Origin of the sequence: Haliea alexandrii, assembly GCF_003719295.1 — a bacterium.
In the GTDB taxonomy this organism is placed as follows: Bacteria; Pseudomonadota; Gammaproteobacteria; order Pseudomonadales; family Halieaceae; genus Haliea; species Haliea alexandrii.
The window spans coordinates 57,672-173,014 of sequence record NZ_RFLW01000002.1 but is presented as its reverse complement, the minus strand read 5'-3'; the positions used below and the strand labels follow the sequence as shown (position 1 = coordinate 173,014).

At 61.7% G+C, this 115,343-nt stretch carries 102 protein-coding genes and 1 tRNA gene (2 of these 103 cut by a window edge); 43 read left to right on the top strand and 60 right to left on the bottom strand.

Features of this window, described 5'->3' with window-relative positions:
- The 12 genes from truD to EGJ68_RS08950 all read right to left on the bottom strand — a co-directional run.
- Positions 1 to 949, bottom strand: the 5' portion of a protein-coding gene (gene truD / locus EGJ68_RS09005) for a tRNA pseudouridine(13) synthase TruD (protein WP_123034242.1). Its footprint begins 107 nt before the window's first position; the window shows 949 of its 1,056 coding nt (coding positions 1-949); its start codon is at positions 947 to 949; its stop codon lies beyond the left edge, outside the window.
- Positions 946 to 1,437, bottom strand: a complete 492-nt coding sequence (ispF, locus tag EGJ68_RS09000) for a 2-C-methyl-D-erythritol 2,4-cyclodiphosphate synthase (protein ID WP_123034241.1) — start codon at positions 1,435 to 1,437, stop codon at positions 946 to 948. The genes truD and ispF overlap by 4 nt, the downstream gene beginning before the upstream one ends.
- Positions 1,434 to 2,135, bottom strand: a complete 702-nt coding sequence (gene ispD / locus EGJ68_RS08995) for a 2-C-methyl-D-erythritol 4-phosphate cytidylyltransferase (protein ID WP_199227995.1) — start codon at positions 2,133 to 2,135, stop codon at positions 1,434 to 1,436. Before ispD ends, ispF begins: the two co-directional genes overlap by 4 nt.
- Positions 2,136 to 2,140: 5 nt before the next feature.
- The gene (locus EGJ68_RS08990) at positions 2,141 to 2,458 is read right to left on the bottom strand and encodes a septum formation initiator family protein (protein WP_123034239.1); all 318 of its coding nucleotides are present in this window, start codon (positions 2,456 to 2,458) and stop codon (positions 2,141 to 2,143) included.
- A gap of 1 nt (position 2,459) precedes the next feature.
- Complete coding sequence (gene eno / locus EGJ68_RS08985; RefSeq protein ID WP_123034238.1) at positions 2,460 to 3,755, bottom strand: phosphopyruvate hydratase; 1,296 nt, start codon at positions 3,753 to 3,755, stop codon at positions 2,460 to 2,462.
- A 22-nt stretch (positions 3,756 to 3,777) separates the two neighbouring features.
- Entirely contained in the window at positions 3,778 to 4,629 is an 852-nt protein-coding gene (gene kdsA, locus EGJ68_RS08980; RefSeq protein WP_123034830.1) for a 3-deoxy-8-phosphooctulonate synthase, read from the bottom strand.
- Positions 4,630 to 4,650: 21 nt separating this feature from the next.
- Positions 4,651 to 6,279, bottom strand: a complete 1,629-nt coding sequence (locus EGJ68_RS08975; RefSeq protein WP_123034237.1) for a CTP synthase — start codon at positions 6,277 to 6,279, stop codon at positions 4,651 to 4,653.
- A 122-nt stretch (positions 6,280 to 6,401) separates the two neighbouring features.
- Positions 6,402 to 7,763, bottom strand: coding sequence for a tRNA lysidine(34) synthetase TilS (gene tilS / locus EGJ68_RS08970; RefSeq protein WP_123034236.1), 1,362 nt, complete (start codon positions 7,761 to 7,763; stop codon positions 6,402 to 6,404).
- A 20-nt stretch (positions 7,764 to 7,783) separates the two neighbouring features.
- Positions 7,784 to 8,731: an acetyl-CoA carboxylase carboxyl transferase subunit alpha gene (accA, locus tag EGJ68_RS08965; RefSeq protein ID WP_027949215.1), complete on the bottom strand. Its 948-nt coding sequence runs from the start codon at positions 8,729 to 8,731 to the stop codon at positions 7,784 to 7,786.
- A gap of 106 nt (positions 8,732 to 8,837) precedes the next feature.
- Positions 8,838 to 10,142: a sodium ion-translocating decarboxylase subunit beta gene (locus EGJ68_RS08960; RefSeq protein WP_123034235.1), complete on the bottom strand. Its 1,305-nt coding sequence runs from the start codon at positions 10,140 to 10,142 to the stop codon at positions 8,838 to 8,840.
- Between the two features lie 4 nt (positions 10,143 to 10,146).
- Positions 10,147 to 12,006, bottom strand: a complete 1,860-nt coding sequence (gene oadA / locus EGJ68_RS08955) for a sodium-extruding oxaloacetate decarboxylase subunit alpha (protein WP_123034234.1) — start codon at positions 12,004 to 12,006, stop codon at positions 10,147 to 10,149.
- A gap of 26 nt (positions 12,007 to 12,032) precedes the next feature.
- Positions 12,033 to 12,299 carry an OadG family protein gene (locus EGJ68_RS08950; protein WP_123034829.1) on the bottom strand — a complete coding sequence of 89 codons (267 nt, stop codon included), beginning with the start codon at positions 12,297 to 12,299 and terminating at the stop codon, positions 12,033 to 12,035.
- Positions 12,300 to 12,441: 142 nt separating this feature from the next.
- Between EGJ68_RS08950 and EGJ68_RS08945 the strand changes: the two genes are divergently transcribed.
- From EGJ68_RS08945 to EGJ68_RS08935, 3 genes are all read left to right on the top strand, one after another.
- Complete coding sequence (locus tag EGJ68_RS08945) at positions 12,442 to 13,428, top strand: tRNA dihydrouridine synthase (RefSeq protein ID WP_199227994.1); 987 nt, start codon at positions 12,442 to 12,444, stop codon at positions 13,426 to 13,428.
- A 31-nt stretch (positions 13,429 to 13,459) separates the two neighbouring features.
- Complete coding sequence (locus tag EGJ68_RS08940; RefSeq protein ID WP_123034232.1) at positions 13,460 to 14,218, top strand: SDR family NAD(P)-dependent oxidoreductase; 759 nt, start codon at positions 13,460 to 13,462, stop codon at positions 14,216 to 14,218.
- Positions 14,219 to 14,313: 95 nt separating this feature from the next.
- Positions 14,314 to 15,393 carry a cytochrome-c peroxidase gene (locus tag EGJ68_RS08935; protein WP_199227993.1) on the top strand — a complete coding sequence of 360 codons (1,080 nt, stop codon included), beginning with the start codon at positions 14,314 to 14,316 and terminating at the stop codon, positions 15,391 to 15,393.
- A gap of 37 nt (positions 15,394 to 15,430) precedes the next feature.
- Here EGJ68_RS08935 and EGJ68_RS08930 read toward each other — a convergent pair whose 3' ends face one another.
- Positions 15,431 to 17,089 (bottom strand): M28 family metallopeptidase, encoded by a 1,659-nt coding sequence (locus EGJ68_RS08930; RefSeq protein WP_123034231.1) that lies wholly within the window; start codon positions 17,087 to 17,089, stop codon positions 15,431 to 15,433.
- Between the two features lie 178 nt (positions 17,090 to 17,267).
- On the opposite strand from EGJ68_RS08930, the gene EGJ68_RS08925 reads away from it, so the two are divergent.
- The 6 genes from EGJ68_RS08925 (at position 17,268) to EGJ68_RS08900 (ending at position 25,037) form a co-directional block, all read left to right on the top strand.
- Complete coding sequence (locus tag EGJ68_RS08925) at positions 17,268 to 18,815, top strand: peptide MFS transporter (protein ID WP_123034230.1); 1,548 nt, start codon at positions 17,268 to 17,270, stop codon at positions 18,813 to 18,815.
- A 19-nt stretch (positions 18,816 to 18,834) separates the two neighbouring features.
- Positions 18,835 to 20,067 carry a saccharopine dehydrogenase family protein gene (locus EGJ68_RS08920; protein WP_123034229.1) on the top strand — a complete coding sequence of 411 codons (1,233 nt, stop codon included), beginning with the start codon at positions 18,835 to 18,837 and terminating at the stop codon, positions 20,065 to 20,067.
- 38 nt (positions 20,068 to 20,105) lie between these two features.
- Positions 20,106 to 22,013 carry a hypothetical protein gene (locus EGJ68_RS08915; protein WP_158283591.1) on the top strand — a complete coding sequence of 636 codons (1,908 nt, stop codon included), beginning with the start codon at positions 20,106 to 20,108 and terminating at the stop codon, positions 22,011 to 22,013.
- A 105-nt stretch (positions 22,014 to 22,118) separates the two neighbouring features.
- Positions 22,119 to 22,910 carry a (Fe-S)-binding protein gene (locus tag EGJ68_RS08910; protein WP_123034227.1) on the top strand — a complete coding sequence of 264 codons (792 nt, stop codon included), beginning with the start codon at positions 22,119 to 22,121 and terminating at the stop codon, positions 22,908 to 22,910.
- Positions 22,907 to 24,337, top strand: coding sequence for a lactate utilization protein B (locus EGJ68_RS08905; protein ID WP_123034226.1), 1,431 nt, complete (start codon positions 22,907 to 22,909; stop codon positions 24,335 to 24,337). Before EGJ68_RS08910 ends, EGJ68_RS08905 begins: the two co-directional genes overlap by 4 nt.
- Positions 24,330 to 25,037, top strand: coding sequence for a LutC/YkgG family protein (locus EGJ68_RS08900; protein WP_123034225.1), 708 nt, complete (start codon positions 24,330 to 24,332; stop codon positions 25,035 to 25,037). The genes EGJ68_RS08905 and EGJ68_RS08900 overlap by 8 nt, the downstream gene beginning before the upstream one ends.
- Here the strand turns inward: EGJ68_RS08900 and EGJ68_RS08895 are convergent.
- The 4 genes from EGJ68_RS08895 to EGJ68_RS08880 all read right to left on the bottom strand — a co-directional run bounded on the left by EGJ68_RS08895 (position 25,034) and on the right by EGJ68_RS08880 (position 30,358).
- Entirely contained in the window at positions 25,034 to 25,609 is a 576-nt protein-coding gene (locus tag EGJ68_RS08895) for a YSC84-related protein (RefSeq protein WP_123034224.1), read from the bottom strand. The genes EGJ68_RS08900 and EGJ68_RS08895 overlap by 4 nt on opposite strands.
- Positions 25,610 to 25,692: 83 nt before the next feature.
- Positions 25,693 to 28,347 carry a phosphoenolpyruvate carboxylase gene (gene ppc / locus EGJ68_RS08890; protein WP_123034223.1) on the bottom strand — a complete coding sequence of 885 codons (2,655 nt, stop codon included), beginning with the start codon at positions 28,345 to 28,347 and terminating at the stop codon, positions 25,693 to 25,695.
- Complete coding sequence (gap, locus tag EGJ68_RS08885; RefSeq protein ID WP_123034222.1) at positions 28,341 to 29,339, bottom strand: type I glyceraldehyde-3-phosphate dehydrogenase; 999 nt, start codon at positions 29,337 to 29,339, stop codon at positions 28,341 to 28,343. The genes ppc and gap overlap by 7 nt, the downstream gene beginning before the upstream one ends.
- On the bottom strand, positions 29,339 to 30,358 hold the full coding sequence (locus EGJ68_RS08880; protein WP_123034221.1) for a type I glyceraldehyde-3-phosphate dehydrogenase: 1,020 nt from the start codon (positions 30,356 to 30,358) through the stop codon (positions 29,339 to 29,341). Before EGJ68_RS08880 ends, gap begins: the two co-directional genes overlap by 1 nt.
- Before the next feature lie 146 nt (positions 30,359 to 30,504).
- Here EGJ68_RS08880 and folE point away from each other — a divergent pair, with 146 nt between their 5' ends.
- Together folE and EGJ68_RS08870 are read left to right on the top strand one after the other, a co-directional pair.
- Complete coding sequence (gene folE / locus EGJ68_RS08875) at positions 30,505 to 31,182, top strand: GTP cyclohydrolase I FolE (protein ID WP_123034220.1); 678 nt, start codon at positions 30,505 to 30,507, stop codon at positions 31,180 to 31,182.
- 137 nt (positions 31,183 to 31,319) lie between these two features.
- Positions 31,320 to 32,651, top strand: a complete 1,332-nt coding sequence (locus tag EGJ68_RS08870; RefSeq protein ID WP_123034219.1) for an MFS transporter — start codon at positions 31,320 to 31,322, stop codon at positions 32,649 to 32,651.
- A gap of 29 nt (positions 32,652 to 32,680) precedes the next feature.
- On the opposite strand, the gene EGJ68_RS08865 is transcribed toward EGJ68_RS08870, so the two are convergent.
- From EGJ68_RS08865 to EGJ68_RS08830, 8 genes are all read right to left on the bottom strand, one after another.
- Positions 32,681 to 34,354: an AMP-binding protein gene (locus EGJ68_RS08865; protein ID WP_123034218.1), complete on the bottom strand. Its 1,674-nt coding sequence runs from the start codon at positions 34,352 to 34,354 to the stop codon at positions 32,681 to 32,683.
- Between the two features lie 73 nt (positions 34,355 to 34,427).
- Complete coding sequence (locus EGJ68_RS08860) at positions 34,428 to 35,027, bottom strand: hypothetical protein (RefSeq protein ID WP_158283590.1); 600 nt, start codon at positions 35,025 to 35,027, stop codon at positions 34,428 to 34,430.
- Positions 35,020 to 35,385 carry an outer membrane protein assembly factor BamE domain-containing protein gene (bamE, locus tag EGJ68_RS08855; protein WP_123034216.1) on the bottom strand — a complete coding sequence of 122 codons (366 nt, stop codon included), beginning with the start codon at positions 35,383 to 35,385 and terminating at the stop codon, positions 35,020 to 35,022. Before bamE ends, EGJ68_RS08860 begins: the two co-directional genes overlap by 8 nt.
- Before the next feature lie 61 nt (positions 35,386 to 35,446).
- A complete protein-coding gene (locus EGJ68_RS08850; protein WP_158283589.1) occupies positions 35,447 to 37,174 on the bottom strand; it encodes an alkaline phosphatase D family protein in 1,728 nt (575 codons plus the stop codon).
- Between the two features lie 68 nt (positions 37,175 to 37,242).
- A complete protein-coding gene (locus tag EGJ68_RS08845; RefSeq protein WP_123034214.1) occupies positions 37,243 to 38,505 on the bottom strand; it encodes a DEAD/DEAH box helicase in 1,263 nt (420 codons plus the stop codon).
- A 139-nt stretch (positions 38,506 to 38,644) separates the two neighbouring features.
- Positions 38,645 to 39,640: an alpha-L-glutamate ligase-like protein gene (locus tag EGJ68_RS08840; protein WP_199227992.1), complete on the bottom strand. Its 996-nt coding sequence runs from the start codon at positions 39,638 to 39,640 to the stop codon at positions 38,645 to 38,647.
- A complete protein-coding gene (locus EGJ68_RS08835) occupies positions 39,637 to 41,160 on the bottom strand; it encodes an inactive transglutaminase family protein (RefSeq protein ID WP_199227991.1) in 1,524 nt (507 codons plus the stop codon). The genes EGJ68_RS08840 and EGJ68_RS08835 overlap by 4 nt, the downstream gene beginning before the upstream one ends.
- The gene (locus EGJ68_RS08830; RefSeq protein WP_158283588.1) at positions 41,157 to 41,813 is read right to left on the bottom strand and encodes a putative ATP-dependent zinc protease; all 657 of its coding nucleotides are present in this window, start codon (positions 41,811 to 41,813) and stop codon (positions 41,157 to 41,159) included. The genes EGJ68_RS08835 and EGJ68_RS08830 overlap by 4 nt, the downstream gene beginning before the upstream one ends.
- Before the next feature lie 209 nt (positions 41,814 to 42,022).
- Here EGJ68_RS08830 and msrB point away from each other — a divergent pair, with 209 nt between their 5' ends.
- The 11 genes from msrB (at position 42,023) to EGJ68_RS08775 (ending at position 51,478) form a co-directional block, all read left to right on the top strand.
- Positions 42,023 to 42,484, top strand: coding sequence for a peptide-methionine (R)-S-oxide reductase MsrB (msrB, locus tag EGJ68_RS08825; protein ID WP_123034212.1), 462 nt, complete (start codon positions 42,023 to 42,025; stop codon positions 42,482 to 42,484).
- Entirely contained in the window at positions 42,481 to 43,170 is a 690-nt protein-coding gene (locus EGJ68_RS08820; RefSeq protein WP_123034211.1) for a type II secretion system protein GspG, read from the top strand. The genes msrB and EGJ68_RS08820 overlap by 4 nt, the downstream gene beginning before the upstream one ends.
- Entirely contained in the window at positions 43,167 to 43,622 is a 456-nt protein-coding gene (locus tag EGJ68_RS08815) for an acyl-CoA thioesterase (protein WP_233248745.1), read from the top strand. The genes EGJ68_RS08820 and EGJ68_RS08815 overlap by 4 nt, the downstream gene beginning before the upstream one ends.
- An 85-nt stretch (positions 43,623 to 43,707) precedes the next feature.
- Complete coding sequence (locus EGJ68_RS08810; protein WP_123034210.1) at positions 43,708 to 45,132, top strand: tetratricopeptide repeat-containing sulfotransferase family protein; 1,425 nt, start codon at positions 43,708 to 43,710, stop codon at positions 45,130 to 45,132.
- 166 nt (positions 45,133 to 45,298) lie between these two features.
- Positions 45,299 to 46,738 carry a Fe-S cluster assembly protein SufB gene (gene sufB / locus EGJ68_RS08805; RefSeq protein WP_027949241.1) on the top strand — a complete coding sequence of 480 codons (1,440 nt, stop codon included), beginning with the start codon at positions 45,299 to 45,301 and terminating at the stop codon, positions 46,736 to 46,738.
- A 50-nt stretch (positions 46,739 to 46,788) separates the two neighbouring features.
- Positions 46,789 to 47,535 (top strand): Fe-S cluster assembly ATPase SufC, encoded by a 747-nt coding sequence (sufC, locus tag EGJ68_RS08800; RefSeq protein ID WP_123034209.1) that lies wholly within the window; start codon positions 46,789 to 46,791, stop codon positions 47,533 to 47,535.
- Entirely contained in the window at positions 47,535 to 48,839 is a 1,305-nt protein-coding gene (sufD, locus tag EGJ68_RS08795; RefSeq protein ID WP_123034208.1) for a Fe-S cluster assembly protein SufD, read from the top strand. Before sufC ends, sufD begins: the two co-directional genes overlap by 1 nt.
- A 14-nt stretch (positions 48,840 to 48,853) precedes the next feature.
- Complete coding sequence (locus tag EGJ68_RS08790; RefSeq protein ID WP_123034824.1) at positions 48,854 to 50,086, top strand: aminotransferase class V-fold PLP-dependent enzyme; 1,233 nt, start codon at positions 48,854 to 48,856, stop codon at positions 50,084 to 50,086.
- 10 nt (positions 50,087 to 50,096) lie between these two features.
- A complete protein-coding gene (locus tag EGJ68_RS08785) occupies positions 50,097 to 50,453 on the top strand; it encodes a HesB/IscA family protein (protein WP_123034207.1) in 357 nt (118 codons plus the stop codon).
- A gap of 14 nt (positions 50,454 to 50,467) precedes the next feature.
- Positions 50,468 to 51,010 (top strand): putative Fe-S cluster assembly protein SufT, encoded by a 543-nt coding sequence (sufT, locus tag EGJ68_RS08780; RefSeq protein ID WP_123034206.1) that lies wholly within the window; start codon positions 50,468 to 50,470, stop codon positions 51,008 to 51,010.
- A gap of 12 nt (positions 51,011 to 51,022) precedes the next feature.
- Entirely contained in the window at positions 51,023 to 51,478 is a 456-nt protein-coding gene (locus EGJ68_RS08775; protein WP_123034205.1) for a SufE family protein, read from the top strand.
- A gap of 24 nt (positions 51,479 to 51,502) precedes the next feature.
- Here EGJ68_RS08775 and EGJ68_RS08770 read toward each other — a convergent pair whose 3' ends face one another.
- The 8 genes from EGJ68_RS08770 to EGJ68_RS08735 form a co-directional block, all read right to left on the bottom strand.
- The gene (locus EGJ68_RS08770; RefSeq protein WP_123034204.1) at positions 51,503 to 53,347 is read right to left on the bottom strand and encodes a DUF5666 domain-containing protein; all 1,845 of its coding nucleotides are present in this window, start codon (positions 53,345 to 53,347) and stop codon (positions 51,503 to 51,505) included.
- A 2-nt stretch (positions 53,348 to 53,349) separates the two neighbouring features.
- Positions 53,350 to 54,159 carry a DUF6502 family protein gene (locus tag EGJ68_RS08765; RefSeq protein ID WP_269845662.1) on the bottom strand — a complete coding sequence of 270 codons (810 nt, stop codon included), beginning with the start codon at positions 54,157 to 54,159 and terminating at the stop codon, positions 53,350 to 53,352.
- A 46-nt stretch (positions 54,160 to 54,205) separates the two neighbouring features.
- A complete protein-coding gene (locus EGJ68_RS08760) occupies positions 54,206 to 55,567 on the bottom strand; it encodes an MFS transporter (protein ID WP_158283586.1) in 1,362 nt (453 codons plus the stop codon).
- Entirely contained in the window at positions 55,554 to 57,140 is a 1,587-nt protein-coding gene (locus EGJ68_RS08755) for an ABC transporter ATP-binding protein (RefSeq protein ID WP_123034201.1), read from the bottom strand. Before EGJ68_RS08755 ends, EGJ68_RS08760 begins: the two co-directional genes overlap by 14 nt.
- 6 nt (positions 57,141 to 57,146) lie before the next feature.
- Positions 57,147 to 58,034, bottom strand: a complete 888-nt coding sequence (locus EGJ68_RS08750; RefSeq protein ID WP_123034200.1) for an ABC transporter permease — start codon at positions 58,032 to 58,034, stop codon at positions 57,147 to 57,149.
- A complete protein-coding gene (locus tag EGJ68_RS08745) occupies positions 58,035 to 58,967 on the bottom strand; it encodes an ABC transporter permease (RefSeq protein WP_123034199.1) in 933 nt (310 codons plus the stop codon).
- Positions 58,968 to 58,970: 3 nt separating this feature from the next.
- The gene (locus EGJ68_RS08740; RefSeq protein WP_123034823.1) at positions 58,971 to 60,614 is read right to left on the bottom strand and encodes a peptide ABC transporter substrate-binding protein; all 1,644 of its coding nucleotides are present in this window, start codon (positions 60,612 to 60,614) and stop codon (positions 58,971 to 58,973) included.
- 87 nt (positions 60,615 to 60,701) lie between these two features.
- Positions 60,702 to 62,507: a long-chain-acyl-CoA synthetase gene (locus EGJ68_RS08735; protein WP_158283585.1), complete on the bottom strand. Its 1,806-nt coding sequence runs from the start codon at positions 62,505 to 62,507 to the stop codon at positions 60,702 to 60,704.
- Positions 62,508 to 62,602: 95 nt separating this feature from the next.
- Between EGJ68_RS08735 and EGJ68_RS08730 the strand changes: the two genes are divergently transcribed.
- The 3 genes from EGJ68_RS08730 (at position 62,603) to EGJ68_RS08720 (ending at position 65,620) form a co-directional block, all read left to right on the top strand.
- Complete coding sequence (locus EGJ68_RS08730) at positions 62,603 to 64,102, top strand: carboxypeptidase M32 (RefSeq protein ID WP_123034197.1); 1,500 nt, start codon at positions 62,603 to 62,605, stop codon at positions 64,100 to 64,102.
- Positions 64,103 to 64,110: 8 nt separating this feature from the next.
- A complete protein-coding gene (locus EGJ68_RS08725; RefSeq protein WP_123034196.1) occupies positions 64,111 to 65,484 on the top strand; it encodes a wax ester/triacylglycerol synthase family O-acyltransferase in 1,374 nt (457 codons plus the stop codon).
- Positions 65,485 to 65,544: 60 nt separating this feature from the next.
- Positions 65,545 to 65,620: transfer RNA gene (locus EGJ68_RS08720), tRNA-Thr, on the top strand.
- Positions 65,621 to 65,677: 57 nt separating this feature from the next.
- Here the strand turns inward: EGJ68_RS08720 and EGJ68_RS08715 are convergent.
- The 3 genes from EGJ68_RS08715 to EGJ68_RS08705 form a co-directional block, all read right to left on the bottom strand.
- Positions 65,678 to 66,823: an IS481 family transposase gene (locus EGJ68_RS08715; RefSeq protein WP_233248744.1), complete on the bottom strand. Its 1,146-nt coding sequence runs from the start codon at positions 66,821 to 66,823 to the stop codon at positions 65,678 to 65,680.
- Positions 66,824 to 67,041: 218 nt separating this feature from the next.
- On the bottom strand, positions 67,042 to 67,875 hold the full coding sequence (locus EGJ68_RS08710; RefSeq protein ID WP_123034194.1) for a peroxidase-related enzyme: 834 nt from the start codon (positions 67,873 to 67,875) through the stop codon (positions 67,042 to 67,044).
- Positions 67,869 to 68,522: an RNA polymerase sigma factor gene (locus EGJ68_RS08705; protein ID WP_199227990.1), complete on the bottom strand. Its 654-nt coding sequence runs from the start codon at positions 68,520 to 68,522 to the stop codon at positions 67,869 to 67,871. Before EGJ68_RS08705 ends, EGJ68_RS08710 begins: the two co-directional genes overlap by 7 nt.
- A gap of 244 nt (positions 68,523 to 68,766) precedes the next feature.
- On the opposite strand from EGJ68_RS08705, the gene nrtS reads away from it, so the two are divergent.
- On the top strand, positions 68,767 to 69,021 hold the full coding sequence (nrtS, locus tag EGJ68_RS08695) for a nitrate/nitrite transporter NrtS (RefSeq protein WP_199227989.1): 255 nt from the start codon (positions 68,767 to 68,769) through the stop codon (positions 69,019 to 69,021).
- Positions 69,022 to 69,063: 42 nt separating this feature from the next.
- Positions 69,064 to 69,492 (top strand): MAPEG family protein, encoded by a 429-nt coding sequence (locus tag EGJ68_RS08690; protein ID WP_123034193.1) that lies wholly within the window; start codon positions 69,064 to 69,066, stop codon positions 69,490 to 69,492.
- Here the strand turns inward: EGJ68_RS08690 and EGJ68_RS08685 are convergent.
- The 6 genes from EGJ68_RS08685 to EGJ68_RS18400 form a co-directional block, all read right to left on the bottom strand.
- Positions 69,489 to 70,163, bottom strand: a complete 675-nt coding sequence (locus EGJ68_RS08685) for an HvfX family Cu-binding RiPP maturation protein (RefSeq protein ID WP_123034192.1) — start codon at positions 70,161 to 70,163, stop codon at positions 69,489 to 69,491. The two genes, EGJ68_RS08690 and EGJ68_RS08685, sit on opposite strands and share 4 nt — an antisense overlap.
- Before the next feature lie 114 nt (positions 70,164 to 70,277).
- Positions 70,278 to 70,634 (bottom strand): HvfA family oxazolone/thioamide-modified RiPP metallophore, encoded by a 357-nt coding sequence (locus EGJ68_RS08680; RefSeq protein ID WP_123034191.1) that lies wholly within the window; start codon positions 70,632 to 70,634, stop codon positions 70,278 to 70,280.
- A gap of 160 nt (positions 70,635 to 70,794) precedes the next feature.
- Positions 70,795 to 71,331: an arsenate reductase ArsC gene (locus tag EGJ68_RS08675; protein ID WP_233248743.1), complete on the bottom strand. Its 537-nt coding sequence runs from the start codon at positions 71,329 to 71,331 to the stop codon at positions 70,795 to 70,797.
- On the bottom strand, positions 71,322 to 72,404 hold the full coding sequence (locus EGJ68_RS08670; RefSeq protein WP_233248742.1) for a methyltransferase domain-containing protein: 1,083 nt from the start codon (positions 72,402 to 72,404) through the stop codon (positions 71,322 to 71,324). Before EGJ68_RS08670 ends, EGJ68_RS08675 begins: the two co-directional genes overlap by 10 nt.
- Before the next feature lie 42 nt (positions 72,405 to 72,446).
- Positions 72,447 to 72,875 carry a hypothetical protein gene (locus EGJ68_RS08665; RefSeq protein ID WP_233248741.1) on the bottom strand — a complete coding sequence of 143 codons (429 nt, stop codon included), beginning with the start codon at positions 72,873 to 72,875 and terminating at the stop codon, positions 72,447 to 72,449.
- Positions 72,876 to 73,067: 192 nt separating this feature from the next.
- On the bottom strand, positions 73,068 to 73,190 hold the full coding sequence (locus EGJ68_RS18400) for a hypothetical protein (RefSeq protein ID WP_269845661.1): 123 nt from the start codon (positions 73,188 to 73,190) through the stop codon (positions 73,068 to 73,070).
- Between the two features lie 79 nt (positions 73,191 to 73,269).
- Between EGJ68_RS18400 and EGJ68_RS08660 the strand changes: the two genes are divergently transcribed.
- Positions 73,270 to 74,955, top strand: coding sequence for an alpha/beta fold hydrolase (locus EGJ68_RS08660; protein ID WP_123034190.1), 1,686 nt, complete (start codon positions 73,270 to 73,272; stop codon positions 74,953 to 74,955).
- Between the two features lie 26 nt (positions 74,956 to 74,981).
- On the opposite strand, the gene EGJ68_RS08655 is transcribed toward EGJ68_RS08660, so the two are convergent.
- Positions 74,982 to 76,322, bottom strand: coding sequence for a YihY/virulence factor BrkB family protein (locus EGJ68_RS08655; RefSeq protein WP_123034189.1), 1,341 nt, complete (start codon positions 76,320 to 76,322; stop codon positions 74,982 to 74,984).
- Between the two features lie 137 nt (positions 76,323 to 76,459).
- On the opposite strand from EGJ68_RS08655, the gene EGJ68_RS08650 reads away from it, so the two are divergent.
- The 6 genes from EGJ68_RS08650 to EGJ68_RS08625 all read left to right on the top strand — a co-directional run bounded on the left by EGJ68_RS08650 (position 76,460) and on the right by EGJ68_RS08625 (position 83,560).
- Positions 76,460 to 76,831 (top strand): VOC family protein, encoded by a 372-nt coding sequence (locus EGJ68_RS08650; protein ID WP_123034188.1) that lies wholly within the window; start codon positions 76,460 to 76,462, stop codon positions 76,829 to 76,831.
- A gap of 105 nt (positions 76,832 to 76,936) precedes the next feature.
- Complete coding sequence (locus EGJ68_RS08645) at positions 76,937 to 79,177, top strand: TonB-dependent receptor (RefSeq protein ID WP_158283584.1); 2,241 nt, start codon at positions 76,937 to 76,939, stop codon at positions 79,175 to 79,177.
- 84 nt (positions 79,178 to 79,261) lie between these two features.
- Positions 79,262 to 79,807 (top strand): nuclear transport factor 2 family protein, encoded by a 546-nt coding sequence (locus tag EGJ68_RS08640; RefSeq protein WP_123034186.1) that lies wholly within the window; start codon positions 79,262 to 79,264, stop codon positions 79,805 to 79,807.
- A 31-nt stretch (positions 79,808 to 79,838) separates the two neighbouring features.
- Complete coding sequence (locus EGJ68_RS08635; RefSeq protein ID WP_123034185.1) at positions 79,839 to 80,261, top strand: PaaI family thioesterase; 423 nt, start codon at positions 79,839 to 79,841, stop codon at positions 80,259 to 80,261.
- A gap of 2 nt (positions 80,262 to 80,263) precedes the next feature.
- A complete protein-coding gene (locus tag EGJ68_RS08630; RefSeq protein ID WP_158283583.1) occupies positions 80,264 to 82,393 on the top strand; it encodes a pyrroloquinoline quinone-dependent dehydrogenase in 2,130 nt (709 codons plus the stop codon).
- 51 nt (positions 82,394 to 82,444) lie between these two features.
- Entirely contained in the window at positions 82,445 to 83,560 is a 1,116-nt protein-coding gene (locus EGJ68_RS08625) for a DUF2855 family protein (RefSeq protein WP_123034183.1), read from the top strand.
- Between the two features lie 9 nt (positions 83,561 to 83,569).
- Here EGJ68_RS08625 and EGJ68_RS08620 read toward each other — a convergent pair whose 3' ends face one another.
- The 11 genes from EGJ68_RS08620 to EGJ68_RS08570 all read right to left on the bottom strand — a co-directional run bounded on the left by EGJ68_RS08620 (position 83,570) and on the right by EGJ68_RS08570 (position 99,789).
- Positions 83,570 to 84,031 (bottom strand): nuclear transport factor 2 family protein, encoded by a 462-nt coding sequence (locus tag EGJ68_RS08620; protein ID WP_123034182.1) that lies wholly within the window; start codon positions 84,029 to 84,031, stop codon positions 83,570 to 83,572.
- A complete protein-coding gene (locus EGJ68_RS08615) occupies positions 84,028 to 84,840 on the bottom strand; it encodes an SDR family NAD(P)-dependent oxidoreductase (RefSeq protein WP_123034181.1) in 813 nt (270 codons plus the stop codon). The genes EGJ68_RS08620 and EGJ68_RS08615 overlap by 4 nt, the downstream gene beginning before the upstream one ends.
- A 62-nt stretch (positions 84,841 to 84,902) precedes the next feature.
- Positions 84,903 to 85,964 carry a Rieske 2Fe-2S domain-containing protein gene (locus EGJ68_RS08610; protein ID WP_123034180.1) on the bottom strand — a complete coding sequence of 354 codons (1,062 nt, stop codon included), beginning with the start codon at positions 85,962 to 85,964 and terminating at the stop codon, positions 84,903 to 84,905.
- The gene (locus EGJ68_RS08605) at positions 85,957 to 87,654 is read right to left on the bottom strand and encodes an FAD-binding protein (RefSeq protein ID WP_123034179.1); all 1,698 of its coding nucleotides are present in this window, start codon (positions 87,652 to 87,654) and stop codon (positions 85,957 to 85,959) included. Before EGJ68_RS08605 ends, EGJ68_RS08610 begins: the two co-directional genes overlap by 8 nt.
- A 147-nt stretch (positions 87,655 to 87,801) precedes the next feature.
- On the bottom strand, positions 87,802 to 94,110 hold the full coding sequence (locus EGJ68_RS08600) for a PAS domain S-box protein (protein WP_123034178.1): 6,309 nt from the start codon (positions 94,108 to 94,110) through the stop codon (positions 87,802 to 87,804).
- A gap of 1 nt (position 94,111) precedes the next feature.
- Entirely contained in the window at positions 94,112 to 95,167 is a 1,056-nt protein-coding gene (locus EGJ68_RS08595) for a response regulator (RefSeq protein WP_123034177.1), read from the bottom strand.
- A gap of 89 nt (positions 95,168 to 95,256) precedes the next feature.
- Positions 95,257 to 96,012, bottom strand: a complete 756-nt coding sequence (locus tag EGJ68_RS08590; RefSeq protein WP_158283582.1) for an alpha/beta fold hydrolase — start codon at positions 96,010 to 96,012, stop codon at positions 95,257 to 95,259.
- 60 nt (positions 96,013 to 96,072) lie between these two features.
- The gene (locus EGJ68_RS08585; protein WP_158283581.1) at positions 96,073 to 97,083 is read right to left on the bottom strand and encodes an SDR family NAD(P)-dependent oxidoreductase; all 1,011 of its coding nucleotides are present in this window, start codon (positions 97,081 to 97,083) and stop codon (positions 96,073 to 96,075) included.
- 1 nt (position 97,084) lies between these two features.
- Entirely contained in the window at positions 97,085 to 98,644 is a 1,560-nt protein-coding gene (locus EGJ68_RS08580; protein ID WP_123034175.1) for a WS/DGAT/MGAT family O-acyltransferase, read from the bottom strand.
- Between the two features lie 138 nt (positions 98,645 to 98,782).
- Positions 98,783 to 99,088 (bottom strand): AzlD family protein, encoded by a 306-nt coding sequence (locus tag EGJ68_RS08575; RefSeq protein ID WP_233248740.1) that lies wholly within the window; start codon positions 99,086 to 99,088, stop codon positions 98,783 to 98,785.
- Entirely contained in the window at positions 99,085 to 99,789 is a 705-nt protein-coding gene (locus tag EGJ68_RS08570; RefSeq protein ID WP_123034174.1) for an AzlC family ABC transporter permease, read from the bottom strand. Before EGJ68_RS08570 ends, EGJ68_RS08575 begins: the two co-directional genes overlap by 4 nt.
- 91 nt (positions 99,790 to 99,880) lie before the next feature.
- Between EGJ68_RS08570 and EGJ68_RS08565 the strand changes: the two genes are divergently transcribed.
- Complete coding sequence (locus tag EGJ68_RS08565; RefSeq protein WP_123034173.1) at positions 99,881 to 100,801, top strand: bile acid:sodium symporter family protein; 921 nt, start codon at positions 99,881 to 99,883, stop codon at positions 100,799 to 100,801.
- Positions 100,798 to 101,946: a class I SAM-dependent RNA methyltransferase gene (locus EGJ68_RS08560; protein ID WP_123034172.1), complete on the top strand. Its 1,149-nt coding sequence runs from the start codon at positions 100,798 to 100,800 to the stop codon at positions 101,944 to 101,946. Before EGJ68_RS08565 ends, EGJ68_RS08560 begins: the two co-directional genes overlap by 4 nt.
- 29 nt (positions 101,947 to 101,975) lie before the next feature.
- Here the strand turns inward: EGJ68_RS08560 and EGJ68_RS08555 are convergent, their stop codons facing one another.
- Positions 101,976 to 102,713 (bottom strand): tellurite resistance TerB family protein, encoded by a 738-nt coding sequence (locus EGJ68_RS08555; RefSeq protein WP_123034171.1) that lies wholly within the window; start codon positions 102,711 to 102,713, stop codon positions 101,976 to 101,978.
- Between the two features lie 172 nt (positions 102,714 to 102,885).
- Here EGJ68_RS08555 and EGJ68_RS08550 point away from each other — a divergent pair, with 172 nt between their 5' ends.
- The gene (locus tag EGJ68_RS08550) at positions 102,886 to 103,551 is read left to right on the top strand and encodes an energy-coupling factor ABC transporter permease (RefSeq protein WP_123034170.1); all 666 of its coding nucleotides are present in this window, start codon (positions 102,886 to 102,888) and stop codon (positions 103,549 to 103,551) included.
- Between the two features lie 59 nt (positions 103,552 to 103,610).
- On the opposite strand, the gene EGJ68_RS08545 is transcribed toward EGJ68_RS08550, so the two are convergent.
- Together EGJ68_RS08545 and EGJ68_RS08540 are read right to left on the bottom strand one after the other, a co-directional pair.
- On the bottom strand, positions 103,611 to 104,810 hold the full coding sequence (locus EGJ68_RS08545; RefSeq protein WP_123034169.1) for a pyridoxal phosphate-dependent aminotransferase: 1,200 nt from the start codon (positions 104,808 to 104,810) through the stop codon (positions 103,611 to 103,613).
- Positions 104,811 to 104,819: 9 nt separating this feature from the next.
- Entirely contained in the window at positions 104,820 to 106,232 is a 1,413-nt protein-coding gene (locus EGJ68_RS08540; protein WP_123034168.1) for an amidase, read from the bottom strand.
- Between the two features lie 274 nt (positions 106,233 to 106,506).
- On the opposite strand from EGJ68_RS08540, the gene EGJ68_RS08535 reads away from it, so the two are divergent.
- The 3 genes from EGJ68_RS08535 (at position 106,507) to EGJ68_RS08525 (ending at position 108,689) form a co-directional block, all read left to right on the top strand.
- Positions 106,507 to 107,277, top strand: coding sequence for a glucose 1-dehydrogenase (locus tag EGJ68_RS08535; RefSeq protein WP_123034167.1), 771 nt, complete (start codon positions 106,507 to 106,509; stop codon positions 107,275 to 107,277).
- Positions 107,278 to 107,425: 148 nt separating this feature from the next.
- Positions 107,426 to 108,097, top strand: a complete 672-nt coding sequence (locus tag EGJ68_RS08530; protein WP_123034166.1) for an OmpW/AlkL family protein — start codon at positions 107,426 to 107,428, stop codon at positions 108,095 to 108,097.
- 37 nt (positions 108,098 to 108,134) lie between these two features.
- Positions 108,135 to 108,689: a hypothetical protein gene (locus EGJ68_RS08525; RefSeq protein ID WP_123034165.1), complete on the top strand. Its 555-nt coding sequence runs from the start codon at positions 108,135 to 108,137 to the stop codon at positions 108,687 to 108,689.
- Positions 108,690 to 108,776: 87 nt separating this feature from the next.
- On the opposite strand, the gene EGJ68_RS08520 is transcribed toward EGJ68_RS08525, so the two are convergent.
- Positions 108,777 to 109,472 (bottom strand): response regulator transcription factor, encoded by a 696-nt coding sequence (locus EGJ68_RS08520; RefSeq protein ID WP_123034164.1) that lies wholly within the window; start codon positions 109,470 to 109,472, stop codon positions 108,777 to 108,779.
- Positions 109,469 to 111,028: a sensor histidine kinase gene (locus tag EGJ68_RS08515; protein ID WP_123034163.1), complete on the bottom strand. Its 1,560-nt coding sequence runs from the start codon at positions 111,026 to 111,028 to the stop codon at positions 109,469 to 109,471. The genes EGJ68_RS08520 and EGJ68_RS08515 overlap by 4 nt, the downstream gene beginning before the upstream one ends.
- 425 nt (positions 111,029 to 111,453) lie before the next feature.
- Between EGJ68_RS08515 and EGJ68_RS08510 the strand changes: the two genes are divergently transcribed.
- The 3 genes from EGJ68_RS08510 to EGJ68_RS08500 all read left to right on the top strand — a co-directional run bounded on the left by EGJ68_RS08510 (position 111,454) and on the right by EGJ68_RS08500 (position 115,063).
- Positions 111,454 to 112,548, top strand: a complete 1,095-nt coding sequence (locus EGJ68_RS08510; protein ID WP_123034814.1) for an HD-GYP domain-containing protein — start codon at positions 111,454 to 111,456, stop codon at positions 112,546 to 112,548.
- 100 nt (positions 112,549 to 112,648) lie between these two features.
- Complete coding sequence (locus EGJ68_RS08505) at positions 112,649 to 113,347, top strand: DUF3313 domain-containing protein (RefSeq protein WP_158283580.1); 699 nt, start codon at positions 112,649 to 112,651, stop codon at positions 113,345 to 113,347.
- Between the two features lie 72 nt (positions 113,348 to 113,419).
- Complete coding sequence (locus tag EGJ68_RS08500; protein WP_123034161.1) at positions 113,420 to 115,063, top strand: hypothetical protein; 1,644 nt, start codon at positions 113,420 to 113,422, stop codon at positions 115,061 to 115,063.
- 150 nt (positions 115,064 to 115,213) lie between these two features.
- On the opposite strand, the gene EGJ68_RS08495 is transcribed toward EGJ68_RS08500, so the two are convergent.
- Positions 115,214 to 115,343: the 3' portion of a TonB-dependent receptor gene (locus EGJ68_RS08495; RefSeq protein WP_158283579.1), read on the bottom strand. 2,042 nt of this gene lie beyond the right edge of the window; only the last 130 of its 2,172 coding nucleotides appear in the window; its start codon lies off the right edge, out of view; its stop codon occupies positions 115,214 to 115,216.

Here is a 115,343-nt window from a genome sequence, read left to right as displayed (position 1 = left end):
GCGACTCATCATCACAAAAGCGCCAGGAAAAGTCATCCGGCAACAGCCGCGCTGCACGATACGACAGCGTCAGGCCGGCGCGTTCCAGAAACTCGCACACCGCTGCCTCGGAAGACAGCACTGACTTCTGTACAGCCACCAGGGAGGGGCTCTGCAGGCTGGCGCCACTGCCCCAGAGCGGCAAACCCGGATGCACATCGCCGTCCACCGCGCGTTGCTGCAACGCGTCGTCCAGCTCGGTGCAGGGAAACAGGCTGCGGCTGCCCTGCAACAGGCAGACGTCCCCCTCGCGCAGACAGGCCCAAGTGTCCGCCTGAACCCGCTCCGCCAGCAGGCGATTGAACAGTTCACTGCGCAAGGCAGATAGAAACAGGCCGCGTTTACTGTGGCTCAGCTTGCGCGCCCCGCGCTGCACCCAGGCGCGCGCCTGCAGCAGGGTGGCGCCGCCGCGCCCGAAACGCTGCTCGCCAAAATAGTTCGGCACGCCGCGATCGCGTATGCGCTCCAGCGCACTCAGCAAACCCGACTTGTCGCCCTGCAGCGCACGCAAATGGAGTGTGAACGCATTGCCGCGATGCACGCCGCGCTTGAGCTTGCGCAAATGACGGCAGCAATTCAGCACGACAACTTCACCGGGCACCTGCAGGCGCTGCCAGTCGGGCTCGGCCTTGCCCGCCATACGCACGCTGATCCACTGCCGGGTAACGGCGTGACGATCTTTCAGGCCGCTGTAACCGATATCGCGCGGGTGTATGCCGGCAAGCGATGACACCCGCTCAACCAGGTCCGGCGTGGTCAAACCGCGTTTCTCGATGTGCAGAAATACGTGCTCGCCCTCCCCGTCAGGCGCGAAGCCCAGTTGCTCGTCAACCAGAAAGTCCTCGGGATTGCAGCGAATCAGCGCGTGCGCCTGCGCGATCGGACCTACCCGGCTCAGTTCAGGCATCATGCGTCGGCGGCACCCTGCAAGAGCACCACCGCATGTGCGGCAATACCCTCAGCGCGACCAGTGAAGCCGAGTTTTTCCGTGGTGGTGGCCTTGACGTTGACTTGCCCCACCTCTACCTGCAAATCCTCAGCCAAATTACCCTGCATGGCGCCAACATGCGCCGCCATGCGTGGCGCCTCCGCAATCAAAGTGGCGTCAAGGTTCACCAGTTGCCAGCCCCGGGCGTGCACCTGTTCAACCACGCGACGCAGCAGAATCCGGCTGTCTATGGCGGCAAAGGCGGGGTCGCTGTCGGGAAAATGACGACCGATATCTCCGGCCCCGATCGCGCCGAGCAGGGCATCACACAGCGCGTGGATCAGCACATCGCCATCCGAGTGGGCCACCAGTCCCTGTGTGTGCGCAATGCTTACTCCGCCGAGCACCACGGCGCTGCCCGGGCCGAAGCGATGAACATCATAACCATGCCCGATGCGTAAGCTGTTCATGCCTGCCCCTCGCGGTCGATACCCAGATAGAATGCGGCCAGCTCAAGATCCCCCGGGACTGTCACCTTGAAGTTGGACGGGGACCCCGGCACCAGCAGGACGGGATGACCGCCCCACTCCATCGCGGACGCCTCATCGGTGATCTCGACACCGGCTGCCAGGGCAGCCGCCAGCACGCTGTGCAGCTGGCCCAGTGCAAACATTTGCGGCGTCTGGGCCCGCCACAGTCCGCGGCGATCCACAGTCGCCTGCACGTAGCCATCGGCATCGACGCGCTTGAGTGTGTCGATCACCGGCTCGGCCAGCAGCCCGCCGCAGCCTTTCGCCAGGACCTGCGTCACCAGCCGCTCGCCATCCGAAGCGGCGAGGCAAGGGCGCGCCGCATCGTGTACCAGCACCCAATCATCATCATATGCAATTTTTTGCAGATAGTGCAGCGCAGCCAGCACGGAGTCGGCGCGCTGGGCACCGCCCTGCACGACCTGAATCCGTGCGTCTGTATCGCGGTAGTCTGCCGCACGCGGATCGTCAGCGGCGAACGCAACCACCACCCCCTGCATGCCCGGGAGCCGAAGCAAGGCCTCCAGGCTGCGCCGCAGCAGCGTTTTGCCACCTAGCAATAAATGCTGTTTGGGCTGGGCATGCCCCATGCGCACTCCGGCGCCCGCGGCAGGAATGACCCCCCAACACCGGGCCATCTCGCTCACTCCTGTGGCTCGGCGCGCGGTGCCTGTGTTTGCCCGCCACCGTCACTAGGCACCACCTGGTAGAAGACTTCACCTTCGCGCACCAGCCCGAGCTGCTCGCGTGCGCGCTGTTCGAGCCCGTCATTGCCCGTTTGCAGGTCCAGTACTTCCCGCTCCAGAACGGCGTTGCGGGCGCGCAGCTCACGGTTGATGGCTTCCTCGCGCTGCACCTGCTGCTGCAAACGATGCTTTTCGGCCAGGCTGCCCTCGGCGAACCACAGCCGGTACTGCAACGCGACCAGCAAAAACAGCATACCGGCCAGCAGGTACTTCATATCACCCGCGCCGGCCGGCGATTTCGGCGAGCCCGCGGTAGGCGGCACGCGTACCCAGCTCCGCTTCAATGCGCAGCAGGCGGTTGTATTTCGCTACGCGATCGGAACGGCACAATGAACCGGTCTTGATCTGCCCGGCGGCGGTCGCAACCGCCAGGTCGGCAATGGTCGTGTCCTCGGTTTCCCCGGAGCGGTGGGAAATCACTGCGGTATAACCGGCCTTGCGTGCCATGGCAATGGCGTCCAGGGTCTCCGACAGGCTGCCGATCTGGTTGAATTTGATCAGGATAGAGTTGGCCACACCGGTATCAATGCCGCGCTTGAGAATGCGCGTGTTGGTCACGAACAAATCGTCGCCAACCAGCTGCACGCGGTCACCGATCTTGTCCGTGAGCATTTTCCAGCCATCCCAGTCCGACTCGTCCAAGCCGTCTTCTATCGACACAATTGGGTGCGCGCCAGCGAGGTCAGCGAGGTAGTCAGTGAACTCTGCACTGCTGAAGCGCTTGCCTTCTCCCGCGAGGTCGTACACGCCGTCGCGGTAGAACTCGGAGGCCGCGCAGTCCAGTGCCAGCGTGATGTCGCTGCCCAGACGATAGCCCGCATTGGCCACGGCCTCGGCGATCACTTCCAGCGCCGCTTCGTTGGAGGGCAGGTTGGGTGCAAACCCGCCCTCATCACCCACCGCTGTGCTCAGGCCGCGCTGGGACAGCACCTTCTTCAGCGCATGAAAAATTTCGGCACCTGCGCGCAAAGCCTCGGCGAATGTCGGCGCCGCCACCGGCTGCACCATGAACTCCTGGATGTCGACGTTGTTGTCGGCGTGCTCGCCACCGTTGAGGATGTTCATCATTGGCACCGGCATACTGAGTGCCTCACTGCCGTTAAGTTCGGCAATGTGCTGGTACAAGGGCAGCTTGCGCGCCTGTGCCGCCGCCTTGGCCGTGGCCAGTGATACGGCGAGAATGGCGTTGGCGCCGAAATGCCCCTTGTTCTCGGTGCCATCGGCGTCGATCATCGTGGTATCGATATCCCGCTGGCGGCCCGGGTCCATGCCCAGCAGCAGCGCACGAATGTCCTTGTTGACGTGGCCAACGGCGGTCAACACGCCTTTACCCAGGTAGCGGTTACTGTCGCCATCGCGCAGTTCCAGGGCCTCGCGCGAGCCCGTAGAGGCACCGGACGGGGCGCAGGCGGAGCCCACCTCACCGCTGTCCAGGGTGACCTCGGCCATGACGGTCGGGTTGCCCCGGGAATCCATGACCTCAAAGGCCTGTACATTGGCGATCTTGCTCATTGCGTCAACTCCAGATGGCTGTTCAATCGATGGTGAGGGTCGGCAGTTGCTTGACCAGGCTGTCCACGGCCTGCACCTGCGCCAGGAACGGCTCCAGCTGGTGCAGCGCGAGCGCGCTGGGACCGTCGCACAGCGCGCGTGCCGGATCCGGGTGGGCTTCCAGAAAGAGCCCCGCGAGGCCCAGGGCCATGCCCGAGCGGGCCAATTCCAGCACCTGTGCACGGCGTCCACCGGAGGCGGCACCCGACGGGTCCCGACACTGCAGCGCGTGGGTGACGTCGAAAATCAACGGGCGGTCGTTGCAGGTCTGCTTCATGACGCCAAAACCCAGCATGTCGACCACCAGGTTGTCGTAGCCGAAATTGCTGCCGCGCTCGCAGATCAGCAGGCGTTCGTTGCCGCATTCCACAAACTTCTCAACCACATTCGCCATCTGCGACGGGCTCAGGAACTGGGGCTTCTTGATGTTGATCATGGCACCGGTGGCCGCCATTGCCGCCACCAGGTCGGTCTGGCGAGCGAGGAAAGCCGGCAGCTGGATGATGTCGCAGACCTCTGCCGCCGCCGCGGCCTGCTCCGGGGCGTGCACGTCCGTGATCAGCGGCACGCCGAACTCCGCTTTCACCGCCGCCAGAATCGCCAGCCCCTCTTCCAACCCGGGGCCGCGAAAGGAATGAATCGAGGAGCGATTGGCCTTGTCGTAGGAGGCCTTGAACACCAGCGGGATCGACAGGCGCGCGCAGACGTCGACGTAGTGTTCCGCCACGCGCAGGGCGAAGTCCCGACTTTCGAGCACATTCACGCCACCGAAAAGCACGAACGGCTCGCGATTGCCTATGGTGATGGCGCCGAGTTGCTCTACGCGTGCAGTCATCGCCTTGGCCCCGCCGCCCAATCAGCCGCGGGCATGCGCCAGCGCGGCCTCGATATAGCTGGTAAACAGCGGGTGCCCGCCACGCGGCCGGGAGGTGAATTCCGGGTGAAACTGGCAGGCGATAAACCAGGGATGATCGGGCAGTTCGATCATCTCGACCAGGGCGTGATCAGCAGACCAGCCGCCCACGCGCACGCCGGCAGCCGTGAGCTGCTCCACGTAATTGTTGTTGATTTCATAGCGGTGACGATGTCGCTCTACCACGCTGTCTTCGCCGTAGATGGCGCGCACCTGGGAGCCGGCTTCCAGGTAGCAGGTCTGGGCACCCAGGCGCATGGTACCACCGAGGTCGGAGCTGGCATCGCGCTGCTGCGTAGACCCATCGGCGTTTTGCCACTCGGTAATCAGGGCGACAATCGGGTGCGGCGTTGCGGCCTGCATTTCGGTAGAGTTGGCACCTTCCAGCCCCATCACGTTGCGGGCGTATTCAATCAGCGCAACGTGCATACCGAGGCAAATACCCAGGAAGGGCACCTTGTTCTCGCGGGCGTAGCGCACGGCAGTAATCTTGCCCTCAACACCCCGGTCACCGAAACCGCCCGGCACCAGAATGGCATCGGCACCCGCCAGCACAGAGGTGCCGTGGCGCTCGATATCCTCGGCATCGATGTAGTCGATTTTGACCTCCGCCAGGGTCTGCAGGCCAGCGTGCTTGAGCGCTTCGTTCAGCGACTTGTAGGCGTCCAGCAGATCCATGTACTTGCCGACCATGGCGATGCGCACGGTGCCACAGGTGTCGCTGAACTCGCGGCGCAACACGTCGTCCCACTCGGCGAGGTCTGCCGGCGGGCAGTCGAGGTTGAAGCGCTCAACCACAAACTCGTCGAGGCCGTAGGCGTGCAGCATGCCGGGAATACGGTAGATGGAATCGGCGTCGAGCAATGGAATAACCGCCCGCTCCTCCACGTTGGTAAACAGGGAGATCTTTTTGCAGGCGCTCTCCTCGATGGGCACGGCGCAGCGACAGAGCAGGATATCCGGCTGCAGGCCGATGGAGCGCAGTTCCTTGACCGAGTGCTGGGTGGGCTTGGTCTTGATTTCCCCTGCGGTGGCGATATACGGCACCAGCGTCAGGTGCATCAACAGTGCCCGGCTGGAACCCACTTCCACGCGAAGCTGCCGCGCCGCCTCCAGGAACGGCAGGCTCTCGATGTCGCCCACCGTACCGCCAATCTCGACGATAGCGACATCCGCATCGCCCGCACCCAGGATCACCCGGCGCTTGATTTCATCGGTGATGTGCGGAATGACCTGCACGGTGCCACCGAGATAGTCACCGCGGCGCTCTTTCTTCAACACGGTGTTGTAGACCCGTCCGGTGGTGAAGTTATTCGTGCGCTTCATGGTCGCGCGGGTGAAACGCTCGTAGTGACCCAGGTCCAGGTCAGTCTCGGCGCCGTCTTCGGTCACAAAGACTTCACCGTGCTGGAACGGGCTCATGGTGCCAGGGTCAACATTGATGTAGGGGTCGAGCTTCAGCAGGGTGACCTTGATGCCGCGTGCCTCGAGCACCGCCGCGAGGGATGCCGCTGCAATCCCTTTGCCCAAGGAAGAAACCACACCACCGGTGACGAAGACATAACGCGTCATGCAAAGCCTATCTGTACGCTGTGAACAAGGGCATCACGGGGCCTGCAGATGGAGGCTTGAAGCTGCTTCCGAGGCCCGCAAGACCTGCAAAAAGATGGGAAATCAGATTACCAGAAAGGCCCTCAGAGCTCAATCGCGCGGGCGTCTGTATTTCGCCTCCAGCGCACCCGCCAAACATCTTTGCCGCCGTCCCGGACAAGCCAGCTGCCGTCACACAGCCAGAGGTCCGCCACCGCCACCAGCACCCCATCGTGGTAGAGCAGCGGAATATCCTCGCGCCACCAGGGAGGGATACCCGCCTCCTGCAGCAGCGTTTTCAAACGCCGACTGCCCGCTCTCCCCGGCAGACGGCACCGCTCGCCGCCACGGCGCCAGTGCACCGTGAGCACCGAGCCTTGTGGCAGCCGAATGCCTGTGTCGTGCCCAGCCGGCACCAGTGACAGCTGCCCACCGCCGAACTGCAGCGACTTGCCCGGCGCCAGTTGCGCGCCCCCTGCGTCGCGCTCGCGCGCAGGGGGCAGCAGGAATACGCCATCGCCAAAACGGCGTAAGGCGTATCCCTGCCAGGTCAGCAACGGGCTGCCGCCCCCCGCGTGAAGCTGGCGCAAAAACTCCGCGACCGTGGCCCCCGGCGGCAAAGGCAGGCCCGCATCCTCCAGCCAGCCGCGCAGCGCCATGACGCCCGCCGCGCCAGGTCGCGCGAGAAGATCATGCAGGTCAAGTCCCGGGTCGCCGAACATGCTGGTCACCGCCTTCGGCGCGGGCAACAGGTCTTCCAACACATGTTCCGCGGCGCCCAGCTGATGCGCAGAGCGCTCCACGCTGCCACGGTAACCGGGCCAGCGCTCGGCAATGGCCGGTAACACCGTGTGTCGCAGGTAGTTGCGGTCCAGTGAGGTATCGACGTTGGAGGGGTCATCGATCCAGTCAAGCTGCTCGGCGACGGCATAGGCCTGCAGCGCGCTGCGGGGGAACCCCAGCAGCGGTCTGACCAGCTGTCCTCGCCCCAGTGCACGCTGCTGTGGCATGCCTTGCAATCCACGCAGGCCGGCACCACGCAGCCAGCGCAGCAGTACGGTTTCCACCTGATCATCCTGGTGATGGGCAAAGAACATCACATCGCCCGCCTCCAGCAGAGGCTCCAGCGCCGTATAACGTGCCTCGCGGGCGGCCGCCTCGAGGCCAGAGCCTGTTTGCCGTACGCTGACCGTACAGACCTCCAGCGGCACGTCCAACGCCGCACAAAACGCACTGGCTCGCTGCTGCCATTGCTCTGCCGCCGGATGCAACTGGTGATTGATGTGCACGGCACTGATGGGCGGAGTCTGCCCTGCGCTGCGCTGGGAACACAGCAGGTGCAGCAACACCGTGGAATCCAGCCCGCCACTGAAGGCGACCCACCAGCGGCGCGCGCTGCGCCAGGGGGCCAGTGCGGCCTCCAGCGCCGCGCTGTCAAACGGGGTCGGAGTTGGGGGCGCGGTCACGGCACCGGACTGGGCGGCGCTCAGTTGCCGTAGGACATGAGGCGCTCGTAGCGCCGTTCAAGCATCTCCTCGACCGGGGATTGCTCCAGGCGGTCGAGCTCCTTGATGAGGTGCGCCTGTATGCGCTCAGCCATCAGGTCGACGTTGCGGTGCGCACCCCCCATGGGTTCAGGAATGGTGGCGTCGACGATACCCAGTTCCTGCAACACCTTGGAGGTTACCCCCATTGCCGCCGCCGCTTCGGGTGCATTGGCAGTGCTCTTCCAGATGATGTTGGCACAGCCTTCGGGGGAAATAACGAAATAGGTGGCGTACTGCAGCATCGCCAGGTGGTCCCCCACACCGATACCCAGCGCACCGCCGGAACTGCCCTCGCCAATGACCACGCAGATGATGGGGGTGGCCAGCCGTGACATCACCGCCAGATTCTGCGCGATGGCTTCGCTGATGCCCCGCTCCTCGGAGTCGATCCCCGGGTAGGCTCCGGGTGTGTCAATCAGGGTAATGACGGGCATCTTGAACCGCTCGGCCATGGACATCAGGCGCAGCGCCTTGCGATACCCTTCCGGCTTCGGCATGCCGAAGTTGCGCAGCACCTTGTCTTTCACTGCGCGCCCCTTCTCCTGCCCGATAACCACGACCGGGCGCCCATTGAGGCGTGCGGTGCCGCCGACGATGGCGCGGTCGTCTCCAAAATGGCGGTCGCCGTGCAGCTCATCGAAGTCGGTGAAGAGACGGGAAATGTAATCCAGCGTGTAAGGCCGACGCGGGTGACGCGCCACCTTGACGATATCCCAGGGGCTCAGATTGGCGTAGATCTTTTCGGTGAGCTTGGCGCTTTTCTCGCGCAGGGTGCGTATCTCTTCGCTGATATTGATGTCGGCATCGGTCCCAACAAGTTGCAGCTCTTCGATCTTGACCTCAAGCTCGGCAATGGGCTGTTCAAAATCAAGGTAATTGGGGTTCATGCGCTCTCGGACTCAGCAATTCACAAGCGCGCAGTGTACAAAATTAATCCTGCGCACACCAATTCCCGGCCGACAGTTGCAGGCAGGTACAACCAGCCACCGCTGCCTACACGCCAACCAGGCTGATCATCACCCCCGCCGCTACGGCAGAGCCGATGACGCCCGCGACATTGGGGCCCATGGCGTGCATCAGCAGGTAGTTACTGGGGTTCGCCTCCAGGCCCAGGCGGTTGCTGACGCGCGCCGCCATCGGTACCGCGGAAACACCGGCAGAGCCGATCAGCGGGTTGAGTGGGTGACTGCCAAACCGGTTCATCAGCTTGGCGATCAATACGCCTGAGGCCGTACCGATGGCAAAGGCCACCACACCCAGCAGCATGATACCGAGGGTCTCGATATCCAGAAACTTGTCGGCAACGAGTTTCGAGCCAACCGACAAGCCGAGAAAAATGGTGGTGATGTTGATCAGGGCATTCTGGGCGGCATCACTCAGACGCTTCACCACACCACATTCCTTCATCAGGTTGCCAAAACAGAACATGCCCAGCAGAGGCGCCGCCGCGGGCAACAAAAGCGCCACCAGAATGAGCAGCATCAGCGGAAACACAATCTTTTCCCGCTGCGACACCTCGCGCAACTGGGTCATGACGATCTCACGCTCCGCTTGCGTGGTGAGCGCGCGCATAATCGGCGGTTGAATCAGGGGCACCAGTGCCATGTAGGAATACGCCGCCACCGCGATTGGCCCCAGCAGGTCCGGTGCCAGCAGGCTGGCGACGTAAATGGCGGTTGGGCCGTCCGCGCCGCCAATGATGCCGATGGCAGCGGCGTCCGCGAGGCTGAAATCCATCAAGCCGAGGGTGCTGAGGCCCACAGCGCCCAGCACGGTGGCAAATATGCCGAACTGCGCGGCCGCACCCAGGAACAACGTGCGGGGATTGGCCAGCAGCGGGCCAAAGTCAGTCATGGCGCCAACGCCCATGAAGATCACCAGCGGTGCCACACCGCTGGCAATGGCGACCGTGTAGAACGTATACAGCATGCCGTCGCTGAACCCCGCCGCTCCAGCCGCACTCGCCGCCGCCTGCTGCACCGGTGCCGCCGCCATTCCCAGCGCCTGCAGGAGCGCTTCGGCATCGCTGGCCACGGACTGGCCCAGCAACCTGGCCATCTCCGCCAGCACGGCGGGGTCCGCGCTGTGCAACGCATTTTCGGCGGCGGAATACGCGAGGCCTGCGCCGGGAATGTTCGCCAACACGCCACCAAAGCCGATCGGCACCAGCAACAGCGGTTCGAATTGCTTGCGGATGGCCAGGAACAGCAGGCAGAGGCCGATCAATATCATCACCACCTGGCCGGGCTGAAAGTGGGCCAGCCCGGTGGAGTCCCACAGACGCAGCAGATTGCTCATCGGGTCAGGCCAGGGTGATCAAAGTGTCGCCAACGGCAACAACATCGCCCGCCTTCACCTCGACGCTCGCGACCTTGCCGTCTTGCGGCGCGCGCACTTCGGTCTCCATCTTCATGGCTTCGAGCAGCACAATCACCTGGCCCGCGGCCACCGCGTCACCCAACTGCACGTTGACCTTGAAGATATTGCCGGCCAGCGGTGCCGGCACGGCAGTGGCGTCTGCTGCCGCTGCAGGCCGGGCTGCCGGCTTTGCCGCCGGCGCCTCCGCGGTGGACTCGCGCACGGTGTCGACGTCACCGCCGGCGCTGACTTCTACCAAGTACGACTGGCCATTGACCCGGACGGTGTAGATGCCGGGCTCTTCTGCTGAGGCGCCTTGACTCGCGGTTGAGGGCTCTTTGTCAGCCGCTGAAGGCTCTTTATTAGCCGCTGAGGGCTCTCTACCAGCCGCTGAAGGCTCCTCCCCCGGCGCCGGCTCAAAAGCCGAGGGGTCACCGCGGTGCTGCAGGAAGCGCAGGCCGATCTGGGGGAACAGCGCATAGGTGAGCACGTCGTCGACTTCCCGCTCGCCGCTGGCCAGCGTGATGTTCTTTTCTTTCGCCAGTGCGCGCAGTTCGCTGGACAACCCATCCAGCTCCGGCTCCAGCAGGTCGGCCGGGCGACAGGTGATGACCTCATTGCCCTCGAGTACGCGCTGCTGCAGGGCTTCGTCAACCGCCGCGGGAGTGGCGCCGTACTCACCCTTGAGCACGCCCGCGGTTTCCCGCGATATCGACTTGTAGCGCTCACCGGTCAGTACGTTCAGCACGGCCTGGGTGCCGACGATCTGTGAGGTGGGGGTGACAAGCGGGATAAAGCCGAGGTCCTCACGGACTTTCGGTATCTCCTCCAGGACTTCGTCCATGCGATCCAGGGCGCCCTGCTCACGCAGCTGGTTTTCCATATTGGTCAACATGCCGCCGGGGACCTGGGCCACCAGGATGCGCGCATCCACGCCGCGCAAGGAGCCCTCGAATCGCGCGTATTTCTTGCGCACGCCGCGGAAGTAGCCGGCGATGTCGGCGAGCTTTTCCAGATCGAGGCCCGTATCGCGCTCGGTACCGGCCAATATCGCCACAACGGACTCTGTCGGCGAATGGCCATAGGTCATCGACATGGAGGAGATGGAGGTATCCACGTTGTCGATTCCGGCTTCCACGCACTTGAGAATGGTCGCGGTGGACAGCCCGGTGGTGGCATGGCACTGCATGTGGATGGGAATATCGCAACTTTCCTTGAGTCGGCGCACCAACTCGTAGCCTGTGTAGGGCCGCAGCAGGCCAGCCATATCCTTTATCGCAATAGAGTCGGCGCCCATATCCTCTATGCGCTTGCCCTGATCCACCCAGGCATCCAGTGTGTGCACAGGACTCAATGTGTAGGAGATCGTACCCTGGGCATGGCGTTCCACCGCCTTCACCGCTTTCAGCGCCACCTCGATGTTGCGCATGTCGTTCATGGCATCAAACACACGGAACACATCGACACCATTCAGCGCCGCACGTTCTACAAAGCGCTCGACTACATCATCCGCGTAGTGCCGGTAACCGAGAATATTCTGGCCGCGCAGCAGCATTTGCTGACGCGTGTTGGGCATGGCTTTCTTGAACTCGCGAATGCGTTCCCAGGGGTCCTCGCCGAGGTAACGGATGCAGGCATCAAAGGTGGCGCCGCCCCAGGTTTCGACCGACCAGTACCCCACCGTATCCAGCTCAGCGGCCACCGGCAGCATGTCCTCAAGACGAACCCGGGTTGCCAGCAGCGACTGGTTGCCATCGCGCAGAACCACGTCGGTGATGCCCAGTGGGCGCTTGTTTTCAGCCATGCGGTTTCAATCTCCTCGAGGCGGGTTCAGCCATTGCGGCCACGTTGGCGGTGCTGGTGCACCGCGGCGGTAATGACCGCGATGCGCTCCGCGTCCAGCGAGGACTCTGCAGGCGCTGCGCTGGTGCGCCGCTGTGCCACAGCTTGCGACTCTGCAGGCTGCGGAAAAAAACGCAGGATCACCTGCGAGGCCAGCCCGATGGCCAGTACCAGCAGGGAGAGGAAAATCACCACCGCACTGACGCCAAACAGCATCAGCTCCACACCCTGCATGAAAAGTTCGTCTTCGCGCACAACCACGTACCGCTTCAGCTCACGTTAGCATCATAAATCATCTTGGCTGCGGGGCGCCAACGTGCGCTTCGCCCCCCACCACCTCCGCGCTTAACCCGGCAGGCGCACAGCGGTATACTGGCACACCGACCGGAGACCCGATGTGCGACTCATTCTCGCCCCCATGGAAGGCGTCATTGACGCCGGCATGCGCGCCCTGCTGACCCAGATCGGCGGGCTGGACCGCTGTGTGACTGAATTCGTGCGGGTCAGCGATCGCCTGCTGCCGCCGCGCGTATTCCATCGGCTGTGCCCGGAATTGCGGGAAGGAGGCCTTACCCCGGCAGGCGTACCGGTGTTTCTGCAATTGCTGGGCGGACAGGCACAACCCATGGCGGACAATGCGCTACGGGCTGCTGAACTCGGCGCACCGGGCATCGACATCAACTTTGGCTGCCCCGCAAAAACGGTCAACCGCTCCGATGGCGGCGCCGTTCTGCTGCGCGAACCTCAGCGCGTGGGCGCAATCGCGGCTGCCGTGCGCCGTGCGGTGCCCACCCACGTGCCGGTTACGGCAAAGATTCGCCTCGGTTTCGAAGACCGTTCACCGTTTCTGGATAACGTGCGCGCCCTGGCCGATGCGGGGGTCAACGAGCTGGCGATCCATGCCCGCACCCGCAGCGATGGCTACAAGCCACCGGCCTGGTGGGACGAAATTGCGCGGGCGGTGGCGCTGGTGGATTTCCCCGTCATCGCCAACGGCGAAATCTGGAGCCCCGAGGACAGCCAGCGAGCGCGCAGCGCCAGCCACTGTGAAGACCTGATGCTGGGCCGCGGCGTACTGTGCCGACCGGACCTGCCCAGACTGGTGCGCGCAGCCACTGACGGCGTGGACGCCCAGGGACTGTCCTGGCTGGATATTGCCGAGTTGCTGCAGGGCTTTGCGCAACAGAAGCAACGGGAGTGTGCAGAACGGCACGCCGCGGGGCCGGTCAAACAGTGGCTGGGTTACCTGCGTCATTATTACCCCCAGGCCGCGGCGCTGTTTGCCGACGTCAAACGCCTCACAGACCCGGAAGCGGTCTGCGCGGTCATTCGCGCCCACACCCCCTCGCGCACCGGGGAACACTCCACGGCCGTTGCCGCCTGAGGCAGCTGCATCAGCACAGAAGGTTCACGTTATGCCGCATACCGCATTCATCACTGGCGCCACCTCCGGTTTCGGTCGCGCCTGCGCCCACCGTTTCGCCGATGCCGGCTGGAACCTTGTTCTCAGCGGCCGGCGCAGCGACCGCCTGCAGGCAGTCCAGGAGGAACTCCAGGCGCGCTGCGCCGTGCACACAATCTGTCTTGACGTGCGCGACACCGCGGCAGTGCAGGACGCCGTGGCAAGCCTGCCGCAGCCGTTCAGCGAGGTGCACGTACTGGTCAACAACGCCGGGCTGGCACTCGGCACCGCGCCGGCACAGCACAGCGATCTGGAGCAGTGGCACCGTATGATCGACACCAATATCAAGGGGCTGACCACCGTGACGCATGCCCTGCTGCCAACGCTGGTGGCCCGCGGTCGCGGCACCAGTATCATCAATATCGGCTCCGTTGCCGGCCACTGGCCTTACCCCGGTGGCAATGTGTACTGTGGCAGCAAGGCCTTTGTCGAACAGTTTTCACTCGCGCTGCGCAGTGACCTGCAAGGCAGCGGCGTGCGTGTGAGCTGCCTGGCCCCGGGGCTTTCGGAGAGCGAGTTCACGCTGGTGCGCACCGGCGGTGACCAGGCGGCCTACGATGCGCTCTACGCCGGTGCCGACCCTATTCAGCCGCAGGACATTGCCGACACCGTATTCTGGCTGGCAACCCTGCCGGCGCACCTCAACGTCAATTCGCTGGAGCTGATGCCGGTCAGCCAGTCCTGGTCACCCTTCACGATTTCCCGGCGCTGATTTGACCTGAATCAACAGGTGACAGGGTCAGGCTTGCCCCCTGCTGTTAGCGCCCCCATCATCGCGGTAAGAGTATTTACCGTGAGGGCTTTGCGATGACTTCCACTTCACCACGCCACCGTCTGTCACCGGCGATCAGCCTGCTCACCGGCATCGCGTTGGCCGCTGCCGCCGGGGCCGAGCCACTGCGAGACCGCGCCAACGACCTGTTCAATCCAGTCCCTGCGATTAGCGACACCGCGACCGGCCGTGCGTTGAATCCGGATCAGGTCGAGCTGGGGAAAATGCTGTTTTTTGAACCACGCATTTCCGCCAGCCATTTAATCAGCTGCAATACCTGCCACAACGTTGGGTTTGGCGGTCACGATTACCTGCCCACCTCCATCGGGCACGGCTGGCAGCGGGGCCCCCGGAACTCGCCCACCGTATTCAATGCGGTGTTCAATGCGGCCCAGTTCTGGGATGGACGCGCCGCTGATCTCGCGGAGCAGGCCAAAGGCCCGGTACAGGCGAGTGTGGAAATGAGCAGCACGCCAGCACGTGTCACGGCGACGCTGAGCAGCATGCCGGAGTATTTCGAACGCTTCCAAACCGCTTTTCCCGATGCAGCGGAGCCCCTGAGCTTCGATAACATGGCGTTGGCCATCGAGGCCTTTGAAACCACCCTGACCACGCCGAACTCGGCCTTTGACGCCTACCTCAAGGGCGACGATGCGGCGCTCACCGCGCAGCAGAAAGCCGGCCTCGGCCTGTTCATGGACAAGGGCTGCGCGGCCTGTCACACCGGGGTCAATTTAGGCGGTCAACACTACTTTCCCTTCGGCTTGATTGCGCGGCCAGGGGCTGACATCCTGCCGGTGGGCGACAAGGGGCGCTTTGCCGTTACGCGCACCGCCTCCGATGAGTATGTGTTTCGCGCGGCGCCGCTACGCAACGTGGCCCTCACCGCACCCTATTTCCACTCGGGCGCGGTCTGGAGCCTCGAGGAGGCGGTTGCCATCATGGGCCGCTCCCAGCTGGGCGCCGAGCTGAACGCCGAAGAAGTCAGCCAGATCACGGCATTCCTGGCGTCACTCACCGGGGAACAGCCGCACATCGCGTACCCGTTGCTGCCACCCAGCACGGCTGATACCCCGCGCCCCGACCCGATGTGGAAACCGACCGCCGGCCACTAGGCTCAATACACAGGGGCGGCGCGCGCCGCCCCCATTGCTACGGCGTCAGTGAAGCCTCCCGCGCTGCCTTGAACTCCACGCCGTCACGCCATTCGGGAAAGTCGCGGCTGGATGTCAGTTCGCGGCCCATCTCCAGCAACAACAGCACTTCCTGTGCCGCGCCGCTCAGGTCCCAGGCGGGATCGTATTCATCCGATGGCTTGTGGTAGTGGTTGGCCACGTAGTCACGCAAGCGCGCATCGCCCCAGGCCTTGCCGTGCTCAACACTGTCGGTCGCATTGGTCAGGTACAGTGCCGGAATGCCCACCTTGGCCAGGGAAAAGTGATCCGAGCGGTAGTAGGAACCCTTTTCCGGATAGGGCTCCTGCACCACCACCCTGCCCTGCCGCTGCGCGGCACGCAGTAGATAGTCCTCCAGTTCGCTGTTGCCATAGCCCACCACGGCAACATCGTGAGTGCGCCCGAGGTTTCCAGCCGCGATGTTATCCATATTGAAATTGGCCACTGTTTTTTCCGGGGGAAACAGCGGATTTTCGGCGTAGAACTTTGAGCCTAGAAGCCCGGACTCCTCCGCCGTTACCGCCAGAAACAGCACCGAGCGCTCGGGCCGCTCCCCGCCGGTGAGAAACTGCCGCGCCAGGGCGAGCAACCCCGCCACCCCGGACGCGTTATCGCTGGCGCCGTTGTAGATATTGTCGCCGGCATCACCCGGGCGCACGCCGAGGTGATCCCAGTGGGCGGTGTAAATGATCACCTCATCGGGGTGTTGCGAGCCGGGAACCAGCGCCGCCACATTGTGTGACATACGGTCGGACAGGTTGTTATTGAGCGTCACCGAAGCCTGCATCCCTCCCAGGGCCACCGCCTCGAAATCCGCATGGGCCGCAGCTGCCTTGTCGGCGGCGTAGTCGCGCCCCGCCGCAGCAAACAGCCTCTGCGCCTGTGCTAGCGGAATCCAGCCTTCCACCGCCAGCTTGTCGCGATGGCGGTTCTCTGCCGTCAGGCCGATTTTGGCACCCGACCAGCTGTTGCGCACCACTTCCCAGGGGTAGGCAGCGGCGTCGGTCTCATGCACGATCAATGCACCTGCAGCACCCTGCCGGGCCGCTTCGGCGTACTTGTAATCCCAGCGTCCGTAGTAGGTCATGGCATTGCCGTTGAACAGTGCCGGATCCTGCGTGGCAAAGCCGGGGTCGTTAATCAGCACCACCACTGTTTTGCCGGTCACGTCCACGTCCGCATAGTCGTTCCAGCCCCGCTCGGGCGCGTTGATGCCATAGCCAACAAACACCAGCTCGGAAGCGGCGATACCGGTGGTGGCCACCTGCTGTTGGGTCGACACCATCATCTCCTCGCCGTAGGCCCAATCAGCATTGAAGGCATCACCGCGTATGGCCAGCACGGCTGCGGGGTCAGTGGTCACTGCCGTGATGGCCACTTCCTGTAGCCAGCTGTCACCATTGCCGGGCTTCGCCCCGAGCGCGGCAAAGTGCTCAACCAGCCAGTCGATGGTCATCTCTTCGCCGGCTGTACCCGGTTCACGGCCGGCGTAAGTATCCTGCGCGAGTTCGGCAATATGAAAATGCAGGTCCTTCTGCACCTGCTCGTCAACGGTCAGCGCAGCGGCCGCCTGCGACCATGCGAGCGTGGCACTCAGGCCACAAGCGGCGGCCAGGGTAGCAAGGGGTGATGTCATGGGAACTCCAGCGGTTGCAACAACGTGATGCGAAGCATAGACGGTTTCACCCTGCGCCGCACGAGCCCCCGTGGGTTACACGCCCTGCGGCTGGGGGCTGCGCAAAGTCACCGTATGAATGGTATTCTCCGACCCAGCGCCAGGCGCCCACACCCCATCACCACCAGGAACCTGTGGAATGACAATAACAGCCAGCCCCGCCCCCGCGGACGACACCGCCTTTTTCGGTCATCCCCGCGGCCTCTATGTATGCTTTGCGACGGAACTGTGGGAACGCTTTTCGTTCTACGGTATGAAGTACCTCCTGTTGCTCTACCTCACCAAGTATCACCTGTTTTCGGATGCCAACGGTCTGGAGGTGCTGGGTGGCTACGCCGCATTGGTGTACGCGATGCCCGTGATCGGCGGCCTGCTCGCCGACCGCTACCTGGGCATGCGCAAGTCGGTAGTATTTGGCGGGCTATTACTGGTCCTCGGCCACCTCGGCATGGCGGTTGAGGGTGAGCAGGCGCGCCTGGTCGGCGATACCGTGGTACGCGATGACCGCGCCCTGCAGGTGTTTTACTTTTCGCTGGCCCTGATCGTGGTCGGCGTCGGCTTCCTGAAGCCCAATATTTCCACCATTGTCGGCCGGCTGTATGGCATCGACGATCCGCGACGGGACGCCGGTTTCACCATCTTCTACATGGGCATCAACCTCGGCGCGCTGACCGCCACGCTGGTGTGTGGCTACCTGGGGGTGACCTACGGCTGGGGCTACGGCTTCGGTGTGGCCGGTATCGGCATGTTGTTTGGCCTGGTGACCTTCCTGCGCGGGCAGAAGCATCTGCGAGGCCTCGCAGAACCGCCCGTACCCGAGCGTCTGCGGGAGCGTGCACTGCCGGGTCTGAACAAGGAGTGGGCCATTTACCTGGGTGCCGCCGCCGGTGTTGTCGCCGCCTGGCAGATGCTGCAGTTCCACGGCGCCGTGGGCGTGCTGCTGAATGTGCTCGCCATCGTCGTGCTCCTGGGCCTCGCGTGGTTCATCGCCTTCCGCTGCAACCCGGTAGAGCGCAGCCGTATGCTGGTGCTGGTTGCACTGACCATCTGCAGTGTTGTGTTCTGGTCGTTGTTCGAGCAGAGCGCTGCGTCGATGACGCTGTACGCCGACCGGGTCATGGATCGCACGGTTTTCGGCATCAATTTCACCGCCGCGCAGTTCGGTTTTTTCAACGCGTTCTTCATCTTCCTGCTGGCCCCGGTGTTCGCCTGGCTGTGGACCGTATTGGGCCGACGGGGAATCGAACCCTCCACACCCGTGAAGTTCGGTCTGGGTGTGGCGTTTGCCGGGTTGGGCTTTGGCGCCCTGGTACTGGGTGCCGCATCCCCCAATGAGGCTGGCCTGGTCATCGGCTACTGGATGGTGCTGGCGTACCTGCTGCATACCGCCGGTGAACTCTGCCTTTCGCCCGTCGGCCTGTCTGCGGTCACCAAACTGTCAGTACCCGGTGTAGTAGGCGTTATGATGGGCGCCTGGTTCCTCGCCACCGCCTATTCGCAACACGTGGCGGCGCAACTGTCCAAGCTGGCGGCACTGGATCTGCAGACCGGCGCCGGTGACGTCGCCACGGCTCTGGCCACCTACACGGAACTGTTCACGAGTCTGTTCTACGTCGGCCTCGGGGTGGCGGCAGTGCAATTCCTGCTGGCGCCCCTGCTGAAGAAAATGATGCACGGTATTCACTGAGCGGCACAGGACACTAGCCATGACAAGCGCGGATCGCGAGTTCGACATGATTCTTTGGGGGGCCACCGGTTTTACCGGCCAACTGGTCGCGGAGTACCTGGCAACGAGCTATGGCGCCAACGGCACCCTGCGCTGGGCGCTGGCGGGCCGCAATGAGGCGAAGTTGCGGGCTGTGCAGGAATCGCTGATGGTCCACACCGGCGGCATAGCCGTTCCACTGGTGGTGGCCGACAGTGATGATGAGCAGAGCCTGCGTGACATGGTGGCACGCGGCGCAGTGGTGTGCAGTACGGTAGGACCTTACGCACGCTATGGTACGCCGCTGGTCGCAAGCTGTGCGGAGAGTGGCACTCACTATTGCGACCTGTCCGGAGAAGTCCAGTGGATGGCGCGAGTCATACCCGCCTATCAGGCCGCGGCGGCTGCCAGTGGCGCACGCCTGGTACACAGTTGCGGCTTCGATTCCATTCCCTCGGATATGGGCACCTGGTTTCTGCAACGTCAGATGGTGTCACGCCGGGGGGTGGCAGCACGCCACGTGAAGTCCCGGGTAGGCCGGAATCGCCGCACCGCGAGTGGGGGCACCATCGCCAGTATGCTCGAAGTTCTCGATGAGGCACGGCGCGACAAGCAGGTGCGCAGGCTGTTGGCCGACCCCTACTCCCTGTGCCCGGAAGGCACCACCGGCCCGGACGGGCGCGACCAGGCCGGCGCTCGCTACGACACCGACTTCCAGCGCTGGACCTGCCCCTTCATCATGGCCGCCATCAACGGCCGCGTTGTGCGTCGCAGCCATCACCTGCTCGGCATGCCCTGGGGTGAGGACTTTCGCTTCGACGAGGCACAGCTGTGCACCTCGCGGGCGCAGGCCCTGCGCAACACACTGGGCATCGGCGGCGCCATGCTGGGGCTGTCAACCGGACCCGGGCGCACACTACTGCAGCGTTTCCTGCCTGCCCCGGGAGAAGGCCCCGATCGGGAGCAGCGGGAAGCCGGACACTACGAACTGTTCTTCCACGGCGTACACCCCGACGACAGCGCCTGCGACATACGGGTGCGCGTCGCCGGCCAGCTCGACCCGGGCTACGGGTCCACGGCACGCATGTTGGCCGAGTCCGCGGTGAGCCTTGCCCAGGACCCGCTCACCTGCGGAGGCGGCTTCTGGACCCCCTCCTCGGCGCTCGGTGAGCATTTGCTTGAGCGCCTGACCTCGCGTGCCGGCCTCACCTTCGAGGAAGTGGCGATCGATTAGCCCACGCGACCGCACACAACACGGCCGGAGATCGCCCATTGCCTGACCAACCCTCTACGCAGGCCTCAACGTCAGGGTTGAAACGTTTCAACCTTGTGTTCTCGGGAGAGATCCTGAGCGGTACCGACCCGGCCGCGGCGCGCCGGCATTTCGGCACACTGTTCCAGATTGACGACCCGACGCGTATTGAACGCTTCTTCAGCGGCGCATCGATCATTCTGCGCCGCGGCCTGGAGCAGAAAGCGGCTGCCGCCTGGTTTGTCCGTATGCGCGGCATTGGCCTGCAGGCTCACCTGCAACCTGCAGCCGGGCTACCGCCTGTGTCGGCCGCGGAAAAACCCGGCAAGCGGACCCTGGCTCCACCCGCGGCAACAGGCACGGCCCGCTGGGGGCCCAACCCCTACACACTGAAGCCCTACCGTGCGCCGGCTGCCGTGTCCGAGCGCGCGCTGCAAGCCGGCAAGCGCGCCCACGCCGCCCTCGGCACGGCACTGCTGGCCATCTGCCTGCTGTTTGCGCTCACAACCCTGGCGCAGCTGTTGCCGCCCCCCCCCGCCGTGCCCGCACTGCGCGCAGCGGCGAGCAACGACGCGGGCGAATTGATGCTGGCAACCGGGCAGCTCCTGCTGCACCACGACCGATCCGGCGCCGCACTGGGCACGCTGTCGCGCTCACAGCTAGGGCTCACGGCACCTCTGCAGCAACTCCTCTGGCTGGATCGCGAGCGCCTGCTGGTGCAGGTAGCAACCACCGAAGGCGGCAACCTGTACCGCTGCGTGATCGCCGAGGCGCAATGCAGAGCCTTTGCCGGCGATCAGGGGCACTGGCGCGCAGAGGCCATGGTCCGGGTTCCCAACGGCCAGCATGTCGTACTCGCCGACAGCGCGAATGGCAGGTTGTTGCGCGTGGACGGCGCCGGCAATGTGGTGGCCGAGCGCAGCATCGCACTGCCGACCAGGCCGCAACTGCGCATCCACGACGGACTCCTGTTCGCGAACAGTGCTGCTGGCCCTGCCCTGAGCGTTTATCGCTATGAGGTCGCAGCGTTTGCCGAGCAGCTTGATGAGCTGCTGCTATTGCCAGCGGCCGCCGTCGCCGCCGAACTGGCTCACGTGCAGGACTTCGCGCGGGTCGGGGCATTTTGGTGGGCGGTGCTGGAGAATACCGAAACCGGCCACCGCGGCGTCTTCCGCTTCGACACACAATGGAATGCGCTGCCGCCCGTTGCCCTGCCCGCGCCAACACCCTTACTCACGCTGGTGCCCTGGGAAGAGCGGCTATTGCTGTTCCCCACCGGTGCGCATGCACTGCAGCGCTACGCGGCAGACGGCACGGCAGGAACAGCGCTGGAAGTGGAAGCACTCAAGGCGCGCGCAGGTCAACGCAGCCGGGCACTGCAGATGCGCGCGGTGTTGCTGGGGAGTGCGCGTATCCTGTTATTGCTGCTGAGTGTACTGGCTACGTTTTACGGTATCTGGCAGTACGCCAGACAGCGGGTGTTCGCGCTCGATCGCGGACGTCATGCTCCCATGCTCGGGCCGCGCATGCAGCACGTCGAATGGCTGCAAGCTGCTGCCACGATGAAGCGTCGCGGCTTTGCGGGCTGGATCGGCGCGCAAGGGCGCGGACACATCGGCCTGCTCGGCCCGCTGCTGGTGCTGGTCGACCACCGCGGGGTCTATCATGCCGGCAACGGCATACAGGTTCAGCGGCATCCGCGGTTCCTGCGTATCGAAGGGGTTCAGGTGCCCACGGGCTCCGCCAGGAAACCGCTTTTCCAGGCTTCTCGCTGGCCCGATGTCGAAAGGCTACTCTCCGGCTGTAGCCGTGGCGACACCGCCGGCGTTGTGGTCACGATGCTGGAGGCCAGACAGCCGCTGGCATTGGCGTGCGCCGCCATGCTGGTTCTGCTCGTTAGCGCTTTGGTACTGGGCCTGATGGCCTGAGCATGCTGCGCCAAACACGGCGCGGGCGGGGCAAATTCGTTATACTCGGCGGGCGCAAACGCCTCACCAGACGGCAGCACACGCGGACAGGAACAAGGACCTCGCATGGACAAGCCACACCCAAAACGCAAACGCAGCCGTCAGCGGCGCGATGTGGCATTGATGGTCACCTGCCTGGCAGATCTGATGCGCCCCTCAGTCGGTTTTGCCGCCATACGCCTGCTGGAGCGCGCCGGCTGCCGTGTGAGCGTGCCCGAGCAGCAAACCTGTTGCGGACAACCCGCCTACAACAGTGGCGAAATTGATGCGGCAGTGCCCGTTGCACGCGCAGTCATTGAGACATTCGAGCCCTTCGACTACGTGGTCGTGCCGTCCGGTTCCTGCGCGGGTATGCTCAGCCACCACTATCCCGCACTGTTCGAGGGCGAGTGGCGTGACCGCGCCCTGGCCCTTGCCGCCAAGACCTGGGAGCTCACCCGGTTTCTCACGGAAGTAGCGCGCCTGCCGGCACCGAAGCGTCCGCCGCTGGAGAGCGCCATCACCTACCACGACGGCTGCGCCGGATTGCGTGAGCTCGGCGTGCAGCAGCAGCCACGGCAATTACTGCAGGAGCAATGTGGCGCCCAGGTGCAGGAGCTGAGCCAGAACAAGGTGTGTTGTGGCTTCGGTGGCACTTTCTGCGCGCGCATGCCGGAAATTTCCGGAAAAATGGCTGACGACAAGCTGGACGATGCGGTGGCCAGCGGCGCCACAATCGTTGCCGGCGGAGATCTCGGCTGCCTCCTGCATCTGGCCGGCCGAGCGCGACGCAGAGGCGTGGACCTGGAGTTCCGGCATGTCGCTGAACTGCTGGTCGGCGAGCCTCGCGGGCCGGGCATAGGGGATGGCCGCGAATGAAACTCGCCAGCGACAACTTTCTGCAGGAAGCGAGCGCTGCCCTCAACGCGCCGGAAAAAGTGGCGCGGCGCAACCTGCTCGGCCAGTTCCTGCCGCTGGCCCGGGACAGCGCCGCCAGCAAATACGGTGACTTCGACGCCTTGAGAGCGCACATGAAACGGGTGCGCCGACATACCAGCGAGCACCTCTCCCATTACCTGCAACAGTTCGAGGAAGCTGCGGTACAACACGGCAACCAGGTGCATTTCGTTGCCGACGCCGAGCAGCTCAATAGTAAGGTGTTGTCGATCTGCCAGGCACACAGCGCCAGGCGGGTAGCCAAGGGCAAGTCGATGGTTACCGAAGAAACCGGTCTCAACGAGCTGCTGCTCAAGGCCGGACTTGAGGTGCTGGAAACCGACCTCGGGGAGTACATTATTCAACAGGCGGGTGAGACCCCGAGCCACATTGTGGGCCCGGCCTTTCACAAGTCGCTGGCCGAGATCCGGCAACTGTTTCTCGACAAACACAAACTGGGCGAGCGCGGCCTGGAAACGGCGAGTGAGGTAGTTGAAGAGGCGCGCGGGATTTTGCGCGAACAGTTTCTCGCAGCGGATGTGGGCATCATTGGCGCCAATGCGCTGGTCGCCGAACACGGTACCAGCATGCTGGTGACCAACGAAGGCAACGGCGACCTCTGCGCCAACCTGCCGCCGGTGCTGATTGTGTGCACGACCTTTGAACGCCTGTTGCCTCGCGCGGAAGACGCCATGGCGCTGCAGCGCCTGCTGGTGCGCTCGGCCACGGGTCAGCCGCAAACCTGCTACACCAGTTTCTATTCCGGCCCGCGGCGGGAAGACGATCCCGATGGGCCGCTGGAAACCCACATCATTCTGCTCGACAACAAGCGCAGTGACATCCTGGCCAGCGACTACCGGGAGATACTCGACTGTATCCGCTGTGGTGCCTGCCTCAATCACTGCCCCATTTACATCGGTGTAGGCGGCCACCCGTACGGCTGGGTGTACCCGGGGCCCATGGGGTCCGTGCTGACACCGCTGCTCACCTCGCTGGAGCAGGCGCACGCCCTACCCAACGCCTGTACCAGTTGTGGTCGCTGCGCGGAGGTGTGCCCGGCAAACATACCGCTGCCGGACCTGCTGCGTGACCTGCGCCAGGACGAGAGTGTGCAGCGTATCAAGCCCGCGCGCTGGCGCCATGGGCTGCGCCTACACGCCTGGCTGTTGCGTCACCCTGCCCTCTACCAACGTTTCACCGGCTGGGCCATGCGCCTGTTGGGCTGGCTGGGCAAACGCCGCGGAGCCTTTCGGCGCATGCCCTTTGCCAGCGGCTGGACCGGGCAGCGCGACTTTCCGGCACCCGAAGGCGGTGGTACCTTCATGGGCCAGTACGCGGCACGCAGGCGCAGGGGGGTACGACGTGGCTGAATCTGCACGCGCCCAACTGCTGGCGCGACTGCGCGCGCAGGAAACAGAGACCGAACCGGAGGAGATCGCGCACGCGCTGGCTGCTCTTGGCCATGCACAGGCTGCCCGCGCGCCCCACCCCGATGTGCATACGGCCTTCCTTGCCAACATACTGGCCAATCAGGGCACGGTCGAGCTGGCGCGGGACCGTGGCGCCGCGGTGCAGGCGATCGGTCGTTATCTCTACCAACGCTTTCGCACGCACAAGCTGGTTGCCGGCAACGACCCCAGGCTGGCCGCCATGCCCTGGCGAGACGGCGGCGTGCTGCCTCGTTTCGGGGTCGCGGAGGCCGGCGATGCCGCCGCACTGAGCTACGCAAAACTGGGGGTTGCCGAAACCGGCGCCATTGTCACTTTCACCGGGCGCGCGAACCCCGGGCGCAACAACCTGCTGCCGGAAGATCATCTGGTGTTGGTGAACCGTGAAGATGTTGTGTCGACTCTGGAAGAGGCCTGGGTGCGGATACGGCAGGATACTCAAGCCGGCAGCTGGCCGCGCGGTATTCAGTTTATCGCAGGGCCCTCAAGCACTGCTGACGTGGAGGCGCAACTGGTGCTGGGCGCACACGGCCCGCGGCGCTGGCATGTCATCCTGGTGGGTGACACGCCAACCTCGGCTGTAGATGCCGCCAGGGAAAGCCTTGCGACTGCCCCGTTTTAGTTCGGCGTGAAGTTGAACTTCTGTCCACCCAGAGTCGCCTCGTACATCAGGCCACCCTTGGCGATGGTAAATACCGCCATACCCTTGCGATAGCCCAGGCTGGCCGTGGAAGCGTCGTTGCGGCCACCGCTGACACCGGCGCTGACCCCGCCACCCGTACTCGCTTCTGCTGAAACACCCGCGGTGATCGCGACCGCAGTTGCCTGAGCGCCGAACTCGAAATTACCGCTGGTGAACTGCTCCAGCGCGTTGGCACTCTGAAAGAAAATAATCTGGCTGAATGCCTGGCCACCCAGCTGAAAGCCAACCGTGAGCTGCGTCATGGTCGCCTCGCCAATCACATGTCCCTGCTGATACACCCGCCCCTTGCCGTGGGCACCGCCGATACCAATACCCCCCTTGCCGATGGTCGGGAACAGGGCGTAGCCGTAAGCCGAGTCAAAATAGACGGCGCTTTCACCCGCATTGCGAAACGACTCCAGCGCTTCTGCGTAATTGTCTGCCCGCGCCAATGGCGCCAAAACCAGTGCCAGCAGAACGTACAGGATGGGCATAACAGCGGTCTTCTTCATGATGTGTCTCACTTGTCAGTTGGACGCCATTTTCAACAATAGCACCGAATGGCGAGAGGCAATAGCACGACACGCCGCCGTAGTTACCCGGTGTTGCGCATGCCCGCAGCAATCCCCGCGAAGGTGACCATGATGGCCTGTTCCAGCCCACCCTCAGGCTCACGCCGCTGGCGCTGTAGCAGTTCGGCCTGCAACACGTTGAGCGGGTCTGTGTAGATATTGCGCAACTGAATGGACTCGCGAATCCAGGGTGAATCGGCAAGCAGCGTATCCCCTCCGCTGATCTCCAACACCGTGCCCACATCCCGCTGTAACGATGCCCGCAGCGCGCGCCCAAGGCTCTGCAACTCTTCGGGCACCAGGCAGGCATCGTAGTGTGCCGAAAGCCCCGTGTCCGCCTTGGCGTAGACCATTTCCAGCATGGACAGACGCGTTGCGAAGAAAGGCCAGCCGGCGGCCATCTCGCGCAGGCGGCCCGCGTGACCGGCATCCAGCGCCTGCTGCAGGGCGGCACCCGCTCCCAGCCAGGCCGGCAGCATCAGGCGGTTCTGGGACCAGGCAAAAATCCAGGGAATGGCGCGCAGGCTTTCAATACCGCCGCCGCCGCGACGACGGGCCGGGCGTGAGCCCAGCGGCAGCCCCGCCAGTTCCTGCTCCGGGGTGGCATAACGGAAATAGGCGATGAAATCCGGCTCTTCGCGAATCACCCGGCGGTACTCGGTACACGAGCCCGCAGCGAGCTCCTCCATCAGGTCACGCCACGATTGCTCTGGCGCCGGTGGCGTCTGCAGGTTCGCCCGGCAAATGGCGCCGGTGTACAGCGCCAGGGTTTTCACCGCCAGTGAGGTCCAGCCGAGTTTGGTGCGAATCATTTCCCCCTGCTCGGTCACGCGCAAGCCCTGCTCCAGCGAGCCCGGTGGCTGCGACAACAGGGCAGCCTGTGCCGGCGCCCCGCCACGCCCGATCGTCCCGCCACGACCGTGAAACAGGGTGAGGCGAACATCGCTGGCAGCACATACCGCCAGCAACTCCTCCTGCGCACGGTACTGGGCCCAGGCGGCCGCCAGTACACCGGCGTCCTTGGCGGAATCCGAATAGCCGATCATCACCATCAGCTGTCCCTGGATGTGCCCGCGATACCAGGGGTCTGCCAGCAACGCCGTCACCACCTCACGGGCCCGGGACAGGTCATCCAGCGTTTCAAAGAGCGGTGCCACGGGCAAATCGAAGGGACAACCCGCCTCGCGCAGCAAAAGGTGCACTGCCAGCACATCGGAGGCCTGCCGCGCCATGGAGATCACATAGGCACCCAGTGCCTCGCGCGGCTGGCGGGCAATCACGGCAAAGGTCGCCAGGACTTCGGCCACCGACTCACTGGGCGCCCAGCGGGGCGGCACCAGCGGACGGCGGCTGGCAAGCTCCTGACGGAGGAAGGCGCAGCGTGCATCCTCGTCCCAGGCCGCGTAGTCGCCAAGTCCGAGCCAGGTGGTCAATTCCGACAGGACTTCGGTGTGTCGTGCACTGTCCTGGCGGATGTCATGGCGCACCAGATGCACACCAAAGCAGCGCACCCGGCGCAGCAGGTCCAGCAGGGCGCCATCGGCAATCACCTGCATACCGCAGTGTTGCAGCGAGTGATAACACAGCGCCAGGGGCTGCCAGAGGTCGTCAGCGGTCAGGAGTACCGTGTTGTCAACCACCTCCCCGGCCAGCGCCGCCTCGATGGTCTGCAGGTCGCCTTTCAGGCGCTCCCGCAGGCTGCGCAGCACAGCGCGGTAAGGTTCATGCGAGCCTTCGGCAGCCGCCTCCAGCGCCGCGTCACACACCGTCATCGAAAGCTCTTCCACCAGGCGCGTCACGTCCTGCAGGTAGAGTTCGATGGCCTGCCAGCGACTGAGCCACAGCACCTCGGCGGTCACCTCGGCCGTCACGTTCGGGTTGCCGTCGCGATCGCTGCCCATCCAAGAGCCAAAGGTCACCGGCGCGGCGTCCAGCGGCAGACGGCTGTCGCAGGTTTCCTGCAGGGCCGCATCCAGTCGACGCAGATACTCGGGCACGGCGCGCCACAGCGAGTCTTCCACCACGGCAAAACCCCACTTTGCCTCGTCCACCGGCGAAGGGCGCTCAGTACGGAAATCATCGCCGTACCAGATTTGCGCTATCAGCTCGCGTAGGCGCGTATGCAGCTGGTCCTGCTCGCGACGGGTGAGCCCGCCCAACTCAAGTTGCGACAGGCAACGACCGATTTCAGTCTGCTTGTGGATCAGCGTGCGACGCATGATTTCCGTGGGATGTGCAGTGAGCACCAGGTCGATACGCAGGGCCGCCACCGCATCAACAATGGCTGCGGGGGACACGCCTTCCTCCAATAATGCCTCGAAACTGCCGCTGAGATTGCGCGAGGCAGAGAACAGGGGGTCCATCTGTCGCGACACGGTATGGTGCTGATCGGCAATATTGGCGAGATTCAGGAACTGACTGAAAGCCCGCGCCACCGGCACCAGCTGCTGGTTGTCCAAAGAGCGCAGGACGGCGAGCAATTCGGCGTGCGCCGCATCCTCACCACCTGCCCGCGCGGATTTTGACAGGCGCCGGATTTTTTCCACCAGGGCGAGAAAATCTGCACCGTTCGCCGCCGCTATCGTGTCACCGAGCAGGTGCCCGAGAAAACTGACGTTACTGCGCAGCTCACTGTAATCCGAACGTTCGCCACTGCCCGCTTCTCTGGTGCTTACCACTGCTTGAACCTCCGTAACAAATCGCACACTCGAGCCGAATAGCCCCACTCATTGTCGTACCAATTCAGCACGCGCAGGTAGCGCTCGTTCACCACGGCAGTGAAGCCCGCGTCATAGATGGAGGAATGTGCGTTACCGATGATGTCGGTCGACACGATTGGCCGCTCACTGAATGCCAGAATCCCCTGCAGCGCACTCGAACCGGCAGCCTCACGCACCGCATCGTGCACCGCATCCACCGTGACCGGATGCGCCAGTTTCACGAACAGGTCGACAACGGAGCCGTCGGGCACCGGCACTCGGGACGCAATGCCGTGCAAACGGCCCTTCAATTGCGGCAACACCTCACCCACCGCCTTTGCCGCACCGGTTGAGGTGGGAATGGTGTTTTCCGCCGCCGCCCTGCTGCGGCGCCAATCGGAGTGCGGTACATCCGCCAGGCGCTGGTCGTTGGTGTAGGCGTGTACCGTATTGATCACGCCCTCTTCAATACCGAAAGCGCTATCGAGCACACTGGCCATGGGCGCGAGGCAATTGGTGGTACAGCTCGCATTGGACACAATGCGGTGCTCCGGTCGCAGCCCGGCATCGTTCACCCCCAGCACCACCGTGTAATCAATTGGGTCGGACGCCGGTACCGTCAATACCAGGCGGCCCGCCCCGGCTTCCAGATGCGCCTCGAGCTGGGCGCGCTTGCGAAACGCCCCGGTTGCCTCCACCACCGCGTCTATGCCAAGTTCCGCCCAGGGCAAAGCGGCCGGGTCGCGCTCGCTGATAAGCTTGCAGCGCCCACCCGCGGTCACCAGTTCGTCGCCTTCAAGCAGCAGCGACTTGCCGAATGGTCCCATCACGGTGTCGTAATTCAACAGGTACCGCAGGGCAGCGTGGTCAAACAGGTCGTTGATCACAACGACCTGAATATCCGGGTCATTTTCCAGAATGCGAAATACCGAGCGGCCGATACGGCCGAAACCATTGATCGCAACGCGCATTACGCAGCCTCCTCACGATGATCCAGCTCTGCATAGAGACGCGCCACATCCAGCAGGCGCGCGGCGTGCCCCAGAGTTTCGTACCAGCCCAGCGCCTTGACGGTATTGCTGCCGGCCTTGATGGTGCCCCAGGCGTCAAACACGAGCGAGTGGGTGTTGCCGATGACATCTGAGGACACTACGGGATCTTCGACAACCGTCACGATGCCGGCGTAGTCGGCCGCACGCCGACGCATGCAGTCGTTGACGGCATCGGCGGTTACCGCGCTGTCGGCAAAAACGAGATTGACGTCCAGCAGGCACCCCTGATGAATCGGCACGTTCAGCGCGGAGGTCAGCACCTTGCCCGCCAGTGCGGGAAGCACGTGCCCCAGCCAGACTCCCGCCTCGTGCTGATTGGGAATAATGTTCTCTGCCGCCGAGCGGCTACGGCGGAAATCACTGCCGGCGTAGTCCTGCAGCACCTGGTCTGAGGTGTAGGCGTGCACCGTGGTCATGCTGCCGCAGTCGATATCGAAATCACGCGAGAGTGCGTGCAGCAGCAGGCACAGCGCGGTGGTGGTGGCCGAGCCTGCAGAGAGCATGCGGTCCCCAGGCCGAATCGAGTCGGCGTTAATACCGGGCATTACCAAGCGATCTATATGGTCGGTGGGCAGAGTACGCAGCAGCACACGGGGCGCACCAGCCTGCAAATGCTGCTGCATGGCGGCGCGGTCACGAAACCTGCCGGTCGCGTCGATAACGATATCCACGCCAAACACATCCCAGGGCATTTCGGCCGGCGAGTCGGTGCGCAGAAGCCGAGTGCGGAAGCGTTTGTTGTGAAGGAAATTGCCCTCTAGCTGGTAGGCATCCTCACCCATTTCCGCACCCAGCAGGTAATGCAGAATCGCCGGCTCACCAATATCCGCTATCGCCACGATCTCGATATCCGCGCTGCGCGCCGCTATGTCATACACTTGCCGGCCGATCTGGCCGAAGCCCATCAAGCCGATCTTGATCGGTTGTCCACGCGTCATGTTTCGCCTCCTGAGTCAGACCACCCGCACGCGGGTGACCAGCTTTTGTCCACAAATTGTCCGACAAGTGCGGCACCCGGTGCACACACCAGCAATCCATCCTGCACACCTCATCGTAACTACGCTAAACACAATGGAGATGCGACATGGAAACTGCACTGGCTGGCAACATTCCTTACCCGAGCAAGATGTCAGCCGAGGCTGCCACGGTACGCAAAGCCCTGCTGGAGCGCGGCCTGGAAACCCCCATGATCCAGAACGGACTCACACGCGACGAGAAATACCGGCGCATCGTGCAGTCATTCACCGAGATCACACGCACCTTGGGGCTGGACCTCAACGATGATAGCCTCGCCGAAACGCCGCACCGAATCGCCAAGATGTATGTCGACGAGATTTTTTCCGGGCTGGACTACGCACAATTTCCCAAAATCTCCGTGATCTCCAACAAAATGCAGGTGGAGGAAATGGTTCAGGTCGACAGCATTGATGTTGTCAGCACCTGCGAACACCATTTCGTCACCATCGACGGCCTGGCTCGTGTCGCCTACATACCCAAAGACAAAGTCATAGGTCTGTCGAAGATCAACCGCATCGTTCGCTTCTTTGCCCAGCGCCCACAAGTGCAGGAGCGGCTAACCCAGCAAATTCTCGTCGCCCTGCAGGCACTGCTGGATACCGACGATGTTGCTGTCACTATCGACGCTGTGCACTACTGCGTCAAGTCACGCGGTGTGATGGACAGCAATTCCAGAACCCGAACGACGTCGCTGGGCGGCGCCTTCAAATCCAACGCGAGCACCCGAGCCGAGTTCCTCAACTGATCCCCCCCCTGGGAACTCGGCTGCTTGGCCCGGCACTGCCGGGCATTTTTTTGTCCCCAATGACGGTTTTTCGGCCGCCGCAAAGCGTGTAACCTGCCTCCTTCGCATCTGCACTGTGCACCCGCGCTGGCCATACCATGAGAACACTGCTCACCCTCACCTCACTGCTGATCTCCACCGCCCTGCTCCTGGTCGGGCAGGGCATGCAGCTAACCCTGCTGCCTTTGCGGGCCAGCAGTATCGGCTTGTCGGATTTCATTATCGGCGTCAGCGCTTCCGCATATTTCATGGGTTTTGTTGCCGGCTGCCTGTTGATCCCCAGGATCATCGCCAAGGTGGGACACATTCGCAGTTTCGCCGTGCTCACGGCGATCATGATGAGCGCGATTCTCGCTTTGGAAACCCTGGACGGCTGGGTTCCGTGGCTATTGCTCCGTTTTCTCACAGGCGCAATGATCTGTGGTCTGTATACCGTGATCGAAAGCTGGCTGAACGATCAGACCAGCGCTGAATCACGCGGCCAGGTTCTGGCCATCTACACCTTCATTATTCTCGCCTCGATGGCGGTAGGCCAGGTGCTGATCAATGTCGGCCCCGTCAGTAGCGCCACGCCGTTTATTCTGGCAGCCATTTTCATGGCCCTGGCCATCGTACCGGTTGGACTCACCAGCCGGCTGGCACCTGCACCCATCGAATCAACCCGCATTCGCTTCAGCCTGCTCTACCAACGTTCACGCGCCGCCTTCGCCGGCACCTTGCTCTCCGGGCTGGTGGTCGGCAGTTTCTGGGCGCTGGGGGCGGTGTTCGCGCGCCGCTACGGCACGAGCATGGCAGACGTCACCTGGTTTATTACGGCGGGTATCGCCGGGGGCGCGCTGTTCCAGTACCCGATTGGCTGGCTCTCCGACAGGATCGACCGGCGCTATGTGCTGGTGTGCCTCAGTATCGGCGCTATCGCCACATCGGCAGCGGTCGCACTCACGGTGCAGCACAGCGCGCATCTGGTTGCGGTTTTTCTTTTCGGCGCCATGACCATGCCGCTCTACGCCATCTCGCTGGCCACGGCGGCTGACAATTCTTCCGCGGAGGAGTTTGTGGAAATCGGGACATCGGTATTGTTGCTGAACGCACTGGGCGCCGCCTCCGCCCCCATCCTCCTGGGGCAGCTGATGAGCCTCTACGATGCGACGGCGCTGTTCTGGTCCTTCGGCGCGCTGAGCGCAGTCTTCACCATTTACCTCGCCATACAAACCCGGGACAAGGGTCAGGTGGTTGCCGCAGAGGACCAGGTACCCTTCTCCGCCGCCGCTACCGAAGCGGCTCCCACAGGCTTTGGGCTGGACCCGCGCGGCCCGGAAGATGCGGTGGGCGACCTGCTACCCTCGGAATCCCAGGGGCAAGATGAGTACCATACGGCCGACGAGCCTGAGACAGACCCGGCAGCCGTGAATCACGCGCAGCAAGGTTGACCCGGCGCCACGGCGGGCACCGTGGGGCCTCAGTCCGCCCAGTGCAGCAGGACTTCACGCTGCTCTGCCGCACTGCGGGCAAGACCTTCGGCAAGCTCTCCGTAGCGTTCCTCGACTTTTTCGCGGCGAATCTTCAGCGTTGGCGTGAGCACCTCGTTGTCGATCGTCCACTCCTCCCGGGAAAGGATCACGGCACCGATGCGGGCGTGCTTCTCGACGGCCTCGTTGATGCTCTGTACCGCCTGATGTATCGCCTCGGCGATCTCCGCTTCTGCCTGCTCGCGTGAGGCTTCGGCCAACTGCCGAGCTGCATCGTTGAGCACGGCAACCATCACCGTCTTGGAGAAACCACGCCCCAGCAGGCAGTGTTGCTCGGTGTGGGGGTTCTTGGCGAATGCCCCTTCAATGGGGGGCGGTGCCACAAACTTGCCCTGAATGGTCTTGAAATACTCTTTCACGCGGCCCGTGAGGTAAACGAAGCCGTCCTCGTCCACCCGTGCCTTGTCGCCGGTGTGCAACCAGCCATCGCGGATCAGCTCGGCGGTCTTGTCCGGTTGCTTGTAATACCCCGGCGTGCAGCCGTCAGCGCGGACTACCAGTTCGCCTTCCTCAGTAATACGAAACTCTACCTCGCCAACGGGCTTGCCGATGGAACCGATGCGGCGTGAGTCGTGACCACTGGCAATCACCCCCATGGCCTCAGTCTGACCGAAGCCCTCCATAAGAATCAGCCCCAGCCGCTGCCACCACTCGATCAATGACGGCGGCGTGGGCGCGGCAGCCACCAGGCAATACTCCACCTGGTCCAGTCCCAGTCCCTCGAGAATCAAGCGGCCGATACCTTCCTCATCTTGCTGCAGTGCCTGCTCCAGCGCCTCGTTGCCGCCAAACTTGGCAACGACCGCCTGCTTCAACTGCTCCCAGACACGCGGTGGACCGAAAAACATGTGCGGACGGGTACGTTGCAGATCTGCCGCCAGGGTTTCCAGGCTCTGGTTGAAGCTCACCTCACCACAACAGGTCAGGGATGAGAACTCGACGATCTGGCGCTCGGCGATGTGGGGAAGCGGCAGATAGGAGAAGTAACGTGCTTCATCGCGCGTGCCGAAGAAATTACGAAACCGTGTGATGGGAACGAGGTTGCTGCGGTGTGTCTGGATGACGCCCTTGGGCAAGCCGGTCGTGCCTGAGGTGAAAACCAGCGAGATCACATCATCGGGCTGGCAGCGATAACCGGGGGCCTTGCCCTGCCACTCCGCGAGTAGCGACTCCCAACGCAGGTGCGGCTCTTCCAGCTCCACGCCGGGCAAGGTTATCAGTGTAATCCCTTCCGGCAGCACCTTTCGCACCGCTTGCCAGTTGCTGGTTTCACCCACAATCAGGACACGGGTCTCGGTAAAATCCATGATGTACTGGGCGGTCGACGCCGGCAAGGTAGAGAACATGCTCACCGTGACATTGCCTGAGTTGATGATGGCGAGATCAGCGAGAAACCAGTGCGCGCAATTGCGTGACAGCAGCGATATGCGCTCGCCATGCCCGAAGTGATGCTCCAACATCGCCGCCATGGCGTTGACGGTCGCGGCAGCCTCGCTCCAGGTGACATCCCGGGAACCCTCGGGCAGCAAATCCTTGAGCCAGACCCTGTCAGGCGTTTCCCGCGCCCAGTGAGCGAGGAGTTTGTCGAGCGTATCAGCCTGCATAATGGTGCCCTCTCTACTTATTTTGTCCGTCCCAGTTTACAAAACCGGACGAGGGATACCAGCAAATTCGTTCTCAGCGCAACTCAAGCGCCTGCTGGCCGGTGCCGGTTGGTGTGGCGCGTTGGGCCACGCCGCCCTGCCCCATATCCGGACGCTGAGCGCGATTCAAGCCGATGGGTAAAGGCTCCAGCGCGGCGCGACCCCAGTTGTGCTGTGGCAGGCGCTCGGTGATGTCGTCAACGTCCACCACCGGCACCAGGCCAACCAGCGGCTGCACTGAGCGCCCACCACCCACGCTGTCTTCGCGTCCATGCCAGCTGCCGCCGGTCAGGCGATGATCACTGGCAAACGTCAGCAACAGCGCTTCATTGCGTGTGTCGGCACGGCCGATATCAATGGACAGGAAGTCCACCCCCAGCGCGCCCAGGCTGAAGCCGAGGACATTCTCCGTAACCTGCCAGGACTCCCAACCCAGAACGTAACCGCCGGGAATGGCAGACACGCGCAGCGGCGGCCCCAGACGCGCGAGCACCTCGCGACTGTCGATGCCCGTTTCCGTGGCAAGACGCGACGCTGCGCCGGGCAACGCCTCGCCCAGGGTGTAATGCCACTGTGTGCAGCCACCGAGGGCGAACATCAGGGGCACCAGCAAAGCCCGGAGAAGCCTAGCCATTGTCGGTGTCGGCAATGCGGCTGGAAGCATCAGTCAACAGGCCGTCCTCATCAAAGAAGAAGATAGCGCGATCGTAGTGCGTGTCGATCTGCATGCGGTTGTAGAGCACCAAGACGATGCCCTCACCATCGGAGCGTTCAAACAGGTAGTAAAGAATGGACTCACCTTCAAGCGCGATAACCTGTGACGGCGGCCCCAGAGTGGCCATGACCTCGGCACGGGTGGTGACGCCGGGCTGCAGGCTTTGCATGTAGGCATCTGTCCAACCCACTTCGACGCCGCGACGGTTTTCGTACTGGGCGCAACCGGCAAGGGTCAACAACAGGGCCGGCAGCAACAGGCAGGCAACACGCTTCATGATTTCCTCTCACGACAAACAACAGTACGTAATATACGCAATGGGATTGGTGGCGGACTGCTCAAGTCAACAGGAGGTCACTGCGCTGCACCACCTGTTGCCTGAAGGCAGCCGTTTTCTCGCTGTAGTCCTGCGAGTCAATGGTTGAGACATAGCGCCACTCGGCAGTGACCGTATCCTGGCTGAACATTGTGACCAGATACCCGCGATCAATGAGGTTGGCATACACGAGGTCATCGACCAGGGTGGCAATGAGCGGCGAAAACAGCCCCGCGGCATCAACCCCAAGCACGGCCTCCAACCCGGGAGAACTGACACTCGCGGTCGCCAGCTCAACACCTACCACCTCGCCGGTGCTCGCCACCAGCTGTGACGCCCAGGCGTTGTGCGTGTCACCAGCGAGAGCGACGAGTCGGCTGTTCATCTGGCGCGCCACTTCCAGCACGCGGTCACGTTCAAAGGCGTAACCGTCCCAGGCGTCAAGGTTATAGGGCACGGCAGAATCCAGCAGCGCCTGCTCTTCCACGGTGCGCTCTTCGGGCGTTTTGTTCTTGGCAGCGACCGCGGCGAGCACCGCCGCAGTGCCGGCAGCGAGTGCATCGCCGCCACTGATACTCGGTTCCAGCGCTTCCAGGATGGGTGCAGGCAACAGGTAGCGCGCCATCAGCACCTGCTGGCCCAGCACTTGCCAGCGCGCACTGGAGTCGATCAGTTGCGTTTCCAGCCAGGCGAGCTGCTCCGCACCGAGCAGGGTGCGGTCTGCGGCGTTGCTGGCTGCACGCGTTGCGTCGATATCGATGCGGCCACCACTGACGAAATCCGGATACACGAACTGACGGTCGCGCCCAATCACACGGGTATCCAGCATAATCAGGTCCACGAGGTCGCCGTAGGGCAGGCGACGGTAGATGATCTCCTGCTCACTGGCCGGGGGGCGCACAGGCAACCACTCGTACCAGGCCTGAATCGCCGCGGCGCGGCGCTCGGAGTATTCGCCTTCGGTAGCCGGATCGTGATTCTCCGCACCTTCACGCCAGGCATCGTTGGCGATTTCATGGTCGTCCCAGACCACGATAAACGGGTGTGCCCCATGTGCCGCCTGCAAGTCGGGGTCGGTGCGGTACTGTGCGTAGCGGCCCCGATAGTCCGCAAGGCTGAACAGTTCGCTGGCGGGCTCTACCACGCGGCCCAGAGCCTCGGCGTTGGCACTGGCATAGCCGCCAGGGGCGTATTCGTAGATGTAATCCCCCAGATGCAACACCGCGTCCACCGGCTGTGCCGCCACCTCACGATAAACATTGAAGTAGCCTGCCGGGTAATTGGAGCAGGAGACAACGGCAAACGCCGCGCTTGCGGTCGCACCTGAGGGCGCCGTGCGCGTCCGCGCTGCAGGGGAGAGGACGTCACCTACGCGGAAACGGTAGTAATAGGTCGTACCGGCCGCGAGGCCGGTGACGTCGGCCTTCAGCGTGAAATCCACCGCTTCATCGGTGTTGCCAACCCCACTGGCAACGATATCGGCGAAGCCATCATCACTGGCGACCTCCCACTCGACCGTCACAAAGCCCGGTTCACGGGGGGTAACACGCGTCCAGATGATGACGCGATCAGTGAGCGGATCGCCGGAGGCAACCCCGTGATTGAAATCAGCGGCCACACCTTCCGGCGCGGGCGGGGCGTCCGTGCTGTCTGAGCAGCCCACAAGATTGCCGCCCAAGAGCGGCAACAGCGATGCCGCCGCGATCCCCTTGACGAGGGTGCGGCGACGCAGTTGAGGATGATCGGTCATTGTGTGCTCCGTGGGGAATGCTGCAGGCAGCATGCATCGTTAGAGCGCACAGAATTACAGCAATCGTGTTACCGGCGCAAGCGCGCCGGGCGGGCCTTAGCCGGGCGCCCCTTAGCCGGGCGGGCCTGCGCCGGGCGGGCCTTAGCCGGGCGGGCCTGCGCCGGACGGGCCGCTGTCGGGCGACCCTGCGGAACCGAGTGCTCGGGCTCGAAGTCCTCCACCTCTTCCCGCGGCAATGTTTTGCGGATCAGGCGTTCAATGCCGTACAGGTAATCCGCCTCGTCGGCGCTGACCAGCGAATAGGCCTGTCCGGCCGCGCCGGCGCGCCCGGTACGGCCGATGCGATGCACGTAGTCTTCCGCGATGTTGGGCAGGTCGAAGTTGACCACCTGCGGCAACTGCTCAATATCCAGACCCCGTGCCGCAATATCGGTAGCCACCAGGGCCTGTACCCGCCCCTGCTTGAAGTCGCCGAGGGCTCGGGTGCGCGCGTTCTGGCTCTTGTTGCCGTGAATGGCAACCGCCCGGATACCGTTCTTCTCAAGCTGCTGACTCAGTTTGTTGGCACCGTGCTTGGTACGCGTAAACACCAGCACCTGGTCCCAGTTGTTGGCGTGTATCAGGTGGCTCAACAGCTCGGGCTTGCGCTTCTTGTCCACCGGGTACACCCACTGCTGCACTGTTTCGGCCGTGGCATTCGGCGGACTGACCTCTACCTTGACCGGGCTCTGCATGTAGCCCTGTGCCAATTGCGTAATCTGGGTGGAAAAAGTGGCGGAAAACATCAGCGTCTGGCGCTTTACGGGCAGCAATTTGACGATACGGCGGATATCGTGAATAAAGCCCATGTCCAGCATGCGGTCAGCCTCATCGAGCACCAGCATTTGCAGGTCGCGGAAGTCCACAAAACCCTGCCCATGGAGGTCGAGCAAACGGCCCGGGGTGGCGACCAGCACGTCGACACCGCGCTTCAGCTGCGCGATTTGCGGAGTGATGTTCACGCCGCCAAAAACGACAGCGGAACGATAGCCATCGTACTTGCCGTAGTCGCGCACGCTTTCCTGCACCTGTGCGGCCAATTCACGGGTAGGCGTCAGCACCAGGGCGCGACAGCGGTTGGCCTGCGCACGCGGGCCTCCGGCAAGGCGCTGCAACAGTGGCAACGTGAACGCCGCGGTTTTACCGGTACCGGTTTGTGCGGCGGCCATGACATCCCTGCCTGCAAGGATCAGCGGAATGGCTTTCGCCTGAATGGGTGAAGGGCTTGCGTAACCCTGGTCGGCAACAGCACGCAGCAGGCTGGCGGACAGCCCGAGAGAATCAAAAGTCATGGTCAGCAATCTCTGGATAAATACGTCGACAGAAAAATGGCAATGTCTGGCGGAGTAATGCTGACGCGGACGAGCACCGTCAGCGGGTGCGCAGCGGATGGTACGCGAATGCGAGCTGAATGCAAGTTTGCCCGGGTGGTCAGCTCGCGGCCGTCGCCGCGCTGTCAGAGGCCTGCAACACGGCTTCGGGGCGATGAAAGCGCAGTTTGGCCTCGCGGATGCGCGCGTCGTGATCCGCTGCAGTGCGGGCAATCTCCGCCGCAATACCGAGGCGATGAATCAGGCCCTCCTGGTTGGCTACCTGAATCGCCAACCCGGGCCGGGCGTTCAGCTCCAGCAACATCGGCCCACGCGTGCGGTCCAGCACGATGTCTGCGCCGAGATAACCCAGCCCCGTCATTTCTGCACAGCTGGCTGCAAGGTCGAGAATGGCATCCCAATCCGGCAGCCGCAGCGACTTGAAACACGCGCCTGTATCCGGGTGATGGGTGACCAGGCTGCCGTGCTGTACCGCAGCGATACTGAAGCCCTCGCCAATATCCAGGCCCACACCCACGGCACCCTGATGCAGATTCGCCTTGCCGTCCGAGGCGTGTGTCGCGCAGCGCATCATCGCCATCACCGGCACACCGCGAAAAACAATCACCCGAATATCAGGCACACCTTCGCAGCTGTATGCCGCGAGCAGCGGATTGAAGTCGATCAGTGCCTCGATCATGGCCGCGTCGTTGCGTCCGCCGAGGCTGTGCAAGCCGGCCAGGATGTTCGACGTGTGCCGGCGCAGGTCGCGGTCATCGATCACGCCGCCGCTGGACTTTACAAAGTGGTCGCCATCACGCGAGGTAATCACCAGAATACCCTTGCCACCGCTGCCCTGCACCGGCTTGATAACGAACGCCTCACGACCCTCGAGCATCTCCAGCATCCGGTTGATCTGGAACTGATGCTCGATCACCCCGTACAGCTCGGGCACCACCACGTTGCGCTCCAGCGCGGCTTTTTTGGTGAGCAACTTGTTGTCCACGAGCTGGTAATTACGCCGCGGATTATTCGCGCCGATAAACGTCAGGTTGCGCCTGTTCATACCGAGAATGCCACGCTCACGCAGCACAGAGGGTTTCACCAGCTTGATCATTTCATCTGCGCCATGTCGCGGAAACGATAGAGCTCGGACAAGCGGTAGCCCGTGTATTTACCGGTCAGTAGAATCACACCCAGGAGACTGATCAACAGCTCCGGGAAGTTGAAAGTGAGGTGCTCAACCAGAGGCACTGACATGGTGAGATAGGCGAGTACGGCGACCAACAGGCTGCCACCGCCCTGCATCATGACTTCCCTGCCCCCCTCTTCTTCCCAGAGTATCGACATGCGCTCGATGGTCCAGGAGAGAATAATGGTGGGGAAGAAAGTGACCGTGAGCGCCTGGTCCACACCCAGCTTGTAGCTGATCAGTGACAGTGCAGCCATCAGTAACACCACTACAATCACCACAGCCGAAACGCGGGCCACCAGCAACAGGTTGAGGTGGCTGAGCCAGGATCGAATCCACAGCCCCACACTCACCAGCAGGAGGAAGATGGCCAGACCGACCCAGAGCGTGGTCTGCAAAAAGGCCAGCGCTATCAACACCGGCATGAACGTGCCCGAAGTCTTGATACCTACCAGCACGCGCATCATCACCACCACAAACGCAGCTACCGGCAACAACAGAATACCCTTGAAGATCCCCTGCTGCTCCACCGGCAGGGCGTAAATGGAGAAGTCCAGCAGCGCGAATTCATCGCTGCGCTCTTCCATGCTGACCACCGTTTTCGCTGACAGGCTGTTGCGTACCAGGGCAAACTCCAGCCTGGAATCACGCCCACCGAGCACCCGCAGGGCCGCGCCGTTGCCCTGACGCCAAACGAAGAAATCCTCGGGCAGGCCGGCCTGCCCCGTTTCCGGGTCAAACACCTCCCAGTCGCTGCCGTCGTAAACCTGCAGCAGGCTACTCAGTGTTTGCCGGCGCCGGCCGTCCTGCAGCGCGATACCGCGCACGGGATAGGCGGGGATATCGGCATAGGCCAGCACGTCAAACATCACCCGCAGGGGGGTATCGCTGTAGGTGCCAAGCAGGAATTCCGCATCCTGGCTGGGCTGCGGCCTGCGCAATTCCTGGATCATGAGTGCGGTCAGCGTCGCGGGGCTGCTGGAGCGTTCACGCAGATCTGCCACAAAACGCTCCATGGCGGCCTGTTGATCAGGTTCCAGCAGCGGCGGATCCGGCGTTTCGATAGGCATGTCCGGCAGCTGAGCGCGCCGCGCCCGATACACCTGCTGCTTGTAATAGAGTGTGGTTGGGTGCTCGAGTAACTGCCGCGACCACCGCGCCACTCGGCCACCGGCTTCCTCGGAAACGGAGAAACCAAACCCGGAAGAGGCAAAATGCTCTTCCAGTGTCACCCAGCCACCAAGGCCCGAGGGCAGGGCCAGATCCACCTCGACCGGCCCGCTGGCCGGCTTGAAACTCACTTTCGTCTCGATGGTCCACACTTCACGGGATTCACCCGGCCACAGCGGCAAGTCCAGGCCGACCACCTTGTAGGCCGTGACCGCAATACCGAACAGAATCAATGCACCGGCAACGATGCCGACCTTGGCGCGAGATGCAATCATGGGGCCGCCGGATGCTCGAGCGTGTGGCGCCGGCTGACGTCGACAATGGCCATGTCAGTCAGCAGGTTGCGCCCTATCACCAGGGGATAGGGCATATCGATATTCTCAGACAGGCTGACCTCCACCCGGGCACGGTTGTCACCCAGGGTCAGCCACATGGTGACGACGTAGTTGCGCGCGCTGCCGCCGTGCGCGTCAACCACCGAGGCCCGGCGCAGGAGTGGCGCCTCCAGTCCGTATTGTTCATCGCTGGCAGGGTCGACCAGAACATAGCTGACGTACCGCTTGCCGTCTTTTTCCAATAGACGCACATCGCGCGCGGCAATCGTGGTGTGCTCGCTCGCCGTGTCCACGACCGCTTCCAGCGTCAGCCCAGAGGGTTCCACACGAATGAACTCCAACACACCAATGATGGGCAGTTCGAGTTCCCCGGCGGTCTCCGGCCGCACGGGCACAGCCGCCGGTGCTGCGGGGCGCAGCACAATTTTCTCGAGCACCCTGGGCTCCGGACACTCCTGCAACGGACACACCGGACATTCCACCACCGGCACCTCGGGGCAGGCGACCGCCGCCGGCGCCGGTTCGGGCAAACTCTGGCAACCCGCCAACACCACGCCCAACGCAAGCGCTGTTCCTGTGAATCGCAAAACCATGAAAACCCCTTATCACAGCCGCCACCGACGCGGCCTTTAAACACAGTATACTGCACCCGCTCTCGGCAAAGCACCTGCGTGAAAAGCGCAGTTTTTACATCACGGCAGCGCGCTCGCTACCTCTTGATCTTGCCGCGGCTTGCCCCTACTGTGCGCCGACCGGGCCCGCTGAACGTGTTTGGCTCACATGTCACTACGAGGTTGTTGCCATGCTCACCTGGAATGAAATCTGTCGCCTCGCCAACGAAGGCAATCCCGAACCTGATACAAGGCTGCAACGCAGCAACGAGGAGTGGGCCGCCCTGCTCACGCCGGAACAGTACCACGTAACCCGCCAGGCGGGCACGGAGCGTGCGTTCAGTAACGAGATGTGCTCGCGCTTTGAGCCCGGCGACTACGCCTGCGTCTGCTGCGGCACCCTGCTGTTCGACAGCGAGCAGAAGTTTGAATCCGGCAGCGGGTGGCCCTCTTTCACGCAGCCGGTAAAAACCAACGTCATTGCCTACCACACCGATCACGGCTTCGGACGCACACGCATCGAGACCACCTGCAACACCTGCGACGCACATCTCGGGCACGTGTTCCCGGACGGACCACCGCCAAGTGGCCTGCGCTACTGCATGAACGCAGCCGCCCTGCGCAAGCTCGCGGACGCCGAGGATGCGCAATGAAACAGCTGCTCCTCATTCTCGGCCTCGCCGGGCTGACCGCGTGTACCAACCAGGCCCAGCGAGCGCAGGAAGCCGTAACAACGGCTCTGCCGGCAGTGGAGACCATTGAATTCCGGGAGCTGGCGAACTACCCGGGCAAGGTGGTGTGCGGCGACTATCGCTCCATCCAGCGCTATGGCGACAGCCCGGGGTTCAAGCCGTTCATTTTCCGCGCCGGCCAGGCGGACGTGTTGCCCACTGCCGAAGACATCCGGGTGTTCTGCTCGGAACAACCGCAGGCGGTGCTGTATGCAATGACCGGCATCCAGACCTCCCCTGCCCCGAGCGCAGAGCTGCACAAGATTGCGGATGACCTCACCCGCCTGCAAGCGGCACTGGACACGTACTACGAAGACATCGCGAACTTCCCGCAGAGCGAACCCGGCCTTGAGAGCCTGGTGCGCCCCATCGGCAGCATGCGTCGTGCCGGTCGCTTCAGGGACGGCGGCTATATTGAAGCGATTCCGCAAGACCCGTGGCAGCGCCCCTACCGCTACGCAGCGCCCGACTTTGCAGGCTCGCGCCAACCGCCTTCACTGCTGACCCTCGGCGCTGACAATGCCCCGGGGGGCGTGGACGAAAATGCGGACATTTCCCTCAATGAACTGCATTACCTGCAACACGCCCTGGAGCTTGCGCAGCCGTGAGCTCTGCCAAGCCAGCCTACAGCGGGGACATGGTGGTGCGTTTCAGCGACACCGACGCCCAGGGACATCTCTATTTTGCCAACTACCTGGTTTACGCCGATGAAGTCGCCGGCTTTTACATGGAAGAACTGGGCCTGGGGGCGATGAACCCGCAAACAGCTCCCTGCTTCATCTTCACCGTGAACATCAACTGCGACTACCTGGGTGAATGCCGGGCCTACGAAACCGTCACCGTGGAACTTGGCTACACCCGCCTCGGCCGCAGCAGTGCCGAGCTCGCCTTCAGCCTGCAGGAAAAAAACAGTGGCCGCCCCCTTGCCCGAGGCAGCCTCACCCAGGTTTTCACCGACAAACAAAGCCGCAAGGCGACAAGCATTCCCGCCCACTTCCGCGCTGCCATCCTGGCGCGCCAGCCAGAACTCAACACCGAGCAGCGCGGTCAAAGCAGTTGACCGCAGCCGCACCCTGAGCAACTATTCAGCTGTTGGCGCAAACCGCGATTCCGCGCGTCAGGGCGTCCTAGCAGGAAAGCGGCTCATGCCCCAGCGGCCTGACTATAAAACAGCGCTTGCGGTGATACGCGAGCAGGTACAAGGCAAGGAGTTCGAGCGCAGCTTGCGTGAATCCACGCTGCTGCTCGAACAGAACAGCAGCATGGCGGAGCTGTGGAGCCTGCAGGGGCAATCGCTACAGGGTCTGGGCCGTTTGGCAGAGGCGGAAGCTTGTTATCGCAGCGGCCTGGAGGCTTGTCGTGACGCACCCCGCCTGCTGGTTCAACTCGGCCACCTGTTAAGCCGACAGAACCGCGGGGACGAAGCCTGCGACTGCTTTAGCCGGGCAATGGCGGCGGACGCCAGCCTCACCGATGCCTACCGCGGCCTGCTCAATTTCCGTGCAATTCCCCTGGACAGCCCGGAAGTGGCCACCTTGCTGAAACTTGCCCTGGATACGGAGCGCAGCCATTCAGCCCGAGCCCGGGCGCTGTTTCTGCTCGGACAAATCTATACGGAATCCGGTCTCGACAACCCTGGCTTCGCCTTCTATGAGCAGGCCAACCGCTTTGCCGCAAAGGACATCACGGGAAACCGCGAGTACCAGGTCTCCCCCAGCGCCGCCGTTATGGATCGGCAGTTCTTTCAACGCCACCCGCGCAAACACCCGACGCCTGCCTGCCCGCTGCTGGTGGTGGCCGGCTTGCCCCGCTCTGGCAAAAGCCTGGTTGAAACACTGTTGGCGCAACACCCCCGAGTGGCAGCAGGAGGTGAACTGGCGCTGGTGCGCAAACTGGCCGCCAACCTCCCGACGCGGGAGAACGTACAGGCCCAGGCAACCAGGCTGGCAGCGGAACCGGGTTCCCCCCTGGTGGCACTGTGTCCACCGCTTGCAGGGAGTGAGGTGCGCTACCTGGTGGACACGTCGCCCGCGAACCTCAGCCGTCTCGGCTGGCTGGGCCTGTTGCACCCGGACATGCCGGTTGTCCTTTGCCGACGGGCACCGCTGGACCTGGGGCTCGCGCTGTTTTTCAAAAACTTTCGCAGCGGGCACCGTTACAGTTATCAGCTCGCCACTATTGGCCGGGCAATTGCCCTGGCCGAGAAGCTCATCGCCCACTGGCAGGCGGCCCTGCCCAACCCCGTGCTTGAAGTCCGCTACGAAACACTGGTGCGTGAGCCGGCTGCCGTGCGCGACCAGCTGATGTCCCTGCTCGCACTCGACGCTTCGCGCCGGCCCGCGCCGAATGGCTCCGGCCAGGGGCAGAACTGGCGCGTGTTTCCAAGCCGCTCTCTGGATGCCGTTGGCGAGATCAGCCCGACACTGGTGGGGTTTGCGAAACGCTTTCGCCACCAACTGGCGCCGCTTGTGCGTGCCTACGAGGATGAGCTCGCGCGACCCCGCCTGAGCAGCCCACCGGAGTCTGGCGGTTACCGGGAGCGACGGCGCAAGCGCCCTGCAACACGGTAAACGCGCTGGCGGCCTGCCGTGCGTTGCACCGACCGCAATAGTCGACTAAAATACTCGGGTATTCATCGGCACCCCATCGCGCTTGTCGCCATCCGGGTGCAGCGCGTGCGAAAATGCACTGAATCACCGTTACCGTCGTCTCGCCCGTCAGCACAGGTCACTGATTATGTCGCAGGAACACATCGAACACGCCATACGCAAGGAGTACGCTGCGGGCTTCACCACGAATATCGAGTCCGACACCCTGCCACCGGGCCTGAATGAAGACACTATCAGGTTCATTTCCGGCCGCAAGAACGAGCCCGAGTGGCTGCTCGAATGGCGCCTGGAGGCCTACCGCGACTGGCTGAAGATGGCTGAGCCGGAATGGGCGCATGTGCAGTACCCGGCGGTCAAATTCAACGAAATCTCCTATTTCTCATCCCCCAAGGCGATGAAGGACCGGCCCCAGAGCCTCGATGAAGTCGACCCGGAGCTGATCGAAACCTACAACAAGCTCGGCATCCCCCTGCATGAGCAGGCGGCGCTCGCGGGCGTTGCGGTCGATGCCGTGTTCGACTCGGTGTCCGTCACCACCACCTTCCGCGAGAAGCTCTGGGAAGCCGGCGTGATCTTCTGCTCGATTTCAGAGGCGGTGCACGATTACCCCGAGCTGATCAAGAAATACCTGGGCAGTGTCGTGCCGCGCAAAGACAATTTCTACGCCGCTCTCAACAGCGCGGTGTTCAGCGACGGTTCCTTCGTCTACATCCCGAAAGGGGTGCGCTGTCCCATGGAGCTGTCCACCTACTTTCGCATCAATGAAGCCAACACCGGCCAGTTTGAGCGCACGCTGATCGTCGCCGACGAAGGCAGCCACGTCAGCTACCTTGAGGGCTGCACGGCCCCCATGCGCGACGAGAACCAGCTGCACGCGGCGGTGGTTGAACTGGTGGCACTCGACGGTGCCGAGATCAAGTACTCCACGGTGCAGAACTGGTACCCCGGGGATGCCGAAGGCAAAGGCGGTATCTACAACTTCGTCACCAAGCGCGGCGTGGCGCACCGCGACGCCAAGATCTCCTGGACCCAGGTGGAAACCGGTTCGGCCATCACCTGGAAGTACCCCAGCTGCATACTGCGTGGCGACAACAGCATCGGTGAGTTCTACTCGGTAGCGCTGACCAACAACGCGCAGCAGGCGGATACCGGCACGAAGATGATCCACCTGGGCAAGAACACCCGCTCGACCATCATTTCCAAGGGGATTTCCGCGGGCAAGAGTTCCAACGCCTACCGCGGGCTGGTGCGCATGAGCCCGCGCGCAGAGGGCGCACGCAACTACACCCAGTGCGACTCCCTGCTGATTGGTGACCGCTGCGCTGCGCACACATTCCCGTATATCGAAAGCCGCAATCCTTCGGCTGTTGTGGAACACGAAGCCACGACGTCCAAGGTCAGCGACGATCAGCTGTACCTGTGCCAGCAACGCGGACTGGATGCCGAGAAAGCGGTGTCCATGATCGTCAACGGCTTTTGCAAGGAAGTCTTCAGGGAGCTGCCCATGGAATTTGCCATGGAAGCAGGCAAATTGCTGGAAGTGAGCCTCGAAGGTTCTGTCGGCTAAGGCAAACACTAGCGTGCGACCCTGCGGTCGCACTTCGGAGCAAGAAAACCATGTTGAAGATCGACAACCTGCACGCCAGCGTGGAGAACAAGGCTATCCTCAAGGGTCTGGACCTCACGGTCGGCCCCGGTGAGGTACACGCTATCATGGGCCCCAACGGCTCGGGCAAAAGCACACTCGGGCACGTGCTCGCCGGGCGACCCGGCTATGCCGTTACGGCGGGCAGCGCACAATTGCTGGGGCAGGATTTGCTGACACTGGATACGGAGGAGCGTGCGCACCTGGGCTTGTTTCTCGCCTACCAGTACCCGGTGGAGATTCCCGGCGTCAGCAACATGGAGTTCCTCAAGGCCTCCGTCGACGCCGTGCGTGAACACCGCAACGAAGCCGCGCTGGATAGCGTGACCTTCATGAAACAGGCCCGCGAAGCCTGCAAGGCGGTCGATCTCGACGCCGCGTTTCTCAAGCGCGGTGTCAATGAAGGGTTCTCCGGTGGCGAGAAAAAACGCAACGAGTTGATGCAGATGATGCTGCTTGCACCCAAGCTGTGCATCATGGATGAAACCGACAGCGGGCTGGATATCGACGCGCTGCAGGTGGTCGCCAACGGCATCAACGCCATGCGCAGCCCCGAGCGTAGCTTTATTCTGGTGACTCACTACCAGCGCCTGCTCAATTTCATCAAACCGGACCGGGTGCATGTCCTGTCCGGCGGTCGCATCGTGAAATCCGGTGACCACTCGCTGGCACTGGAGCTTGAAGAACGCGGCTATGCCTGGTTGGAGGACGTAGCCTGATGAGTGACTTCATGCAGCAGGCGCTGGCGGCCGCCGCGCGCACCGCGCCGGCCTGGCTGGAGCCCGTTCAGGCCCGCGGCCGCGACGCATGGTCCAAAACGGCACTGCCCACGCGCAAAACCGAGGCCTGGAAATACACCAGCCTGCAACCCTTGCAGCAAACGTTCAGCGCACCGGCTACCGAATCCGCGCGCTCACCGCTCGACGATATCCCGTTGCCGGAGCTGGCCGGCCCAACGCTGGTATTCGCCGACGGCCACTACCGCGCCGAGCTGTCTCACGGCGAACTTCCGGCCGGCTTGAACCTGGTACGCTTCGCCGATGCGAACAGCGAGCAGGCAGCGCGCATTGCCGCCGCTCTGGGCAGTGCCCTGCAGCCTGGCCGCCACGTTTTCGCGCCCCTGAATGACGCCACGCTCGCCGACGGTGTGTTCATGGAGGTGGCGGCCAACGCCCATATCGATACACCGGTGCACATTGCCTGGCTAACCACCGGGCAGAATGAATCGATCAGCATCACCCAGCGCCTGCTGGTATGTCTCGCGGAGAACAGCAGCGCTACGCTGGTTGAGTCTTTCGCCAACACGGCGACCGGAGGCACGGCCTTCACCAATGGTATTACCGAATTGCTGCTGGCCCGCGGCGCGCAGCTGAACCACTACCGCCTGCACCTGGAGCAGGGTGACGCGGTGCATATTGGCGGCGTACATGCACGGCAGGACGCAGACAGCCTGCTGAACGGCTTTCACCTCGCCCTGGGCAGCGCGCTGAAACGCATTGACCTGGTCGTGGACCACCAGGGCAGCGGCGCCCATTGCGCACTGGACGGCCTGTACCTGCCCCGCGGCACCGAAACCGTCGACTACCACACCTGCATTGAACATGCTGTCCCGCACTGCACCAGCCAGGAACGCTTCCGCGGCATCATCGCCGATGAAGCCACTGCGGTTTTCAACGGGCGGATTCACATCCATCCGCAGGCACAGAAAACCCGCGCGGAGCTGAGCAACAAGAACCTGCTGACCAGCAACAAGGCGGAAATCAACACCAAGCCGGAGCTGGAAATCTACGCCGATGACGTGCAGTGCGCCCACGGTGCTACCGTTGCCCAGCTGGACCCGCTTGCACTCCACTACCTGCGCACCCGCGGTGTACCGCGCGAAGAGGCCGAAGTGATGCTGAGCTACGGCTTTATCAACGAACTGGTGGAAGCTATCGCGCAACCGGCCGTGCAGGCGTTTCTCAAGCCCCTCCTGGCCAGGCGTTTCGCACGCGATGCACGCCTGACGAGGCATATCCTGTGAACGCATCGACCGCCATGGCCTCTGCAGCCCCCTTTGACCCCGCCGCCCTGCGCCAGGATTTTCCTATCCTGCAGCAGTCCGTCAATGGCGCACCCCTGGTCTACCTGGACAATGCCGCCACCACGCAGAAACCCGAGGTGGTTATTCAGGCGATTGCCAACTACTACCGCCGAGACAACGCCAATGTGCACCGCGGCGCACATACACTCAGCGACCGGGCCACCGTTGCCTTTGAAGCGGCACGGGAAACGGTTGCGCGGTTTATCAATAGCCCGCGCAGCAATCAGGTCATCTGGACGCGGGGTGCTACCGAGGCCATTAATTTGGTTGCCTACAGCTGGGGGCACACGCACTTGCGTGCCGGCGACCGGATTCTCGTGTCCTACCTGGAGCATCATTCCAACATCGTGCCCTGGCAGCTGGCGGCCGCCGCCACCGGTGCCGAGGTCGTGCCGATTCCCATCACGGAAGCCGGTGACATCGACCTGCAAGCACTGACGGGGCTGCTCGACGAGCGGGTCAAGCTGGTGGCCGTGAACCACGTATCGAACGCACTCGGCACAATCAACCCGGTGGCGGAGATCAGCCGGCTGGCGCATGCGGCGGGGGCAAAAGTGCTGGTCGACGGCGCCCAGGCGATTGCTCACATGCCCGTGGATGTCCAGTCCATAGGCTGCGATTTTTACGTGTTCTCCGGGCACAAGCTGTTTGGCCCTACCGGCATGGGCGTGTTGTGGGGGCAGGAAGCGCTGCTCGACACGATGCCCCCGTTTCTCGGTGGGGGTGAAATGATCGAGACGGTGAGTTTCAGCGGCAGCACCTGGAACGCACTGCCCTTCAAATTCGAAGCCGGCACGCCCAATATTGCCGGCGCGATCGGCATGGCGGCCGCCATCGATTACCTGGCGGGCATCGACATTGCCGCCGCAGCAGCTCACGAGTGCAGCCTGCTGCAGCAATCCATCGATCTGGCTGGTGATATCGACGGGCTGCGACGCATCGGCAACCCCGCACAAACCGTGGGCATATTCAGCTTCGTACTGGAGGGCGTGCATCCCTCCGACCTGGGCATGCTGCTCGACGAACAGGGTATAGCCGTGCGCACCGGCCACCATTGCACTCAACCACTCATGGCGCATTACCAGGTGCCAGGGACCGTACGCGCGTCCTATTCGCTGTACAATACGGCGGATGACGTGGAGCGACTGTTCGCCGGTATCCACAAGGCAAAACGCCTCTTTGGCTAAAAGGTTACTTATGAGCGTTGAAACGTTTGACGTGAACACCGATGCCCTGCAGGTTACACCCGCAGCGGCAGCCTATCTGAAGAAACAGCTCGGCCAGTCAGGCAAACGGGCACTGCGCATCAGTGTGCGGGAGAGTGGCTGTACCGGCTTCATGTACGTGATGGATGAAGTGGACAGCGGTCAGGAAGGTGACCTCACGCTGCATCCGGATGCCGAACTGGATATTTTCGTGGACCGCGCCTCGCTGCCTGTTTTGCAGGGCACCCGGCTGGACTTCGAAAAGGAAGGGCTGAACCGCACCATCAAGTTCCACAACCCGAACGTCACTGCCGCCTGTGGCTGTGGCGAAAGCTTCAGTATTAGTTGATTGGTGAACATTACATGAGCGCCCAGGAACGAACCCTGCTCACCACCCAGCGCGATTGCCCGGGCCGTCTGGTACCCGTGGGCGACCCGGTCACCATCCCGGCGCATACCTTCGTCACCCTGACCCAGGCCCTGGGCGGCAACTACACCGTTATCCACAACGGCAACATGGTGCGGGTAGACGGCACCGATGCCGATGCCCTGGGGCTGACGCCGCAGCGGCTTGATTTCACCCCGCCCGCGGACGGACGAATCGATGAAGCACAGGTGTGGGAGGCACTGGGTACGGTCTACGATCCGGAAGTGCCGGTCGACCTGGTCAACCTGGGGCTGATTTACCGTGTGGATATCGACCAGAGTGCTGCCAGCGTTGCCATCAGCATGACCCTCACGGCTCCGGGCTGCGGCATGGGCCCCGTGCTGGTGGGCGATGTAAAATACCGTGTTTCACAGGTACCCAATGTCAACGCGGTTGAAGTGGAACTTGTGTTCGACCCGCCGTGGAGCCGCGACATGATGTCCGAAGAGGCACAGCTCGAAACCGGCATGTTTTACTAGGGAGAGTTCATCGTGCCAGACCCGGCGCCCGCCAATCCGTTTGGCCACAGCATCACCAGTGACGACATTGTCGAAACACTCGCCTTTTTCGACGACTGGGAAGACCGCTACAAGTACATCATTGATCTGGGCCGTGAGCTGCCTGCCATGCCCGACGAGCTGCACACGGAAGACCGCAAGATCCGCGGTTGCCAGAGCCAGGTGTGGATCGATACCCGACTGGAGGAGAACCGCCTGCAGCTGTCAGTCGACAGCGATGCGTTTATCGTCAAGGGCCTGCTGGGTGTTGTGCTCGCCGCCTACAACAACAAAACACCCGAGGACATCCGGGCCTTCGATATCGACCAGTATTTCGAGCAGCTCGACCTCCTGCACCACCTGTCTCCTACACGGGGCAACGGTTTACGGGCGATGGTCGCGCGCATCCGGCAAATTGCGGGGGCCGACCCTGCGAGGCCGGCCCCGTAAGACTCTCAACAAGTCGATGTAACCTCAGTCGTCGTCATCGTTGAGGTCATCACCCTCATCGTCGTTGAGCTCATCGTCCTCGGTCAGATCATCGTCCTCGGTCAGATCATCGTCCTCGATCAGGTCATCATCCTCGATCAGGTCATCATCCTCGGTCAGATCATCGTCCTCGATCAGGTCATCATCCTCGGTCAGATCATCGTCCTCGGTCAGGTCATCATCCTCGGTCAGATCATCGTCCTCGGTCAGGTCATCGTCCGTCAGGTCATCGTCTGACGCCAAGGGGTTGTCATCGTCGAAGTCATCACACCCTTCACTGGAGTCGTCCGTTTCGTCATCATCTTCCGAGTCGTCGTCACCAAAACAGGCGAACTCTCGTTCACCGGCCAGCGCGACACGGTCTTCAAACTCAACCTCATCGGCAATCCCGTCGGCGATACTGTCGTCGCTGATCTTGACCAGATCGCCAGCTTGCACGTTTGCGAAAAACGTGTCGGCACTGATATCAACATCGTCACGTCCCTCAAACTCGGCACCAGTGGTGCTGTAGGTCAAGCCGAGTATGGTGACGCTTTCACCTGCTACGAAACTGTCTACCGGACCCTGCAGTTCCTGCTCATTGTCGTCATCGTCGCGATCAAGCGTCGTCGCCACCAGGCGATCGCCGTCAAGGTATGCTTCCACTTCGAGAAAATCACCGGGAACCAAGTCGCCAATGCGCAAAATACTGGAGCGATCAGTGTCGTCATCAAAGCGCGTCGCGGAATCGATACTTACGGTGACCGACCCCGGCACGAGTTGCAGCGTGACTGTTCCCGCCTCTGTATCGACTGCTCCAAGCGGGCCCTCGACCTTGATACGACCGCGGCGCGACTGGACCGTGTCCGCAAGCAGTCGCCCGGCCTCCCAGACACCATTGATCTGCACTACCGCCCCGTTGGCAAGCACCAGATTCGCGGGCTGCAACACCGCATTGGAAGCGTCCACGTCAACACCACCCACCTGGAAACTTGTTGAGTCCAGATAACCGGTGACTGCGCCCTGAACCTGGACGATCGCCCCATCCGTGAAGCGGCTCGCGGAACCCCCATCCAGCTCGATACGCGTTGCGGTAATGAGACCATCTGCCAGCGTACCGTGCACCTCTACCAGCTGCCCTTCGCTGACCGCGATGCTGCCAAAATCCTCAAGCGTTGCGGTGCTGTAATCCACGCTCACGTCGCCAAAGGCAAACTGGCTCCCCGAGACCACGCCGACGCGGCCACGGACCTCAACGAGTGACTGACCAGGAACAAACGGGTCCTTTCGTTCCAGGCGAGTGGCACGCAGGCTGTCACCACGACCAGTGAACCCGGATACTTCGACGAAGTCATCGATACCCACGCTGTCGAAGTCCACATCTTCGAATACCGTTCCGGCACGTTCAACGATCACATTGACGCCAAGAATAGTCAGCAGCTTGGCGTCACCATCCGCAGACACCTCTATGCTGGATATCGGTCCTTTCAACTCGTTGTCATACACAACGCGCTCGGCATCCCCGGTCGCGCCGCTATCGTCGACCTGACCAGTGACCAGAACAACCATGCCAAGACGCAAGGCATCATCATCGAGTACTTCGCCATCGATGATGACTTCGGCGTCATCCGTTTCGTAACGCACACCGTTAACGAAGATACTGCCGAAGCCGTCAATAGTACCGCTGCTGGTCGTGCTCTGACCCGACCCCCCGATTCCACCACCGCCGGTAGGCGGGGATGGATTCACCGCTACCAGACTATCGCCACCACCACCGCCGCCGCAGGCGGAAAGGACCAATGCCAAGGCACTGGAGGTTACCAAGGGACGCGGCACAAATGGACTCTTCATGGCTACTGCTCCTGTTCGGGAAGTTCGATGTAATAAATGCCAACCGCAACGTAACGTAGGGCCTCACCCGCCGTTTCATCGCTTTCTGATTGATGTTGCGTCAACCAAGCGTTGTACTCTTCCAGCAACGCCTGAGACTTGCGGGTAGACAGTGCCCGGAACTCAGTCGCTGTTGCGGCAGCAATCGAGGCGTTAGACACTTTTCGTTGGAAGAAGCGTTGCTCGGGCAATACCTCAAGGTTGTGGCCAATGGTGTGGACCAGCTCCCCTACGTCTTTGCCCAGGATATTGATCTTCTCCAGGGGTGTTGCCCGCGGGATATAGGCGCGCTCCACGAGCACCGCATTGCCACCTTGTACCTCAACGTTCTCACTCGCCTGGAGTGTGGAGAGCATGGCCGCAGCCGGAATATCACCACTGTAGCGCCGCACAAGCGCCGCAAAACTCCAATCACAGCCTTCGAGAGGCAGGGGAGCGGGCTGCCCGCTGGCATCCGTGAAATCCGCGTCGTTGATCCAGCCGCTGATGACACGGATCGCACGGTTATAACGCTGGCTGGCACCGACATCCACAGGTGCCTCGGAATCCCGGATGCGGCTGACGTCCTTGCGTGTCAATCCCGTCAGCGCTGACACAGCGGACACTGTCGCGCGTTTGCCATCGCGCTCGACCTGAAGAAACCCTTCTTCAACGAATGCACGTTTGGCCAACTCCGCAAAGGTACCGTACGCCATGCCGTGAGAAAGGAGCACACGGGCGAGAGGCCGCATGATTCGGACCACCGCGTCACTGAGAACTTGATGTATTGGCATATCCATATTTGGGAATATATTCCCAAATTATGAGGACGTCAAGTATCTAAAGCTGACTCGTCTCCGCTATGCACTCGCGATAGGACCGCATACCCTGAAGCACCAGCACAATGGCCAGCGGGCAGACCAGCAGCGGCAGTAGCGCCAGCGCGTAACGCAGGGCCTGGTCGTCGCCAAATACAAAGTCAGTGAGTATCGCGACAGCACTGGGCCCAAACGCCAGCCCGAACAGGTTGGTGAAAAACAGCATCAAGGCTGACACCTGCGCACGCATTCGATTGGGCGTCATGAACTGCACCGCTGCCACACCCACGCCAAAGTGCGCATTGAGGAAAAACACGATCGGCGCGGCCCACCAGATGGCCAACGTGGCGCTGCCACTCAGTGGCCCGGCAACCGCGGGCAGCAACCACAGTGCGGCAACCAGCAGTACGATGCGCAGCGGCGCATCGGCATAACCGCGTCGCCGCAACGGTTCCACCGACCAGCCTCCCGCGAGCGCACCCGCGCTGCCTGCGAGCAGAAACATCAACCCGAACTGGCTGCCCGCCTCTGCGCGGGGCATGTCGAAACTGCGAATCAGGAATTCCGGGTACCAGGCCATGGTGCCGTAGCCAAGAATACTCAGCACTGACGCGGCGCCCATCGGGGCCAGATAGGCTCGCCCGTGCGCCCTGAGGTGGGCCAAAATCGCTGCGAGGCCGGGGGCTGACTGCTGCTCATTCTGCGCTGCAGTGCGGACAACGTCTTCGCGGCGCACGGGTTCCGGGAGAAAGCCGAGTAGCACCGCAAGCAACAACCCCGGTGCGCCCACTGCAATAAAGGTCATCTGCCACGGGCGCATCTCGCCCAACAACGGCAGCGTTACCGGAGGGCCCTGCGCAAACCACGCATACACGGCCCCGCCCACCACGTACGCCATGCCACCACCCAGCGTAATACCCAGACTGTAGATGGCCAGCGCACGCGCCAGCTTCTCGCGGGGAAACAGATCACCGAGCATGGAAAACGCCGAGGGCGACAGCGTGGCCTCACCGATACCGACGCCGACACGCGCGAGGAACAGGCCGCCAAAACTGCGGGCAGCACCGCACAGGCAGGTCATCGCACTCCAGGCCACCAGCCCGGCGGTGATAATCCACTTGCGGCTGTGGCGGTCGGCGAGGCGCGCAATCGGTAGCCCCATAACGATGTAGAACATGGAAAACGCGAAGCCGTGCAGCAGGCTGTACTGAAAATCGCTGATGGCGAAATCGGCGCGAATGGGGCCAATCAGCACTGCCATGACATTGCGGTCGATAAACGACAGGATGTACGCCAACAACAGCAGTATCAGCGCGTAGTTGGCGGTCGCTGCCGGAGGATACCCGTCCGCACCCGTTGGGGAAGTCGAGTTAAAGCAGGCCACGCCCTGGAATCGCCTGCAGCAGTTGTCGTGTGTAGTCTTCCTGCGGCGCGTTAAACAGCGCATCACCGGTGCCCTGCTCCACGACACGCCCTTTGTACAACACCAGTATGCGGTCGGCGATATGTCGCACAACGGCCAGATCATGAGAGACAAACAGCATGGTCAGGCCGTATTCACGCCCCAGTTCCAGCATCAGCTCGAGAATCTGTGCCTGAATGGTCACATCCAGCGCCGACACCGGCTCATCCGCCACCACGAACTCCGGGCGCGTTGCCAGTGCACGGCCGATAGCAATACGCTGGCGCTGGCCACCGGAAAACTCATGCGGGTACTTGCGCACGAACGCACGCGCCAGGCCCACGTCATCCATAAGCTGCAGCACGCCCTGCTCGACCGTTTTGCGCGTGGCGATACCGTGCAGTAGCAGGGGTTCGGCCAGGGTGTCGTACACGGACATGCGCGGGTTCAACGAGGCGTAGGGGTCCTGGAAAATCATCTGCATGCGGCGCCGCATCTGTTTCAAGCCGGCGCCGGCAAGGCCGGTGACATCCGTGCCATCAAAGAGCACCTCGCCACTGGTCACCGGCACCAGGCGCAGCAGCGAGCGGCCGATGGTCGACTTGCCACTGCCCGATTCACCCACCAGACCCAACACTTCGCCTCGTTGCACGGTGAAGCTGACATCGTCCACTGCACGCAACGGTTCAGCACCGCGCCCCTGGGGGAACCAGGTACACAGGTTGCGCACCTGAATGAGGTCTTCCCGCACGGCGTCTGCCGGGGGCTTGCTGCCTGCGGGTATCGCCGCCAGCAGTTTCTGTGTGTAAGGGTGCTCGGCGGCCTGGAAAATCGCCTGACGATCGCCCCGCTCCACCACATGTCCCTTTTCCATCACCACGATGTCATCGGCAATGTCAGCAACCACAGACAGGTCATGGCTGATGAAAATCACGCCGATGTTGCGCTTGCGCTGCAGCTCGGCAATGAGTTCGAGTATCTGCGCCTGAATAGTGACATCCAGTGCCGTGGTCGGCTCATCAGCAATCAACAGCCTGGGCTCATTGATCAGCGCCATCGCGATCATTACCCGCTGACGCATACCGCCGGAAAACTGGTGTGGGTACTGGTCGATGGTTGCCTGCGGGTCGCGCAACCCCACTTCCGCCAGCAGTTCCAGTGCGCGCTCCCTGGCCTGTGCCCGGGTGACCTTGCGGTGGTAGATGAGCGGCTCCACCAGCTGGTTACCCACCGTCATGTAGGGGTTGAGGCAGGTCATCGGGTCCTGAAAGATCATGGCGATATCGCGGCCGCGGATCTCGCGCAGCTCGCGCTCGCTCATCTGCAGCAGGTCGCGCCCGTCAAACACTGCACTGCCACTCTCGATACTGGCAGGCGGCGTGGGAAGCAACCCCAGCAGGCTGTAGCAGGCAACCGACTTGCCCGACCCTGACTCACCGATGATCGCGGTGATCTGCCCGGGTTCTACGTTAAAGCCTATACGGTTTACCGCCGTGATGCGGCCGTTGCGGGTGGTGAAGTCGACCTGGAGGTCGCGGACACTGAGCAGAGGCATGGGCAATCAGTCTCCGGAGCCGCGCACGTCCAGCGCATCGCGCAGGCCGTCGCCAAGAAAGTTCAATGCAAACAGGGTCAGGGTGAGCGCCGCACCCGGGAAAATCAGCAACCACGGATACTCCTCCATGGTTTCAGCACCGTAGGAAATCAACAGTCCCCAGGAGGTGGCCGGCGGCTGTACGCCGAGGCCGAGAAAGCTCAGGAACGCCTCCAGCAGCATAACGCTGGGAATGGTCAAGGTGGTGTAGACAATAATCGGCCCCAGTGCGTTGGGCACCAGATGACGGCGGACGATGGTTGCGGGTGACAAACCCAGCGACACCGCGGCCTCGACAAACTCCTGTTGGCGCAGGGACTGCACCTGGCCGCGCATGATGCGCGCCATGGTCAGCCACTCGACCGCACCGATGGCCAGGAACAGCAGCAGCAGATTGCGCCCGAACACCACCATCAACAACACGATGAAAATCATGAAGGGTAAGGCGTAGAGGATATCCACCAGCCGCATCATCACCGCGTCCACGCGGCCGCCCACATAACCGGCAATAGCGCCCCAGGTCACGCCGATCACCAGCGCCACCGCAGTGGCGACAAAACCGACCGCCAGGGAAATACGCCCGCCGTAGAGTATCTGGGTCAACAGGTCACGCCCGAAGATGTCCGTGCCTAACCAATGCGCGGCGGAAGGCGGTGAGGCACCGAGATCGAGGTTCTGGGCATCGTAGGCATAGGGCGCTATCCACGGCGTCAACAGAGCCAGCGCGATAAACACGGTGAGCACAGCGAGGCCGAACAGGGCCAGACGATTCTTGCGCAGTCGGCGCCAGGCGTCTTTCCACAGCGACGTGCCCTGCTCCACCTGTGCCGTATCAGTGAGGTTCGCAGACGTCATTCATGCCTCCCCATACTGAGCGCGCAAGCGCGGGTTCAACCACGCGGCGAGAATGTCGGACAGCAGGTTGAACAGCACAATCAGCGTCGACAGGAACACCGTCGTACCGAGGATCATGGTGTAATCGCGGTTGAAGGCGGCCTGTACGTAGAAGCGCCCCAGGCCCGGAATCTGAAAAATGGTCTCCACCACAAACGAGCCCGCCAGCAGCCCGGCGAAGGCGGGGCCGAGGAAAGCCACCACGGGAATCAGGCCGCCGCGCAGCGCGTGGCGCGTTACCACCTGCCATTCCGGCAAGCCCTTGGCGCGTGCGGTGCGAATATAGTCCTGCGACATCACTTCCAGCATGCCGGCCCGGCTCAAGCGCGCAATGTACGCCGCATAGGCGGCGCCGAGCGTCAGGCTGGGCAGTATCTTGTCGCCGGGAATATCGCCCCACCCCGCCACCGGCAGCCATTCCAGATGAATGCCGAACACCAGCACCAACAACGGGCCGAGCAGAAAGGTAGGCATGCAAATGCCGATCATCGCCACCGACATGGGAATATAGTCCTGTGCGCTGTTGGGCTTGAGCGACGCCACAACACCCGCCAGCCCGCCCAGCACAACCGCTACCAGCAGGGCATACGCGCCCAGCTCCGCCGTCGCCGGCAGGCCCGCGGCAATCAGTTCATTCACACTGCGACCGGGGTATTTAAACGAGGGGCCAAGCTCACCGCGGGCCAGGTCTTGCAGGTAGGCGAGATACTGTTGCCCGAGGGGAAGATCGAGCCGGTACTGGGCTTCGAGCGCCGCCTTGACCTCGGGAATCACGGCTTTTTCGCTGTCGAAGGGACCGCCGGGTGCCACCCTCACCAGGAAAAAGGTGACGGTGATGACCGCGAGAATAACCGGAATGGCCTGCAACAAACGCCCGGCAATGAAACGCCACATAGGCTACTCCAGCTCGAATTCAGTCAGTGGCACATCCTCAAGGTGAATGTATTTCACATTGACGAAGTCCATAAGGTTGGGCGGCAAGCCCTTCACGGATGGGTGCACCAGATGTTTGCTGGCATAGGTGTAAATGGGCAGGATGGGCATTTGCTCCATGAGGCGTGTTTCCGCTTCGTGAAACAGCGCGAAGCGCGCCTCCTGGGTTGCCGCACGCGGCGCACGCTGCAAGATCAATTCATCGTAAACCGGGTCCGAGAAGCCGGTGTTGTTGTTGCCGCCGTCGGTGATATAGAGGTCGAGGAAGTTGTTCGGATCAACGTAGTCGCCGATCCAGCCACGTCGCGCCACCTGGAAATTCATCTGGGAGACCGAGTCCAGATACACCTTCCATTCCTGGTTGGACAGAGTGACAGTGATATTCAATGCATCTTTCCACATTTGCTGCAGCGCCACCGCGATCTTGCGGTGGCTTTCACTGGTGTTGTAAATCAGCTCCAGCCCGGGCCAGCCGTCCCCCCCGGGGTACCCGGCCTCCGCGAGCAGGCGCCGCGCCTCCTCCGGGTCATGGGTGAACAGCTGTGGTGGCTGGTAACCCAGTGTGCCCGGTGGCGTGATGGCATAAGCCGGGTTATTGCTGCCATAGAGCACATTTCGCGTCAGCGCCTCGCGATCCACCGCCAGTGAGAGGGCCTTACGCACCCGCACATCATCCAGCGGCGGGCGCTCGGTATTCAGCAGGTAGAAATAGGTGCCCAGGTAAGGGGCTTCAACAAACGGCGTGTCGGCCATTTTGCGGTACGCGGGAATCTTGTTCAGCGGCACATCGGCGGTGTAGTGCAACTGGTGGACGCGGAACATGCGTTCTTCGCTGACAATGTTTTCCGTGGGGTAGAACACAATGCCGTTAAGGTACACGGCGTCGTTGTCCCAGTAGTGCGGGTTGCGCTCCACCACAATACGCCGGTTCAGCTCCCAGTTCTGCAACTGGAACGGGCCGTTGGTCACAATGTTGCCTACCCGGGTCCAGCGAGTGAACCGGTCTGTCGCCTTGCCAAACCGCTCGACCGTTTCGCGGTGCACGGCGTAGCTGGAATAGTGGTCCATGAGTTGCAGGAAATACGGCGTGGGCGCATTCAGCGTCACTTCAAGTGTCATGTCATCCAGCGCGCGCACACCGACCAATGCCGGGTCATCAATCTTGCCCGTGGCATAGGCTTCCGCGTTTTCCACCGGGTAAAGCATGTAGGCGTACAGGTTACCCATCGCCGGGTCCAAAGCGCGTCGCCAGGACCAGACGAAGTCGTGTGCGGTGACCGGGTCGCCATTGGACCAGCGCCCTTCCGGCTGCATATGGAACGTAATGACGCGGCGATCGTCGCTGAACTCCCAGCTCGCCGCCGCGCCGGGCTCCGGTTCCAGAGTCCAGGGGTTCTTGCGTGTGAGCCCTTCAAACAGGGCATCAATGATCTTGCTTTCCGGCACCCCGGTGACCACATGAGGGTCCAGCCCCTGGGGCTCGGAGCCATTGCCGAAATGGAGGATGCCATCACGGTTGCCCTGTGCAACATTGGACTCACCGGCGCTGCAGCCGCCAAGGAAGGCAGCCATGAGCACGAGACAAAGGACATGAACGAATCTATACATGAGCGCGAACATAGCCTTTTTGCCAGCGTAAAGCCATAACCGCAGACAGCAGCACGGCGGCGACGAACACTTCCAGCATCACGCCCCTCAGTAACCGGCTGCGCCCTGCACAATCCTGGCGTGGAAATCGGCGTCCAGCGGTTCATAGCGGGTCGCGCCCGGTTTCAGTACGCACAGCACATCGTTGACCTGCGCCGGGTCGTAGCCCTGCTTGCGCAAGTCGCCCTTGAGCAGTTTGAAAGTACCCGTGGTGTCCATTTCGCTCTGTATCCGCAGGAACAAGGGGCGGGCGAAGTGCGGAAGCTCCGCTTGTACGTGCGCCGAGAAACTGTCCAGATCGAGCGTCGACACGCCCTCCTCCAGGCGCAGCGACGCCATACCGGCGCGGCCATCCGTACCGGGCACCTCCACACCGTACACATTGCTGAGCGCAATCTGCGGGTGCAGGTTGAGTATCTCGCCCACCTCGTTGGTGGACACGTTTTCCCCTTTCCAGCGAAAGGTATCGCCGATGCGATCCACGAACTGATAGTGCGGCAGGCCAAACGCAAACCCCACATCAACCGTGCGCATCAGGTCACCCGTGTTGAACCAGGCATCGCCCGGTTGCAGCACATCGCGCAAAATCTTCTTTTCCGTCGCCTCAGCGCTGGTGTAGCCCTCGAATTTGGTATGCGGCGTGATTTTCCCCAACAGCAAGCCCGGCTCACCCGGCGCCACCGGCTGACAGCGCCCAGCGGCATCGCGCATAACTTCATCCCGGTCCACGTCGTATTTGATGAGTGCTGTGGGCAGCGCGGAGGAGCCTACCGTGCAGTCCTTGTTCAACAGGTTGAAAAAGCCGACATTGCCTTCGCTCGAACCGTAGAACTCCGCGACCCGTTCAATGCCGAAACGCTGTTTGAAGCTGTGCCAGATGTCCGGGCGCAAGCCATTGCCGACCACAGCGCGCAGTGGATTGTTCGCATCGTCAGCCTGCGCCGGCACATGCAACAGGTAGCGGCACAGCTCACCGATGTAGACGAAGGCCGTGGCGCGGTGCTCGCGCACTTCCGGCAGGAACTGGCTGGCGGAAAACCTGCGCCGGATGAACATGCTGGCGCCAGCAAGAAACGCAGCCCCCGCCCCGACCATAAGACCCGTGCCGTGGAACAGCGGCAAACACAAATACAGCCGGTCATCCTCAGTCAGCTGCAGGCCGCCTACCTGCACCACACTCGCGGTGAGCAGGTAACGCCGATTGGACAGCACCGCTGCTTTCGGCAGGCCGGTGGTGCCCGAGGTGAAAATGTAGAACGCGACATCTTCTATGGTGATGTCGGCCGTTTCGGGTGGATTGTCCGCAGTCGTCTGCGCCGCAGCGTCCGCCATGTTCAACGCCCAGTCCGGCGCCGCACGCTCGCCGGAATCGGGCACAAAAAGGTAGTCTCCATCGGCCAACGGCAGGGCACTGCGCACATCAGCGACCGCGTCGGTACACTCCTCGCCAAACAGGAACTTGCGGGCGCCGGTAATCTCGGCACAGTGCGTCAGCGGACGCCCTGTGAGGCTGGTGTTGATGAGGGATGCAATCACGCCCAGCTTATTGAGCGCTATCACCACCACCATGAAGTCGATGCGGTTTTCCATCAACACACTCACGGCATCGCCACGCTGCAAGCCCTGCGCGCGAAATACCGCCGCATAGCGGTTTGCTGCCGCGTTGAAGTGCTGCCAGTCCATCGTCTGCCCTTCGCAGACAAAGGCCGAGCGCCGCGGAATGCGTGCCGCATTTGCCGCTACACGAGCGCCCAGGCAATCGCGCGTATCGGCTGGGCGCGGTCGCAGCAATTTCTTCGCCTTGATCAGTTTGGGAAGTTCGGCGAGAGTACGAAAGACGTCTTTTTTTATCACTGCTTGGCTCCACGCTGTGTTGCAGGCAGTATGATACCTTGAACCGAAAAAATTGAAACCAAAACCGCCCCCGTCGGGCTTGCGAGCACCCAGCAATGACACCTTACGAGAAATTACACCAGCACTTTGCCCGCCTCAATGATTTGTACCATGTTGGCGCAGTCGCGCAATGGGACGAGGCCGCCATGATGCCAGTCGGGGGCGGCGCCGCACGCGGACAGGCGCTGGCAACTCTCGATGGGGTGACACACCAGATGCTCACCGACCCGCGAATTGCCGAGTGGTTGGCGGCTGCAACGGACGAAACGCTACCAACCTGGCAAGCGGCCAACCTGCGCGAAATGCAGCGCAGCTACCGCGACGCCACCTGCCTGCCGGAGAGCCTGGTAGAGCGGCGCACACTGGCAAACAGCCGCTGCGAACAGGCCTGGCGCGTGCACCGCGGTGAAAATAACTGGCAGGCCATAGCGCCGCTGCTGGAGGACGTGGTCGCGCTGGCACGGGAAGAGGCCGCCGCGCGCGCAGCGGTGAGCGGCATGTCACTCTATGACAGCCTGCTGGACAGCTACGAGCCGGGCATGACCTGCGCTCAACTGGACCCGCTATTCGCTGAATTGAAAGCGTTTCTACCCGGCCTGCTGGACGCCACCATCGAACAGCAGCAACAGCAGCCGGCGCAGCCGCCCGAAGGCCCCTTCACCATTGATGAGCAGCGAGCGCTGGGGCTGGCCATGATGCGCACGCTGGGCTTCGACTTCGAACACGGACGCCTTGATGTCAGCCACCATCCGTTCTGTGGCGGTGTTCCGAGCGATGTGCGCATCACCACCCGCTACAACACCGAGGGTTTTACCCAGGCCTTGATGGGCGTGATTCACGAAACCGGGCACGCACTGTACGAACAGGGCCTACCCGCCGAGTGGCAGTCACAACCGGTCGGGCAGGCACTCAGCACGGCCGTACACGAAAGCCAATCCCTGCTGATGGAAATGCAGGCCTGTCGCAGCCCGGAATTTCTGCACTACCTGACACCTCACCTGCAGCGCAGTTTTGCGGCAGCACAGCCCCGCGCCGCCGCGTGGCAGGAGGACAACCTCTACCGCCTCTTCACGCACGTGAAGCGCGGTTACATCCGCGTGGACGCCGATGAAGTGAGCTACCCCCTGCACGTCATCCTGCGTTACGAAATCGAACGCCAGCTGATCGAAGGCGAACTGGAGGTGTCCGGAATACCGGAGGCCTGGGATGCGCGCATGCAGTCCTACCTGGGGCTATCCACAGCGGGCAACTACCGCGATGGCTGCCTGCAGGATGTGCACTGGCCCGCAGGGCTGTTCGGCTACTTCCCCACGTATACCCTGGGTGCCATGAGCGCAGCGCAGCTGTTCGCCGCGGCGAGGCAGGCATTGCCCGACATGCCCGCGCAGCTGGCGGAGGGCAATTTCTGTGCGCTACTGGGCTGGCTGCGTGAGCACGTGCACAGCCAGGGGAAGTTTCTCGACTACAATGCGCTGATGCAGCGCGCGACCGGTGAAACGCTGCAGTCATCCTACTTTCGCGCACATCTGGAGGCGCGCTACCTCGGCGAGAATTGAAGGCGACCATGGATCGATTGAGCACCCAGGACGCGGGCTTTCTACGCATCGAAACACCCCGCTGCCCCTTCCACGTTGCGGCCCTGATGCTGCTGAGCCCGCCGGAGGGGGCCCCCCGCAATTTCCTGCGCCAGCTCGCCCGGGACTGTGGCCGGCTGAATGAAATCCTGCCCGCGTTCAACCGCCAGCTATCGCGGCCAGAGGACCCCTCCGCTTCAGCGTGGGTAGAGGCCACTCATTACCGGCCGGAAAACCACGTACTGCACTACGCGCTGCCCCAGCCGGGCCGCATGCAGGACCTGCTGCAATTGGTCACTCGCGTCCACGAACGGCCGCTGGACCGCAATCGGCCTCTGTGGGAACTGCACATCATCGAGGGGCTGCCCGGCGGGCGGTTTGCGCTGTACTGTAAAACGCACCATGCCCTGGTCGACGGTATCGGCGCCATGCGCATGATCCAGAGCCTGTTCAGTACCGACCCCGAAGCCCGTATCGATTTTCGTCACGTGCGCCGCGACAGACGCCATCAGCACAGCCATCACAGCCTGTTCGAGCAACTGGGCCGGGTCGCGAGCAGCACCTGGCAACAGTACCGCGCCCTGCCGCAGCTCTCCCGACTATTGGTGCATATGGGCAAGGATGTGCTTGCGGGCAATACCGAGGCCATGCGCCTGCCCTTCACCGCGCCACGCAGCGTATTCAACACCGAGCTGGAAGCGCGCCGCAGCCTCACCATCTGCGACCTCCCCCTGCGGACCGTGCGGCGCATGGCGCACCAGAGCGGCGGTACCATCAACGACGTGTTGCTGGCCATCTGCGGTGGCGCGCTGCAGCGCTATCTGGCCGCACAAAATGCACTGCCAAAGAGTTCGTTGATTGTCGGCATGCCTGTCTCGCTCAAAGCCAAAGGAGAAGGCGACGGTAACCGGTTGAGCTATATCCTGAGCCCATTCTTCACCAATGAAGCCGATGACTACAAACGGCTGCAGCGGGTTATCCGCACCACGCGCGCCGCCAAACGGGAAATGGCGGCTATCTCGGTGACCGCCGCCGAGGATTTCTATGCACTGCTCATGCTGCCTGCGGTGTTGCTCACGGTGACCGGGAACGCCGAGCGCGTAAGGCCGGCCATCAACGCCATTTTCTCCAATGTGCCGGGCGCCAAAACCCCTCTGTATTTGAACGGCGCGCACCTGGACGCGCTGTATCCGCTGTCGATCATCACCCACGGCATGGGCCTGAACATCACCGTGGTCAGCCATGCGGGCAAGCTGTGTGTTGGCATCGCGAGCTGCCCGGAACGCCAGGCGGATATCGAGGCGCTGCCCAAGCACATGCTCGCCAGCTACCATGTGCTGCGGCGACAGATGGCTGGGCAGTAAGCACGAGTGAGAAAACACTTGCTGCCGCCCGCGCCCCTTTTGCTATAATCGCGCCGCCGTGCCGGTGTAGCTCAGTTGGTAGAGCAGCGCATTCGTAATGCGAAGGTCGTAGGTTCGACTCCTATCTCCGGCACCACACTACAAATGGGTCTGTACCGGAGACATCCTTTACAGATTATACCGGGCACATGGTTTACAGTTCCGGTACAAAGGGATTGGTGGCGGGTTCAACCCGCCCCACATCTTCATCAAAGAATCCTAGATCATAATCCAAGAAGCTGACAAGCCAGATCTTGTCTTCAACTTCCCGTATGCCCACTGTTTGCCCGGCAAATACCGTGCTCAGGTTGATTTTCCGTTTGCCGATACAGATTCTGCCGCACTGGGTGACGTGGACCGAGCGATCGTGATAAGGGTATTCAGGCTCCTCAGGAGGCCGGTAAGCCCTCGCTGAAGGTGTATACAGGTCGCCGGGGTATTGCCCGTTTAACGACTGGTGCGGGCGCTCGTTGTTGTAAACCTGTACGAACTTGTCGAATCGGTCCTGTTGCTGCAGGAAGTTGAACGAGGCCGGCTTGGTGGCTTCCTTCTTCAGTGTCAGGTGCATGCGTTCGTGCCTTCCGTTCTGCTGGGGATTGCCGGGTTTGATCCGCTCGATATTGATTCCCAGCCTTAGCCACCAGATCGATAGTCGACTCAGGCCAAACAGCGCATTTGGGGAAGCGAAAGGCAGACCATTATCTGAGCGTATGGCATCGGGTAGCCCGAACTCCTTGAAAACTCGCTCAAATACGGTAAACGCGAAGGTGGACTTCGTGGATTCGAGCCCTTCACACGCCAGCAGGTAGCGAGACTGGTAATCAGTGATGGTGAGCGGGTAACAATATTGATGGCTACCCAGCATGAACTCGCCCTTGTAATCGACACACCACAGTCCATTAGGCCTGCATGAATTGGTCAGCGGCGTTCCTTGAGCCTTGTGGCGACGCCGCTTACGCCGTTTGACCAGGCCGTGGCGATCCAGTACGGCATGAACGGTGCTCTTGGCTGGCGGCTGGATCATAGGGTATTCCCGGATCAATTTATCGCGGATCTTTGGGGCGCCCCAGGTGGGATATTCGCGCTTGAGCTGCAAGATTGTGCGCTCTATCTGGAAAGGCAGTTGATTGGCGTGGCGGTAAGGCCGACGGCTACGATCCTGCAATCCATCAAGCCCACAATCCTTGTATCGACTGAAGATTTTGTAACCTGTGGGTCTGGAGATACCGAACTCGCGGCACAGAGATGACATCTTCTCGCCATCCAGGAGCCTCGCTACAAACTTAAGGCGTTCATCCATTGGCTTACACTCTTTCCAGGGCATTTGGAGTCCTCCCCCAAATACCTCGATTGTGTAACCTATCCGCCCGGAATAAAGTGGAACCTATGCGCCGATATGTTCATCAATGACTTAAAAATTACACCCCAGCATTACGCCCCCACAAACAAATTTCATCAGCCCGCGCGGCATTGAGTCGCAAAACAACTGGTTTTGCCGGTTGACAGGGGTGGGCCCTATCAACCCCCAGCTCCCTCCAATGGAATATCCAGAGTGTTAAGGAATCGGTTAAGCGAGGTAAACAGCTCCATAACCGCTAGCGCCTCGATAATTTCAAGATCACTCGCACCCGTCCTGCGTGCGACGTCCAGGGTATCTACCGACGCCCCGTGGGGGTCGCCGTTCGCCTGCCGTGCCAGCACCAGCAAAGCGCGCTCTTTCGGTGTGAAACTGCCTGCCAGCGGATCTGCCAGCAGGCGCCCGATCTCTTCTTGGCCCATCCCGAGAGCCGCCAAGTTTCTCGAGTGATGTTCGACACAGTAAGTACAGGCGTTGTCATGTGATATTACGAGGGCGATGGCCTCCTTCAGAGTTTGTGGCAATGTGCCCTGTAGCATCACACTTTTGACGCGCGCCCAGGTGGCAAGAAGCACTGCCGGGTGTCTCGCGTAAGCGCGGAACATGTTGGATACAGATCCCGTGGCCGTGCGGATCTCGTCGAAAATCGCCTCCACCTCGTCGCTGCCGCCATCCTCCTCGCGACCTCCCGAGCCCTGTACCAGGCGCAGGCGCGGGCGAGCCGGGCTGGTGGACGCGCCGCCGGGACCCATGTCCGCCGACACAGTGTCCTCCAAGCGCTTGTTGACATGGTCCAGCACGGTCTCGACCTCCTCAGGACTTGCCGGCCGGTGCATGAATGGTATGGCGCGAATCAATCCCGCCAGCTGCCGCACGAAACGGCGGCAATCGTCACACATCAGCAAATGCACTCGCACGGCCATCCGCTCACGCCAGGACAATTCACCATCAAGGTAATGGCTGGCTTTTTGGCTTATTTCACGACAGTTCAGCACTCTCCGGTCTCCTCATAATGATCGACCAGTTTGAACAACTCGGCACGTGCCCGGTGCAACAGGACCCTCGCATTGGATGCCGATATTTCCAGCGTGTTACAAATGTCGTCAAACGGCAGCTCATTGCTGTCGCGCATCTCGAGGACTGCGCGCTGATTGCTCGACATCCGCTGCAGCAGCCGCTCAAGGCAGTCCATCAGATCGACGCTCATCAACAGACCCTCCGGCGAGTCCATTGACCAGGTTACCGGCGGCACTTTCCAGTGCCCATCCTCAAGAAAGCGGTCATTGAGCGGATCAGAAGCGCCGGAATCGCCTGCCTGGTCCTCCAGGAAAACCTCGCGCTTGCGCGACCGCAGCTGCATCCGGGCTTCGTTGATAACTATCCGACTCAGCCAGGTGCGGATGGCGGAGCGGCCCTCGAAGCCGTCTATCGCGCGATAAGCCTTCAGCCAGGCGTTCTGGACCACCTCTTCCGCCTCGCTGGCGCCGACAATCGGCGCCGCAAGGCCGATCAGAGCCCGGTGGTGGTCGCGCACCAGGGAGGCAAAATACTCGTCGCCAGCGGCCTTGCTGGCGCCACCATCCATGCTCTTTGCCACCAGCTTATCTCCCTGCAAACCCACCGGCCACGGCGTAATGGACATCGCCAGCATCTTCCGGTTTCGTAATCCGGCAATGTAACATCTGCACACTTGATGCATCTATAACCCACAACCTGGGGCTGTGCACAATAACGGAGGGCATCGGAACCCGGGCCCAGTCAGACTGCCTCGCGACACTCGGTTGCGATACTATTCAGGGCTACTGGCTGGAAAAACCCATGCCTGAAGCCCCATTCAAAAAAATTTTGTCCAGCCGACGCGCGGCCATAGTCAGGAAAAAGATCTCATGGTGAAAAGCACGGGCACCTCCTTCAGAGATCTGCTCGTTATGGCCAGCGCTCGGGGGACATCGCTGCGCGCCCTCAAATTGGCTCTGGTAGTGGGTTCGCTGCTGACCGTCATCAATCAGGGCGACATCCTGCTCCAGGGGCAAGCCCCGGACTGGCTCAAGCTGGTGCTGACCTACCTGGTACCGTACGGCGTCTCCACCTGGACCAGTATCGCCAAGGATCTGGAAAGCAACACCCGCCGGGATACCTGAACTCGAGCGCCTCAGGGCCCGCAGATACAATCGGAGTAGCACATGCAAACCATTTCACTGCTCGGCCCGGTTCTGGCCCAGATTCTGCTCACCATTGCTGTGTATATTCTGCTGGGCAGGCGCAAAAGCGCCGCGGTCAAAGCCGGCCAGGTAAACCGCGAGCTGGCGGCACTGGACAACAGCGCCTGGCCACAATCGGTGGTCAAAGTCTCCAATAACCTCGCCAACCAGTTCGAGGCGCCGGTATTGTTCTACACGCTTTGCTTGGTACTGATGGCACTGGAGCAGGGGAACGGAATGGCAGTGCCGCTTGCCTGGCTGTTCGTGCTGAGCCGCTGCGCCCATGCCTGGGTGCATATAGGTTCCAACCACGTCCCGTACCGATTCAGGCTGTTCGCATTCGGCCTGCTGCTGTTGCTGGCGATGACATTACTCGCCCTCTGGCAATGGGTCCAAATGACTGTGAATTAATGGTCGTAGACGCGGATTTGACTTGTTCGGTTCAGCCACCGGCCTACCCAGTAATCCACACTGACAAACCGCCCTGCTCCGGTAAAAAACAGTGACAGCAGCATGATGAAGTAGGTCGCGCCAAACTCGATACCATTGTTCAACACTACCAGGCTACCCTTGTCAGTCAGCCAGCTGTAGTTGCCATGTTCGCGCAGCAGGCTGCGGGCCGCGGACAGGCGCTCTCCGACTTCCTCACTGTTCGTCAGGCTCTCCCTGGCACCGGCAAAGCCCACCGCCGCCAACGGCGCTGCCATGCTGGTGGACGGGTCGGAGGGCGCGATCGCAAACCAGCCGTGCTGCCAGTGGACCGTAAATATGGCCACCAGCATGGTGATCATCAGGGGTATGGCAATAAGCCGGGTGGCCAGGCCAAACAGCAACAAAAATCCACCAAGGATTTCTGTCGAGGTGGCAAGAAACGCCATCAGCCAGGGAAGTGGCAGGCCCAGGCCCCAATCCGGGTTGCCGAACCAGGATACTGTGCTTTCGAAGTCCATCATCTTGGTCAGTCCCGCGGCGATAAAAACCGGGGCAAGAAACAGGCGGAGCAGCAGTGGCGCAAGAAAATCAATGTTACGGGAACGGTCCAGAACATCTCGGGATCGCGTCAGCAAAAGCGTCGCATTCATGCGGATTCCTATGTCAGTTCACAGTGGAGCCTGCAGCAAGGACCATCCGCCCGCCACGGCCGGCGAATGGTCTTTCCTCAGGTCAGCAGCAATCGTTGAACTGCAGCTTTCAGCCTAGCCGGCACCGCCGCACTTGCCTTCACCACACTTGCCTTCAGCATCGGCCTTGCTGTCCCCGGCACCACCGCACTTGCCTTCGCCACATTTACCCTCGGCATCAGCCTTCTCCTCTCCGGCACCGCCGCACTTGCCTTCACCACACTTGCCCTCGGCATCAGACTTCTCTTCGCCACCACACTTGCCCTCGCCGCACTTGCCCTCGGCGTCCTTGCTGGCCAGCTGATAGCCTGATTCCAGATCTACCGCACTGAAGGGGTTGTCGGCAACCGCCGCGAGCGGCATGGCGAGGGAGCTGGCGAGAAATGATGCGCTAAATACAGAGGTTACGTACTTTGATGTCTTGTTGCTCATGGACTTTCTCCGGGTTGGTTGTGACCTACACACTATTGATTCGCCAACCCGGGGTTTGTTACACGGCCTGTGCATCAGAATTCACAATTTTCGAGAGAGTCAGAGTGAGCTTGCGGAGCTACAGGTTGGGCCATTTATCGCGGCAGTGAACAATAGACCTTCAGCATTGGGCCGGCGGATTTTCGGTCATCCACTGGTCGAGTGCCATCCTCCCCAGCCCCGCATCAATCTCTACCGCCAGTTGCCGGATCCTGCCCTCCAGAGCGTCAAAACAGTCGCTGAAAGCGCGACGCTTGTCTGCATCGCTGCCGGCAACTGCGGCGGGGTCTGGCAGGCCCCAGTGGACCCGCGATGGCGCACCGGGAAAATCCGGGCAGGCTTCGCGCGCCGCGTTGTCGCAGACCGTTACCACAATATCCAGGGGCGTGCTGTCCGCGTGGGCGAATTCGTCCCAGCGTTTACTGCGCACGGCCAACGGTGTCACTGGCAGCCGGGCAATCTGTTCCAGAGCGAAGGGATTGACGACGCCTGTAGGCCAGCTGCCCGCGCTGCGGGCCACAATGCGGCCGCCACCGTGGTAGTTAAGCAGCACCTCGCCCATGATGCTGCGGGCAGAGTTGCCGGTACAGAGCACCAGGATTCGCAGCGGCTGCTGACTGGAGATGGCGTCGGCTTCGTCCCTGCCAGCTAACAGCACGGCGCCGGTTCCTCATTGGTCGCACCACCCTCGCCGAAAGGCAAGGCAACGCCGCAGCCCGCAAAAATGCCGTAGTGGCGACTGAAATCGCCAATGAAATCGAAGTGCGGTGCGAAACGGGTGTCCTGCAGCATGCGCCAGGTATTGCCGCAAACTGGGAACACGCGCCCGGTTTCGATCAAGTGGTGGCTGTCGAGGGCGAAGCCGTGAGGACAGTTAGGCACAGTACCCCGATAGACCACCGCCTGGCCGTAGTCCTCGCAGTCGTTCTCCAGCTCATCGAGATTGAACAGCCGGTAAGTGGCTGAGAAGAAACGGATGTTGCTGAGCTTTGCCTTCAGCGTCAGGTCGGTGACGTCCAGCGGCCGGTCTTCCACCAGCCGCGGGTCGGCGAAGCCCTGACGTTTTGCCAACTGCAAAAAGTCGTTCCAGTACAGAGCGCCACCCAGACACTCTCCGTAGAGCACCGGGTCCCGGCGCGCTGCCTCCGGCACCCGCCGGTCTGCATAGACGTCGGAGAAGTAGAATTCGCCGCCGGGCTTGAGCAGGCGCTGCACCCCTGCCACCACCGCATCCTTGTCCGGCGAGAGGTTGATGACGCAGTTGGAGACAATCACATCGAAGCTGGCGGGTTCCAGCCCCAGTTGATCCAGCTGTTCAATGTAGCCCTCCAGGAAGCGGATATTGGCATAGCCGAACCGCTTCGCGTGCCAGTCCTGGTGAACGCGGGCCACAGCGAGCTGCTCCGCGGTCATATCAACGCCGACCACCTCGCCCCGTGCGCCCACCAGCTGCGCCAGGGCATAAACGTCGCGGCCGCTGCCACAGCCCAGGTCCAGTACGCGGCAACCTTCGAGCTGGTCCGGGCAGACCAGGCCGCAGCCGTAGTAGCGGCTCAGGACTTCCGGGTGGATATTGGCCAGCAGCGGCTTCAGCCAGCCGGGCATCTGCGCCAGGTCACAGCAGGCGCTGGTCTTGAGGTCGGCGGAGCTCTGCAGCTGCCGGCCATAGTAATCCTGTACACTGCTGTGCGTGTCAGCAACATCGTCACCAATACGGGTGGCATTATTCACGGGTCATTCTCCTTGAACGGCTCTCTCCCAGTGGGCACATGGTCATCCACCAGCTGCGGGCGACACCGAGTTCATCCGGTCATCGACAGTCCAGCGAGTATCCAGATCCCGCAACATGTACAGCGCAATACAGGCCGCCAGCATCGGCCAGGCGGCAAAAAACAGCAGGTTATTGAAGGCATCAAGATACTGCTGCCAGGATGACAGTGTGGAAATACCGTGCAGCACAAGAATAAGCCCGTAGCTATAGCGCTTCATGAAGCCGGCCACAAAGGCCAGAACCACAAGCAGCTGCAGAAAGCCGATAACCTTGAACGCCGCACCTGGAAACCCGCTGAGGCCGTAGAAGTTCTCGAATACCGCGCCCGCATGCTGCGGATTGATGAACTTGTCCAAGGTCCACATGATCATCACGATGAATACCCCAAGGCGCAGCAGCAGCAGGGCATTGGCAATGCGTTGTCGGTCCACGATCGTACCTCCTGGAATATCTGTGGCGTCACTGCTCAAACGACATTGATTCCGCAAGGCGGTGTTTGTTACGCAGTCTGCGTTGTTTTTTCAGAGAAACCTTGTCAGTTTGATCAGGGGCGACGGAATGTAACAAAAATCCGTGAATGGCAATAAATCCTTGGTTTATATGCCCATGTGCTCGGCCAGTTTTTAGCCGGCATAGAATGGCAGGCCGGTCATCACCAGCTTCACAAGATTGAAGAACGGCACTTTCTTGGGACGCAGCCCCAGCAGGTGATCGTAAATGCCGAGCCGGTCATCAGAACTTGACAATACTAGTACGCGAACACACCTGTTCCATAGCCGCAAACGAGTGCGCTATATTGAAGTTCCTCGAAAGGAAGAATCTGACATGGTGCGTACTTTTATCAAGGCCGTGATCGCACTCGCGATATTCCAGTTTGCACCTGCCAGCCTGTCGGAAAACAGCGCGCGCTCGCAGTTCGCAGACAGCCACATATTCAAGGAATTTGAATTCGACGACGGCTCAACACTCGACCTGCGCCAGCACTACTACACGCTGGGCACCCCGCGCCGTGGCGACGATGGCCGCGTGGAAAACGCGGTATTGATCATGCACGGCACCACCGGCAGCGGCGACGGGTTCCTCAGCGAGCACTTCGCCGGGGTGTTGTTTGGCGAGGGCCAACTACTGGATGCCAGCCGCTACTACATCATCCTGCCCGATGCCATCGGCCACGGCCTGTCCAGTAAACCCAGCGATGGGCTCAGGGCGCGCTTCCCCAAGTACACCTACGATGACATGGTGCGGGCGCAATACCGGCTGCTGACTGAGCACCTGGACGTGGATCACCTGCGTCTGGTCACCGGCACCTCGATGGGCGGCATGATGAGCTGGGTGTGGGGCTACACCTACCCGCAGTTCATGGACGCCCTGCTGCCCCTGGCCAGCCTGCCGGTAGAGATTGCCGGGCGTAACCGCATGACGCGCAAGATGATCATCGACGCCGTCACCGACGATCCGGCGTGGAAAGGTGGTGATTACGAGGAACAGCCCCCTGGCCTGAAGGAAGCGATGTACGGTCTGCTGTTTATGGTGTCGAGCCCGCTGCAATACCAGCTACAGGCGCCCACCCGGGAATCCGCAGAGACAATGATGGACACACTGGTGGAACGCTACCGCTCGCGTATTGATGCGAACGACCTCATCTACGCGTTCGATGCCTCGCGCTTCTACAACCCTGCACCGCATCTGGAGAAGATACAGGCGCCGTTACTGGCCATCAATTCCGCAGACGACCAGGTGAACCCACCGGAACTCGGCATTCTGGAGCGCGAAACCGCGCGCATCCCCGGTGCCCGCGCCGTGGTATTGCCGATCACCGATATGACGCGCGGCCACAGTACACACTCACGGCCCTCCATCTGGGGCCCCTATCTGGCACAGCTCCTGGCGGCCACGGCGCCGGAGGCACCACTCGAAGAAGCCCCTCCAGCAGTCTTGCTGGACACAACCAACAGTGCCTGGGGCGTTACAGCACCGGCGGAATTCCAGGCCCGTTTTGTTACCACTGAAGGCGCCTTTACGGTACGGGTGCGGCGCGAGTGGGCACCCAGGGGCGCAGACCGCTTCTACCAGTTGGTGAGGAACGGCTTCTACAACGGCGTACACATCAACCGGGTTATGCCGGGTTATATCGCCCAGTTCGGGCTCAACCCCTACCCCGCTGTGACAGCAGCGTGGAAGGCGGTCACGTTGACCGACGACCCTGCAAAAGCCAGTAACACGATCGGCCGCGTTGCGTTCGCCATGACCGGGCCGGATACGCGCTCAACCCAGGTGTACATCAACCTCGGCGACAACGCGCGGCTGGATGAAGAGGGCTTTGCGCCCTTTGGCGAGGTGGTTGCCGGCATGGACGTGGTGGAGCGATTGTACCCGCTATACGGCAACAACGCCGGTGGCGGCATGCGCCACGGCCGTCAGGGGCCACTGGAACAGGGCGGCGCCCACTACGTGTTCACGCATTACCCGCTGCTGGACTACATCGTGAACGCGAACGTGGTCGGCGAATGAGCCAGCGCCCCCGCACACACTGGCCGCTACGCGTCGGGCGCAACGCAGTCGCGCAGGGTGCGCTCACCGAGTTGGGCGCTCACGGCCTCGTCGATACCCGTCAGCAGCTCATCCACCGCGGCGGTTGAGACCACACGCTGTTCCATCAGCGCCTGTTCCTCATTGGGGCTGCGGATTGCGCGCAGTAACTGGGTAATCGTGACCGTTGCCGGGTCGCGCGCCACCAGGTATTCGGGCGGCTCGCTACTGGTCTCCACCAGCAAATCGCGGCTCGCCAGCAATTCCACCGCCTCGCCCACGCGATCGGGCGGCGCCTGGAGGGCGTCGGAAAGCGCATCCACCGTCATGGGAGGCGCCTTGCTCACAAACGCCCGGGCAATCTGGAAAATCACCAGCAGGGTCAATTGCTCACGGAAGCGACCACTCAGGGCCACACGCTGGTCGGAGAGACGAATGCGCTCGGGGTACTGGTGGTAAAACGCCACCTGCGCGCCGATCAACAGGATCAGCCAGCTCACATACAGCCAGATCATGAACATGATGAGAATGGCGAAACCGGAATAGATAGCCGCGTACTTGGTGGAACCCGCCGCAAACTCGGCAAACACCAGGCCGGACCCCTGCCACAGGCTGCCCCCGACCACCGCCCCGACAAATGCCGACCCGAAACTGACCCGGGTGTTGGGCACGAACACATAGGCGAAGGTAAACGCCAGAATCACCAGTAACAGGGGGATAAGACGGGACAGCAGTACCAGCAGACTGCCGAAGGGCTCGATGTTCAGCACCGCCTGCACGATCCCGCTGTTCATCATGGACGCGGTGAGGCCCATGGCGGAAAACACCAGCACCGGGCCGACCATGATCACGCTGAGATAATCACTGAAGCGGCGGGAAAGGGGGCGGGAGGACTTCGCACGCCAAACATAGTTGAAAGACACTTCCACTTTCTGGATGAGCGAAACCACGGTGTACAGCAGCAGAGCCAAACCCACAGAGCCCAGCACCCCTACTTTCATGTTTTCGACAAAATCCAGCAGGTTGAGCACGATTTCGTGCCCCTGGTCGCCCAGCGGTGCTACCAGGTTATAGAGCAACGGTTCGATCTGATTGTGTACACCAAAGGCCTTGAGTACGGAAAAACTCACGGCCAGCAGCGGTACCATCGACAACAGGGTGGTATATACCAGGCTCATGGCGCGCAGGGTCAGCTGGCCCTGGGAGATCTCCCGCACCAGCACAAACAGGAAGCGAATGGACTTGTAGGCCCAACGCTGCACACTGGAAAGCTGCTCGAGGTCGACCCGCCACAGTTCATTGAGCAGAAAGCCCCTGATGCTGCCGTATATCCCTGTCGGCCCTTGCATGGTGTCTCCTTATACCCGCGCGTTGTGCTTGCCATAATAGCGCAGATTGAAATGGCGGGGGGCATGGGCCGACCGCAGGATTTCGGCTATCCTGTCGCCCGGCCGCACATAGCCGCTCACTCTCAAGGAGACAGCACATGATTGGATATATCACCATCGGCGTAAACGACATGGCCAAAGCCAAGGCTTTCTATGGCGACCTGTTGGCCGACCTGGGCGCCAAGATCACCATCGATATGGATCGCATTGCGTTTTTCGGTACCGGGACGGATCAACCCATGCTGGCCGTTTGTGTTCCCTTCAATGGTGACGCCCCAAACCCCGGCAATGGCAACATGTTTGCGATCAATGGCGGCACCAAGGAGAACGTCGACAATCTCTATCAAAAGGCCATAGCGCTCGGGGCCAGCTGCGACGGTGAGCCCGGGCAGCGCATACCCGACATGTTCTACGGCGCCTATGTACGCGACCCCGATGGCAACAAGATCGCGTTTTACGTATTCGGCTGACCTGCCAGGGCCGGAGTTGCATACCCCAAACAAGGTATGCAACTCCGACCCACTCGGCCGTACTCTTTGCGCCCGCAAAACCGCACAAGAAAAGAGGTATTCTTCATGTACGCACGCAAGCCCATCACACTGCTGGTAACAGCCTGCCTGGCCACTGGCAGTGCCAGCCTCATGGCACAGGGCCTCGAGGAAGTGGTCGTTACCGCGCAGAAGCGCGAACAGACCCTGCAGGACGCCCCCATTTCGATCGCCGCCTTCAATGCTGACCAGCTCGAGCAGAAGGGCGTGAACACCATCGACGACCTGGGCACCTCGGTACCCAACGTCAAGATCACCCGCTCGCCATCCAACACCTCGGCCGCCACCATCGCCATTCGCGGTTCTGCCACCATCAACCCGGCCATCACCTGGGAGCCCACCGTCGGCATCTACCTCGATGGCGTATTCATCGGCAAGAACGTGGGCGGCATTTTTGATATCGCCGAACTCGAGCGCGTCGAGATGCTGCGCGGGCCGCAGGGCACACTGTACGGCAAGAACACCGTAGGAGGAGCCGTCAACCTGATAACCACCAAGCCCAGCGGCGAGTTGAGCGGCAAACTGCGCGCCGGTGTCGGCAATTATTCACTGGGCACGGTCTATGGCAGCCTGGACCTGCCAGCGTTCGACCTCGGTGGCGCCGGCCAAGTCATGGCCAAAGTGACCGGTTCATACCGCGAGCGTGATGGCCTGTACGACAACGTCGCCGACCCCTTCGGCAACCCACTCGCAAACCCGATGCTGATCAATGAACTCAACAACATCGACAACACCGTGGGGCGCTACGATATCCTCTGGGAAGCGAGCGACCGCCTTGAACTGCGCTACACATGGGACTACAGCGATCTGGACCTGGCTCCCTCCAAAAACCAGCTGACCTACCTCGACCCCAACGATCCGGCGGGCGTGAACGCGTTGCTGGCGCCGTATGTCACCGGCGAAAATGAAAACCGCGACAGCGTAAGCCTCGACCAGGCCAAGTTCGAGCGTTCAAAGTCGATCTCGCGGTCTTTGTTTGCCGACTATGATGCGGGCAGCTGGGGCGCACTCGGTGACGTCACGTTGCGCTACATCGGCAACGATCGTTCACTGGACTGGGACGACGATATCGATATCGACGGTTCACCCGTGAACCTGTTCACCTCGGCACGCTTCATCGACTACGATCAGGCGTCCCACGAGGTACAGATGATCGGCACCACCGACCGCACCAATTACGTGTTTGGCCTGTACTATTTTGAGGAAGAAGCCGCGGTGTACAACCCGATCAGCTTCTTCGGCGCCTTTGGCTCACCCACCTCACAGAACCGCTATGGCTTCGACAACGACTCGATTGCGGTATTCGGCCAGGTTGAGTGGCGACCCGCGGCAGACATCTTCCAGGACCGCCTGACCCTGACCTTTGGCGCGCGCTGGACGGAAGAAACCAAGGACACTTACATCGATCACCCCAATGATGTCGATGCCCAGGGCAACCCTGCGCCCTTCTCTGGCCGCGCCAAGAAGAGTTTCGATAACGTGTCGCCCACGTTCGTTGCCGCCTGGGACGCCAGCGATAATGTAAACATCTACGGCAAGATCGCCAACGGCTGGAAAGCCGGTGGCTTTAACGGCGAAGCGCCCTTCGAGGCGGCTTTCACCACGCCGTACGATGCAGAAGAGATCCTCTCCTACGAGGTAGGTATCAAGTCGCGCTGGAACGACAACCGCCTGCAGGTCAACGGCGCGTATTTCTATAACGAGTCGACCGACATGCAGATGTCGATTTTTGTTGCCGGCAGCAGCGCCGCCTCCATTGTGCAAAACGCAGGTGAAGCGACTATTCAGGGCTTTGAAGTGGAGCTGGTCGCCCTGCCGATTCCCGAGCTGGAGCTCGCAGCCAGCTATGGCTACCTCGATACAACCTACAACGAGTTCATTGAGAACGGCGTCGATGTGAAGGACCAGAAGGATTTCCCTTATGCTCCGCGCAACAGCGCCAGCCTGTCGGCGGAGTACACCGTCGCCACAGGCAGCTGGGGCGACCTGACAGCACGCCTCGACTACGAGTTCGTGGATCGCCACGTGCCCTACATCGAGCCCAGCCAGAACGCCACCTCTGAGGTTCGCCCCTACGGCTTGCTGAATGGTCGTGTCACTCTGGCCAACGTGCCGGTGGGCGACGGCCAGGCGCTGAAGTTCGCCCTCTGGGGCAAGAACCTGGCGGACAAGGAATACCGCATCAACACCATCCCGTTCGGGCTCTGGACTGCCAGCTACTTTGGTGACCCGCGCACCTACGGTATCGAAGCCACCTACGAGTTCTAGAACTCACACTTGCCAATGGCGCCTGCGGGCGCCATTGTTCTTTGTAGCACAGAGAAAATAACGAGACTGCGCAAGGAGCCGCACATGACCCCGGATATGGAGCAACAGCTACAGGAACTGCTGGACAAGCAGGCCATCATGGAGCTGATCAACGCCTACTGCAACGCGGCGGACCGCCACGACAACGAGAAATTCCGCTCGCTGTATCACGAGGATGCGATCGACGATCACGGCTCGTTTTTCAAGGGCCTGGCCATGGAGTTCATCGACACCCTGCCGGACATCCAGGCCAACATGGAAATTCTGCACCACAACGTCACCACTGTGAACATCAAACTCGACGGTGATCGTGCGGAGGGTGAAGTGTACATTCTCGCCTTCCACAAGATCCGTACTGACGAGGGACCGCTGGACCTGCTGATCGGCGGACGCTATTTTGACAAGTACGAAAAGCGCAACGGCGTATGGAAGTTCACCTACCGCGCAGTGGACGCAGATTGGGCGCACCTGCACCAGCCTTCGCTGGTGAACCTGAAGAACCCGATCATCGACGGCGCCCACATTGGGCAACCCGGCCAGAAAGACCCCTCCTACTCCATTTTTGAACTGTTGCAGTGGGGCAAACGCTAGCCTCCCGCAGGCACTATTGATAAGGACTCACATGACGAAAGCCGACAAGCTGAAAAATGCCAACGCGCATATCCCGCCCTGCCTGCAGGTGCTGAACGGGCAGTTACTGGACTTTGACGAAGCTGAAGGTACTGCGGAAATGCAGTTTGATGTCAGCGAACAGTTCTGCCACTCGATCAACGTCGTGCAGGGGGGCAACGTCACCGTGATGCTGGACGCCGCCATGTCACATGCGCTGTTCATGCAACAGACAGACGTTGCCGCACTGCCTACGCTGGAGCTCAAGGTCAGCTTTCTGGAGCCCACGCTGGCGGGCAAGATTGTTGCCCGTGGCAGGGTTGTGAAATGCGGCAAGAGCATTTCCTTTCTGGAGGGCTCGCTGATAAATCCGGCTGGCCAACTGGCCGCGGTCGCCTCCGCCACGGCGAAAGTTGTGCGCCAGAAGAGGGACTGACCATGTCGACCCGACGCTCGCTCGGTTTTGCCACTGTATTCAGCGCAGCCTGTTTACCCGCATTGGCGCAGGACGCGGTGGAATGGCGCAGCTATGGCGGAGATGCGGGAAACACCCATTATTCCAGCCTTGAGCACGTTAATCGCAGCAACGTCGGGGAGCTGACACTGGCCTGGCGCTATGCCAGTGCTGCGGGCGCGCCGCTGCCACACAGTTCCGAGCTGCAGGTAAACCCGATTGTGGTAGACGGTGTGCTCTACGGTCGCAACCCGCTGTACAACGTGTTTGCCATTGATGCGGCCACCGGGCGCGAACGCTGGACCTTCACGCCTGGCGAGGAACATGCGGGCATGTCGAACATGCGCGGGGTCACGTTCTGGCAGGATGGCGATGACCGGCGCATCCTGTTCACCACCGGCCATTACCTGATGGCCCTGGATGCCAACAACGGCAAGTTGATTCCCGGCTTTGGCGCGCAGGGCCGAGTGGATTTGCGCGAGGGTTTGGGACGCAAGCCGGAGCAGGTGAGCATCAACGCCCCCTCCCCCGGCGTGATTTTCGACAACTTGATCATCATGGGTTCGGCGGTGACCGAAACTGCGGGCTCCGCGCCAGGTGATATACGCGCCTACGACGTCCGCTCGGGTGAACTTGTCTGGACGTTCCGCACCATCCCCGCGGCCGGCGAATTCGGTGCCGACACCTGGCCGGAGGGCGCGCGTGACAACAGCGGTGGCGCCAATGCCTGGGCCGGTATGAGCGTGGACACGACACGGGAGGTGGTGTATGTACCTACCGGCTCTCCAGCGCCGGATTTTGACGGCTCTGCCCGCGCCGGCGACAACCTGTTCGGCAACACCCTGCTGGCACTGGACGCCCGCACCGGCAAGCGCCTCTGGCATTTCCAGACGGTGCATCACGACCTCTGGGACCGCGACCTGAGCTCCGCACCCACGCTGGTAACCGTGACTGAAGACGGTAAATCGCGCGATCTGGTTGCCCAGGCGGCGAAGGAAGGCGTGGTCTATCTGTTCGACCGCGACAGCGGTGAACCGGTATTTCCCATTGAGGAAGTTGCCGTTCCCAAATCGGACATTCCCGGGGTTTACAGCGCGGCAACGCAACCGCGTGTCACTCTGCCGGAACCCTTCGCACGCCAACACATGACCGTCGATGACCTCACGGATCTGTCACCAGAAGCCAATGCGGCGGCACGCAAGGTGTGGGACGAGGCACACGAACTTGCCTACCTGCGCCCCGCAGGCCTGCGCAAAACCCTCTTGCTGCCGGGTTTCTACGGCGGCGCCAACTGGGGTGGCGGTGCGTTTGACCCGGAAACCAATCTCTACTACATCAACGCTACCAATGCGCCGAATATCCTGCAAATGGAAGCGGTGGAGGTGGCCCGCGGATCCACCATGGGCGTTGGCGCATTCCTGTTTCGCCAGCAATGTGCCGGTTGCCACGGCGTGGATCTTGAAGGTTTCTATCCCTACGCACCGGCACTCACCGGTGTTGAACAGCGTATTTCACGTCGCCAGGCCCTGGAGGTGGTGACTGCGGGCAAGGGGCGCATGATGCCGTTCGGGCACCTGTCGCGCCACGAGCGCGATGCCGTGGTGGACTACCTGTTTGCGCTCAGCGCCGGTGAACTGGACCGCGCCACTGGCGACGACACTACCGAGAAGGAGACCGTGCACGTATTTGCCGGCTACCGCGACTTTGTCGATGCCGAATACTACCCGGCAATCAAGCCACCGTGGGGCACCTTGACTGCCATCGACTTTGTGTCCGGCAAGATCCGCTGGCAAATACCGCTGGGCGAGTACGCGGCACTGACAGAACGCGGTATCGCACCCACCGGCACCCGCAACTTCGGCGGGCCGGTGGTCACGGCGGGCGGCCTGCTGATTATCGCCGCAACGTCGGATGAAAAGCTGCGTATCTTCGACAAGCGCGATGGCCGCCTGTTGTGGGAATATACATTGCCGGCAGGCGGTTACGCCACGCCCGCCACCTACGCCATCGACGGACGGCAATACATTGTCATTACCGCCAGCGGCGGCAAATTGGGCACGCCCACCGGTGATGAATACCTTGCGTTCGCCCTGCCCGAGCCAACGGCTGACTGAGCCGCAACTGCAAAGCGGCGGTTGTCTTGCATTGCAACGGGTGCGACTATCATGCGTCGTTCGCAACGAGAGCCGCCCATGACCGTCATCAGCGAATTCCAGGTAAAGCGCGACAATTTTCGCGAGACCCGCCTGTTACAGCGTGAGAGCCTCGCGCTGACCAGCGACCAGTTGCTGGTGCGCATCGACCAGTTCGCGCTGACATCCAACAATGTCAGCTATGCAGCCAGTGGCGACATGATTGGCTACTGGCAGTACTATCCGGCACCGCCACCCTGGGGCAACGTCCCGGCCTGGGGCAGCGGCACCGTGCTGCAGTCCGCGCATTCTGACATACCGGTGGGCGAGCGGCTCTGGGGCTTCTTTCCGATGGCCAGCCACACCCTGCTCACGGCAGGCCGTATTCGGCACGATCAACTCACGGATGTCGCCGCGCATCGACAGGCGTTGCCGGGGTTGTACAACAACTTCCGCCGTATGACTACCGAAGCCGACTTCCTGCAGGCCATGGAGAATCAGCGCAGCCTGCTGTTTCCCTTGTTTTCAACGGCTTACGTGCTCTGCGACTACCTGCAGGACAAGGCCTGGTTTCAGTCCCGCCAGATCATTATTGGCTCCGCTTCTTCCAAAACCGCTTACGGACTCGCCTGGCTACTGCACCAGCGTGACGACGCCCCGCCCGTAGTGGGCCTGACATCCGCCGGAAACAGCGAATTTGTCCGCACGCTGGGTTGTTACGACCGGGTGATTAACTATGGCGCAGAGGCGGATATTGAAAAGCAGGCCAGCATCTATGTCGACATGTCGGGTGACGCCGGTGTTATCGGCGCGGTACACCGCGGCCTCGGCTCACAGCTAAAGGCCAGCGTCAGTGTCGGTCTCACGCACTGGGATGCGCCAACCAACAAAGAAGCGCTCCCCGGCCCCAGGCCGGAGTTTTTTTTCGCCCCGGCCCAGATCGCCAAGCGCGAGCAGGAGTGGGGGCACGGGGTTATTATGGAGCGAGCAACCCAGGCCAGTGCCGAGATCGCCGGCGCAACTGCGCAGCACACACTGATTGAACACCAGCGCGGGGCCAGTGCCCTACGCACAGCCTGGCTGGAACTTCTGGATAATCGCGCGCCCGCACAACGCGGCTTGCTCATGTCATTGGCGGAACAGCCGTAAGTCGCAGCGTCAGGCCTGCCAGTGCTCGGGGCCGGGCCCCAGCACGGCAAAGGAACCGATGTGGCCCCGGTTGTGTTTGCAGCGGTGGCGCAATAGCCAGCATCCATCAACCCATTGCCATTCGTCGTGGTAATCGCCCAGGGTGCTGAAGGTCTGGCCCTCCCTCGCACCGCTACCCAGGTGCATGTCGCTGACATAGGCGCGGCTGCTGGCATGGTCACCGTTCACGTCAATCAGCACATTGCCCAGCAGGTGCTGGGTTGGGCCGCAGGCATCCAGAAATGAGCGCAACAACGCGACAATCGCCTCAGCCCCCTGCAGCTCACCGGTGCCCAGCTCGGCTGTCACATTGGGCATGAAGAGGCCCTTGAGGCCGTCCCAATCGCGGCTATCCATGGCCCGCGCGACCGCAACCAGGTTGCGGTAAATTGCGCGTTCAGCAAGCAGTGTCGTTAGCGTTGGCTCGCTCATGGCTTTTGCCCCCGCGGCAACAGCACGGCACGTATGTTGTCTGCCATCTGGCGCAGGGCATCGCGACGCGGCATGCCGAGCAACGCATCAAACATGGCTTTGTTCTGCTCTCCCGCAATATACACCGGGCCATTAGCCAGGTTCAGCAGCGCGAGTTCGGCGACTTCACGGGGCGACATCATGCCTTCCAGAGTGGCTGGATCGATGCCTTGCAAAGCATGCGCCTCGGTATCGGTGCTACCCGGGCACAGGGCAAGCACGTCGATTCCCGCCGGCTGCAGCTCGCCCCAGAGTGATTCCCCCAGGCTGTTGGTAAAGGCCTTGCTCGCCGCATAGGCGGCAGAGAACGGAATGCCCATAAAGCCTTCCACGGAACTGGTGAGAATGATCCCGCCCTTGCCTCGCTGCACTAACGCAGGAATAACGCGATGGGTGAGCTGCATGGGCGCCGCGCAGTTGACCTGCAGCAGTGCCGCCATGCGCTCCGGGTCGTTGCCTTGATGCGGGCCCTTGAGCCCAAAGCCCGCATTGCTGACCAGCAGACCGATATCCAGCCCCTGCGCTGCCTGCGCCACTGAATCAATAGCAGCGGGGTCGGCCAGATCCGCGGCGCACACCGTCACCTTGACGCCGTGCGCGGCAATCAATTTCCCAGCCAGCGCCTGTAGCCGGTCGGCGCGCCGTGCAACCAGCAGCAAGTGAAAGCCTGCTTCAGCCAGAAGTGTGGCGAACGCAGCGCCAATGCCGGAGGATGCGCCGGTAACCACCGCTGCGGGACCATAACGGGCGAGAAACTCGGTTTGATTCATACGCGTTCCTCCAGAACGTTGATCACGACAATCGCGCGACTAAAACTTGCACGCCGGGGCCATTAGGGCTGCGCGGCTCTATTGCGCGGCAGGTAGAACTGCTCGTACCAGCGGCGTAGCTTGTTGATCGGGCCATCGCCATCACAGAGTATCGGATCGGCCCGGTACACCTTGTCTTTCCAGATTTCCACATCCTGGCCGAACGCGGCGTGTGCGCCGATGGCGTATTGCTCGGCAAATTCTTCGGGCACCGGTTCCCCATCCAGCCCGCTGACGATGACCGCACTGCACAGGTCGACTTCCTCGCTGTTGACCGGCGTATGGTAGTTCACCCACCAGCTGCGATAGTCCACAGCACCACCGCGGGATTCGGTGTAGTAATACATGATGGACGGGCCGTGGTATGTAGCATCGCCCCAGGCATCTGCGGGGTTCTCAACGTTCTGTGCTCGCATCGCCTCCATGTCGAACGGCAAGCCCGGCGGAATCACACTGCGCGCAGATGCGGTCTGCTGCACACGCGACACCTGAGTGACCGTGCGCTCGCCGAAACGATTTTCGAATTCGCGCACTTCCCCACCATGTACATGGGGGAAGTGGGCAATATCCACAATGTTTTCGATCACGTCGCAGGGCTGCGCACGGATACGCGAGCGGTGAAAACGCCAGTCGCCCCAGCCTGCTTCACCATCGCCCCACTCTTTGATGACGGGCAGGTAATCCTCGGGGGCCTCTCCTTCAGGGTCATGCCACACCGCAATGAAACCGTTGCGCTCCAGTACCGGCCAACCGCGCAGCGCATGGCGCGCCCGCTCCGGTATGCGTGCAGCGTAGGGTATGTCGATGCACTCACCATCGGCGGCAAAGGTCCAGCCGTGGAAGGGGCAGGCCAGCGTATCGCCAACGATCCTGCCGCCGTCGCTGGCCAGATGAGCACCCAGGTGCGGACAATGCGCATCCAGCACGGCCGCCACGCCGGACTCGCCGCGAAACAGCACCAGATCAACGCCGAAATAGTGCAGGCGCTGTACGGCGCCTGGCTCGAGTTCGCTGGAAAAGGCAACAATATGCCAACCGCGGGCAAAGCGCCCCGGCTCCAGAAATGCGTAGCGAGAATCACTCATTTGCAGGCTCCTGATCGGTAAGTGCGTGTTGCGCCGCCAGATAGGCAAAGGTCATGGCAGAGCCAATAGTGGCTCCTGCACCCGGGTAGGTATCCCCCATGACCGCGGCACTGGTATTACCCGCGGCGTACAGCCCTGGGATGACCTCCCCGCACTCCTTCAGAACGCGCGCATGCTCATCGCACAGCAGACCACCCTTGGTGTCCAGGTCACCCGCTTCACAGCGCAGTGCATAGTAGGGACCGGTATCCAGTGGGCCGAGACAGGGATTGGGCTGCACCTTCGGGTCTGCATAATAGCGGTCATGTTCGGAGTCACCGCGCCCAAAATCGGGATCGCGTCCGGCGCGCGCCTGCTGATTAAAGCGTTCGACCGTGGCGGCGAGGCCAGTTGCATCAATATCCAGTGCGGCGGCAAGCGCCTGCAGGGAGTCGGCTCGCGTCAACAGCCCCGAACTGAACAACTCGCCGGGGAGCTGGGCATCGCCGACCATTTTGCCCGGCTTGATATGGCCTACCGGGTACTGCTGGCGATAGCGTGCGTCAAAGATCAGGTAACAGGGAATCGCACCCTCCCCACGGGCTTCCGAGGCGTACTGGTCTTTGACCACGTCCTCGTAGGGTTGTGCTTCGTTGGTAAAGCGCTGGCCTTTGCGATTCACCATGATAGAGCCCGGGTAGGCCTTGCCGGCGATCAGCGCCAACACGCTGCCATCGGGCATGCGGTAGGTCGGTGACCACCACGCGCTTTGCATGAACCCCAGCGCCGCGCCCAGCGATTGCCCCATGAGAATACCGTCACCGGTGGCTCCGGGCGCGGCAGCGGTCCAATCGGCACCAATCGGTGCCTGCTGGAAGGTTTGTCGCATGCTGGCATTGTGGGCAAATCCACCCATGGCCAGCAGCACCCCGCGCCGCGCGCGCACCCGCTGTGCCACGCCATCTTTCAGCACCACGGCACCGGTCACCCGACCATCCTCAAGCAGCAGTTCCTGCAGCGGTGCATTGAGCCAGAGAGGAATATCACGATCCATCAATGAGCGCCGCAAGCGCGCCACCAGCCCAGCACCCAGGGTGACGCGCTGATCGCGCTTGCCGCGCAGACGCGCCGGAACGTCCAGCCAGTAGCGTGCATACAGGCGTATTCCCAACCAGATTGCCGCAGGGCCCATGGCGCCCAGATCGCGCCCCTCAGGCACTGTAATATTGCAGCGCAGAATCGAGGAATAATCATCGCGTATACGCTCGGCTTCCTCGCCGAGCTCGCGCAGGGAAAAGGCTCCCGGGTCCATGGAGCGACCGCCCGACTTGTAGCCAGGTTGTGTGGGGTAGTAATCCATATATTCCGGCAGCGGCGTGAACTCCACCCGGCTGTGGCGCATCATAAATCCCAGCATATCGCCCGCGCGCGTGGCGAAGGCACGCAGGCGGGCCGGGCTGACACTGTCACCGATCAAGGCATGCAGGTACTGCCAGCCCTGCTCCGCGCTGTCATCGATGCCCATATCAGCTTGCCGGTGATTGCCCGGCAACCAGGCGACACCGCCCGATTTACAGGTCGTACCACCGTAACGCGGCTCTTTCTCTACCACCAGAACACGACCGCCAAGCTGGTGTGCCACTACCGCACCGGTCATGCCGGCAGCGCCGCTGCCGGCCACCAGCCAGTCTACTTCCTGCTCGTATTGCACTACCTGAATTGCCTCTGGTTATTATGGGTTGCCGGTGAGGATACGGGGGCAAACAGGCAGCCGAAAGCCGCGGCGCCGCAAAACGAGCGATGGTATGAATGCCTGAACGGCGGAAACGCACCTGCTGAAAGCGGGAAACAGCTCTGTTTACTCGCCGCGCGACAACCAGTCATCCACCAGCTTCAGCGCGCGCTCGTAGTCGTAGCGAGCCAGCGCACGCTGCAGTGCCTGATAGCGGTCGCGCGCCGCACCCCGCAGGATTGGCGCCTGAACCTCCAGAACGTGCCGGGCGGCGGCATCGTCATCGGCCAACAGAGAACGCAGGGACACCAGCGCCGCGCTGACATCCGCCGCGAGCACACCTGCAGGTTCACCGCTTTCTGTCTCTGCGCGCGCGAGCGGTAACGCCTGCAGGGCTTCCAGCAATGGTCGTAGCTGCCGCTCCACCGCCAGCAACGCCGCCTGCTGCTCTGCCGGGCCGTGCGTATCCGGATGACTGACCGACTCCAGTTCAGCCGCGGCCTGCGCCAACTGCACGGCACCCAGCGTGCCCGCCAGCGACTTCAGCGAATGCGCACGCAATTTCGCCTGTTGCCAGTCTCCTGTCTGTACCGCTGTACGGTACTCCTGGACAAACTGTGCCTGATCGACCGCAAATCCGTGCAGGATACGCCCGTACACCCCTTCGTTGCCCTGCAAGCGGGCAAGACCCGCCGCAACATCAACCCCAGGCAATTCACGCGCGGCGGCCGGAAAATAGCCAGATACCTCGCGAGAGGGCGCCGCGCCAGCGTCGCTGTCATCATGGGGTTGCGCAGGTACAATCCAGCGCGCCATGGTGGTCAGCATCACTGCCACATCAAGCGGCTTGCCAATGTGGTCGTTCATGCCCGCGGCGAGTACACGCTCACGGTCCCCGGGCAGCACGTTGGCCGTCATGGCGATAACCGGCAAATCGGCTGTGCGGGGGTTGGCTCGCATCCGGCGCGTAGCCTCGTAGCCGTCCATGACCGGCATCTGACAGTCCATCAGCACGCCGTCAAAGCGATGGTTTTCCAGTAGTTCCAGTGCCTCGCGACCATGGCCAGCAATGGACACCTGCACGCCGTACCCTGTAAGCAATTCCCTTGCCACATCCTGATTGACGAGGTTGTCTTCAACCAACAGGACATGCGCTCCGCGAAGGCTTGCCAGCGCTGCCTGCATGTTCTCAGTGGCCGAACTGGCCGGCAGCCCGTTTTGCCGTTGCCCATCAACCGCTTGCATAATGGCATCGAACAGAGTCGATGGCGTCACCGGTTTGGTCAGGAAATACGCAATCCCAGGGTCACCCGCTGCCTGTTCCATCTCGCCGGGACTGAAGGCCGACATCATCACCACAACAGGCAGCTCTGCAGGGGCAAGGTCGTGTTGGAGCTGCTGCACCAGCTCTGTGCCGGTCATAGCCCCGGGCTTCCAGTTCACCAGCAGCACCGTATAGGGGTTTTCGCCTGCGCTGCGCTGGAGTTCCTCCCGCGCAGCCGCGGCATTCGCGGCATATCCCAGCTGGAAGCCAAAAGCACTCAGGTAATTGCCGAGAATGTCCCGGGCATTGGCATTTTCGTCCACAATCAACACGCTTACCCGATGCTGGAGCGGCTCCGGGGCAACCGGTGCCTCTTGTACACCGCAGGGCAGCGTGAAGTGAAACACCGAGCCAACCCCGTATTCGCTTTCGACCCAGATATCCCCGCCCATCATGTCCACCAGGTTCTTGCAGATGGCCAGGCCGAGGCCGGTGCCGCCGTATTTACGGGTGGTGGAAGGGTCTGCCTGGCTGAAGGCCTGAAACAGCATCGACTGCTGCTCCGCCGTCAAGCCGATGCCGGTATCGGACACACTGAAATGCAAAACGACATGATCCTCGCCACGCTCGAGAACGTCCACGGCCGCGATCACTTCACCGCCATCTTCCGTGAACTTGACCGCATTACTGCAGAGATTGACCAGAATTTGCCCGAGACGCACCGGGTCACCCAGTACAAGTCGGGGCAGCTCCGGCGACAGCTTGAACAGAAACTCAATATGCTTTTCTGCAGCACGCCTCCCCGTGTTATTGGCCAGTCGGTCAAACACCTCTTCCAGTGAGAAGGCAATAGTCTCGATGCTCAGCTTACCGGCCTCGATCTTGGAGAAGTCAAGAATATCGTTGATGATCGACAGGAGTGTTGTGGCCGACACTTCAATTTTTGTCAGATAGTCGCGCTGCCGGTCGTCCAGCTGTGTGCGCTGAGCGAGGTGTATCATCCCCATGATGGCATTCATGGGGGTGCGAATTTCATGGGACATGTTCGCAAGGAAGCTCGACTTGGCCGCTGTTGCCGCCTGAGCTTCATCACGCGCCGTTTCCAGCTCTTCGGTCAGCAGGCGCTCTATGTGGTGGTTGATGCGCACGCCCGCTATACGTGTCATGCGCCCGCCTTCATCTCGCTCAACCACCTGACCCACGTCGAGGAACCAGCGCCATTCGCCGTCAGCACAAAGCTGCCGGTATTCGCAGCGATACAGCTCCGTGCGCCCCTCCAGGCAATCGTTCGCCAGCGTCAGGGCGCGGGAGAGGTCGTCCGGGTGTGTCAGGCGCACCACGCTATCAATGCCATCGCGCAGGGGGGACCAGGTATCAGCGCTCTCGCGTAATTCCAGCGGCGCATACCGCATTAGCCGAGTGAAGTTCACGTTGGTAATGAAACGGTCGCCCTCCGGCAGGTATTCCCACAGCCCCAGGTCGGCGGCCTCGGCGATCAGCAGCAGGCGCTGCTCACTTTCCTGTTGTTGCTGTTCGGCGCGCATGCGCGGGCTAATGTCAATCAATGTACCGACAAGCGTATTACTACTGCCTTCGTCATCGTACTCGGCACGACCGGTCTCGAACAGGTAGCGCACCTCACCGAGGCTATCGACAATGCGGTATTCCAGCGCAAACGTACGGTCTTCGGCAATGGCTTCGCGAATGGCATGACTGACGTGCCCCACATCGTCCACGTGTATGATGCTCGCATAGCTGCGCACGGCATTATTGATGAAATCACTCGCCGGATAACCCGTCAGATCCTCCACCGCATCATTCATATACAACATGGTCCAGTGCTCATCCGCCCGTGCGCGGTACACCGTGCCTGGAATGGTAGAAACCAGCCTGCTGTACTCCTGGTCGCGAAGGGTCAGGGCGCGTTGCATGGCCTTGCGTTCGGTGATGTCCCGCAGTGCCGCAATGATGCGCAATCCCGGGCCCTGCCCCATGGGGTTAAGGCTGATTTCCACGGGGATGAGATGCCCATCGCTGTGCGTGGCGAACAGCTCGCGGGCGTTGCTGTTGCGCAGTGCCCCGGTGCGCGCTGCGTGGGCAAAGGCGTCGCGCATGGCGATGTGCCCTTGCCGCTGCGCCTCCGGCATGAGAATTTCCACGCTCCGGCCGATCATGTCACCGGAACCGTAGCCAAACAGCTCCAGGGCACGCCGGTTTACCAGCGTAATGAAACCGTTGGCATCGGTTATGACCAACGCATCGGGCGCGGATTCCAGCAATGCCTCAAACTGCTGTTGCTGCTCCGCCTCCTGTCGCCGCGCCAACTCCAGTTCCGTCACATCAAAATTGACACCCGTCATGAACACGGACTTGCCCGTATCATCACAGCGCACCTGGCCGCGGGCATGTATGTAGATGGTACTGCCATCGGCTCGTCGCAGACGGTAGTCCGCCTCGACAGGGGCGGCTGTTGTTACACCCCGATGCAGCGCATCCAACAGCGCCTCGCGGTCGTCAGGATGTACCAAAGACAGATACCACTCACCGTCTGCCTGGGTATCACTGGGCTCCAGACCCAGTTCACGCACGATGCTGTCTTCCCAAAACCATTGATCAGTGAGGATATCCCACTCCCAAATCGACGCCCGAGCGGCGCGCAGTGAATCCGTCCTGCTCAGCTCCGCCTCGTGCAACTCTGCAAGCAATCTGCGAGTCTCGGTAACATCCTGCAGCAAGCCCACATAGTTGCTGATGCCACCTGCCGGGTCGAAGACAGGAGCCACGACTTCGTCACACCAGACCCGTCGTCCTTCACGCGTAACGTTCGTGACCTCGCGATGCCAGACTTCGCCCGCTGCAATGGTGCGCCATAGATCTTCATAGAACGCGGGCTCCATCTCGCCACTTTTCAGCAGGCGCGGGGTGTGTCCGGTCGCCTCTGCGGCGGTATAGCCAGTAAGCCGCGTAAACGCCGGATTGACATACTCGATACAGCCGGTGGAATCGGTGATGAACACAGACACCGGGCTTTGCTCCACCGCCGAACCAACGGCACGCATTTCTTCGCTCTGTTCGCGCAACTGACGCTGCAAGTAGCGGCGTCCGCGTTCGGAGAGCCGCAGCACGAAAGCCAGCATGCTGATAACCAGGATGGTAATAGCCAGCGCCACCGCATACACCAGACGCTCCACCAACCGGTGCTGCTGCAGCACTTCCGCAACATCGATTTCCGTTGCCACGCCCAGGTCCAGCAATGACGACCAGGCCCAGGCACCCATCACCGGAACACCTCTGTAGTCGCGATAGCCCTGGGTATCGACTCCGTCCAGCCCGGAGCTGGCCTGGCCCGCCATCCGGGTGAGTGGCCAGGTATCCATCGGCGCCGCAGGCGATTCACCCTCGAGCAGGTTTACGCCGGGATCCGTGAGCAGCGGGTAGCCCCGGGGCGAGCTGATCCCCGGGTAACGCTCGCCAAGCCGGCGGAACTCGGCGGAGAAGCGCGAGCCGCCGAGCACCTCACCGCGGCGATTGAAAATGAAACTTTCACCGGTCCTGCCCGCTCTCGCCGCGTGTAGCAGCGAATCCACTGCCGCGCGATCTCCCGACTCAATCAGAAGGAACGCCGTGGCATTACCCTCCGCATCAGGCACCGCTTGTAGCAGCGCCAGGTGGTGGTCGTGCCCACTGACATCGTGATCAATGGCCAGCAGTAAGTGACCGCTGCCGACGTCAACCGCATCAATATGTTCTGCGATAGATTCCAGCGCGTACGGTTTGCCAAGCTCGACACCCTCGCTGCCGGCGATCACCTCTCCTCGGGGACTCAGCAGGACGAAATAGGGTCTATCGTGATTGGAACGCGCCCGAATCAGTTGCTGCAGCGCTCGCGCCGAGGCTTCCGGTTTACCGGGGATCTCACTGCGAGCCAAGGCCGCAACATGGCCCCGCGCATCATCCGCGCGCAACAGCTCCAGCAAATAGGCCACCTGTCGCTCAAACCACAATTCCAGCCCTGACTGCACCCCGCTGTTGATGGAGTTCAGGATGAGCGCCTGATCGGACCTCGCCTCCGACTCCAGACGATTCAAGGTGGCCTGCGCGGCGAGTACGGTAATACTCAAGAACAACAGCGCAACGGCATAGACAGTGAAGCGAAAGCGCGCGCCCGAGAACAGCGACAGCTGGCGCTGGGGGCTGATACCACGCAACAGAAACAGCAACGCGGCGACCACCAGCGCAACAATTACCGCAAGCCCTACGAGCACTTCCAGAGACTCGCCCATCAGGACCGAGCCTTGGTGCGCAGAAGGGCGCAACGCCTGATCGCTTACTTGCCATCGCCCGAGTATCTCGGCGCGCTCGTGGCGGGAGACGGTATCCAGCGCCTTGCGCAGCAGCAAGTCGAGGACCACCTGGTCTTTGCGCACGGCAAGCCGCAGCCGGGTCAGATCCGGGTCGGGCAGACGATAATCGCCGGTGATCGCAAGTTGACCGAGCAAATTGGCGGTAATTTGTTGGCGTAGCACGGGATACACCCCTACCGTCGCATCCGCCTCGCCGAGGGCTACCGCCATCAGGGACTCTACCGTACCCTCGGCAATCACCAGCTCGATATCCGGGTGCAATTCAGGCAACAGACGCTCGGTGAAAAAACCCCGCGGCACAGCAACTCGCAGGCGACTCTCAGGGGGGAGTGAGGTTACCGGTGCATCGAGGTGGCTCGCGATCCCGACCGGTGCTGAGCCATAGGGGGGAGAAAACAGCATCGACTGTTCACGTCCTGGCGTGCGCACGGTATTGAGTAACACATCGATACTGCCATTCAACAGCCGGTCTTCGAGTTCCGGCCAGTGCTCAGGACCGATGAATTCGAGCTCGACCCCAAGGCGCTGCGCGACCAGACGTATGACGTCAACTGAGAAACCCTGCGGTTTACCGCCTTCGTGAAAATTGTAGGGGGCCCAATCAACCTCGCTGCCCACACGCAAGACAGGGTGCGCCTGGAGCCAGGCTTTTTCTTCTGCGGTCAGCGTCAGCTGATCGCTGACCGCCGCACTGACTGCGACCGAGCAGAAACCCGCAAAACACAACACCAGCGGCGACAGAATGCGGACCGCCGGGCGGGAAAGCACGGGCAGCAGGGCCGCTAGCCGCAGGAAGAGTGGTTGCACCCTAGCTGTCCGGGACCAGCTCGCGGGGTGGACCCTCTTCCCGGTAGCGGCCGCGCACTACCTCCATCTCGGGAATGCACTTCAGGAAACAATTGACGAGATGCGGTTCGAAATGCAGCCCCGACTGCGAGACGATCCAGTCAACCGCGGTCTGTACCGGCCAGGCCTCCTTATAGGGACGCTTGCTGGTGAGCGCATCGAACACGTCCGCGAAGGCTACGATACGCCCGACCCGGGGTATCTCCTCGCCGGCTAGCCCGTGCGGGTAGCCACTGCCGTCCCATTTCTCATGGTGTGACAACGCAACCACAGAGGCCATGGTAAGCAAGCCGGACCCCTCGGTATCGCCAAGAATCTCGGCGCCGATGGCCGCATGGGTTTTCATGATTTCCCATTCCGCCGGCGTGAGTTTGCCGGGCTTCTGCAGGATACTGTCAGGGATGCCGATTTTGCCGATGTCGTGCATGGGTGCGGCATTGAGCAGCAACTCCGCTTCCGTTTCGTCCATGCCAGCCGCCAGGCCGATCAGGCGGGAGTAGTGGCTCATGCGGATGACGTGCAAGCCGGTTTCGTTATCCTTGTACTCGGCAGCTCTGCCCAGTCGACGGATAATCTGCAGCCGGGTTTCGTTGAGCTGCACCGTGCGCTGGCGCACCTTGCGCTCGAGCTCCTGATTCTGGTCGTGCAGCGCAAGATGGGTGCGCACCCGGGCCAGCACCACCGGCGGACTCACCGGTTTGGTGATGTAATCCACTGCCCCCAACTCCAGGCCACGCAGTTCATCTTTCGGGTCGATGCTGGCGGTGGCGAAGATTATGGGGATGTGGCGCGTGGTGAAGTCTTCCTTCAACGCCCGACACACCTCAAACCCGTCCATCTCGGGCATCATAATGTCGAGCAAAATCAGATCCGGCGGCGTTTTGCGCACGATTTCCAGCGCCCGACGCCCGCGTGTGGCTACCTTGACCTGGTAGGTATCGCGCAGCACTTCAGACAATATGTCGAGATTCTCCGGCGTATCGTCGACGACGAGCACCGTTCTCCTGCGATTCTCCATTGACTCAGCGCTCCATCATGCATTGCCCGCGAGACCCACCGGGTAGTGTAGACGATTTGAGCTTCCGCGTGCCGGTATGTGGCCTTGCGCTAGCGCTGCGCGAGCTCGCGTGCAATCACCGCACGCACCAACGGATTGAAGGGAAAACCGATATGGCTGGCGGGTACGGCCACGTTGCGCACCCAACGCGCGTCCGCCCCACACTGGGCAATGTCGCGCCCCACAATACCGTCTGTCTTACTGTACAACGCCAGCACCGGCAGCCGCAATTCACCCTGGTAGGCGTGCTCTGTCCAGCGGCGAATGCCCTCTTCGTCCGCGGGACCCGGGTTGCGCCCGCTCATCAGGCGGTAGAGGGCGGTGCCACGGGGGTCACCATAGGGCGTGCCCAAAGTAATCACCCGGTGCAACCACTGCGGGTAGCGATGCGCCAGGGCCACAGCGACCAGGCCACCCAGGCTCCAGCCAATCAAGGTGACCTTGCGCCCGGTGCGCTGGAACTCCTGTTCCACCAGCTCGGCGACACGGGCTTCTGTTTCACTACGCGCAGCGAGGGCAGCCTCCAGGCTTGCCGCGCGATCCCCGCCGCCATGACGCCCCAGGCCCCAAGGCAGTGCATGATAGCCCTGATCATTGAGAAACCTGCGCAAGCCCGCCGTGGAAGCATCGGCGGCCATGAAACCGGGCAGCACAATAATACTGTGGCCATCTCCTCGCGGCAGGCGACGTAACAGCGGACGCAGTAGCGCACTGCTGCCCATTTCGAGAAACACCCGTCCCACCTCGGTGACGCTGTGGCGAATCAACGGCGGCTGCGGCGGTGCCGGGGTGCTGGCTAATGACATCATTCTATTCCTCGCACTTGAGCAGAATATACGCCGGACCGCAGGGCCGGATCACCGCGCTCATTGCTCAACAGCGCGACCCGCCTGGCGTTGCGTGATGTAACCGGCTCGATACAGCCAGGCCAGTGTATCCCGAAGACTGTCCTGCAGGGGGCGGAACTGGAATGCCAGCTCCTCTTCCACCCGGCTATTGTCCAGCGGCACCCAGCGCGTAGCGTATTCCATCGCCTCCAGCCCGAAGGGCAGGTCCACGGGCAAGTGGCGGCTGACACGGTCATACAACTGGCCCCCGAGACGGGCCGCAAGGCCGGGCAAGGGTAGTTTCAGCAAGCGCCGCCCGGTAACGGCTTCCAGCGCTTCGGCGAGCGCTTGCCAGTCGAGGTAGTGGCCTCCCATCACGTAGCGGTTGCCGGGCGCGGATTCTTCCAGTAAGCGCCTGTGCACCTCGGCCAGATCCCGTACATCGACGTACTGGGTGCCCGACGAGGTACAGGGGACAATGCCTTTCAACAGCAACTGCAGCCCCTGGTGCGGTTCGGTGAAGCCTGGATCATCAGCGCCGATCACCTGTGCCGGGTAGGTGATTGCCACAGCGGCACCCTGCGCTTGCAAATCGCGTACATATGCCTCGCAGGCCACCTTGGAACGCCCATAGGCATTGCGCGCCTTACCTGGAGGCGACGCCTCGGTGAGCACGTCGGCTTGCGGATCGTATAGCGCGGTTACGCTGGAAACGTGTACAACACGCGTGAGTCCCCGCTCCACGGCACCACCGATGACCCACCGGGTGCCCTCGACATTGGTGCGCCAGACACGATCTGCATCCGCCGCGTGGGTGGACACCATGGCCGCTGAGTGCACCACCGCATCGCAGCCATCCAGGGCTCGCGCCACCTGTTGCGGGTCGGTCACGTCGCCACGCACAACCTGGTGCACCCGGTTTTCGCCAAACAGGTTGAGCAGTTTATCTACGCTGCGCACCAGCACGCTCACCTCGTGCCCCGCCGCCAGCAAGGCCTGGGCGGTATGGTAACCGACGAAACCGGTTGCCCCGGTAATCATGACGCGCATATCAACTGCCCTTCTTAAGCGTGGTCTTACGCTTGGTCTTGGGTCCTGCGCCAGCTTTGCGGGCGGCTTTGGCCGGTGTCTTTGCGCGTTGCTTGACTTGCGGTTTCGCCGCGGCAACGGACGGCTTTGCCGCCACAGGTTCTGCCTCTGGCAACAGTGCCAGCAATTCCGTAAATGCGGCTTCCAGGCAGGCGACATAGTGTGCCGGATCCGGCAGCATCTCGCGGCACGCGGTGAAGGACAGGGTTATTGTGCCCTGCCGGTTCTGTACCGCGCTGTAGACGACATGGAAAAGGCCGATGTTGGGCAGCAGCGGGCCGAGGCTCAGGGCGTCGACAAGCCTGGCACCGCAGAAATACTGCTGGAATGAGGGGCCGGGGACGTTGGTCACCACCGTGTTGAACATGACGGAGGATTCGGTAAGGCCGGTGGCCGATGCCAGCCGCAAGCCCAGCGCCAGCAGGTTGCCCGGCAGCAGCTCGGTCAGTTCCAGCGCCAGCTTGGGGCCCACCGCCGCGGCGTAGGCCTTGGCCTGCCGAGTTTCCTGATGTATGGCGCGCAGGCGCTGCACCGGGTCTACCACGTCGCTGCACAGCCCCACGCCCATGAAGCCCACCATGTTGCCACCGGCCATTTGCTCTTCCGGCGTGCGCACATCGATCGGACAACCCGCCACCATACCGTTACCGGGCAGCTCATCGCGGCCCTCCAGGTAACGGCGCAAGCCGCCCGAGACCACGGCCAGCATGACATCGTTGATGGTACTGCCCGGGCACAGCTGACGAATACTGCGCACTGACTCAAAATCGAAACGCGCCGCATCGACCGCACGGTGGGGCGATATGCGCCCCTGAAAGCGGGTTCTGGGCGCCGGTGGTCGGGGCTCAAAGTCGTGTTCGGCATAGCCTTTACGCAGGCGCAGTGCGATGGGTATTGCCTGCCGTGCGAGGCCGAGTATCTTGCCGGGCGCCCGCCAGACATCGCCATAGGCCTTGGCCAGCATGCTGGCGCGCGAGGGCACATCAGGCTCCCACGGAGGCGCTTCAGGCACTTCCGCCACCAGCGGCGAGGTGTCCAGCATCAAGCTCATGAAGCGCGAACCCGCGGCACCATCCATAGCCGCGTGATGGACCTTCAGCAGCATGCCAAAGCAGCCCTTGGGCAGGCCATGCACGTTATCCAATCCTTCGATAATGTACATTTCCCAGAGCGGCTTGTCGCGCGCCAGCGGGCGCGAATGAATGCGCGCGGCCAAAATGCACAACTGACGCCAATCACCCGGTTTGGGCAGCGCGATGTGGCGGACGTGGTACTCGAGGTCGAAATCCGGATCGTCTGCCCAGTAGGGCTGACCGAGGCCGAAGGGCACAGCTACCAGTTTGCGACGGAAGATGGGTGAAAGGTGCAGCCTGGACTTCATCAAGGACAGGATCTGCTTGAACCGCACCTTGCCACCCCGCGCGGTACCCTGGTCGTAAATGCTGATACCGCCGATATGCTGCGGCATGCCCTCCAGCTCTGCGTGCACGAACATCGCGTCCTGGCCTGATAACTGCTGCATCAGCGTTTCTCCCCTGCGCCGGTATCCCTGTCAAGCTACGCGCCTACAGTAGCGCGTGTCACCGCTGGCCGGAACAGGCTGCGATGTGTTGTTGCACACAGAATGCCTGTTTTTTGACTCAGCACATAGCGTTGCCGCCTACAGCGCGCGATAAAGCGCGGCGACGGCGATACCGAGCGCGATTGCGGGCATGGGTTGCTTGAGCCACAGCATCAGGGCGCCTGTTGCCAGCAGTGCCAGCCGTCCGCCCGCGTCGGCCTGCAGGGCAATCGGCACCAGCACCGCAATCAGCACCGAACCCGCCATGCCGTTGATAAAGCCCTCAACGCGACGGTTGAGCGGAATCAGCCCCATGATGAACACGCCGCCAAAACGCGCCAGCAGCGTGACCAGCGCCATGCAGGCGATGATCAGTGCTGGTCCATAACCTGCCGTGGAAATCACTGGTCTCGCTCCAGCCAGAGTGCGCCCACCAGGCCGCCCGCGAGCCCGCCGGCTACCACATGCGTGTTGGCGGGCAGCCACACCCACGCCGCCCACGCGGCGGCACCCCCAGCGACCCAGGCCGCCACACTGCGCGCGTTGCGTCGGCCTGCCAGCGCCATACTGAGCATGAAGCAGCCCAGAACCATGTCGACGCCGAAGGCACGCGGATCGGCAATGAAGCCCCCGAACAACATGCCGGCAAGTGTGCCCGCCAGCCAGGTCAGCCACAGCGCAATGCCGCCGCCCACCAATGCACCCAGGGTATTGCGCCCGGACTGCAGGTCGTTCAGCGCCATGGCCCAGTTGGCATCCGAGAGCGTGACAAGGGAGGCATAGCGCCGACCGGACGGCACCAGGGCAAGCCAGGGGTAGAGCGTTGCCCCCATCAGCAGCATGCGCGCGTTGATGGCCAGCGTCGTCACCAGCAGGGGCAGTAAAGGCACCTGCGCGCCCCACAAGTCCAGCGCGGCGAACTGCGCCGTGCCGGCAAACACCGTGGCACTCATGAACACGATGTCAAAGGGCTGCAGGCCGGTCTGCACCGCCGCCAGCCCGAATGCCGCACCAAAGGCCGCGACAAACAATGACAGCGGCAGGAGACGCCAGAAACCCCGCCGGCACTCGGCAAACGAGAGAATCGGGGCGACCGTAGAGCGCATGAAGAAACCACCTGTGAACGTTGTGAGAGCGCCATGATACCAGCATACTTGCGAGCCTTGATCACAAGCGACAACACAGGGCAGGAGGCACATGGCGGAACTCTACATTGCGCACGAATACAGCATTGCTGCCCTGCAGCTGATTCTCGCCATGCTCGGCATGGGTGCCACGCTTACCGGCCGGGACTTTCAGGACATCGCCCGCGACCCGGCACCGATTGCCGCCGGTACTGGCGTGCAGCTGCTGGTGGTGCCGCTGCTGGCATTGCTGTTCGTCTCCTGGCCCGGCGTCACCCCAGGCGTGGCTATCGGCATCGCCCTCATCGCTGCCATCCCCGGCGGCACTGTCTCGAATATTTTCACCTACCTGGCGCGAGGGGATATCGCACTGTCCATCAGTGTCACCACTCTCACCACACTCGCCTGCCTGGTGACCACCCCGCTGATTCTCGACCTGCTGATTGGACAGCAACTGCCTGCGGATTTTGTCATGCCCAGGCTCGGTATCGTCATCGAAATCGGGCTCACGCTGCTGTTGCCCTTGCTGTTCGGCATGCTGTTCCTGCGCTACTACCCGCGCAGCGCGCCCACATTTTCGCTGTGGTGCATCCGCGGTTCGCTGCTGGGCGTGCTGCTGATCGTGATCGGCTCCCTGAGTGCGGGGCGCCTCGACCTCGCGGCCTTCGGTGCCGGGAACGCCGTGCTGGTCGCTTTGTTTTCCATCGCCCTCGCGGTCGCGGGGTGGCTGGTGCCAAGGCTCACCGGGATGAACCGCAAGAAAGCAACCGCCATCGAAATCGAGGTAGTTGTGCGCAACATCAATCTCGGCGTGCTGCTGAAAGTCTCCATATTTCCCGCATCCGACCCGACCCTGGCGCCCATCGGCGACCTGGTGCTGTTCACGCTGTTGCTCTACGGCGGCTTGCAATTGATTATCGGGGCCGCGCTGATTCGCTTGCGCCGCGGCAAGAACGCGGCCCACGCCACCACAACGGGCGACAGCGGGCAATGAAACCCGCGACACTGCACCAGGAATTCACAGCGTCCGTGCGCGACCTGGGCACCGATGGTCGCGGTATTGTCGAGCACCCAACGGGGCAGGTGTTCTTCGTAGCGGGGGTCTGGCCCGGCGAAACCGCACGCTTTCGCGTCACCGGGTTCAAGCAGCGATTCGGTTTTGCCCGCTTGGTGGAGCTCGTCACCCCCTCGCCTGACCGCGTGCCCCCCCTCTGCCCCCATCACGGACTGGGAGAGCGCGATTGCGGTGGCTGCCCCTGGCAGTTCATGAGCTATCCGGCGCAGTTAATCGCCAAGGAGCAGCGGGTGCGCCAGGCCCTGGCACGGCATGCGCTTGATGATCGCATCGCCCCCATGCACGGTGCACCACAGGCGTTTGCGTACCGCAACCGGGCGCAGTTCAAAACCGATGGTCGCCAGTTGGGTTTTGTTGCAGCGGGCTCCAATCGACTTGCGCCCGTCACCGACTGCCCCGTGCTGACAGCGCCGAACCGCGCCACACTGCACGCCCTTAATGATGCGCTGCCGGTGGCGGCGTGGAAACCGTCCCGCAAGCAGAGCTGGACCACACTGGATGTTGATGAAGGTGTCACAGCGACTGAGGTGGTGCCCAACCAGCGCAGACCGTTCCGTCAGGGCAATGACGCCCAGAACCGCTTCATGCGCGACTGGCTGGCTGATCGGTTACACACGCTGGAGCCCTCGCGCACCGTGACTGAACTGTTTGCCGGTTCCGGCAATTTCACCGAGGTGATTGCGGCGCGCGGGTTCCAACAGATCTACGCGGTTGAAGGCGTGCAGGAGAGCATTACCCAGCTGAACGCCCGCCACTTCCCTGCAACCACGGGGCTTTGCCACAACCTGTTTGGCGCGCCCGAGTGCGAGAAACTGCAGGCCGCCACGGCGCAGGCCAGCATTCTGGTGCTGGACCCGCCCCGCGATGGCTGCAAGCACCTGTCGGCGCTACTGCCGAAAAAACACCGTTATCGCGATGTGTTCTACATCGCCTGTGACGTGGCAACCTTCAGCCGCGATTTGCAGGTGCTGACGGCTGCCGGACTGACAGTGAAAGAGCTGCAACCGCTGGATCTCTTTCCACAAACCCCGCATGTGGAGCTGCTGTGCTGGCTCACTCGCTGACCCAGCTGCTAGCCCATACTGAATGAGGCTCAGACATTCGCCTGCGCCGCTGCAGCCTGCGTGTTCAACTCCGTCAGCAGCTCAGGCGGCAATTGCAATTCGCGCCCCAGGGCGTCCAGATAGCTGCGCTCCATGAAACTCTGGTCGTCGATCACCAGTACACTCGCCAAATACATTTCCGAGGCGATTTCCACGTTACTGGCGGCCGCCGCCACCTCTACAGGGTCCAGCGGCTTTTGCAGCTCGCGGTCCACCCACTGAATCAGCTGCGGATCGGAGGTCATGCCACGCAGGCCCTCCTCAATCAGCTGGCGCTCACGATCGTCGACATGGCCATCTGATTTGGCGGCAGCAATAATGGCTTTCAAAACCGCAGTCGAGTGCTGCTCAAGCGCCGGGCCAGTGATGCGGTCCACTGTCTGTGGCAATGCCGGGGTATGCGCTGAGGTATGCGCTGGAGTGTGCGCTGGACTCTGCGCCGCACCTTGGGCGCCGTTCGCTTGCCAGTTGCCGTATGCTTTATACGCCATCATGCCCAACGCCGCCACGCCACCGTACTTCAGGGCTTTACCGCCCATTTTGCGTCCTTTCTTGCTGCCCAACAGCAGCCCCATGGCACCGCCGGCAAGCGCAGCGCCACCGCGACCGGACAGGAAACCACCCACACCGCCGCCGGGAGCACCCGCGCCCTGGCCAGCTCCCGTGTCGTTGGTTTGCTGGCCACCGGCAGCGCCGAGCAACTGATTGAGCAGGTTTGATACGTCCATAGCTTACCCTCTGAGTCTGTGTGGTCGTACGCACACGGGAGTTTCTGAGACCACACCACGAGGCCATTGGTTCCTGCCCGCGCTGGCCAACGCTACGCCGACACCCGGCAAGCCGCAGCTTGTCGTCAATCGGCTCTGGTTGCGGGGTGGCCGACAGGGCTATCATTCCACCATGACCCTGTCCGCACAACTGATCCCCGCCTACCTCAGCCTGCCGCTCGCGGTGCTCATGGCGCTCACGTGTGCCGCCTGCCTGTGGTCGGCCAACTGGCGTGCTGTGAGGCAGGTGCCCAGCCGCGGCCATCTACTGTTTGGTGGCGCGATTGCCTGTCTCGCCCTGTGGCTGATTTCCTTCACGGTGATTGACGGCGTGCGCGTGCACTTCCTGGGCGTGACGGCATTGACTCTTGTGGTGGGTTGGCGCTTCGCAATACTTGCCGGGAGCGCGGCGGTGGTCGCACACACGCTTGCCATCTGCCAACCTATGATTTCGTTGCCGGTTGCGTGGCTGCTGACAGTTGCGGTTCCGGCCACGGTATCGCGCTGGCTGGTCTACCAGTTGCGCGCCACACGCGCACAGAATCTGTTCATCTACATGCTGGGCGCCGGTTTCGGTGGCGGCGCCCTGTCGTCACTGGCGGTCACGGTAACGGCGGTGGGCCTGCTCTGGCTCGCAGGGCAGGCACAGCTGGTGACACTGGCGCTGCAGAACTGGCCGGCCGCCCTGCTGGTGCTTTTCCCCGAGGGATTTATCAACGGCATGATCATCACCGCCTTTACCGTGTACTACCCCGACTTGCTGAAAACCTTCGATGACGAGCACTACTTTGCGGGCTAGTCAGCAGGCGGTGATGGCGGGAGCCTTGCTACTGGCCTCCAGCAGCGCGGGGGTCGCGATCAGGCGAAGTCCTGCTTCTCCATCCAGGGGATGAGGCGCCGGAAGGCCTCCTCAATCTGCTCAATCGAGGTGGAATAGCTGATGCGCAGGGCGTTGCTGCAGGAGGGACCAAAGGTTTCACCCGGAATGGTGCACACCCCGGTTTCCTTCAGTAGCCGCAGGGCGACATTATTGCCATTGATGCCCTCAGGCAGCGCGGGGAACAGATAGAAGGCGCCCTCCGGCTTGTACCCTTCCAGGTAGGGGGTCTGACGCACCAGCTCGACTACCCTGTCGCGCCGGCGGGTATAAACATCGAGCATGTTGTCGACAAAATGCCGTTCTCCCCGCAACGCCGCCACTCCCGCCCATTGACAGGGCGTGTTCGCTACCGTGGTGGTAAACATGTGGTAACGGCGCAGCTTCTTGATCGCACCCTGGCTGGCAATCAGCCAGCCAACGCGCATGCCCGCCATGCTGAAGGTCTTGGAAAAACTGCTGATCACCATGACGTGGTCGAGATCCGAACAACACGAGAGCACGCTGGGGTAGGTCTTGTCGTCGTAGACCAGGTGGTCGTAGACCTCATCGCTGATCACGTACACACCGCGGTAAGCCGCTTCCTGCACAATCGCTTCAATGGTTTCGCGCGGGTATAACGTCCCGGTCGGGTTGCTGGGGGAATTCAGCACGATCGCGCAGGTATTGGCATCGATCGCATCGATCACATCCTGTGGATCGAGCTGGTGATTGCTTTCTGCGCGGGTGGGAATGGTCTTCACCGTGCCACCGTTCATGCGCACCAGCGGCGCATACAGCATGAAAGATGGCTCGGGGATGATGAACTCGCGCCCCGTCGAGGAGGTTGAGGTGAGCGCAAGATAGATGGCTTCGGTGGCGCCGGTGGTAATCAGAATATTATCGGGTGTAAGTTCGCGAGCGTAGCGCGCCCCGTAGTAGTCAGACAGGGCCTCCAGCAGCTCCGGCAAGCCAGCGTCCATGGTATAACCGGTCTGGCCGGCCTGCAGCGCGGCGATGGTGGCATCCACGACGTGGGTGGGCGCCGGCAGATCCGGCTGCCCGATGGAAAGATGAATGACATCGTCCATGGTCGATGCCAGGTTCACCATCTTGCGAATACCCGGCATGGGAATGGTCAGCAGCGCCGGGTTCCAGACCGGGTCCTCGCTCTCGTAGAAATCGCTATCCAGATCGCCCATACCGCCTCCTCAGCGCTGCTGGAACATCGGTGGCCGGCGGTCCGTCAGGGGCGCGGCACGCTGGTAGGCATAGCCTGCCTGCAGTACGCGGGCATCGTCGAACTTGGCGCCCACCAGCTGCAGGCCGATGGGTAACCCCTCCGCACAGAAGCCACAGGGCACCGACAGGGCCGGCTGGCCCGTCATGTTGAAGGGATAGGTAAAGGGCGTCCAGGTGGGCCAGCGGGTGCTGGGCCAATCTTCCGGCACTTCCCGGTTGGTCTTGAATGCAGTAATCGGCAAGGTGGGCGTGAGCAGCAGGTCGTATTTCTGGTGAAAGCTCGCCATGCGCTCACAGAGCGCCGCCCGCTCGTTCATGGCACCGAGATAATCCAGCATGGACAGCTTCGCCGCCTTTTCCGCCACGTTCACCAGCTGCGGGTCCATCAATTCGCGCTTGCGTGCGCCCAGTTCGCGCATGGCGTTAGCCGCACCGCCGTAGAACAGATGGCCGAACGACCCCAACGGGTCGCTGAAGCTGGGATCCACCTCCACCACGGAAGCGCCCAGGCTGCTGAACACGCGGGCGGCCTCACGCAGACTCGCCTCCACCTCCCGGGTGACTTCCACGTGCCCCAGATTGGGACTGAAGGCAATCTTCATGCCCGCCACCCCGTCGCGCAGCTGCGCGAGGTAATCAACCTGGCGCCGCGGCACGGCATTGGCGTCCCGGTGGTCGGCTTCGCTCATGACGTTCATCAACAGGGCGCAGTCCTCCACCGTCCACGCCATGGGGCCTGCGTGCGCCAGGGTGCCAAAGGGACTCGCCGGCCAGTGGGGCACTTCGCCAAAAGACGGCTTGTGGCCGACAATGCCACAGAACGCCGCCGGAATGCGGATGGAGCCCCCCGCATCCGTGCCCAGGCCAATGGGCCCCATCCCGAGCGCTACTGCAGCCCCCGTGCCGCCGCTGGAGCCGCCCGCGGTTCGCTCCGGGTTCCACGGGTTATTGGTGGGACCGCAGAGCGGGCTGTCGGTCACCCCCTTCCAGCCGAACTCCGGCGTTGTCGTCTTGCCCAGGGGCACGTAGCCGTGACGTTCGAGTGCGGCAACACAGGGCGCGCTCTTGCCCAGCGTGCTGGCCGGATCAATGGTGCGAGAGCCCTTGAGCGTGGGCCACATCGGTGTGAGAAAGACATCCTTCACGGCAACCGGCACGCCATCCACAAGCCCCAGCGGCGCGCTATTCTGGTAGCGCTGCTCCGAAGCCCGCGCCCACTCGAGCGTGGTGTCCTCGTCGACCAGGCAGTAGGCGTTCACCTCTGAGTCCAGCGCCTGAATCTGCGCCAGCATGGCGCGCGTTACCTCAACCGGAGACAGGCTGCCATCACGGTAGCGCGACAGCAACTCCATGGCTGTCATGGCGACAATCTCGTTACTCATGCAACGCTCCCTCAACAATAACCCCGTGGGCGCGTGATGCCCTTGGCCTTGACCGTATGCCCGGGCTACAGCACTGTCAACCAGTGTCGGCCAAAAACACGTCCGATTTGGCGCTAGCTGACCCTACATTGCGCTGCCGCGCTGCCGGCAAGCCCAAAGCGCTATACCAGCGGCTACCGCATGCCACAAAAATGGAGAGCAACCGGCCCCTGGACCGGAAGCCTGGTTTACACTTTGCGCTTCACTGTAACCCGCAGCACAGAGGAAAGAGTTCATGAAACGACTGGCAGGAAAAACCGCGATCATCACGGGCGGCGCAAGAGGTATGGGAGAGGCGACTGCGCGCCTGTTCGTTGAGCACGGGGCGCAGGTAGTGATCGGCGATGTGCTCGAAGCCGAAGGCAGCGCGCTCGCGGATGAACTGGGGAAGAACGCGACATTTGTGCGTCTGGACGTGAGCAGCGAAGCCGATTGGAGCAACGCGGTGGCCGCCGCTGAAAAGCTCGGCACCCTGAACGTACTGGTCAACAATGCGGCCATCATGCGCATGACTGCCATTACCGACACCACAGTGGCCGATTTCATGCAGATTGTGCAGGTCAACCAGCTGGGTACCTTCCTGGGCATTCGGTCCGTCATTGCGCCCATGAAGGCGGCGGGCGGCGGATCAATCATCAATATCTCGTCGATTGATGGCCTGCATGCACAGGCCGGTGTGTCCGCTTACTCCTCCACAAAATGGGCCGTGCGGGGACTCACCAAAACAGCAGCGATTGAGCTCGGACAGTATGGGATTCGGGTAAACAGCGTCCACCCAGGGGGCATCTACACCGAGATGGGCGGCTCCGCTTTCATGACCGAGGAGCAGCTCAACGAGTCTGTTTACAAGGACTTCCCCATACCGCGTGTGGGCAGGCCCGAAGAGGTGGCCTACGTCACGCTGTTCCTGGCGACTGACGAGGCGACCTACAGCACCGGCGGTGAATTTATTGCCGATGGCGGCTGGTTTACCGGCATGCGCCGGCCCGGCATGCCCTGCTCCTGAGCTCAATCCCTGCCGCCTGGTTGGGCGGCAGGGATCCCCAATTGCGCTGAACAGCTGCGTTAATCTGCTTTTAATGTTTCCGACAGGTGTTTTTTAGACACTCTCTTTACTGTGTGCTCTGGTTAAACATGACCAGTAAAGGGAGCTTATGAAAAACATCAAATTCGGATTGATTGCGCTTTCCGTGGCGACAGCCGCACCCAGTGCCCTGGCCTTCCAACAGGGAGACATCGTCGTACGCGCCGGGCTTACCAACGTGAGCCCGGACGACTCCTCGTCCAACATCTTTGTTGGCAGTGACCTGGGCGTTGATCTGTCGGTCGGGGATGACACCCAGCTTGGCCTCAACATTGCCTACTTCGTGACTGACCGGCTGAACATCGAAGTACTGGCGGCCACACCGTTTACACACGACGTGGACTTTGGGGTCAGCGATCCGCTGGGCACCGGTGACCGCCTGGGCGAGGTTACCCACCTGCCCCCGACCATCACACTCAACTACTACTTCAATACCCCGTCGAGCGCGTTTCAGCCCTACGTCGGCGCTGGCATTAACTACACCGTGTTCTTTGACGAAGGCTTCACCTCTGCCAACGATGCCGCCGGCCTGAAGAATCTGTCACTGGATAACTCGTTTGGCTTCTCGGCACAGGTCGGTGTGGACTACATGGTCAACGAACAGTGGTTTATCAACGGCTCGGTGCGCTGGATCGATATCGATACCGAAGCCTCGTTCAACCTCAATGGCACCCCCGGAAGTGTCAATTCCATCGAGATAGACCCGATGGTGTACACCATTTCGCTCGGGTATCGCTTCTAAGAACAGCTTCCTCCAAACCAACCACAGGAGTTAACACATGAAATTCAACGCTATCGCAGGATTTTCCGCACTCGCTCTGGTATCCAGCCAGGCGCTGGCCAATGCCGTCGTCGTGAACCAGGGCCTGTCTGAGCAGGAGGTGCTGACGGCACAACAGGGCTGGTGCAACGCGCTTGTTCAAATCAGCGAAACGCATGAAGACGACGGCCAGGCTGCGGCCAAGGAGCTCGCCAAAGAGGTGATTGATGCCGCTTACGGCTATCAGATGGGCGCCGTGTTGTTCAAGCCCACGCTGACCGTGAAACCGCAAACCTTCCGCCCCACCAGTGAAGGAGCGCTGTCTTACTTTGTGGGCGGGGACCCGAACTTTCCCAGCGACTCAGGCTTTGCACTGAAAGGATGGACCCAGTGTGACGTTGATAACAATGCCGTGTTCATTGCGGGCGACAGCGCCTCGACCATCGGCAAAGTGCACTTCACCGGCCCTGACGGCACTGTCACCTCGGTGGATAAAACCTGGGGCTTCGTGAAAGATGATGCTGGAGACGTACGTATCGTGCTGCACCACTCGTCGCTTGAATACCAACCCTGACGCTCGGGGGCACAAACCGCCCCTGAACTGAATCACACTCTGTTACGCCAGCGCCCGGTCCAAGCCGGGCGCTCGTTTTAGGAACTCTCAGCGGTCGGGGCCCTCGCTCGCGGCAAGCCGGTATCCATTGCCCCGCAAGGTTTGTATGGTAATGGCAGACTCGCCTGCCAACTTTCGTCTCAACCGGCTGATGTACACATCGACGATGTTGGTTTGCGGATCGCTGTGCGTCTTCCACACACGGTTCAGAATGCGCTCCCTCGATAACACTTTTCCCTGATTCTCCGTCAGGTACAACAGCAACTCGAACTCGATCTTCGTCAGCGACATCTCGACGGCCCCCAGGCGCGCCACGCGTTCATCCAGGGCCAGCTCAAGTGCACCGAACACCAACCTGCTGTGGCTCTCTACCAGCTCGGGCACGCCTGCACGCCGGCGCAGGGCGGCAATGCGCGCCAGGAGCTCATCAAAATCAAACGGTTTGCACAGGTAATCGTCAGCGCCCTCCTGCAAACCCTTCACCCGCTCACTCACATCGTCCAGAGCGGTCAGCATCAACACCATCGGCGCGTTGGGCAGCGCCTTGATGGCGTTGATGATTGCCAGGCTGTCCTGCGAGCCGAACAAACGGTCGAGCACAACAATATGCGGGGACTGTTTACGGATAAAGGGAACCACCTCGTGCAGCTCCGTGAGCGTTGTGCAGTCATGCCCCTCTGCGCGCAGCCCGCGAGACAAAAAATGCAGCAGCGGCTCTTCATCATCTGCGAGTAGAATCTTCATGCCAGTCTCTCAGCGGGCAAGGTGCACGAAAAACACGAGCCCTGCCCTTGCACTGACTCAACCACTATCTGCCCCCCGTGCGCCTCTACAATAGCCTTGGCGATCGATAAGCCGAGGCCCAGGCCCTGATTGTGCTTGCTGAACCGTACAAAGCGTTCGAATATATTCTCAACTTCAGCCGCCGAAATACCCCCGCCCGAATCACTGACCGATACCGTCACCAGCCCGGCCGCATACCGGGCGCCCACCTCCACGGACTTGCCCGCCTCCGAATACTTGGTCGCGTTGTCCAGTAAAATGGAGACGACCTGCTGAATACGTGGTTTGTCGATCAGAACGGAAACGTTATCGACCTGCGGATCCACAGCCAATGTATAGGCACGATCAGAGTTCAGCTTTTGCCACTTGGCGATTTCAGTTTCCAGAAGGGGGGCGACCTCTACCGTTGTGAACTCCAGGTGGAGCTGACTCATTTCCGCCCGCGTCAACAACAGCAGGTCATCCACCAGGCGGCTCAGCTTGACGGATTGCTCGAGAATAGCGCGCAGGGTCTCCTTGAAATCGCTGTCAGAAGCGGACTGCAAGCGCAAGGTCACCTGCGCTTCGCCGCGGATAATGGTCAAGGGGGTGCGCAATTCGTGGGACACATCGGCAATGAACTGCCGCCGACGCGAGTCAATCTTGGTTAATTGCAGGTTCGCTTCGGTGAGCTCACTCGTCCTCTGCTTCACGTCGAATTCGAGTTTTTTCCTCGACTTCGCCTCGTTGTCCTCGTGCTCCTGCAAACGAATCGCCAGCTGGTTGATTGACGACGCCAGCGCCTGAAACTCGTCGTCCAGCGGCACCGCTATCGGATTGTCGTAATGTCCTGAGGCGATCGCGTTGGTCGCTCCCTGAATCAATACCAGCGGCTGATAAAGCTGATTGAACAACCAGTAACAACCGTAAATGATCAAGGGCAATGACAGGCCACCAAGACCAATGGTGAACCAGACGATAACAATATTCAGCGTATCAATTCTGGCATTGATGGCGGCCACCACGCGGCTCTGACGAGAAACAGCAGAGTTAATAGACTCCCTGAACTGATCATCGATCGTAACCTCAAGCAGGTTGCGCAACTTTTCCTGCTGGTTGAGGGGCAGGCTATTGTTGCTGACGACCACCGCTTCGAATTCACCGATAATCTGGTCAATCAACTGCACAAGCTCGTCAGTATCCTCAACACTACCCTGGGTGATATCGATGCCGAGCGCCTCGCGCTGCTCAAGCTCCAACTGCGTGATACGGTGCAGAGATTCCTCTATCGACATTTGTTTCTTGCGCACGAACGCCTGATTGGCGTTGCGACCAAAAATCACTTCATCGGTGAGCTGCTTGAACAGCCGGTAAGACGTACTCGACAGTTTTTCATGTTCAACGAGTAACGATTGGGCAATCGTGCTTTGCCGCAAGTTTTCCCGGGTAAGGTGCGCCGAGATCGCGGTGCTGACAAGTGCGACCAGCAGAATGAACGCGGTGGTGAAACCAAAGTAGAAGAGCTTGCGTTTATACATGAATCTGTACTCTATCGAGTTGAAAGTGAGATCACTCCAGAGCATGCGCCCGGCATCATTCTACCCTACTTCCACACCACTGAAATCGCGATACCGGACTCCCGCCACCCGATCGGAACCAAGAGATCGCGCTGCAAGTCCATTTCCGTTTAGCGGCGGCATGCGCCCGACGGCGGACGCCATGAATGCGGAGCGCTTCGAACTGAACTGAAGGAGCTTGGGAACGCAAAAATTGAAACTCTGGAAAATCCGGCGTGCTACGATGAGGCTGAGAAAGGCGAGGGCCGGCAGGACTGCAGCCGGCGCATTACATATCGTTACAATCAGCAAAAGGATAGTGATGTAGTCTCGCCGCTTTTGTCCAACCCGTTCCTGCCCGGAGGTATCCCAGGGTGCAAATTGAACACCGCGGCCAGCATCTCCTGATGAGTGAGAGCGGCTCTCTCGGAGAGCGCATCAAAGCTTTGCACGAGAAGCTTTTGGACAGGGTACCCGTGATTGATCGCATAGCCTGCGTTTTGCACGAGCCCGGCTCAGACATGCTGAAAACCTTCATTAACAGCACCCGGGTCGGGATACCGATCAATGGTTACGAATTCGCTCTGCAGAACAGTGAATCCCTCAGCCACCTTGCCAACAGCGGTGAATTCAGGGTCATCGATGATATACCCAGCGTAGTTAACCCCAATTCACCACATTCCAACTGGCTGCTGGAGCAGGGTTATCTCTCTTCCTTCACGCTGCCGATATACGATATGGGCAGCTTCATTGGCCTGCTGTTCTTCAATTCCATGCAGAGGGCGGCCTTCACGCCCAGCCGGCAGCGCGACATTCTCATGTACGCGAATCTGTTGACCATGGCCATTACCACCGAACGCGAGGCTGTGCGTTCAATTCTTAACTCAGCCAACGTGGCACGCGAGATTGCCAAACTCCGCGATTTCGAGACCGGCGCCCACTTGGAACGCATGGCACTCTACTCACGCCTGATCGCCAGACAGGTGAGGGAGTACTACGACCTGAATGATGAATGGATTGAGCACGTATTTCTGTTTGCCCCTCTGCATGACATCGGCAAGATTGGCATTCCGGATGTCATCCTGCTGAAGCCCGGTAGACTCACAGCCGATGAACGCAAAATGATGGAGACTCACGTCGACTTGGGCCTGGCGCTGGCTGAGCGCGTTCTGGAACGCATCGGCGTGCAGAATCTGCCGGACTCCTCGGTAATGACCAATATCATCAAGGGCCACCATGAATGTCTAGACGGGTCGGGCTATCCTCGGGGATTATCCGGTGACGCCATCCCGGTTGAGGCGAGAATCGTTGCTGTCGCCGACATCTTCGACGCATTGACGAGTCGTCGACCCTACAAGGAGCCCTGGCCTGTGGCCGACGCACTTGCAGAGCTTGACCGACTCACCGCCGAGGGCAAACTGGACCCCGCCTGTGTCGCTGCTCTGACCATGTGCGCCGACGAAGCCGAACGTATTCGTGATCAGTACCCGGATCAACTGTAAGCACACACGGGTATTCCCACATCAGGTTATCCGGGCTTTCTTGATCCCTGCCCCATTGCAGCTCCCGCTGCCTGAACTCATGCCATTGGAGTGTTTCAAAATGCAACGCGTAGTACTTTTGATATTGGTTTGCAGTTTCCCGGTCCTCTGGGGATGTGCAGCAACAGAACGTGCCAGCGATGAGAAGCTTGTTGAGTCAGGATTCCTCGAGGGGTATTACAGTCGTATGCGACCCGGCGACGATGGTGAAGGCCTGCACGTCTATCGAAACCTCAGGGCGCTGGATATCATCCGGAAAAGCGATGCGATTCTTCTTGAACCGGTGCAGCTGTGGTTGCCTGAGGACAGCGCTTTGACCGCTGCTCAAGCCCAGGCGATTGCAGGACGATTTTATGCAACGCTCAGTGCTGCGCTCGCCGAGGACTATCGCATAATTGATGCTCCAGAGCCGGGAGCACTTCGTTTTGAAGTGGCTCTCACTGCTGCGGAGGGAGCCGATGTTGCACGGGACGTCATCTCGAAAGCGGTGGCTCCAGCCCGTGTTCTCAGTACTGCCGCCAGCAAAATCACGGGGAAGCCAATGTTTCAGGGGTCCGCGGCTATTGAGGCGAAAATATCGGATGCCATGACCGGCGAGGTTATGGTGGCGTCGATGGATCGTCGAGTGGGTGGCAACGCTATTAATGCAGCAACACTCAAGACCTGGGGCGATGTGTACGAGATTATGGATTTCTGGACCGCGGCCATCCGCTATAAGCTCTGCTCAGCGCGCGGTGACGCTGTTTGCATTGAGCCTTGAGCCCATCCCGAAAACAATTCCGGCTCTTCTTCAGCCATCTGCGTTAATGCTACAACCCCCTGGAGACTTCTGATGATAATTCGTGCGTGGCTATTGGCTGTCCTTGTGTTCACAGCAACCGGATGCAGCGATAGCAACAACGTTGATCGAGATATTGATGCGACGACGACAAATCCTGACGCTGACCCCGACCAGCCAATGACCACGGTCGATGCGGCGTCTCTGCTGCTGAATTACGTCACCCAGAACGTGACAAGCATCCGTGTCACAAGCAGCGGCGAAGGTTTGGACACCTCCAGGATCCTTACCCGGGAGCAGGCCACGTCCTTCTCCGTGCCAACCGCGGCAACACAGGTGGAAATGGAGCTATTAACTGCCGAGGATACACAGATCGGCGTGATTATCTTTGAGCCTGCAGGCGAGGAAATGACGCTGACCTTGCCCGGAGATGGATTGTCTCCCGCCGCTGTGCTCGACCTTGATATTGTTATCAATGCAGATGTTTGGGATGACGAACCGCGTATTCTCGCAGGAGGGCTTGGCTTTTCAGGCATTATCGGCGTGCCGGGCTTCACCGGCACCGATGCTTACAGTGAGCAGGTTGTCCTGGAGGCCGGGGGAACCTGGAATACCCTCAAGGGGTGTGGTGACGTAACGCCAGCCGCGGGCATGTACACCTCTGCGCAGTCAATCTCTACCATTCTAGCGGCAGCCGGTCCGCCAGAGATACTTTACGGTGGTGGTATGCCCGTGGAGTTTTCCTGGCCGGTTCTCTACAGCACCGTCGAAGGTTCAGACTTTCTCATTACCTTCAATGACTACAGTCAGGCCTATGCAGAGGTAGCGGTGGCCACGCCGAACTATGACTACAATGAACGGGCGGTGGTTGTGCTCTTCGGCCAGCTTGGCAATCGCCTGCTGCTTGATGATCCGGACGTGCTTTACCCGGTCAGGATCGAAGTCGTCGATGATGGTACGCCAATGATGATGGTAGCGCCCGACGGCTCCCTGACCTCGGCGGTGGGGCTATATATAAATGCACCGGGTTCCCCCTATCACACCCCGGGTAACGGCCCGCGGCTGACAGCCGCAAAAGTCAACGTTATATCCCGGCTGGGCGACGAGGGTCCGCCCGGCTTCGATGCCAACTCGCCAAACGATGGGATTGCTCTCTACGGAGACGAAGCGGAGTACAGGCTAAGGGTGTTCACGACCGGTGGGTATACGCCGGACGGCGTAACGGGTCTAAAACCGAGTCAGTATGACAATTTTTTCCAAGTACAAGTAAAAACCGATAGCGGCGAGATCGTGCAGCTTGAAAATTCCGGCACTGAGTATGTTATCGATGGCAACGTGATCGAGGTGATAGGGCTTGCCGAATTGGGCCCCCCGGGGCAGGTGATCGACGGCAATGATTGCTATGCAGAAGACAGGGATAATCAAATCGATATCATTCTGAAGGGCGATGAGGCGACAATCAAAAAAATTGTAGGTGTCAGGGTGCCCTCTCAGCAGGCTGTCGGCGAACGCACAGACGACGGCTACTGGCAGTTTTACAACCCGGGTGGGCCCGGAAATAACCCCTTCCCCGGCACCACTTACAGTCAGGGCAGCCCGGATCATACGGTGCCGGTTACGATCGCTATCGATGATCCACAGATGGTGACATACATCGACCTTCGCTCTGCCGAGCAAGCCGCTTCCGTTACCGACTAGCATCTCTGTTGCGCGGCAGCCTGATGGGCAAACTGACCTCCAGCGCCGCGTCCATTCTCGCCCTGACAGGGGACAAGGCCATCGCCAGGCCGTGAGGTCCGTGCGCTCACGGAGCAGGTGAATCTGTACCAGGACACCCGCGTGTTTGGCTCAATAAGCGTAGCTGAAATCCACACCCAAACTGCGCGGCGCACCCCAGATCGCAGAAGGGACCGCGAACCCGGCGCCGCCGTTGAAGTGTGCTGTGTAGTACTCCTCGTCGCTGAGGTTCTTGCCCCAA

Coding starts and splice junctions, on each gene's coding strand:
- ispF (WP_123034241.1), bottom strand. CDS start 1,437: ATGAACAGCTTACGCATCGGGCATGGTTATGATGTTCATCGCTTCGGC.
- ispD (WP_199227995.1), bottom strand. CDS start 2,135: ATGGCCCGGTGTTGGGGGGTCATTCCTGCCGCGGGCGCCGGAGTGCGC.
- EGJ68_RS08990 (WP_123034239.1), bottom strand. CDS start 2,458: ATGAAGTACCTGCTGGCCGGTATGCTGTTTTTGCTGGTCGCGTTGCAG.
- eno (WP_123034238.1), bottom strand. CDS start 3,755: ATGAGCAAGATCGCCAATGTACAGGCCTTTGAGGTCATGGATTCCCGG.
- kdsA (WP_123034830.1), bottom strand. CDS start 4,629: ATGACTGCACGCGTAGAGCAACTCGGCGCCATCACCATAGGCAATCGC.
- EGJ68_RS08975 (WP_123034237.1), bottom strand. CDS start 6,279: ATGACGCGTTATGTCTTCGTCACCGGTGGTGTGGTTTCTTCCTTGGGC.
- accA (WP_027949215.1), bottom strand. CDS start 8,731: ATGAACCCCAATTACCTTGATTTTGAACAGCCCATTGCCGAGCTTGAG.
- EGJ68_RS08960 (WP_123034235.1), bottom strand. CDS start 10,142: ATGAGCAATCTGCTGCGTCTGTGGGACTCCACCGGGCTGGCCCACTTT.
- oadA (WP_123034234.1), bottom strand. CDS start 12,006: ATGGCTGAAAACAAGCGCCCACTGGGCATCACCGACGTGGTTCTGCGC.
- EGJ68_RS08940 (WP_123034232.1), top strand. CDS start 13,460: ATGCCGCATACCGCATTCATCACTGGCGCCACCTCCGGTTTCGGTCGC.
- EGJ68_RS08935 (WP_199227993.1), top strand. CDS start 14,314: ATGACTTCCACTTCACCACGCCACCGTCTGTCACCGGCGATCAGCCTG.
- EGJ68_RS08930 (WP_123034231.1), bottom strand. CDS start 17,089: ATGACATCACCCCTTGCTACCCTGGCCGCCGCTTGTGGCCTGAGTGCC.
- EGJ68_RS08925 (WP_123034230.1), top strand. CDS start 17,268: ATGACAATAACAGCCAGCCCCGCCCCCGCGGACGACACCGCCTTTTTC.
- EGJ68_RS08920 (WP_123034229.1), top strand. CDS start 18,835: ATGACAAGCGCGGATCGCGAGTTCGACATGATTCTTTGGGGGGCCACC.
- EGJ68_RS08910 (WP_123034227.1), top strand. CDS start 22,119: ATGGACAAGCCACACCCAAAACGCAAACGCAGCCGTCAGCGGCGCGAT.
- EGJ68_RS08905 (WP_123034226.1), top strand. CDS start 22,907: ATGAAACTCGCCAGCGACAACTTTCTGCAGGAAGCGAGCGCTGCCCTC.
- EGJ68_RS08895 (WP_123034224.1), bottom strand. CDS start 25,609: ATGAAGAAGACCGCTGTTATGCCCATCCTGTACGTTCTGCTGGCACTG.
- gap (WP_123034222.1), bottom strand. CDS start 29,339: ATGCGCGTTGCGATCAATGGTTTCGGCCGTATCGGCCGCTCGGTATTT.
- EGJ68_RS08880 (WP_123034221.1), bottom strand. CDS start 30,358: ATGACGCGTGGACAACCGATCAAGATCGGCTTGATGGGCTTCGGCCAG.
- folE (WP_123034220.1), top strand. CDS start 30,505: ATGGAAACTGCACTGGCTGGCAACATTCCTTACCCGAGCAAGATGTCA.
- EGJ68_RS08870 (WP_123034219.1), top strand. CDS start 31,320: ATGAGAACACTGCTCACCCTCACCTCACTGCTGATCTCCACCGCCCTG.
- EGJ68_RS08865 (WP_123034218.1), bottom strand. CDS start 34,354: ATGCAGGCTGATACGCTCGACAAACTCCTCGCTCACTGGGCGCGGGAA.
- EGJ68_RS08860 (WP_158283590.1), bottom strand. CDS start 35,027: ATGGCTAGGCTTCTCCGGGCTTTGCTGGTGCCCCTGATGTTCGCCCTC.
- bamE (WP_123034216.1), bottom strand. CDS start 35,385: ATGAAGCGTGTTGCCTGCCTGTTGCTGCCGGCCCTGTTGTTGACCCTT.
- EGJ68_RS08850 (WP_158283589.1), bottom strand. CDS start 37,174: ATGACCGATCATCCTCAACTGCGTCGCCGCACCCTCGTCAAGGGGATC.
- EGJ68_RS08845 (WP_123034214.1), bottom strand. CDS start 38,505: ATGACTTTTGATTCTCTCGGGCTGTCCGCCAGCCTGCTGCGTGCTGTT.
- EGJ68_RS08840 (WP_199227992.1), bottom strand. CDS start 39,640: ATGATCAAGCTGGTGAAACCCTCTGTGCTGCGTGAGCGTGGCATTCTC.
- EGJ68_RS08835 (WP_199227991.1), bottom strand. CDS start 41,160: ATGATTGCATCTCGCGCCAAGGTCGGCATCGTTGCCGGTGCATTGATT.
- EGJ68_RS08830 (WP_158283588.1), bottom strand. CDS start 41,813: ATGGTTTTGCGATTCACAGGAACAGCGCTTGCGTTGGGCGTGGTGTTG.
- msrB (WP_123034212.1), top strand. CDS start 42,023: ATGCTCACCTGGAATGAAATCTGTCGCCTCGCCAACGAAGGCAATCCC.
- EGJ68_RS08820 (WP_123034211.1), top strand. CDS start 42,481: ATGAAACAGCTGCTCCTCATTCTCGGCCTCGCCGGGCTGACCGCGTGT.
- EGJ68_RS08810 (WP_123034210.1), top strand. CDS start 43,708: ATGCCCCAGCGGCCTGACTATAAAACAGCGCTTGCGGTGATACGCGAG.
- sufB (WP_027949241.1), top strand. CDS start 45,299: ATGTCGCAGGAACACATCGAACACGCCATACGCAAGGAGTACGCTGCG.
- sufC (WP_123034209.1), top strand. CDS start 46,789: ATGTTGAAGATCGACAACCTGCACGCCAGCGTGGAGAACAAGGCTATC.
- sufD (WP_123034208.1), top strand. CDS start 47,535: ATGAGTGACTTCATGCAGCAGGCGCTGGCGGCCGCCGCGCGCACCGCG.
- EGJ68_RS08790 (WP_123034824.1), top strand. CDS start 48,854: ATGGCCTCTGCAGCCCCCTTTGACCCCGCCGCCCTGCGCCAGGATTTT.
- EGJ68_RS08785 (WP_123034207.1), top strand. CDS start 50,097: ATGAGCGTTGAAACGTTTGACGTGAACACCGATGCCCTGCAGGTTACA.
- sufT (WP_123034206.1), top strand. CDS start 50,468: ATGAGCGCCCAGGAACGAACCCTGCTCACCACCCAGCGCGATTGCCCG.
- EGJ68_RS08770 (WP_123034204.1), bottom strand. CDS start 53,347: ATGAAGAGTCCATTTGTGCCGCGTCCCTTGGTAACCTCCAGTGCCTTG.
- EGJ68_RS08765 (WP_269845662.1), bottom strand. CDS start 54,159: ATGCCAATACATCAAGTTCTCAGTGACGCGGTGGTCCGAATCATGCGG.
- EGJ68_RS08755 (WP_123034201.1), bottom strand. CDS start 57,140: ATGCCTCTGCTCAGTGTCCGCGACCTCCAGGTCGACTTCACCACCCGC.
- EGJ68_RS08750 (WP_123034200.1), bottom strand. CDS start 58,034: ATGACGTCTGCGAACCTCACTGATACGGCACAGGTGGAGCAGGGCACG.
- EGJ68_RS08745 (WP_123034199.1), bottom strand. CDS start 58,967: ATGTGGCGTTTCATTGCCGGGCGTTTGTTGCAGGCCATTCCGGTTATT.
- EGJ68_RS08740 (WP_123034823.1), bottom strand. CDS start 60,614: ATGTATAGATTCGTTCATGTCCTTTGTCTCGTGCTCATGGCTGCCTTC.
- EGJ68_RS08730 (WP_123034197.1), top strand. CDS start 62,603: ATGACACCTTACGAGAAATTACACCAGCACTTTGCCCGCCTCAATGAT.
- EGJ68_RS08725 (WP_123034196.1), top strand. CDS start 64,111: ATGGATCGATTGAGCACCCAGGACGCGGGCTTTCTACGCATCGAAACA.
- EGJ68_RS08715 (WP_233248744.1), bottom strand. CDS start 66,823: ATGGATGAACGCCTTAAGTTTGTAGCGAGGCTCCTGGATGGCGAGAAG.
- EGJ68_RS08705 (WP_199227990.1), bottom strand. CDS start 68,522: ATGTCCATTACGCCGTGGCCGGTGGGTTTGCAGGGAGATAAGCTGGTG.
- nrtS (WP_199227989.1), top strand. CDS start 68,767: ATGGTGAAAAGCACGGGCACCTCCTTCAGAGATCTGCTCGTTATGGCC.
- EGJ68_RS08690 (WP_123034193.1), top strand. CDS start 69,064: ATGCAAACCATTTCACTGCTCGGCCCGGTTCTGGCCCAGATTCTGCTC.
- EGJ68_RS08685 (WP_123034192.1), bottom strand. CDS start 70,163: ATGAATGCGACGCTTTTGCTGACGCGATCCCGAGATGTTCTGGACCGT.
- EGJ68_RS08680 (WP_123034191.1), bottom strand. CDS start 70,634: ATGAGCAACAAGACATCAAAGTACGTAACCTCTGTATTTAGCGCATCA.
- EGJ68_RS08660 (WP_123034190.1), top strand. CDS start 73,270: ATGGTGCGTACTTTTATCAAGGCCGTGATCGCACTCGCGATATTCCAG.
- EGJ68_RS08655 (WP_123034189.1), bottom strand. CDS start 76,322: ATGCAAGGGCCGACAGGGATATACGGCAGCATCAGGGGCTTTCTGCTC.
- EGJ68_RS08650 (WP_123034188.1), top strand. CDS start 76,460: ATGATTGGATATATCACCATCGGCGTAAACGACATGGCCAAAGCCAAG.
- EGJ68_RS08645 (WP_158283584.1), top strand. CDS start 76,937: ATGTACGCACGCAAGCCCATCACACTGCTGGTAACAGCCTGCCTGGCC.
- EGJ68_RS08640 (WP_123034186.1), top strand. CDS start 79,262: ATGACCCCGGATATGGAGCAACAGCTACAGGAACTGCTGGACAAGCAG.
- EGJ68_RS08635 (WP_123034185.1), top strand. CDS start 79,839: ATGACGAAAGCCGACAAGCTGAAAAATGCCAACGCGCATATCCCGCCC.
- EGJ68_RS08630 (WP_158283583.1), top strand. CDS start 80,264: ATGTCGACCCGACGCTCGCTCGGTTTTGCCACTGTATTCAGCGCAGCC.
- EGJ68_RS08625 (WP_123034183.1), top strand. CDS start 82,445: ATGCGTCGTTCGCAACGAGAGCCGCCCATGACCGTCATCAGCGAATTC.
- EGJ68_RS08620 (WP_123034182.1), bottom strand. CDS start 84,031: ATGAGCGAGCCAACGCTAACGACACTGCTTGCTGAACGCGCAATTTAC.
- EGJ68_RS08615 (WP_123034181.1), bottom strand. CDS start 84,840: ATGAATCAAACCGAGTTTCTCGCCCGTTATGGTCCCGCAGCGGTGGTT.
- EGJ68_RS08610 (WP_123034180.1), bottom strand. CDS start 85,964: ATGAGTGATTCTCGCTACGCATTTCTGGAGCCGGGGCGCTTTGCCCGC.
- EGJ68_RS08595 (WP_123034177.1), bottom strand. CDS start 95,167: ATGGAGAATCGCAGGAGAACGGTGCTCGTCGTCGACGATACGCCGGAG.
- EGJ68_RS08590 (WP_158283582.1), bottom strand. CDS start 96,012: ATGTCATTAGCCAGCACCCCGGCACCGCCGCAGCCGCCGTTGATTCGC.
- EGJ68_RS08585 (WP_158283581.1), bottom strand. CDS start 97,083: ATGCGCGTCATGATTACCGGGGCAACCGGTTTCGTCGGTTACCATACC.
- EGJ68_RS08580 (WP_123034175.1), bottom strand. CDS start 98,644: ATGCAGCAGTTATCAGGCCAGGACGCGATGTTCGTGCACGCAGAGCTG.
- EGJ68_RS08570 (WP_123034174.1), bottom strand. CDS start 99,789: ATGCGCTCTACGGTCGCCCCGATTCTCTCGTTTGCCGAGTGCCGGCGG.
- EGJ68_RS08565 (WP_123034173.1), top strand. CDS start 99,881: ATGGCGGAACTCTACATTGCGCACGAATACAGCATTGCTGCCCTGCAG.
- EGJ68_RS08560 (WP_123034172.1), top strand. CDS start 100,798: ATGAAACCCGCGACACTGCACCAGGAATTCACAGCGTCCGTGCGCGAC.
- EGJ68_RS08555 (WP_123034171.1), bottom strand. CDS start 102,713: ATGGACGTATCAAACCTGCTCAATCAGTTGCTCGGCGCTGCCGGTGGC.
- EGJ68_RS08550 (WP_123034170.1), top strand. CDS start 102,886: ATGACCCTGTCCGCACAACTGATCCCCGCCTACCTCAGCCTGCCGCTC.
- EGJ68_RS08545 (WP_123034169.1), bottom strand. CDS start 104,810: ATGGGCGATCTGGATAGCGATTTCTACGAGAGCGAGGACCCGGTCTGG.
- EGJ68_RS08540 (WP_123034168.1), bottom strand. CDS start 106,232: ATGAGTAACGAGATTGTCGCCATGACAGCCATGGAGTTGCTGTCGCGC.
- EGJ68_RS08535 (WP_123034167.1), top strand. CDS start 106,507: ATGAAACGACTGGCAGGAAAAACCGCGATCATCACGGGCGGCGCAAGA.
- EGJ68_RS08530 (WP_123034166.1), top strand. CDS start 107,426: ATGAAAAACATCAAATTCGGATTGATTGCGCTTTCCGTGGCGACAGCC.
- EGJ68_RS08525 (WP_123034165.1), top strand. CDS start 108,135: ATGAAATTCAACGCTATCGCAGGATTTTCCGCACTCGCTCTGGTATCC.
- EGJ68_RS08520 (WP_123034164.1), bottom strand. CDS start 109,472: ATGAAGATTCTACTCGCAGATGATGAAGAGCCGCTGCTGCATTTTTTG.
- EGJ68_RS08515 (WP_123034163.1), bottom strand. CDS start 111,028: ATGTATAAACGCAAGCTCTTCTACTTTGGTTTCACCACCGCGTTCATT.
- EGJ68_RS08510 (WP_123034814.1), top strand. CDS start 111,454: ATGAGTGAGAGCGGCTCTCTCGGAGAGCGCATCAAAGCTTTGCACGAG.
- EGJ68_RS08505 (WP_158283580.1), top strand. CDS start 112,649: ATGCAACGCGTAGTACTTTTGATATTGGTTTGCAGTTTCCCGGTCCTC.
- EGJ68_RS08500 (WP_123034161.1), top strand. CDS start 113,420: ATGATAATTCGTGCGTGGCTATTGGCTGTCCTTGTGTTCACAGCAACC.